The sequence below is a fragment of the Streptomyces sp. NPDC107521 genome, from assembly GCF_055598485.1.
Genome location: NZ_JBVKAT010000017.1, coordinates 1 through 115343, shown reverse-complemented (window position 1 = coordinate 115343; position 115343 = coordinate 1). Strand labels below are relative to the sequence as shown.

General features: G+C 73.9%; 74 protein-coding genes and 3 pseudogenes (1 of these 77 running past the window's edge). 28 read left to right on the top strand and 49 right to left on the bottom strand.

Annotated elements, in window-relative coordinates:
• Positions 1-10: the 3' end of a thiolase family protein gene (locus tag ACZ7LB_RS23810; RefSeq protein WP_471470940.1), read on the top strand. It extends 1208 nt beyond the left edge of the window; only the last 10 of its 1218 coding nucleotides appear in the window; the start codon falls outside the window, past its left edge; it ends in the stop codon at positions 8-10.
• The gene (locus ACZ7LB_RS23805; RefSeq protein WP_471470939.1) at positions 7-2136 is read left to right on the top strand and encodes a 3-hydroxyacyl-CoA dehydrogenase NAD-binding domain-containing protein; all 2130 of its coding nucleotides are present in this window, start codon (positions 7-9) and stop codon (positions 2134-2136) included. Before ACZ7LB_RS23810 ends, ACZ7LB_RS23805 begins: the two co-directional genes overlap by 4 nt.
• Before the next feature lie 78 nt (positions 2137-2214).
• Here ACZ7LB_RS23805 and ACZ7LB_RS23800 read toward each other — a convergent pair whose 3' ends face one another.
• Genes ACZ7LB_RS23800 through ACZ7LB_RS23780 form a run of 5 tightly spaced genes read right to left on the bottom strand, consistent with a single transcriptional unit; the run spans position 2215 to position 10766 of the window.
• The gene (locus ACZ7LB_RS23800; protein WP_471470938.1) at positions 2215-3609 is read right to left on the bottom strand and encodes a GDSL-type esterase/lipase family protein; all 1395 of its coding nucleotides are present in this window, start codon (positions 3607-3609) and stop codon (positions 2215-2217) included.
• 13 nt (positions 3610-3622) lie between these two features.
• On the bottom strand, positions 3623-5716 hold the full coding sequence (locus ACZ7LB_RS23795) for a glycosyltransferase family 4 protein (protein WP_471470937.1): 2094 nt from the start codon (positions 5714-5716) through the stop codon (positions 3623-3625).
• Positions 5713-7473 carry a stealth family protein gene (locus tag ACZ7LB_RS23790; RefSeq protein WP_471470936.1) on the bottom strand — a complete coding sequence of 587 codons (1761 nt, stop codon included), beginning with the start codon at positions 7471-7473 and terminating at the stop codon, positions 5713-5715. Before ACZ7LB_RS23790 ends, ACZ7LB_RS23795 begins: the two co-directional genes overlap by 4 nt.
• On the bottom strand, positions 7470-9092 hold the full coding sequence (locus ACZ7LB_RS23785; RefSeq protein ID WP_471470935.1) for a sugar phosphotransferase: 1623 nt from the start codon (positions 9090-9092) through the stop codon (positions 7470-7472). Before ACZ7LB_RS23785 ends, ACZ7LB_RS23790 begins: the two co-directional genes overlap by 4 nt.
• A gap of 15 nt (positions 9093-9107) precedes the next feature.
• The gene (locus ACZ7LB_RS23780) at positions 9108-10766 is read right to left on the bottom strand and encodes a stealth family protein (RefSeq protein ID WP_471470934.1); all 1659 of its coding nucleotides are present in this window, start codon (positions 10764-10766) and stop codon (positions 9108-9110) included.
• 423 nt (positions 10767-11189) lie between these two features.
• Here ACZ7LB_RS23780 and ACZ7LB_RS23775 point away from each other — a divergent pair, with 423 nt between their 5' ends.
• A complete protein-coding gene (locus tag ACZ7LB_RS23775; RefSeq protein WP_471470933.1) occupies positions 11190-12287 on the top strand; it encodes an LCP family protein in 1098 nt (365 codons plus the stop codon).
• An 864-nt stretch (positions 12288-13151) separates the two neighbouring features.
• On the opposite strand, the gene ACZ7LB_RS23770 is transcribed toward ACZ7LB_RS23775, so the two are convergent.
• On the bottom strand, positions 13152-14273 hold the full coding sequence (locus tag ACZ7LB_RS23770) for a PLL family lectin (RefSeq protein WP_471470932.1): 1122 nt from the start codon (positions 14271-14273) through the stop codon (positions 13152-13154).
• A gap of 180 nt (positions 14274-14453) precedes the next feature.
• Between ACZ7LB_RS23770 and ACZ7LB_RS23765 the strand changes: the two genes are divergently transcribed.
• Positions 14454-14852, top strand: coding sequence for a PIN domain-containing protein (locus ACZ7LB_RS23765; RefSeq protein WP_471470931.1), 399 nt, complete (start codon positions 14454-14456; stop codon positions 14850-14852).
• Between the two features lie 159 nt (positions 14853-15011).
• Here ACZ7LB_RS23765 and ACZ7LB_RS23760 read toward each other — a convergent pair whose 3' ends face one another.
• Together ACZ7LB_RS23760 and dxs are read right to left on the bottom strand one after the other, a co-directional pair.
• Positions 15012-16517: an amino acid permease gene (locus tag ACZ7LB_RS23760; protein WP_471470930.1), complete on the bottom strand. Its 1506-nt coding sequence runs from the start codon at positions 16515-16517 to the stop codon at positions 15012-15014.
• 160 nt (positions 16518-16677) lie between these two features.
• Positions 16678-18609 carry a 1-deoxy-D-xylulose-5-phosphate synthase gene (dxs, locus tag ACZ7LB_RS23755; RefSeq protein ID WP_471470928.1) on the bottom strand — a complete coding sequence of 644 codons (1932 nt, stop codon included), beginning with the start codon at positions 18607-18609 and terminating at the stop codon, positions 16678-16680.
• A 595-nt stretch (positions 18610-19204) separates the two neighbouring features.
• Between dxs and ACZ7LB_RS23750 the strand changes: the two genes are divergently transcribed.
• Entirely contained in the window at positions 19205-20728 is a 1524-nt protein-coding gene (locus ACZ7LB_RS23750) for a chitinase (protein ID WP_471470926.1), read from the top strand.
• Positions 20729-20976: 248 nt separating this feature from the next.
• On the opposite strand, the gene ACZ7LB_RS23745 is transcribed toward ACZ7LB_RS23750, so the two are convergent.
• The 7 genes from ACZ7LB_RS23745 to ngcE form a co-directional block, all read right to left on the bottom strand.
• Entirely contained in the window at positions 20977-22356 is a 1380-nt protein-coding gene (locus ACZ7LB_RS23745) for a sugar ABC transporter permease (protein WP_471470924.1), read from the bottom strand.
• A complete protein-coding gene (locus ACZ7LB_RS23740) occupies positions 22353-23144 on the bottom strand; it encodes an ATP-binding cassette domain-containing protein (RefSeq protein WP_471470923.1) in 792 nt (263 codons plus the stop codon). The genes ACZ7LB_RS23745 and ACZ7LB_RS23740 overlap by 4 nt, the downstream gene beginning before the upstream one ends.
• 219 nt (positions 23145-23363) lie before the next feature.
• Positions 23364-24467, bottom strand: a complete 1104-nt coding sequence (locus ACZ7LB_RS23735; RefSeq protein ID WP_471470922.1) for a substrate-binding domain-containing protein — start codon at positions 24465-24467, stop codon at positions 23364-23366.
• Between the two features lie 135 nt (positions 24468-24602).
• Positions 24603-25814, bottom strand: a complete 1212-nt coding sequence (locus ACZ7LB_RS23730; RefSeq protein WP_471470920.1) for an ROK family transcriptional regulator — start codon at positions 25812-25814, stop codon at positions 24603-24605.
• A 287-nt stretch (positions 25815-26101) separates the two neighbouring features.
• A complete protein-coding gene (locus ACZ7LB_RS23725; RefSeq protein ID WP_471470918.1) occupies positions 26102-27025 on the bottom strand; it encodes a carbohydrate ABC transporter permease in 924 nt (307 codons plus the stop codon).
• Positions 27026-27027: 2 nt separating this feature from the next.
• Positions 27028-27957 carry a carbohydrate ABC transporter permease gene (locus ACZ7LB_RS23720; protein ID WP_471470916.1) on the bottom strand — a complete coding sequence of 310 codons (930 nt, stop codon included), beginning with the start codon at positions 27955-27957 and terminating at the stop codon, positions 27028-27030.
• An 85-nt stretch (positions 27958-28042) separates the two neighbouring features.
• Positions 28043-29503 (bottom strand): N-acetylglucosamine/diacetylchitobiose ABC transporter substrate-binding protein, encoded by a 1461-nt coding sequence (gene ngcE, locus ACZ7LB_RS23715; RefSeq protein ID WP_471470914.1) that lies wholly within the window; start codon positions 29501-29503, stop codon positions 28043-28045.
• A 1830-nt stretch (positions 29504-31333) separates the two neighbouring features.
• On the opposite strand from ngcE, the gene ACZ7LB_RS23710 reads away from it, so the two are divergent.
• Positions 31334-32551, top strand: a complete 1218-nt coding sequence (locus ACZ7LB_RS23710; protein ID WP_471470912.1) for an IS110 family RNA-guided transposase — start codon at positions 31334-31336, stop codon at positions 32549-32551.
• Positions 32552-32823: 272 nt separating this feature from the next.
• Here the strand turns inward: ACZ7LB_RS23710 and ACZ7LB_RS23705 are convergent, their stop codons facing one another.
• From ACZ7LB_RS23705 to acnA, 3 genes are all read right to left on the bottom strand, one after another.
• Positions 32824-33198: a hypothetical protein gene (locus ACZ7LB_RS23705; RefSeq protein ID WP_471470911.1), complete on the bottom strand. Its 375-nt coding sequence runs from the start codon at positions 33196-33198 to the stop codon at positions 32824-32826.
• Positions 33195-38975: a CHAT domain-containing protein gene (locus tag ACZ7LB_RS23700; RefSeq protein WP_471471040.1), complete on the bottom strand. Its 5781-nt coding sequence runs from the start codon at positions 38973-38975 to the stop codon at positions 33195-33197. Before ACZ7LB_RS23700 ends, ACZ7LB_RS23705 begins: the two co-directional genes overlap by 4 nt.
• Before the next feature lie 1027 nt (positions 38976-40002).
• Positions 40003-42717, bottom strand: coding sequence for an aconitate hydratase AcnA (gene acnA, locus ACZ7LB_RS23695; RefSeq protein ID WP_471471038.1), 2715 nt, complete (start codon positions 42715-42717; stop codon positions 40003-40005).
• A 766-nt stretch (positions 42718-43483) separates the two neighbouring features.
• On the opposite strand from acnA, the gene ACZ7LB_RS23690 reads away from it, so the two are divergent.
• A complete protein-coding gene (locus ACZ7LB_RS23690; protein ID WP_471470909.1) occupies positions 43484-45013 on the top strand; it encodes a helix-turn-helix domain-containing protein in 1530 nt (509 codons plus the stop codon).
• 222 nt (positions 45014-45235) lie between these two features.
• Here ACZ7LB_RS23690 and ACZ7LB_RS23685 read toward each other — a convergent pair whose 3' ends face one another.
• The 6 genes from ACZ7LB_RS23685 to ACZ7LB_RS23660 all read right to left on the bottom strand — a co-directional run bounded on the left by ACZ7LB_RS23685 (position 45236) and on the right by ACZ7LB_RS23660 (position 56569).
• Positions 45236-46588 (bottom strand): TIGR02679 family protein, encoded by a 1353-nt coding sequence (locus ACZ7LB_RS23685; RefSeq protein WP_471470907.1) that lies wholly within the window; start codon positions 46586-46588, stop codon positions 45236-45238.
• On the bottom strand, positions 46585-50811 hold the full coding sequence (locus ACZ7LB_RS23680) for a TIGR02680 family protein (protein WP_471470906.1): 4227 nt from the start codon (positions 50809-50811) through the stop codon (positions 46585-46587). The genes ACZ7LB_RS23685 and ACZ7LB_RS23680 overlap by 4 nt, the downstream gene beginning before the upstream one ends.
• An 8-nt stretch (positions 50812-50819) precedes the next feature.
• Positions 50820-52082 (bottom strand): TIGR02678 family protein, encoded by a 1263-nt coding sequence (locus ACZ7LB_RS23675; RefSeq protein ID WP_471470904.1) that lies wholly within the window; start codon positions 52080-52082, stop codon positions 50820-50822.
• The gene (locus tag ACZ7LB_RS23670; protein ID WP_471470902.1) at positions 52079-53692 is read right to left on the bottom strand and encodes a TIGR02677 family protein; all 1614 of its coding nucleotides are present in this window, start codon (positions 53690-53692) and stop codon (positions 52079-52081) included. The genes ACZ7LB_RS23675 and ACZ7LB_RS23670 overlap by 4 nt, the downstream gene beginning before the upstream one ends.
• 160 nt (positions 53693-53852) lie before the next feature.
• On the bottom strand, positions 53853-55208 hold the full coding sequence (locus ACZ7LB_RS23665; RefSeq protein WP_471470900.1) for a hypothetical protein: 1356 nt from the start codon (positions 55206-55208) through the stop codon (positions 53853-53855).
• Positions 55209-55297: 89 nt separating this feature from the next.
• Positions 55298-56569 (bottom strand): alpha/beta fold hydrolase, encoded by a 1272-nt coding sequence (locus ACZ7LB_RS23660; RefSeq protein WP_471470898.1) that lies wholly within the window; start codon positions 56567-56569, stop codon positions 55298-55300.
• A 614-nt stretch (positions 56570-57183) separates the two neighbouring features.
• Here ACZ7LB_RS23660 and ACZ7LB_RS23655 point away from each other — a divergent pair.
• Positions 57184-61071: an amino acid adenylation domain-containing protein gene (locus tag ACZ7LB_RS23655; protein WP_471470897.1), complete on the top strand. Its 3888-nt coding sequence runs from the start codon at positions 57184-57186 to the stop codon at positions 61069-61071.
• A 227-nt stretch (positions 61072-61298) separates the two neighbouring features.
• On the opposite strand, the pseudogene ribB reads toward ACZ7LB_RS23655, so the two are convergent.
• The 5 genes and pseudogenes from ribB to ACZ7LB_RS23630 all read right to left on the bottom strand — a co-directional run.
• A pseudogene (ribB, locus tag ACZ7LB_RS23650) lies at positions 61299-62006 on the bottom strand (3,4-dihydroxy-2-butanone-4-phosphate synthase); the annotation flags it as partial.
• A gap of 124 nt (positions 62007-62130) precedes the next feature.
• Entirely contained in the window at positions 62131-62652 is a 522-nt protein-coding gene (locus ACZ7LB_RS23645; RefSeq protein ID WP_471470895.1) for a pyridoxamine 5'-phosphate oxidase family protein, read from the bottom strand.
• 203 nt (positions 62653-62855) lie between these two features.
• Positions 62856-63554 (bottom strand): tRNA-dependent cyclodipeptide synthase, encoded by a 699-nt coding sequence (locus ACZ7LB_RS23640; RefSeq protein ID WP_471470894.1) that lies wholly within the window; start codon positions 63552-63554, stop codon positions 62856-62858.
• Positions 63555-63754: 200 nt separating this feature from the next.
• Entirely contained in the window at positions 63755-65056 is a 1302-nt protein-coding gene (locus ACZ7LB_RS23635; RefSeq protein ID WP_471470893.1) for an LLM class flavin-dependent oxidoreductase, read from the bottom strand.
• 530 nt (positions 65057-65586) lie between these two features.
• Positions 65587-66225 (bottom strand): DUF6299 family protein, encoded by a 639-nt coding sequence (locus ACZ7LB_RS23630; protein WP_471470891.1) that lies wholly within the window; start codon positions 66223-66225, stop codon positions 65587-65589.
• Positions 66226-66410: 185 nt separating this feature from the next.
• Between ACZ7LB_RS23630 and ACZ7LB_RS23625 the strand changes: the two genes are divergently transcribed.
• Together ACZ7LB_RS23625 and ACZ7LB_RS23620 are read left to right on the top strand one after the other, a co-directional pair.
• Positions 66411-66704 (top strand): hypothetical protein, encoded by a 294-nt coding sequence (locus tag ACZ7LB_RS23625; RefSeq protein WP_471470889.1) that lies wholly within the window; start codon positions 66411-66413, stop codon positions 66702-66704.
• A 318-nt stretch (positions 66705-67022) separates the two neighbouring features.
• Positions 67023-68108: a hypothetical protein gene (locus ACZ7LB_RS23620; RefSeq protein WP_471470887.1), complete on the top strand. Its 1086-nt coding sequence runs from the start codon at positions 67023-67025 to the stop codon at positions 68106-68108.
• A 155-nt stretch (positions 68109-68263) separates the two neighbouring features.
• Here ACZ7LB_RS23620 and ACZ7LB_RS23615 read toward each other — a convergent pair whose 3' ends face one another.
• The 3 genes and pseudogenes from ACZ7LB_RS23615 to ACZ7LB_RS23605 form a co-directional block, all read right to left on the bottom strand.
• On the bottom strand, positions 68264-68728 hold the full coding sequence (locus ACZ7LB_RS23615) for a GNAT family N-acetyltransferase (RefSeq protein ID WP_471470886.1): 465 nt from the start codon (positions 68726-68728) through the stop codon (positions 68264-68266).
• A gap of 179 nt (positions 68729-68907) precedes the next feature.
• Positions 68908-69261 (bottom strand): annotated as a pseudogene (locus tag ACZ7LB_RS23610) (RidA family protein); the annotation flags it as partial.
• A gap of 612 nt (positions 69262-69873) precedes the next feature.
• Positions 69874-71190: pseudogene (locus tag ACZ7LB_RS23605) on the bottom strand (acyl-CoA dehydrogenase family protein); the annotation flags it as partial.
• A 236-nt stretch (positions 71191-71426) separates the two neighbouring features.
• Between ACZ7LB_RS23605 and ACZ7LB_RS23600 the strand changes: the two are divergent.
• Positions 71427-73040 carry an AMP-binding protein gene (locus ACZ7LB_RS23600; protein WP_471470885.1) on the top strand — a complete coding sequence of 538 codons (1614 nt, stop codon included), beginning with the start codon at positions 71427-71429 and terminating at the stop codon, positions 73038-73040.
• A gap of 25 nt (positions 73041-73065) precedes the next feature.
• Complete coding sequence (locus ACZ7LB_RS23595) at positions 73066-73932, top strand: PaaX family transcriptional regulator (protein ID WP_471470883.1); 867 nt, start codon at positions 73066-73068, stop codon at positions 73930-73932.
• 18 nt (positions 73933-73950) lie between these two features.
• Here the strand turns inward: ACZ7LB_RS23595 and ACZ7LB_RS23590 are convergent, their stop codons facing one another.
• Together ACZ7LB_RS23590 and ACZ7LB_RS23585 are read right to left on the bottom strand one after the other, a co-directional pair.
• Positions 73951-76227 carry a bifunctional salicylyl-CoA 5-hydroxylase/oxidoreductase gene (locus ACZ7LB_RS23590; RefSeq protein WP_471471036.1) on the bottom strand — a complete coding sequence of 759 codons (2277 nt, stop codon included), beginning with the start codon at positions 76225-76227 and terminating at the stop codon, positions 73951-73953.
• 569 nt (positions 76228-76796) lie between these two features.
• Positions 76797-77624 carry an enoyl-CoA hydratase family protein gene (locus tag ACZ7LB_RS23585; RefSeq protein WP_471470881.1) on the bottom strand — a complete coding sequence of 276 codons (828 nt, stop codon included), beginning with the start codon at positions 77622-77624 and terminating at the stop codon, positions 76797-76799.
• Between the two features lie 219 nt (positions 77625-77843).
• Here ACZ7LB_RS23585 and ACZ7LB_RS23580 point away from each other — a divergent pair, with 219 nt between their 5' ends.
• Positions 77844-78305, top strand: coding sequence for an ATP-binding protein (locus tag ACZ7LB_RS23580; RefSeq protein WP_471470879.1), 462 nt, complete (start codon positions 77844-77846; stop codon positions 78303-78305).
• Between the two features lie 183 nt (positions 78306-78488).
• Here the strand turns inward: ACZ7LB_RS23580 and argF are convergent, their stop codons facing one another.
• The 10 genes from argF to ACZ7LB_RS23530 form a co-directional block, all read right to left on the bottom strand.
• A complete protein-coding gene (gene argF, locus ACZ7LB_RS23575) occupies positions 78489-79508 on the bottom strand; it encodes an ornithine carbamoyltransferase (protein WP_471470877.1) in 1020 nt (339 codons plus the stop codon).
• 428 nt (positions 79509-79936) lie between these two features.
• A complete protein-coding gene (locus ACZ7LB_RS23570; RefSeq protein ID WP_161225608.1) occupies positions 79937-81160 on the bottom strand; it encodes an arginine deiminase in 1224 nt (407 codons plus the stop codon).
• A gap of 272 nt (positions 81161-81432) precedes the next feature.
• Complete coding sequence (locus ACZ7LB_RS23565) at positions 81433-84003, bottom strand: polynucleotide kinase-phosphatase (protein WP_471470875.1); 2571 nt, start codon at positions 84001-84003, stop codon at positions 81433-81435.
• Entirely contained in the window at positions 84000-85745 is a 1746-nt protein-coding gene (locus tag ACZ7LB_RS23560) for a 3' terminal RNA ribose 2'-O-methyltransferase Hen1 (protein ID WP_471470873.1), read from the bottom strand. Before ACZ7LB_RS23560 ends, ACZ7LB_RS23565 begins: the two co-directional genes overlap by 4 nt.
• A gap of 214 nt (positions 85746-85959) precedes the next feature.
• Positions 85960-86883, bottom strand: coding sequence for an LLM class F420-dependent oxidoreductase (locus ACZ7LB_RS23555; protein WP_471470872.1), 924 nt, complete (start codon positions 86881-86883; stop codon positions 85960-85962).
• A 727-nt stretch (positions 86884-87610) separates the two neighbouring features.
• The gene (locus ACZ7LB_RS23550; RefSeq protein ID WP_471470870.1) at positions 87611-88099 is read right to left on the bottom strand and encodes a DUF6099 family protein; all 489 of its coding nucleotides are present in this window, start codon (positions 88097-88099) and stop codon (positions 87611-87613) included.
• 171 nt (positions 88100-88270) lie between these two features.
• Positions 88271-88669, bottom strand: coding sequence for a nucleotide pyrophosphohydrolase (locus ACZ7LB_RS23545; RefSeq protein ID WP_471470869.1), 399 nt, complete (start codon positions 88667-88669; stop codon positions 88271-88273).
• Positions 88666-89829, bottom strand: coding sequence for an AAA family ATPase (locus tag ACZ7LB_RS23540; protein WP_471470867.1), 1164 nt, complete (start codon positions 89827-89829; stop codon positions 88666-88668). Before ACZ7LB_RS23540 ends, ACZ7LB_RS23545 begins: the two co-directional genes overlap by 4 nt.
• A 293-nt stretch (positions 89830-90122) precedes the next feature.
• Complete coding sequence (locus ACZ7LB_RS23535) at positions 90123-90530, bottom strand: cell division protein SepF (protein WP_161225602.1); 408 nt, start codon at positions 90528-90530, stop codon at positions 90123-90125.
• A 594-nt stretch (positions 90531-91124) separates the two neighbouring features.
• The gene (locus ACZ7LB_RS23530; RefSeq protein ID WP_161225601.1) at positions 91125-91595 is read right to left on the bottom strand and encodes a DUF7144 family membrane protein; all 471 of its coding nucleotides are present in this window, start codon (positions 91593-91595) and stop codon (positions 91125-91127) included.
• Positions 91596-92375: 780 nt separating this feature from the next.
• Here ACZ7LB_RS23530 and ACZ7LB_RS23525 point away from each other — a divergent pair.
• Entirely contained in the window at positions 92376-93665 is a 1290-nt protein-coding gene (locus ACZ7LB_RS23525; protein ID WP_471470865.1) for a chloride channel protein, read from the top strand.
• A gap of 560 nt (positions 93666-94225) precedes the next feature.
• Complete coding sequence (locus ACZ7LB_RS23520) at positions 94226-94687, top strand: potassium channel family protein (protein WP_471470863.1); 462 nt, start codon at positions 94226-94228, stop codon at positions 94685-94687.
• 137 nt (positions 94688-94824) lie between these two features.
• Here ACZ7LB_RS23520 and ACZ7LB_RS23515 read toward each other — a convergent pair whose 3' ends face one another.
• Positions 94825-95565 carry a lytic polysaccharide monooxygenase gene (locus tag ACZ7LB_RS23515; RefSeq protein WP_471470861.1) on the bottom strand — a complete coding sequence of 247 codons (741 nt, stop codon included), beginning with the start codon at positions 95563-95565 and terminating at the stop codon, positions 94825-94827.
• Positions 95566-96094: 529 nt separating this feature from the next.
• On the opposite strand from ACZ7LB_RS23515, the gene ACZ7LB_RS23510 reads away from it, so the two are divergent.
• On the top strand, positions 96095-96532 hold the full coding sequence (locus tag ACZ7LB_RS23510; protein WP_471470859.1) for a DoxX family protein: 438 nt from the start codon (positions 96095-96097) through the stop codon (positions 96530-96532).
• A gap of 134 nt (positions 96533-96666) precedes the next feature.
• On the opposite strand, the gene ACZ7LB_RS23505 is transcribed toward ACZ7LB_RS23510, so the two are convergent.
• The gene (locus ACZ7LB_RS23505) at positions 96667-97395 is read right to left on the bottom strand and encodes a GNAT family N-acetyltransferase (protein ID WP_471471034.1); all 729 of its coding nucleotides are present in this window, start codon (positions 97393-97395) and stop codon (positions 96667-96669) included.
• Positions 97396-97763: 368 nt separating this feature from the next.
• Between ACZ7LB_RS23505 and ACZ7LB_RS23500 the strand changes: the two genes are divergently transcribed.
• Positions 97764-98638 (top strand): IS5 family transposase gene (locus ACZ7LB_RS23500; protein WP_471470858.1). Its coding sequence is split into 2 segments (ribosomal slippage): positions 97764-98238 and positions 98238-98638, totalling 876 coding nucleotides; the frame shifts between segments, so codons are not numbered across the junction.
• On the opposite strand, the gene ACZ7LB_RS23495 is transcribed toward ACZ7LB_RS23500, so the two are convergent.
• Positions 98633-98968, bottom strand: a complete 336-nt coding sequence (locus ACZ7LB_RS23495; RefSeq protein ID WP_367469909.1) for a hypothetical protein — start codon at positions 98966-98968, stop codon at positions 98633-98635. The two genes, ACZ7LB_RS23500 and ACZ7LB_RS23495, sit on opposite strands and share 6 nt — an antisense overlap.
• A 640-nt stretch (positions 98969-99608) precedes the next feature.
• On the opposite strand from ACZ7LB_RS23495, the gene ACZ7LB_RS23490 reads away from it, so the two are divergent.
• Positions 99609-100457 (top strand): endonuclease/exonuclease/phosphatase family protein, encoded by an 849-nt coding sequence (locus ACZ7LB_RS23490; RefSeq protein WP_471470857.1) that lies wholly within the window; start codon positions 99609-99611, stop codon positions 100455-100457.
• Positions 100458-100659: 202 nt separating this feature from the next.
• On the opposite strand, the gene ACZ7LB_RS23485 is transcribed toward ACZ7LB_RS23490, so the two are convergent.
• Together ACZ7LB_RS23485 and ACZ7LB_RS23480 are read right to left on the bottom strand one after the other, a co-directional pair.
• On the bottom strand, positions 100660-101076 hold the full coding sequence (locus tag ACZ7LB_RS23485) for a DUF6281 family protein (RefSeq protein ID WP_471470855.1): 417 nt from the start codon (positions 101074-101076) through the stop codon (positions 100660-100662).
• Between the two features lie 218 nt (positions 101077-101294).
• The gene (locus tag ACZ7LB_RS23480; RefSeq protein ID WP_471470853.1) at positions 101295-102839 is read right to left on the bottom strand and encodes an FMN-binding glutamate synthase family protein; all 1545 of its coding nucleotides are present in this window, start codon (positions 102837-102839) and stop codon (positions 101295-101297) included.
• Positions 102840-103237: 398 nt separating this feature from the next.
• Between ACZ7LB_RS23480 and fabG the strand changes: the two genes are divergently transcribed.
• The 10 genes from fabG to ACZ7LB_RS23430 all read left to right on the top strand — a co-directional run.
• Entirely contained in the window at positions 103238-103984 is a 747-nt protein-coding gene (gene fabG / locus ACZ7LB_RS23475) for a 3-oxoacyl-[acyl-carrier-protein] reductase (RefSeq protein ID WP_471470852.1), read from the top strand.
• Positions 103981-104748, top strand: a complete 768-nt coding sequence (locus ACZ7LB_RS23470; RefSeq protein ID WP_471470851.1) for a thioesterase II family protein — start codon at positions 103981-103983, stop codon at positions 104746-104748. Before fabG ends, ACZ7LB_RS23470 begins: the two co-directional genes overlap by 4 nt.
• 372 nt (positions 104749-105120) lie before the next feature.
• Positions 105121-106056, top strand: coding sequence for a TauD/TfdA family dioxygenase (locus tag ACZ7LB_RS23465; protein WP_471470850.1), 936 nt, complete (start codon positions 105121-105123; stop codon positions 106054-106056).
• Positions 106057-106113: 57 nt separating this feature from the next.
• Positions 106114-107088: a TauD/TfdA family dioxygenase gene (locus tag ACZ7LB_RS23460; protein ID WP_471470849.1), complete on the top strand. Its 975-nt coding sequence runs from the start codon at positions 106114-106116 to the stop codon at positions 107086-107088.
• Between the two features lie 34 nt (positions 107089-107122).
• Positions 107123-108079, top strand: coding sequence for a beta-ketoacyl-ACP synthase 3 (locus ACZ7LB_RS23455; RefSeq protein ID WP_471470848.1), 957 nt, complete (start codon positions 107123-107125; stop codon positions 108077-108079).
• Positions 108080-108253: 174 nt separating this feature from the next.
• A complete protein-coding gene (locus ACZ7LB_RS23450) occupies positions 108254-108499 on the top strand; it encodes an acyl carrier protein (protein WP_471470847.1) in 246 nt (81 codons plus the stop codon).
• Positions 108500-108502: 3 nt separating this feature from the next.
• Positions 108503-109939 carry a condensation domain-containing protein gene (locus tag ACZ7LB_RS23445; RefSeq protein ID WP_471470846.1) on the top strand — a complete coding sequence of 479 codons (1437 nt, stop codon included), beginning with the start codon at positions 108503-108505 and terminating at the stop codon, positions 109937-109939.
• Complete coding sequence (sbnA, locus tag ACZ7LB_RS23440; protein WP_471470845.1) at positions 109936-110949, top strand: 2,3-diaminopropionate biosynthesis protein SbnA; 1014 nt, start codon at positions 109936-109938, stop codon at positions 110947-110949. The genes ACZ7LB_RS23445 and sbnA overlap by 4 nt, the downstream gene beginning before the upstream one ends.
• Positions 110943-111986 (top strand): 2,3-diaminopropionate biosynthesis protein SbnB, encoded by a 1044-nt coding sequence (gene sbnB / locus ACZ7LB_RS23435; RefSeq protein ID WP_471470844.1) that lies wholly within the window; start codon positions 110943-110945, stop codon positions 111984-111986. Before sbnA ends, sbnB begins: the two co-directional genes overlap by 7 nt.
• A 59-nt stretch (positions 111987-112045) precedes the next feature.
• Positions 112046-115343 (top strand): amino acid adenylation domain-containing protein (locus ACZ7LB_RS23430; RefSeq protein WP_471470843.1); only part of this gene is annotated, 3298 nt, incomplete at its 3' end.

The following is a 115343-nucleotide window of genomic DNA, read 5'->3' as shown; positions in this document are numbered from 1 at the left end:
GGACAAGTGAGCACCACCGCAGAACTGCTGAAGGGCGCCGCCGAGCTGTTCCCCGGCGAGGTCGTCACCGAGGCGCACGTGCGCCACTTCGACCTGCCGCTGGGTGCCGGGCGCTTCGCCCTGATCACCCTGGACAACGGCCACGACCACACCAGGCCGACGACGCTCGGCCCGCAGTCGCTGGCCAACATCGACGCCGCGATCGACCTGGTCGAGAAGGAGGCCGCGGCCGGGGAGATCGTCGGGGCCGGGGTCACCGGCAAGCCGTTCATCTTCGCGGTCGGCGCCGACCTCAAGGGCGTCGAGCTGCTGAAGCGCCACGAGGACGCGCTCGCCATCGGCCGGGGCGGCCACGACGTCTTCAAGCGGCTGGCCGCTCTGGCCGTGCCGACCTTCGCCTACTACAACGGCGCGGCCATGGGCGGCGGGGTCGAGATCGGCCTGCACTGCTCCTACCGCACCGTCTCCGCGGCGCTGCCCGCCTTCTCGCTGCCCGAGGTCTTCCTCGGCCTGGTCCCGGGCTGGGGCGGCTGCACGCTGCTGCCGAACCTGATCGGCGCCGAGAAGGCCGTCTCGGTGATCATCGAGAACAGTCTCAGCCAGAACCGGCAGCTCAAGGGCGAGCAGGTGCACGCGCTCGGCATCGCGGACGCGATCTTCGAGGGCGCGGACTTCCTGGAGCGGTCCCTCGCCTGGACGGCCGCCGTGCTCAGGGGCGAGATCGCCGTCGAGCGCCCGGAGATCGACCGGGGCGAGGGCTGGGACCGGGCCGTGGCCAAGGGCCGCGCCGTCGCGGACGCCAAGGTGCACGGCGCCGCCCCGGCCGCCTACCGCGCCCTGGACATCATCGCCGCCGTCAGGGACGGCGACCTCCAGGCGGGCTTCGACGCCGAGGACCGGGCGCTGGCCGACCTCATCATGGGCGGCGAGCTGCGTTCCGGCATCTACGCCTTCAACCTGGTGCAGAAGCGGGCCAAGCGCCCGGCCGGCGCCCCGGACAGGAACCTGGCCCGCCCGGTCACCAAGGTGGGCGTGATCGGCGCCGGTCTGATGGCCTCCCAGCTCGCGCTGCTGTTCCTGCGCCGCCTGGAGGTGCCGGTCGTGCTGACCGACATCGACCAGGAGCGCGTCGACAGGGGCGTGGGCTACGTGCACGCCGAGATCGACAAGCTGCTCGGCCGGGGCCGCATCGCCCAGGACCGTGCCAACCGGCTCAAGGCCCTGGTCAGCGGCGTGCTGGACAAGGCGGAGGGCTTCGCGGACGCGGACTTCGTCATCGAGGCCGTCTTCGAGGAGACGGCCGTCAAGCAGCGGGTGTTCGCGGAGGTCGAGGCGGTCGCCCCGGCGCACGCGATCCTCGCGACCAACACCTCCTCCCTCTCGGTCTCCGAGATGGCCTCGCGCCTCGAGCACCCCGAGCGGGTCGTCGGCTTCCACTTCTTCAACCCGGTCGCGGTCCTGCCGCTGCTGGAGATCGTGCGCGGCGAGCGGACCGACGACGCCTCGCTCGCCACCGCGTTCGCCGTGGCCAGGAAGCTGAAGAAGACCGCGGTACTGGTCAAGGACGCCCCCGCGTTCGTGGTGAACCGCGTCCTGACCCGCTTCATGGGCGAGATCCAGAACGTCATCGACGAGGGCACCCCGGTGGAGGTGGCGGAGCGGGCGGTGGAGCCGCTCGGCCTGCCGATGTCCCCGCTGGTCCTGCTGGAGCTGGTCGGCCCGGCGATCGGCCTGCACGTCTCGGAGACCCTCCACACGGCCTTCCCGGACCGCTTCACCGTCTCGCCCAACCTCAGGGCGGTCGTCGCGGCGGGCAAGCGCGGCTTCTACGTCCACGACAGCGGCAGCCCCGTGCTGGACCCGGAGGTCGCCGCGCTGCTGGAGCAGGGCGACACCGTCCTGACCGAGGAGCAGGTGCGCGCCCGGGTCCTGGACGCGGTGGCGCAGGAGATCGGCCTGATGCTCGACGAGGGCGTGGTCGCCGAGGCGCAGGACGTCGACCTGTGCCTGATCACCGGCGCCGGCTGGCCCTTCCACCTGGGCGGCGTCACGCCGTACCTGGACCGCGAGGGCGTCAGCGAGCGGGTGAACGGCAAGCGGTTCCTGGCGCCGGGCGTGGCGAGCGTCCCGGAGTAGCCCCCGGGGCACGCGCGGCGCGGGCGGGCCGTACCGGTACTCCGGTGCGGCCCGCCCGCCGTCGGCCGGAGGCCCCGGTCACCAGTCGCCGGCGAAGGGGCGGTGCTCGCAGACGTCGCCGCAGGCGTGGCGCGAGGCGCCGAAGGAGCGGATCGGGCTGTTCTCCGGGATGCCGACGACCTTGAAGGTGGTACTGGCCGGAGCGGACTCGGCCGCGCCGAAGAGGGCGATCGCCTCCACCGTGTGGGTGCCGGGGCGCCAGGGGTGACCGTGCCGGAAGGACCACTCGCCGTTCTCGTTGACGCCGGTCGCCCCGATCAGCAGACCGTCCTCCATCAGGACGACCTTGGTGGCCCCGGGCTGGACCTTCCCGCTGAACCGGGGCCGCGGCCCGGCGAAGGCCCCCTGCGAGGGCACCGCGATCACCGGCGGGCGCACCTCGGTCACCACCGTGAAGCGGCGTTCCGCCACCGGTGAGCAGCCGTCGCCGCGCAGCCCGACGCACTGCACCACGTGCTCCCCCTCCGCCCAGCCGACCGAGCGGCGCCAGCTCCACTGGCCGGCCCCGCCGACCCGGGTGCCGCCGATGTACCGGCCCTGCTCGAAGAAGAGGAGGTAGTCGGTGCCCGGCGCCGCGGTGCCGGAGAGCTTGCCCATGGGACCGGCGAGCGCGTCCGGCGCGGGGCGGGCCAGGGTGGGCGGTTCGCCGACCGGCCGCGCGTAGTGCAGCGCGGCCTCGGGCGACTGGATGGTGAACTCGGTCGAGACGGGCGGCATCGTCGGCGGCGCCGTCAGCGTGGTGACGTCCACGTCCGCCGCGTCGAGCACGCCGAGGGCGCACAGTCCGGAGACGACGACCCGGGCCACCTCGAAGGCGCCGGTGTGGTTGAGGTGGGAGGAGTCGATCTGCCCGTCCGGGTGCAGGGGGTGCTCCCCCGCGTCGACCCAGGAGAAGTACTGGCGCAGCCGGGTCGGGCCGATCTCGGCCCACAGCTCCATGGTGCGCCCCGTCAGGTCGACCACCGGGACGCCGAGTTCCGCGGCGACGTCCAGCATGGCGCGCGGGTACGCGCCCCGGGTGTTCAGCACCTCGCCGGAGGGCGAGAAGGCGTAGCGCGCGCAGGGCGTCACGAGGACGGGGACGCCGCCCTCGGCGTGGATGTAGTGCGCGAACAGCCGGAGGAACTCCTGGTACTCGGGCACCGGGACGTACCGCATGCCGTTGTGGATCATGTGGTCCACGCCGCCGAAGCCGATGAGCACGATGTCGCCGCGCTTCATCCGGTTGAGCATGGCCGGAAGGCGCTCGGTGAAGTACTTCCGGGTGGTCATGGCGCTGCGGGCGTAGTTGGCCACGGTGATCGGGCCCACCAGGAGGTCCTCGATCTTCTGGCCCCAGCCCGCCATGGGAGCCTCCTGGTCCGTTCGGGGCGCCGGCACGGAGTCCCCGAGGACGAAGACGGTTCGGTTCACTGATTTCCCATTCCTAGCGGTCGACCACGTTCATGGCCATCGCTCCTGAGGTCGAGCAGTAGGGGCGGACCCACACCGGCCGCGCCGGGTGGATCACGGCGTACTCGGAGGCGCCGTCCCCGGTCAGCGGCACGGACGGGTGGGCGTAGGCGCCCTTGACGTCGGGGAAGTCCTCCAGCACGTGGCAGACGCGGGTCTTGCGCCGGTCGTCCGGGTCGGGCTGGAGCCACCAGTCCCAGTCCTCCCACCGCTCCAGCCGCTGGTCGACGGCCCGGCGGACGGGCACCTCGGCGCGGAAGGAGTGCCGGCCGAGCACCTGGACGGGGACGGTGAGGTCGGCGCGGTGGCGGCCGCGGCGGCTGATCACGAACAGGGCGCCCGGCCGGACGGCGCGGTCGCCGCACAGCACGCCCCGGACCGTGATGGTGCCCTCGCCGACGCCGACCGAGGTGCACTCGGCGTGCTCCTCGCGCAGCACGGTGCGCAGCATCAGCCGCCCGTTGGGCTGGGCGTAGGGGAGGCTCCAGGCGGTGGGCCCGGCGGGCGGGCGGGCCAGGACTCCGGCGCGGGCGTCGATGAGGGCCCGGGTGTCGCGGATGCCGGCCTTCATGTGGACGGTGCCGGAGCGGGCCGAGCGCATCGTCACCTGCCAGCGTCCGTCGCCGAGTTCGCCGAGGACGGAGGGGCCGAGGGCCGCGGTGTAGCGGGTGCCGCCGTTGGCCAGGTGGGTGCGCGAGGTGCGGACCGGCAGGTCGGGGCGGCGGCGGCCGTCGGAGGGCTTGTGGCGCAGTACGAACTGCCAGCGGTGGCGGCCCTCGCCGGGGCCGTCGGCGCCGAGGCGGAGCCATCCGGCGCCGTCGACGGTGACGTCCGCGGTGGCCGCCGCGAGGGAGGCCGGGGGGACGGTGGCCACGGTTCCGGAGCGGCGGGGCCCGGCCGGCGGGCGGTAGCCGCGCTCGGTGGCGGCGCGGCGGCGGGCGGCGTCCTCGAAGAGCCGCGTGTAGCGGTCGGCGACGGCCGCCGGGTCGTAGCGGGCGGCGTTGCGCAGGGCGGCCTCGCCCATGTCGCGGCGCAGCACGTCGTCCGCCATGAGGCGGCGCAGGCCCCGGGCGATGCCCTCGACCTCGCCGTTGGGCACCAGGAAGCCGTCCTCGCCGTGGGTGAGGATCTCCCGGGGGCCGACGGGGCAGTCGGTGGAGACGACGGGGAGCCCGCAGCGCATCGCCTCGACGAGGGTCATGCCGAAGGACTCGGCGCTGGAGGTGACGGCCGCGACGGAGCCCTTGGCCCATTCGGACTCGATCGGCGAGAAGCCGCCCATCAGCAGGGCCCGGCCGGTGAGGCCGAGTTCGGTGACCAGGGCGCGCAGCTTCGCCGCCTCGCCGCCGTCGCCGTAGATGCGCAGCTGCCAGTCGGGGAACTCCTCGGCCAGCCCGGCGAAGGCGCGGATCAGCAGGTCGTAGCGTTTGATCCGGTGCATGCGGCCGGCGCTGACGACGATCTTCCCGGTGCAGTCGGAGGGCGGCACCGACGGCCGCGGCACGCTGTTGGGGATGCCGGTCACGGGGACGCCCGGGACGGGGGTGTTCTCCAGGAAGGAGCGGGCGTCGGCCTCGGTCACGGTGGTGATCGCGTCCAGCCGCGGGTAGACCCGCGCCATCTCGGCCCGGACGGCCGGGGGGATGGCGAGGTGGGTCATGTGCTCCTGGGCGACGCGCAGCGCGCCGTCCCGGGTGTGGGCGGCGACGAAGAGGTTGAGGCTGGGCCGGGTGCCGACCACCACGTCGGCGTCCGTCCGGCGCAGTTCCCGGATGATCCGCTCGTCGGTGAACCGGCTGTACTGGGCGGAGAACTCCTCCTGGCGGGGCACCACCCCGCTGGGCTCGGCGCTGCCCGCGGCGCCGCGGTCGGCGGAGCCGGGGCGCAGGTCGACGAGGGCCCGGACGGTGACGCGGGGGGAGATCTCGAACTTGGTGGCGGTCGCCCGCCGGAAGACGGAGACGATCTCCACCTCGTGGTGGGCGCCGAGGGCCTCGGCGAGGTTGATGACCGTGCGGTTGGTGCCGCCGATGCCGTAGACGTTGTTGATCAGGAAGGAGATCTTCACCGGACCTCGGCCTCCTTCCGCTCGAAGGGACTGGGCACGGGGTAGTACGCCCTGAGGAACCGGCCGAGCATCGCGGTCTGCCGGGCGACGTCCTCGCCGTCGGAGAGGGTGTCGTTGATGCAGAACGCCTGCCGGTCGCGGCGGGCGAGCAGGATGCCGAGGCGGCGCTGGACCTCGGGCCGGGCGAGGTCCAGATAGGCGAAGCGGATGTTGGACGGGACGGCCCGGCCGGTGAAGTAGGCGTAGTAGTGGTAGAGCGAGGAGGGGATGGAGATGTCGGTGGGGCTGCGGAACCGGCTGTGCGCGGTCTGCCAGTGCGCCTCCGGGAACCTCTCCTCGATCTCCTGGAGGACGCTGCGGCGCAGGGCGTAGGGGGCGTGCCGGAGCTTCTGGACGATGACGGGGCCGAAGTTCTCCTGGAGCAGCCGCCGGTTGTTCTTGCCGGCCGCGTCGACCGGGCGGTCGACGGGGCTGGGGCCCCAGCGCGGCACCTGGGACGGGGAGAAGAAGGTGCGGGTCATGCCGTTGGACAGGAAGAAGTCCTGGGGGGTGACGGGGCGGCCGAGGAACATGTCGTCGTTGAGGTAGAGGAAGTGCTCCGACAGCCCCTCGATGTGGTGGAGCCGGCTCTCGATGGCGTGCGAGTTGAAGGTGGGCAGCGAGGACGGGTCGGCGAAGATCTCGGAGTGGTCGACGACGGTGAGGCGCGGGTGGCCGTCGTTGAGCCAGGCCGGGCGCTGGCGGTCCGTGACCAGGTAGACGTGGCGCACCCAGGGGGCGTTCTGCTCCAGGGCCCGCAGGGAGTAGCGCAGTTCGTCGCGGCTGATGTAGCGGGCGGCGTTGGCGGCCTCGGCGTGGTACCCGCCGCCGAAGGCGCCGCGGCGCCGCTGCCAGTCGGGGTCGTTGCCGTCGACCCAGGTGTAGACGACGTCGACCGGGAAGCGGACGTCCTCCGGCAGGGGCGCGGCGCACGCCTCGACGGTGCGCACCGAGCGGGTGCGCCGGGTGTGGAGGGCGGCGAAGCCGGTCAGGCGGCTGATCGGGGCGGTGACCCGGGTCTCCCCGGGGGCGATGTCCTCCATCACGCGGTTGGGGCGGGGCGCGACCAGCCGTCCGTCGCGCGGCTGCCAGAACTCGATGTCGCAGCTGTGCTCCAGGCCGAGCACCAGGGAGCCCCCGGGGTCGCTCCAGACCATGCCGATCCGCAGCACCCCGGCGTGCCGGGCGAGGTGGCCGCCGCGCCGGGAGCCGGCCAGGGCCGTCCGGCCCTGCACGTTCTCACCGCGGCAGGCGCGCAGGTAGACGGGGCTCTGCGCGGCGCAGCGCCCGAGGGCGCGGGACACCCGGTCGCGGTCGGACTCGGCGACGGCGAGGCAGGAGCGGAAGTCGGACTCGCCGCGCAGGGCGAAGTAGTCCACCCCGGCCTCCTCCAGGGCCGTCGCCACGAGTTCGAGGTTGGCCTCGCGCAGGCCGAGGGGGGAGACGGTGGGGCGGACCAGGGCGATCCGGTCGCCGTGCCCGGCGAGGGCCGCCAGCCGCTCGCCCTCCCGGAAGAGGTGCGGCCAGCGGCGCCGGGCCCGGGCCCCGCGCAGCAGCCGGGAGGCCAGCGAGAAGGCGTGCAGCCTGCGGAGCACGGCCTTGACGACCATGCGCAGCCGCAGGGGGACGCGGCGGGCGACGCGGCGTCTGAGGCCGGCGGGAACGAGGGCGCGATAGGCACCGACCGCGGCGGACGCCTCGGGATTACCTGTGCTCACGAGGGGTTGTCCGGCTCTGTGGAGATCTGGGAGCGGTCCGGCTCGAAGGGGCTGGGGACCGGGAAGTACCTGTGCAGGAAGCGGATGACGGCGTCGGTCCCGCCCTCGTGGGCGGCCTCGGCGGTGGCCGCCCCGAGGAACTGGAGCTGCTGGACGTCCCGGCGGACGAGGAGCCGCTCCAGGTGGGTGGCGATGCCGGGGAGCGCGGCGTGCAGGGTGACCGACGCCTCGCCGGAGGGGTCGGCGCCGCCGGTGACGTGTCCGAGGTGGTGGACCAGGCCGTCCATCGGGTGGGTGCCGGCGGCGGTGGCCGCGCTCTGGCCGTCCGGGCAGGCCAGGGGCGGCTGCCCGGTCGCCGTGAGCCGGGCCAGCAGGTCGGTGCGGTACGGCTGGGGGCCCTGGGCGTAGCCGGTGGCGGTGGCCCGGCCGGTGGCGGCGAGGGCGGCCCTGGTCCAGGGGGCGTAGGACTCCCGCGCGTCCCAGGGGCCGCGCCGGGGCCGGGTGCCGCCGCCGGGGGTGAAGTAGTCGAAGGGCCGGACCGGGCGGCCGAACAGGGCGCCGGGCCGCATCAGCAGGAAGTGGTCGGCGACGCCGGGCAGTTGGTCGAGCTGCCACTCGGCGCCGGGCCGGGCGCGGACGAGACTGAGCCGTTCGCCGCCGCTGAGCCAGGCGGGCGGTTCGGCCTGGGCGACGACATGGGTGACGTCGATCCAGGGGGCGTACTGGTGCAGGGAGCGCAGCGCCGCCCGGAGCAGTTCCTCGGCCCAGGGGGTGTCGTGCTGCCAGAGGAGGACGGCGTCGACGGGGAAGGCGACCTCCTCCAGCCGGACGACGTCGAAGCTCTCCAGGGTGATCGTGGGCGGCATCTCGCCGTCGGTGTCGCAGTAGCCGGAGAGCCGGTCCAGGCCGATCTCCACGCCGGGGGCGTCCGCCGGCACGGCGCGCTGCACCCGGTTGGGGCGCGGTCCGATGAGCCGTTCCCGGGGCAGGTCGGAGTTGGCGGTCCAGAACTCGATCTCGACGCCGTGCTCCTCGCCCATCCAGAGGTTCCGTGTGGGGTCGGTGCGCAGCCAGGTGAGGCGGACGACCCTGGCCTTGCCGTAGTGCCGCCACGCCTTGACGTGGCTGCCGGGTATCTCGCGGGTGTCGTTCCGGGCCGGGGAGACGGAGACGACGTACCCGGTGTGCTCCTCCAGCAGCGCGCGCAGCACCCGGCGGACGGTGCCCTTGTTGCGCTGCTCCACGGCGATGGAGATCCAGCGGTCGTCGAGGCCGGGCACCGCGAACCAGGGGACCTCGGCCGAGTCGAGGGCGTGGGTGACGAGGTCGTGGTCGAGGCGGCGGGCCAGGTCGGCGGTGAGGCCGGTGTGCACGTGGGCGATCCGGCCGTCGGGCGCCGTGACCCGGCGCTCGGACCGCCCGAGCCCGGCGTGGCGCACCTGGCGCAGGGCCCTGCGGTGCAGCCACGCCTCGCGGCGGCCGAGCGTACGGGCGATGCCGCCCTTGACCTTGCGCCGCACGCCCGCGGGCAGGGTGGTGGCCGCGGCGGACCGGACCGGCTGGGGGATGAACCGCTTGTAGACGTGTACCGCGGAGCTCATCGACGTCGGGTCGGGCACGTCATGAACTCCGTCTCATCGTTCGTAGGGGCTGGGGGTGGGGAAGTAGGAGGTGAGGAAGCCGTCCAGCAGTTCCTGCTGGGCCTCGATGTCCTCCGGGGTGGAGAAGGCGTCGTTGAGACAGAAGGTGTCCTGGTCCCTGCCGTCGAGGAGTCTCTGGAGCCGGTCCCCCAGGTCCGGGACGGCCAGTTGGAGGTAGGTGAAGGGCATGGAGCCCGGCTGGGCCCGCCCGGTCAGCGCCGCGTAGTAGAGGGCGAACGACGAGGTCGGGGAGAGGTCCGTCATCGCCCGGAACCTGCTGGCCGAGGTGCGCGCCCAGGCCTCGGGGAACTCCCGCTCGGCCTCCTCCATCGCGCTGCGGCGCAGGGCGTAGGGGATGTGCTCCATGGGCTGGGTGATGACCTTGCCGAAGCGTCCGAGGAGCAGTTCCCGGTTGTTCTTGCAGGCCGCGTCGACCGGGGTGTCGGTCTCCACGACGGGGCCCTGGGGGATGCGGTTGCGCGAGGGGAAGTAGCGGGCCGTGCCGCTGGGGGTGAAGAAGGCGTGGGGGGCCACGGGGCGGCCCATGAACATGTCGTCGTTGAAGTACAGGAAGTGCTCGGCCAGGCCGTCGATGTGGTGGAGCTGGCTCTCGATGGAGTGCGAGTTGAAGGTCGGCAGGTCGGCGGGGTCGCGGAAGATCTCGCGGTGGGTGGTGATGCGCGCCCCCTCCAGGTCCTCCCGGAACCACGGCGGGACCTGGTCGTCGGTGACGATGTGGATGTCGCGTATCCAGGGCGCGAACAGGTGCAGGGAGCGGATCGAGTAGCGGAGCTCGTCGCGGCTGATGAAGCGGGCGTCGCTCGCGGACTCGGCGTGGTAGACCTCGCCCTTGGCCCGGGCCTTGCGCTCCTGCCAGGCGGGGTCGTTTCCGTCGACCCAGGTGTAGACGGCGTCGACGGGGAAAACGATGTCGTCGGCGCAGGGCACGAGGAACTCGGGCCGGGTGCGCAGGGCGGGAGCGAGGTGGCGCGGGGTCCAGTCCGAGACGAAACGGCTGAACAGCCGGGCGGCGCCGGTGACCTCGGGGCCGTCGGCGGTCACCGCCCAGGTGGCGCGGTTGGCGCGGGGGGCGACCAGATGGCCGCCGTCGCGCCGCCAGAACTCGACCGCGCAGCCGTACTCGTGGCCCAGCAGGAGGTGGCGGCCCTCGTCGGTGCGGTGCCAGCCGACCCGGACGACCCGGGCGGCGGTGACGTCGCGCCAGGCCCGGGGGTCCCGGGAGGAGACCGGCCGGGACGGCCGGGGGGCGTCGGGGTCGATGACGGCCAGGTGGCCCGGGTACTCGCCGAGACCCCGGAAGAGGGCCTGGAGCACCCGGTCCCGGTCCTCCTCGGCGACCCCGACGGCGGTGCCGTGGTCGGCGGTCCCGCGGACGGCGAAGTGGGCGACGCCCGCCGCGTCGAGCAGGGCGGTGACGGCCGAGCGGTTGGCCTCGCGGGCGGCGAGCGGGGTCAGCCCGGGCTCGACGTAGACGTCGCCGTGCTCGGCGGTGAGGGTGGTCGGCGCGGCGGCGGAGTAGCGGTCCTCGGCGGCGGGACCGGGCGGTGCCTCCTGGCTGACCGTGGGGCGGGCGGCGGTTTCGGGTGCCCCGGCCGCCTCACCGGCACCGAGGAACGCTCCACGCGACAGCACGGCCCCCACCCTCTCTCGCCCCGGCCGGTCCGGGAGGGGCGCTCGCGGCCGTGCGGCCCTCGCGTCCCCCCGCCCGCATCGCGGCCGTATCGGGTACCGGCCCTCGGCCGGCACGTTCACACGGACAATTCACCCTTCACGGGACCGGCACATTTTGGCCAGGGCCTGCAATAGCTGTCAACAGCAATCAGCCATGACTGAAAATACACGGCTCAACAATCTGCTGGTGAACAGCACCGGTCGGACCTGGTCCGGAACCGGTGCCCCGAGGAGCACAACCGTCCTTCCGGCCAGTCGGTCTATAGTTCGGACACGCCGCGGCGGCCATCACCGCGGCGGGGCCCGGCCTCTCCCCACTTCGTGCCCCGCGCCCACGTCCGGACCACGGCAGCGAGCCGAATCCACGAGAGAGGACCCGCACCCATGACGCACGCCCCGCCGGAAACGTCCCCCCGCCGGTCCCGGCGTGCCCCCTCGGGCCGCCGGGCGGCCCGCCCACCGCGGCGGCGACGGGTCTGGCGCTGGATCGTGCTCGGCCTGGTGCTCCTGCTCCTCGCCGTGGGCGGCGTCGGCTACTGGCTCTACAGCGGTCTCGACGGCAACATCAAGGGCGTCGACATCGACCGCGCGATCGGCGGGGACCGGCCCGAGAAGCTGCCCACCTCCGGCCAGAACGTGCTGATCCTGGGCTCCGACTCGCGCGCCGGGGACAACGCCGCGCTGAACACCGGCAAGGTGGCCGGGGCCCGCTCCGACACCGCGCTGGTGATGCACATCCCCGAGGGACGCCGGGAGGCCGTCGCGGTCAGCATCCCCCGCGACACCCTGGTGACCCGCCCGGAGTGCGCCGGCTCCGACGGCGGCCGGGTGCCCGCCAAGGAACGCGTCATGTTCAACTCCATCTACGCGCAGGTCGGTCCGGCCTGCGTGGTGAAGACGGTGGAGTCGATGTCCGGGGTCCGCATGGACCACTACGTCGAGATCGACTTCGCGGGCTTCAAGGGCCTGGTGGACGCGATAGGCGGGGTCACCGTCACCGTCGACCGGGACATCCACGACAAGTCCAGCGGCCTGGACCTCACCGCGGGCACCCACAAGCTGGACGGCACCGAGTCGCTGGCCTTCGTCCGCACCCGGCACGGCATCGGCGACGGCAGCGACCTGGGCCGCATCGGGCTCCAGCAGCAGTTCATGATCGCCCTGCTCGGCGAGATCAAGAAGCAGGACCTGCTGGGCAGTCCCGCCAAGACCTACCGCATCGCGGACACCCTGACCGCCGCGCTCACCACCGACTCCGAACTGGCCTCGCTGACCAAGCTGGCGGAGTTCGGCCGCAGCCTGAACGGCGTCGACCCGTCCACCATGGAGACGATCATGCTCCCGGTGGAGTACGACCGGATCGACCCGAACCGCGTGGTCGCCGCCGAACCGCAGGCCGGGCAGCTCTGGAAGGCCCTGCGCGAGGACGCGGAGATCCCCGAGTCGGCCAAGAAGTCCCCCGCCGGGGGCGGCACGTCCTGACCCTCGGGGTCCGCCCCGGTCCCCGTCCGCTCCCGCCCCGGGGCGGACACGGACGTGCCCGGGCGCGCCCGGGTGGGCGTGCCCGGGCCACGGGGTCGCCCCCGGGGGCGGCACACCCGGACACTGGGTCGCCCCCGGGGGCACGGCGCACCCGGACACGGGGGCGCCCCCATGGGGCGCGGCGCGCGCGGACACGGGGGCGCCCCCATGGGGCGCGGCGCGCGCGGACACGGGCGTCACCCGGACGCCGGGCGCTCCGGCACCCCCGCACTCCGCATCCCCGGGCGCCGCGGTGCGCCGTGCCCGCCGGAGGCGGGGCACGCGCCGGGACACGGAGTGCCGCCGGAGCACGGGACACGTACGCATGCCGGGCGCTCGGCCGTCGGGGCCTCCCGGCGGACGGGGCCGTGCGGGCGGCCGGGGCGTGCGGGCTGCCGGGTGTCCGGAGACCGGCCCCGTCGAGCCGCCCGGGACGTCGGCCACCGGCCCCGCCACGCGGCCCCGGACGGAACCCTCGCTCAGGCGGCGGCACCGCACAAGCGGAATCACCCCCCGGCCCCGGACATGTCACAGACCCTCAGTCGCCGCAGGCGATACCGGGCAGACACGAACCCGGCACCGGAAGAAGCGGAATCAGCGCAGGGAACCGGCGGACACCCAGCCCGGAGCGGACGGACCCGGCACCACGCACCCGGGGACGGCTCCGCGAACGGCACCCGGGGCCGCACCCTCGCCGTATCGCGAACCGCCCGCTCCGCCGAGCCGGGCATCCCCGACCGTGCGGTCCCGAGGACCCGCCCCGCATGGCCCGCAGGACCCGGCCGCGCGGTCCCGAGGACCCGGCCGGGCCCTCGGGACGGCCGGTCAGACCCGTACCGCGGGCTCCAGCGAGAGCCCCTGGCCGGGGCCCTGCCGGGACACCCTCAGCGCCCCGTCCGGCCCGATCACGGCCAGCACCACCCGGCCCAGGGCGTCCAGCGCCAGCGCCGGGTTCCCCTCGCACCGCTCACCGGTCGGGGACCACCACAGCCCCGCCTGCTCGTTCTCGGTCCCGCAGGCGGCGAGCATCACCTGCCCGTCCAGGGCCCGGTGGGCCAGCACCGTGCAGTCGTAGCCGTCCAGCCCCGCGCGCAGCACCGCGGCGGGACCGTCGGACGCGACGCCCCCCAACGGGATCACCCAGCCGCCGGGCCGGTGGGCGACGAGCTGTCCCGTCCCCTCGTCGGCCCAGTAGTACGTCGCCCGGTCCGGCGCGGTCTCCAGCGCCGAGACGGTCCCGGGGGCGATGCGCACGGGAATGGGCGGCTGCTCCCGGAACGCCCCGTCGGCCTTGTCCTGGAGCCACCGCATGGCCCGCTGCGCGCTGCCGGCCAGTGCCTCGACCCGGCCGGAGGCGTGCGCCAGCGCGGCGATGGCGCCCCGTACGTTGCTGCCCTTGATGTCGAGCCAGGGCTCCCACTTGCCCTTGGCGTCCTCCCGGCGGACCATCACCCCGCCGGCCGCGTTGGCGACCAGGACGTGGACCCGGCCGCTGGGGCCCACCGCGGCGACCGGCGGGCCCACCCGCGCGGCCTTCTCCCGGTCCTTGTGCGGACCGCCCACCGGGCGCCACTCGCTGACGGGCCGCCCGGTCTGGTACTGGAGGGCGTGGACGACGTCGACCGCGGGCGTGCCCTCGTCCCCGCGGACCCGGCGGCCCAGGAAGTGGACGTAGGCGTCGGGGCCCTGCGCGATCGAGACATGGCTCAGGCCGGGCGCGGGGAACGCCTCCGGGCCGGTCCACTCCGGGCCGCCCGGCCTGGTCTCGGTCCAGCGCAGCAGGGAGTCCCGGGTGCGGGCGTAGGCCGTGAGCCTGCCGTCCCTGCCGAGGACCAGCCAGCGTCCGTCGACGGTCGCCTCGGCCGCCGTACGGGCCGCGGTCGTGCCCTCGCCGCCCGGCACGGCCGCCGTTGCGCGGGCGGCGCCGCGCCCGGATCTGGTCCGCATCGCGTGACCTGCCCCTCTGCCGCTGACGCGACTGACCCGCCACCCTCCCGGACGACCGGTTTACGGGGAGGATGAGCGCCGACCATCATAGATCGAACGTTCGAGACACCCGCCGGGCCGGTCGGGTGCCCGCCCGGGCGGCCGTCCCGGCGGGGACGGCGGGCGTGCGACCCTGGCGGCATGGCCGACAGCAGCACCGCCCCGCTCGTGATCGTGGACGCCGCCAATGTGGTCGGGTCCGTGCCCGACGGCTGGTGGCGCGACCGGCGGGGCGCGGCGGAACGGCTGCGGGACCGGCTGGCGGCGGACGGGGTGCCCGGCCGGGAGGGGCCCCTGGAGATCGTGCTCGTGGTGGAGGGCGCCGCCCGCGGAGTGGCCCCGGTGCCGGGCGTACGGGTGGAGTCGGCGCCGGGCAGCGGGGACGACCGCATGGTGGAGCTGGTCGCCGGGGCCGCCCCGGACCGGCCCGTGCTGGTGGTGACGGCGGACCGGGAGCTGCGCCGCCGGGTGGCGGAGCTGGGCGCGGAGGTGGCCGGCCCCCGGACGGTGCGCCCGGCCCGACCCGGCCGAAACCCCTAGGGTCTTTCGTTTGGAATCAGGCCGGATCGGGCAGCGGGGTCCGGCGCCGTGCGTCGCGAGGCGGGGGAGGGAGTCGGGGCGGAGCCCTGGCGACCGACGACAACGCGGCGAGGTGCGGCTCCAGGGCCCGCGAGCCCGGCATGATCCAAACGAGAGGTCCTAGCGGGTGCCCCCGCCGGCCGCCGGGGTGTCCTCGCCGAGGGCCAGCCGGCTGTGGCTGCGGCTGTAGAGGAAGTAGACGAGGAAGCCGATCACCATCCAGATGCCGAAGCGGAGCCAGGTCTCGGCCGGCAGGTTCAGCATCAGCCAGAGCGAGGCGCACACCGACAGGGCCGGCAGCAGCGGCACCAGCGGGGTGCGGAAGGCCCGCGGCAGGTCGGGGCGGGTGCGGCGCAGGATGATCACGCTGATGGCGACCACGACGAAGGCGAAGAGGGTGCCGATGTTCACCAGTTCGGCCAGTTCGCTCAGGCTGGTGAAGCCCGCGACGATCGCGATGATCACGCCGAGCAGGACGGTCGGCCGGTACGGGGTGCGGAACCGCGGGTGGACATGGGAGAAGAAGCGGGGCAGCAGCCCGTCGCGGCTCATCGCGAAGAACACCCGGGTCTGGCCGAGCAGCAGGATCATGCAGACGGTGGTGAGGCCGACGGCGGCACCGAAGCTGATCACCCCGGCGTAGAAGGGGTGCCCGGTGGCCTTGAAGGCGTCGGCGAGCGGCGCATCGACGGAGAGGTCGCTGTAGTGCTGCATGCCGGTGACGACGATGGAGACCGCGACGTACAGGGTGGTGCAGATGAACAGGGAGCCGAGGATGCCGCGGGGCATGTCGCGCTGCGGGTTGCGGGTCTCCTCGGCGGCGGTGGCGACGATGTCGAAGCCGATGAAGGCGAAGAAGACCACCGAGGCGGCGGTGAAGATGCCCATCACGCCGAAGTTGGACGGCGCCCAGCCGAACATGAGCTGGATCAGCGGCGAGGTGAGGCCGCCGCCCGCCTCGACCGGCTCGGCCTTCGGGACGAAGGGGTCGTAGTTGGCGCCCTTGACGAAGAAGGCTCCGGCGACGATCACGATGAGGACGACGACCACCTTGATGGCGACGACGACCGAGGTGACCCGCGCGGACAGCTTCATGCCGAGCACGAGGATGCCGGTGAGCACCAGGACCAGGGCGGCGGCGAGGATGTCGAAGCCGAAGCCCTCGGCGCCGTCCCGGCCGGAGAGCGCCGCGGGCATCTGCCAGCCCGCGTTGTCCAGCAGCGAGCGGATGTAGCCGGACCAGCCGACGGCGACCACCGCCGTGCCGAGCGCGAACTCCAGGACGAGGTCCCAGCCGATGATCCAGGCGGGCAGTTCGCCCAGGGACGCGTAGGAGAAGGTGTACGCCGATCCGGCGACCGGGACGGTGGAGGCGAACTCGGCGTAGCAGAGGGCGGCGAGACCGCAGACGACGCCGGCCACCACGAACGACAGGGCGACGGCGGGACCCGCGTTGTTCTTGGCGACCGTGCCCGTCAGGACGAAGATGCCGGTGCCGATGATGACACCGACACCGAAGACCGTCAGATCCAGCGCGGAGAGGGATTTTCTGAGCGCGTGCTCGGGCTCCTCGGTGTCACGGATCGACTGTTCGATCTTCTTGGTCCGGAAGACGCTGCTGCTCACGGAAGACTCCCACGCTTGTCGTCCTCGACATGATCGAGAGGGGGCGTATCTGCGTATGCCCCGGCGTCGGCGTTTTCACGCGGATGGGCCGGTTCCGCCACTGCGACGAGTGGCGGGACCGGCCCATCCGGCCGTAAGGGGTGCGTCCGGTCGCGACCGGTCAGTCGCGGGCGGCCTCCACCGGCTCCGCCTGGGCGGCGGCGCGGTCGTAGCGGCCGTCGAGCTTGGCGACCAGGCCGGTGACCTGGCGGGCGATGTCGGGGGCGGTGAGCCCGATCTCGGCGAGCACCTCGGCCCGGGAGGCGTGGTCGAGGAAGCGCGGCGGGATGCCGAAGTCGCGCAGCGGCACGTCCACCCCGGCGTCCCGCAGGGCCTGGGCGACGGCGGAACCGACGCCGCCGACGCGGGAGTTGTCCTCGACGGTGACGACGACCCGGTGGCGGTCGGCGAGCGGGGCCATGGCCTCGTCGACGGGCTTGACCCAGCGGGGGTCGACGACGGTGGTGGAGATGCCCTGCTTGTCCAGCAGGTCGGCGACCTCCAGGCACATCGGGGCGAGCGCGCCGACGGAGACCAGGAGCACGTCGGGCGTCTCGGTGCCGGGGGCGCGCAGGACGTCCATGCCGCCGACGCGGCCCACGGCGGGGACGGCGGGGCCGACCGCGCCCTTGGAGAAGCGCACCACGGTCGGCGCGTCCTCGACGGCGATGGCCTCCCGGAGCTGGGCGCGGACCTGCTCGGCGTCGCGCGGGGCGGCGAGCCGCAGCCCGGGGACGACCTGGAGGATCGACATGTCCCACATGCCGTTGTGGGAGGCGCCGTCGGTGCCGGTGACACCGGCCCGGTCCAGGACGAAGGTGACGCCGCACCGGTGCAGGGCCACGTCCATCAGGACCTGGTCGAAGGCGCGGTTGAGGAAGGTGGCGTACACCGCGAAGACGGGGTGCACCCCGGCGTGGGCGAGGCCGGCGGCGGAGACCGCGCCGTGCTGCTCGGCGATGCCGACGTCGTAGACGCGCTCGGGGAAGGCCTTGGCGAACCTGTCCAGACCGACCGGCTGGAGCATGGCGGCGGTGATGGCGACGACGTCCTCGCGCTCCCGGCCGATCCGGACCATCTCGTCGCCGAAGACGGAGGTCCAGTCGGCGCCGGAGGTGGAGATGGGCAGGCCGGTGTCGGGGTGGATCCTGCCGACGGCGTGGAAGCGGTCGGCCTCGTCCTGGAGGGCGGGCTGGTAGCCGCGGCCCTTCTCGGTGAGGCAGTGCACGATGACCGGGCCGCCGAAGCGCTTGGCGCGGGTGAGCGCGGACTCCAGGGCCTCGATGTCGTGGCCGTCGATGGGGCCGACGTACTTGAGGCCGAGGTCCTCGAACATGCCCTGCGGGGCGATGAAGTCCTTCAGGCCCTTCTTGGCGCCGTGCAGGGTGTCGTAGAGGGGGCGGCCGACGACGGGGGTGCGCTCCAGGAGGTCCTTGGTGCGGGCCAGGAAGCGCTCGTAGCCGTCGGTGGTGCGCAGGGTGGCCAGGTGGTTGGCGAGACCGCCGATGGTGGGCGCGTAGGAGCGCTCGTTGTCGTTGACGACGATGACGAGGGGGCGGTCCTTGGCGGCGGCGATGTTGTTCAGCGCCTCCCAGGCCATGCCGCCGGTGAGCGCGCCGTCGCCGATGACCGCGACCACGTGGCGGTCGTCACGGCCGAGCACCTGGTTGGCCTTGGCGATGCCGTCGGCCCAGCCGAGGACGGTGGAGGCGTGGCTGTTCTCGATGACGTCGTGCTCGGACTCGGCCTGCGAGGGGTAGCCGGAGAGGCCGCCGCGCATCTTCAGCTTGGAGAAGTCCTGGCGTCCGGTGAGCAGCTTGTGCACGTAGGACTGGTGTCCGGTGTCCCAGAGGACCTTGTCGGCCGGGGACTCGAAGACCCGGTGGAGGGCGATGGTGAGTTCCACCACGCCCAGGTTGGGGCCGAGGTGGCCGCCGGTCTTGGAGACGGCGTCGACGAGGAAGGCGCGGATCTCCCCCGCCAGCCGGTTCAGCTCCTCCGGGCTGAGCCGGTCCAGATCGCGCGGTCCCGTGATGCGGGTCAGCAGCGGCACCCGTGCCTCCTTGCAGTAGAGCTGTTGCCGGGCCAGTCGAGTCTAATGTTCCGCTGCGGCGGAACGAGTCCGGACGGTGCGTTGTACATCACTCGTTCGGCTGTACCCAAGGGTGGCCTCTCCTACGTCACCCCGGGTCTTCTTTCCGGATAGTCGGTGCGTCCACGGCGAGGAGCTGAACGCCTACGTTCACTCAACGCAATGATTCGATCACATTGGTTCGAAAGTGACCATATGGCCACAGGCCGGGATGACGATCCGACGGATGGCCGCACTTGCGCCCGGACGCCCCTCCCGTCTCCGGCACCCACCGCGGCGAGGGCGCGGACGGCACGCCTCCGTCCGCGGGAGGAGGGCCGCCGCAGACCGGGGCCGCGCCCCCCGGAACGCCCCTTGGGAACCTCTTTACCCAGGTGGTCCAGTGCCGTGGACGGCACGTGACGCGGGCCGGAAACGGGTGCGGGAAACGAATTGGTCTAGTCCCTTTCTGGTCCAGACCATTGCGTGCGCCGGTTCCCCGACGATATTCCCGTAGTCATCAACGCCCCAGCACGGCATGGGAATTGATACACACCCCACACACACCGGGACTGACATGAGACGCATGCGCTCCTTCCGCGCCGCCCTGACCGCGGCCGCCACCACGGCGGCCGCCGTCGGCCTCGCGCTGACGGGCACGAACACGGCCCAGGCGGCGACCCCCCTGCCCGACCGGGTCTTCGCGCCCTACTTCGAGGCGTGGACGGGCGAGAGCCCCGCCGCGCTGTCCGCCCAGTCCGGCGCCAAGCACCTGACCATGGCGTTCCTGCAGACGGCCACCAAGGGCTCCTGCACGCCGTACTGGAACGGCGACAGCAGTATGCCGATCTCCCAGGCGACCTTCGGCCAGGACATCAAGACCATCCAGGCGGCCGGCGGCGACGTCATCCCGTCCTTCGGCGGCTACACCGCCGACACCACCGGCACCGAGATCGCCGACAGCTGCACCGACGTCGCGCAGATCGCCGAGGCGTACAAGAAGGTCATCACGACCTACGACGTCACCCGCCTCGACATGGACATCGAGATCGACGCGCTGGACAACACCGCGGGCATCGACCGCCGCAACAAGGCGATCAAGCAGGTCCAGGAGTGGGCCGCCGCCAGCGGACGCCCCCTGCAGATCTCGTACACCCTGCCGACGACCACCAGCGGTCTCGCGCAGAACGGTGTCGCCCTGCTGCGCAACGCCGTCTCCAACGGCACCAAGGTCGACGTCGTGAACCTCATGACCTTCGACTACTACGACAACCAGCAGCACGACATGGCCCGGGACACCCAGACCGCGGCCCAGGGCCTGCGCAACACCCTCGGCCAGCTCTACCCGGGCAAGACCGACAAGCAGCTCTGGGCGATGGTCGGCATCATCGAGATGATCGGTGTCGACGACTTCGGTCCGGCGGAGACCTTCACCCTGGCCAACGCCCGCACGGTCTACGACTGGGCGGTCGCCAAGGGCATCAACACCCTGTCCTTCTGGGCCCTGCAGCGCGACAACGGCTCCTGCGCGGGCAGCGCCGCCCGGGACGACTGCTCCGGCATCCAGCAGCAGACGTGGGACTTCTCCCGCATCTTCTCGCAGTTCACCGGCGGCTCCACCACGCCGGCCAACGACTTCTCCGTCGCCCTCACCCCGGCCTCCGGCTCGGTGACCGCGGGCTCCTCCGCCACCGCCACCGTGAAGACCGCGGTGACGGCGGGCACGGCGGAGAACGTCCAGCTCACCGTGAGCGGCGCCCCGGCCGGGGTCACCGCCTCGCTGAGCCCCGCGTCGGTCACCGCGGGCGGGTCCTCCACGCTCACCCTGGCCACCACCGCGCAGGCCGTCTCGGGCACCTACACCGTCACCGTCACGGGCACCAGCCCGTCCGGCAGCCACAGCGCCTCGTACACGCTGACGGTCACCGGCGGCAACGGCAACCAGTGCACCACGCCGCCGTGGTCCTCGGGCACCGTCTACACCGGCGGCCAGACCGTCTCCCACAAGGGCCACAACTGGAAGGCCAAGTGGTGGACGACCGCCGAGGAGCCCGGCACCACCGGCCAGTGGGGCGTGTGGCAGGACCTCGGCGCCTGCTGACCTCCCCCGGCACACCCCTCCTGCGGCCCTCCGCGGCCGGGCGGTCCTGATCCGGTCCCACCCCCGGGGGGTGGGACCCGTGACCGCCGACGAGAACGGGTCCGCCCGTCCGCCCACCCACCGTGGGCGGACGGGCGGACCCGTCTCCGTCTTCCCCGCCGCGCGGGCGCCCGGCCCGGCCGCGACGCGCGCGAGGCCGGGCCGGGCCGGGCCGGAGGGGCGACGGACCGGACGGGCGCCGGGTCTGGTCAGGCGCGGCCGGCCGTCCGCTGCGTCCTGCGGGTGACCGCGTCGATCACGACGGTCGCCAGCAGCACCCCGCCGGTGATCATGTACTGGACCGGTGAGGCGATGCCCTCCAGGGCCAGGCCGTACTGGATCGAGACGATGACCATCACCCCGAGCAGCGCGTCCCAGGTGCGGCCCCGGCCGCCGAACAGCGACGTACCGCCGATCACGGCCGCGGCGATGACGTTCATCAGGAACTCCCCGGTGCCCGCGCCCTGGTTGGCGGCGGTGATCTTCGAGGCGGTGAAGAGGCCGCCGATCGCGGCGAAGGTCCCGGCGACCGCGAAGACCGAGACGCGCACCCACTCCACGTCGACACCGGCCCGGCGGGACGCCTCCACGCTGCCGCCGAGCGCGTGCACCCTGCGGCCGTAGGCGGTGCGGCGCAGCACGAAGTCGGTGAGCAGCAGGAAGCCGAGGAAGATCACCACGGCCAGGGGCAGCCCCTTGTACTGGTTGAAGACGTACGCCACGGCGAAGGCCAGGACGGCCAGCAGCGCCGTGCGGACGGCGGTCTCGGCCGGCGGCCGGGAGGGCAGCCCGGCGGCGGCCCGGCGGCGGTTGTCCAGGAAGGTGACCAGGAAGTACCCGGCGGTCACGGCGAGCGCCAGCCCGTAGGCGGCGGCCACGTCGCCGAAGTAGTGGCCGGTGAGCCCGGCGACCAGGCCCTCCGGATCCAGGTTGACGGTGCCGCTGCTGCCGAGGATCTGGAGCATGAAGCCCTGCCAGAACAACAGCCCGGCCAGGGTCACGGCGAAGGCCGGGACGCCGACCCTGGCGAAGAAGAAGCCGTGCAGGGCGCCGGCCGCGGTGCCGGTGAGCACGGCCAGCACCAGCGCGGGCGCCTCGGGCATCCCGTGGGTGACGCTCAGCACGGCGAAGGTGGCGCCCGCGACGCCGCTGACCGAGCCGACCGAGAGGTCGATCTCGCCGAGCAGCAGCACGAAGACGATGCCGACGGCGATCAGGCCGGTGCCGACCATGGCGACCGACATGTCGGAGAAGTTTCCGGCGGTGAGGAAGTTGCGGTTCAGGGCGGTGAAGACGGCCCAGATGACCAGCAGCCCCACGACGACCGGCAGCGAGCCCAGGTCTCCGGCCCGCATCCGACGGCCGAACTCGCCCAGGTAGCCCGCGAGTCCGCGCTCGCGCACCAGCAGCCGGGGGTCGGCGGGGGGCACCGTCGCGGGGGCGGTCCCGGGGTCCGGCGCGGGGGCCCCGGCGCCGGCGGTGGTCTCGGCGGGGGTGCCGGCGGGGGCGTCCGAGGGAGTTTCGGCGGAGGCGTCGGCGGGGGGCTCGGTCGGGGTGCCGGCGGGGGTGCCGGTCCGGTCGGTGGTCATGTCCGTATCTCCCCGTGGCTGCGGGCCGCACGACGGGTCACGGCGTTGTCCGTGGCCCCGGTGATGGCGGAGACGATCTCTTCCTGCGAGGTCGCGCCGACCTCGAACACCCCGTTGTTGCGGCCCAGTCGCAGCACGGCGACCCGGTCGGCCACCGCCCGCACGTCGGCCATGTTGTGGCTGACGAGGAGGACCGCGTGACCGCGCTCGCGCAGCCGCTCGACGAGGTCGAGGACCTGCGCCGTCTGTTCGACGCCGAGGGCGGCGGTCGGCTCGTCGAGGATCACCAGCCGGGGCTCGCCCAGCAGCGACCGGGCGATGGCCACGACCTGGCGCTGGCCCCCGGAGAGGGCGGCGACCGGGACGCGCACGCTGGGGATGCGGATCGACAGCGTGTCCAGCAGTTCCCGGGAACGGCGCTCCATCTCCACCTCGTCCAGGAGGCCGCGTTTGCGCAACTCCCGTCCCAGGTACAGGTTTCCGACCACATCGATGTTGTCGCAGAGCGCGAGGTCCTGGTAGACGGTCGCGATGCCGAGGTCGCGGGCGTCGTGCGGTCTGCCGATCGTGACCCGTTCGCCCTCCCACTCGATGGAGCCCCCGTCGATGGGGTGCACACCGGCGATCGTCTTCACCAGCGTGGACTTCCCGGCGCCGTTGTCGCCGACCAGGGCGACCACTTCACCCGCGTGGACCTCCAACTCGACGTCGGTGAGCGCCTGGACGGCACCGAATCGCTTGGAGATCCCGCGCAACGCCAGCACGGGCGCAGCGGACACGTGAACCATCTCCTTCGCCGCCTGCTCGGCGGGAGGTCGCGGACGTTCGGGGGACGTTCCGTCCGGCGCCCCGCGGGGCGGCGTTCCGGACCGCCGGGGACGCGAGGGGCGGGCTCCGCCCCGCGGGGCCGTCGGAGCCGTCGGGACGCGGGGCGGGCCGGAGGGGACCGCGCGGGCCGCCCGGTCCGGCGTTCCCCCACGCACGGGGGCGGACCGGGTCGGGTCCGGCTACTTCAGGCCGATCCTGTCGCAGGCGGCCCGGTACCTGCCCGCGCAGATCTCGTCGAGGGTGTAGAAACCCTCCTTGACCACGGTGTCCTTGATGTTGTCCGCGGTCAGCGAGACGACCGGGACGAGGACCGTGGGCACGCCCTTGGTGGTGGCGCTGTCGGCGGTGCCCGTGGCGATGGAGTCCAGCGGCTTGCCCTGGGCGAGCGCGACGGCCATCTCGGCGGCGGCCTCCGCCTCCTGCGGGTAGGACTTGTAGACGCTCATGTACTGCTCACCGGCGACGATCCGCTGCACACCGGCGAGTTCGGCGTCCTGCCCGGTGACCGGGACGTCGGCGATCCCGGCGGCCTTCAGCGCGGTGATGACACCGCCCGCCATGCCGTCGTTGGCGGAGTAGACGCCGACGATGCCGTCCTTGCCGAGGGCGGAGATGGCGCCCTCCATGTTGGCGTTGGCGTTCTCCGGCTTCCACTCCTTGGTGTCGTACTCGCGGCCGATCGTCACCTTGCCGTCGAGCACGGCGTGGGCGCCCTCCTTGAACTGGGCGGCGTTCGGGTCGGTGGAGGAGCCGTTCATCATCACGATCCGGCCCCTCCCGGCCCTGTCGCCGAGCGCCTTCAGCAGGGCCTCGCCCTGCGTCCGGCCGACGGTGACGTTGTCGAAGGAGGTGTAGGCGTCGATCGGGCCCTCGGCCAGCCGGTCGTAGGCGACGACGTGGATGCCCGCGTCCTTGGCCTTCCTGACCGAACCGGCGATGGCCCTGGAGTCCACGGCGTCCACGACCAGGACGTCGACCTTGTTGGTGACCATGGTGTCGACCTGCTGCGCCTGGAGCGTGGCGTCCTGCTTGGCGTTGGAGTACACCACCGTGCCCTTGTTGTCCGTCAGCTCCTTGACCTTCTTCTCCACCAGGGGCTTGTCGAACTTCTCGTAGCGCGCGGTCTGGTTCTCCGGCAGCAGGAGGCCGATGGTGATCCGGCCGTCCGTACGCGAGGGGGCGTCGGACGTCTTCGCCCGGTCGCCGGACTCCTTGGCACTGCCGCAGGCGGCGAGTGAGACGGCCATGGCGGCGACGGCGACGGTGACAGCGGCACGACGCATGCGCGTGTTCACTTCCCTGACCTCCTGACGTGGCCGCGTCGTTGCGGCCGGTGGGGGTGCCCGGAAGTCAACTCGTCAGTAGCTTCGGCGTCAAGAAGTAAACACCGAACGGGACGGCGAGGTTCCCGGTGTTCCTCAAGTGAAGACCGGAGCCCCGGTGGGGACGGTTCCGGCCGCGGTTCCGTCCAGGAGCGTCGAGTCGCCCACCTCCCCGAGGGCCAGCGCCAGCGCCCCGAGCACCTCGGCCCGGCCGCCGAGCGCCCCCGGCAGCAGCGCGAGTTGACGCGCGGCGCTGGGGATGGCGTAGCGGCCGACGGATTCCCTGATCGGGCCGAGCACCAGTTCGCCCGCCTCCGCGAGGTCCCCGCCGAGCACCACCCGGCTGGGGTTGAGCAGGTTGCAGAGGCTCGCGACCCCGCTGCCGATGTGCCGGCCGACGTCCGCGATCACCCGGCGGCAGCCCGCGTCGCCGTCGCGGGCGAGGCGGACGACGTCCTCCATGGTCAGGTCGTCGCCGTGGCTCGGCCGCAGCAGCGGCAGCACGTAGCGGGCGGAGGCGAAGGTCTCCAGGCAGCCCCGGTTCCCGCAGCGGCAGACCGGGCCGGACTCGTCCAGGGTGATGTGCCCGATCTCCCCCGCCGTGCCGCCCGGCCCCCGGTAGATGGCGCCGTTGATGACCAGACCGGCGCCGACCCCGCTGGCCACCTTGATGTACGCCAGGTCCCGCACCCCCCGGCCGCTGCCCCAGACCAGCTCGCCCAGGGCCCCGAGGTTGGCGTCGTTGTCCACGTGCACCGGGACGCCGAGCCGTCCGCGCAGTTCCTCGGCCGGACGGGCGCCGCCCCAGCCCGGCAGTATGGCGGTCGATCCCAGGGTGCCGGACTCCACGTCGATCGGGCCGGGCACCCCGACGCCCACCCCGGCGATCTTGGACCGGTCGACCCCGGTGGCGTCGACCAGCCGGCCGATCAGCCGCTCGGCCCGGACGAGGCCCTGCGCGGCGGAGGAGTCGACGTCCAGCGGCTCGGCCTCCTCGGCCAGCACCTGGTGGGCGAGGTTGCCGAGGGCGACGCGCAGATGGGTGTGGCCGAAGTCGACCCCGACCACGATGCCGGCGTCACCGCTCAGCGAGACGTTGCGTGCCCGCCGCCCGCCGGCGGAGGTCGGGGTGACCTCGACGGTGCCGCGTTCCTTCAGTTCCCGGACGATGTTGGAGACGGTCGCGGCGGACAGCCCGGTGGTGCGCGCGATCTCCGCCTGGGTGAGGGAGCCCGCCAGCCGGACCGCCCGGACGACGCGTTCCAGGTTGGCTCGGTGCAGCGACGACTGCGACCCGGGAGTCTCCACGACGACCTCCTGCGCGGGACCGCTCCGACGGGTCCCGTCCTCTGTCAAACCAGTGAACCCCAAGCTGAGCCGTTCGGGTCGCCTTCCGTCAAGAGGTTGATCCACTCGCGGGTTCCCGCGCCACCCGGCCCCACACGCACGTCATGCCGCCCCCGGGGTTCCGGGGACGGCATGGGCGGGAGGTGCGGTGGGGCCGGGGGCCGCGGAGGCCGGGTCCCGTGCGGGGCGGCCGGGCGGCCGGACCCGTGCGGGGCGGCCGGGCTCCGTGCCGGGTCCCGGCGCGGGCGCTACTTCAGGGCGCCCGCGGTGAGGCCCTGGACGACCTGGCGCTGGAAGATGATGTACGCGGCCAGCACCGGCAGCATCGCCATCACCAGTCCGGCGAACAGTCCGCCCCAGTCGCCCTTGTAGCCCTGGCTGACCGCGAGCTGGACCAGGCCCTGGGTCAGGACGTGCTTGTCCGGCTCGGTGTTCAGCACGGTGGGCAGCATGTACTGGTTCCACTGGCCCAGGAAGTTGAAGATGCCGACGCTGATCAGGCCGGGCTTGGCCATCGGCAGCATCACCTGGAAGAACGTCCGGGTGTGCGAGGCGCCGTCGACGAACGCCGCCTCCGCGACCGAACTGGGCAGGCTCCGGAAGAACCCGGTGAGGAAGAACACCGTGAACGGGAGCGAGTAGGCGATGTAGACGAGGATCAGGCCGTGGATGGTGTTCAGCAGCCCCATGCCGTCCACGACGTAGAACAGCGGCACCAGCGCCAGCATGATCGGGAAGCTCATGCCGCCGATGAACAGGTAGTAGATGAAGCGGTTGCCCGGGAACTCGAACCGGGCGAGCACATAGGCCGCCATGGAGCCGAGCACCAGGGTGCCGACCAGCGAACCGGCCACCACCAGGATGGTGTTGAGGAAGTACTCGCTCATATGGGCCTGGGACCAGGCCCGCGACCAGTTCTCGAAGTGCAGCCGGTCCGGCAGCGACCAGGGCGAGCCCATGATCGAACCGTCGTCCTTGAAGGAGGTCATCACCGCCCAGACCAGCGGCATGCCGACCATGATGGCCCAGATGACCAGCACCCCGTGGGAGAAGACGTTGAGGACGCTGCCCTCGCTCTTCTGCTTCGGGGCGGGGGCGCCGGGCGCCGGGATGCTGCGGGCGGGCGCACCGGGCTCGGCCGGTACGGGGGCGGGGGTCTCGGTCGTCTTCATGGTCAGAACTCCAGCCGCTCGCGCCGGCCCAGCCGCATCACGATGGCGGCGAAGGCCAGGGTGACGACGAGCAGGGCGACGCCGATCGTGGTGGCGTAGGCGGCCTGACCGTCACGGAACGCCTTCTGGTACACGTACAGGACCATGACGGTGGTCGAGTAGTCGGGTCCGCCGGGGCCCATCGTCATGATCTGCACGACGGCGAAGGACTCGGCACCGAGCGCGAGGATCCCCATGTAGACCCAGCCGGACTGCACGGTGTCCCAGAGCAGCGGCAGGGTGATCTTGAAGAAGGTCTCGGCCCGGCTCGCGCCGTCCAGCAGCGCCGCCTCGTACAGCTCCGCCGGGATGGAGGCCATGCCCGCGGAGAACAGCACCACGAAGAAGCCGACGGTGGACCAGACCAGCACCAGCATGACGCACCAGAGCGCCAGCTTCGGGCTGCCCAGCCAGTCCGGCAGGCTGTCCGGGCTCACTCCGGCTCCCCGCAGGGCGGAGTTGAGCGCGCCGCCGTTCGGGTTGTAGGCGAACTGGAACAGCAGGGCGACGATCGCGATGGAGAGCACCTGCGGGAAGAAGTACACGATCTTGTAGAAGCCGGAGCCCCGGACACCGGTGATCGCCGGTCCGCCGCGGCGGCGACGGCCGCCCACGTTGATCATGTAGGAGAGGAAGAGCGCCAGGCCGAGGGTCACCAGCGGCACCAGCAGGGCGAACATCACGCTGTGCTGCAACGACTTCCAGAAGATGGAGTCGTCGAACATCCGTGAGTAGTTGTCGAATCCGACCATGCGGAACTCGGGACTGAGCCCCGTCCAGTCCGTGAACGAGTAGTAGATGGACTGGATGAACGGCCAGATGACGAAAAGCGCGTACAGCCCCAGGGGTACCGCCAGGAACCCCACGATGAACCGGTACTTGCCGTGCTGCATTGCTACCGACCCCGATCTGCGCGCGGGTGGCGCCGCCGCGGCCCGGCCGGCCGGTGAGGGACGGCCGGGCCGCGGTGACGCGTGCTCACTGGTGCTTGTAGTGCTTGATCGAATCGTCCTTGGCCGCCTCGTCGGCGAACTTCTGGATCTTCTTGATGGTCTCGGCCGGGGTGAGGCGGCCGGCCATCATCTCGCCCAGACAGGCGGTGCCGATCTTCTCCTTCTGGAGCTGCACGTACCAGTCCTGCATCCGCGGGTTGACCACGTTGGTCTTGGCCAGTTCCAGGGCCTCGACACCGGACTTGAGGCCCGGGGTCAGCTCGATGCCCTCGGTGGCCTCCTTGCCGTTCAGCGCGGTCAGCGACTTCACCTTGGCGGTGAAGCTCTTGGAGGACTCACGGCTGAGCATGATGCGCAACTGCTCCATGCCGCCGGGGGCGTTGGCCGCCTTGGCGGGCACGATGAAGGGCTCGCCGCCGGAGGCCCAGATGGTGCCGAACGGCATCTTGTCGCTGGAGTCGATGCCGGGCGGGGCCGACACCGCGAGGTCGAAGTCGGCGGGCATGACGTTCGCCGACTCGTTCTCGACCCAGGAGCCGTTCGGGATGAACAGCGCCTGGCCCTTGGCCCACGCGGTCTGCGACTGGATGTGGTCCAGGCCGGGGGTGCCCCTGAGGATGTGGCCGTCCTTGTAGAGCTGGTACCAGGCGTCGAAGACCGTCTTGACCGCCGGGTGCTTCCAGGCGTTCGGCTCCAGGTTGTCGATCGCGTCCAGCACCTCGACGCCGCCGACCTTGGCGATCATCGGGGAGAGCGAGAAGGGGATGTAGTACGGGTACTTGCCGGCGTAGGTCCAGCCGGCCATGCCCTTCTTCTTCGCCTTCTTGCAGACGGCGATCATGTCGTCCCAGTTCTGGGGGTACTCGGTGTCGAGCGAGTCCAGGGCCTTCTGGGAGTACCAGTTGCCGTACACCGTGTAGGCGTAGTAGAGGATCCAGACCTTCTCGCCGTCGAACTGGCCCATCTCGACGATGCCGGGGCGCAGTGTGTCCCGGACCGTCTTGCTGGGGTCGTCGATGGACGGGGCGTCCAGCAGCGGGGTGAGGTCGGCGAGCTGGTTCTTGCCGACCAGGACGCCCATGTCCATCTGCTCGGCACCGGAGTTGTCGATCAGGTCCGGCGGGTTGCCGCCGTTGAAGCGCGGCTGCAGCGTCGACTGGATCTTCTGGGTGGGGGTGAACTTCACCGTGGCCTTGGGGTAGGCCTTCTTGTAGATCTTGATGGCGTCCTCGGCGTACTCCTTGCCGAAGCCGCCGTCGAACAGGACGAAGTCCAGCTTGGCGCTCTCGTTCACCGCCAGCGGGTTCTTTTCGGACTTCTCGCCCGCCTCGGCCTTCTTCTGGTCGCTTCCGCCGCTGCTCGCACAGGCGGACAGGAAGCCCATGGCCGGTACGGAGACCAGACCGAGTGCGGCGGACCGCTTGATCAGATCGCGGCGGCCGACGCCGGCTCCGTTGTACTCGGCAGGTGTGGGATCGATCCCCATGCTCAAGTCCTCGCCTTCTCCAGGACTCAGGCGGTGTACCGGAGATCCTCCCGGGCACCGCGATCGGGTCACGCTGGGTCATGCAGGAAGTGCTGGTGCTGCTGAATCGGGTGCGCTTGCGGTTCCCCCCGCGATGCCCCGGTGGCCGACAGGTATAGTCCACTTCCCGCTGGCGGAGCAAGATCGAAAGCAAGGTTGCCGGTACGTCTTTTCCGAGTTGAGACCTGGCGGAAATATGAACGAGGGCGGAACCGACTGGGGGAAAATCCACTCCACCCACCCCCCGGCTCGACGCCTCACACACTTGCTACCGACGGTCACACCAGACCTGAACGGGACCTTCACGAGGTGTTCGACAACGTTGTCCCCATGTACGCGGAGTGAGCGCTTCCGGGTGGGCCGGGGTGGCCCCGGAGGGGTCCGGCGGGCCCTCCCGGCGGGCTCCCGGCCTGCTGGCGCCCCCTTTCCCCGGAACGCCGGAGAGGGCGGCGGGGCGGGCCCCGCCCCGCCTCCCGAAGGGCGCCGGGACGGGGTGGCGCGCCCCCGGAACGGAGGCCGCGGAACCCCCGGCGAGCGGTGCGCCGGGCCCCGCCGGAAGGGCCCCTCACGCCCGGGAGAGGGGCCGCTCCGGGGCTCGGAGGGGGTGCCGGATGCCTGGTTCACATCTCTTGGCGCGGCCGGAATGGCCCTCTTGACGACTGAAAACGATCGAATCTCGCCACTTCCTGACTGATCTTGGTCGTGTCGCGTGGGGGAGCGGGGCACTTCGATACAAAGCCGATGGCTTCCCGATGCCTCTTCGATGGGTATTCGATGGCTGTTCTCCACGGCTCCGGGGCGTCTTCGGGTGGCCTTCGGGGGCGATTCGGGGGGGGTGCTCCGTGGGCCCGGGGGGCTGTTGGAGGTGCCTCCGAGGGGCGCTCGGCCGCTTCTCCGGGGCGGTGCGGGGCCCTACGGGGTACCGCCGAGCGCCGGTTCGGGTTGTGCCGAGGGGCCGGTTCGGGACCTGCCGACGGGGCGGGGGCAGGGCCGGAGCGGGGGCGGGGCCGGGGCGGGCTTCGCGTCGCGCACGGCGAGAGCCTGACACGAGGCTCCGAGAAGCACTCCGTGGTGCCTTCAAGGGGCCCTTGGGGAGGGCCCGATGCGCGGCGCCGGGGTGTGGCGCCGGGCGGCGAACGCGGGTTCCGGAGCCGGGGTGGACCCGGGGCGCACCCCGGGACGGCGCGCGGCCCCGGGGCGCGCGGGCAGCCACAGGCGGCCGATGGCGGACGTGGGGCGGCGCACGGCCCCGGGGGAGGCGGCGCTCTGCCGAGGGCGGCACTGGCGCGCTAGGAGAGGCTCAACGGGCCGATGCGGCAGGGGCAGTGGGGCGGTTCGGGTGGCGGCCGGCCGGGGGACCGGAGGGTGGCGGCGGGCCTGCGGGTCGGAGCCTGGCGGCGGGCCGAGCGCGTTCGGTGGGGCGCCACGGCCGGAGAGGCAACCCGCCGCGCCCGGTGAGCCATTGGGGGCATCTCTTCGGGCGGGCGCCAGGACCCTCGGACGAGCGGGGCCCGGCAGGATGCCCCGCCCCCGTTATGTTTTTCGCGGTCCTGCAATGGGGCCGCTGGCCTCCGGGTCCGGTATGACTTTTGCCCCCTGTCGAAGGGATGACCTGGGGGGTGGTGTCGCCGGGCCCGGGAAGTGTCGTCGGAGACGCTGATCAGAGGTCCGGCCACCGTCCGGTCCGGCGCAATGCCGGGCGGTTCGCGGGCGGCAGGTCTGCATGACGTGCATGCGCGAGCACGACACCACTGCCGGGGCCGGCACGCACAACTCGCCTGGAGAGGCGCGATGTTCGAGATCGAAGACGTGGGCGTGTTCCTGGGCCTGGACGTCGGCAGGACCACTCACCACGGCCACGGACTCACCCCTGGCGGGAAGAAGGTCTTCGACAAGCCCCTGCCCAACAGCGAGCCCAAACTGCGGGCCGTGTTCGACCGGCTGGCCGCGAAGTTCGGCACCGTCCTGGTCATCGTGGACCAGCCCGCCTCCATCGGCGCCCTCCCGCTGACCGTCGCCCGCGACGCGGGCTGCCGCGTCGCCTACCTGCCCGGACTTGCCATGCGGCGGATCGCCGACCTCTACCCCGGCGAGGCCAAGACCGACGCGAAGGACGCCGCCGTGATCGCGGACGCGGCCCGCACCATGCCGCACACCCTGCGTTCGCTGGAACTGGCCGACGAGATCACCGCCGAACTGACCGTGCTGGCCGGCTTCGACCAGGACCTCGCCGCCGAGGCCACCCGCACGTCCAACCGGATACGCGGTCTGCTCACCCAGTTCCACCCCAGCCTGGAACGCGTCCTCGGCCCGCGCCTGGACCACCAGGCCGTCACCTGGCTGCTGGAGCGCCACGGCTCCCCGGCCGCCCTGCGCAGAGCCGGACGCCGCAGACTCGTCGAACTGATCCGGCCCAAAGGCCCGCGCATGGCCCAGCGGCTGGTCGACGACGTCTTCGACTCGCTCGACGAGCAGACCGTCGTGGTCCCGGGCACCGGCACCCTGGACATCGTCGTCCCCTTTCTGACCGCTTCGCTCGCCGCCGTGCACACCCAGCGCCGGGCCATGGAAGCCCGGATCAATGCCCTGCTGGAGGCCCACCCTCTTTCCCCGGTCCTGACATCGATGCCCGGCGTCGGCGTCAGGACCGCCGCCGTCCTGCTGGTCACCGTCGGCGACGTCACCGGCTTCCCCACCGCCGCCCACCTCGCCTCCTACGCCGGCCTCGCCCCCACCACCAGGCAGTCGGGCACCTCCATCCACGGCGAACACGCACCCCGGAGCGGCAACCGGCAGCTCAAACGCGCCATGTTCCTCTCCGCCTTCGCCTGCATGAACGCCGACCCCGCCTCCCGCACCTACTACGACAAGCAACGAGCCCGCGGCAAGACCCACACCCAGGCCCTCCTCCGCCTCGCCCGCCAGCGCATCAGCGTCCTGTTCGCCATGCTCCGAGACGGCACCTTCTACGAACCCCGCACACCGAAGGACGTCGCACTCGCCGCATAACCCCAGCAACACCGAACCACCCCAAACCCGACAGGGGCGCCTTGACGAACGACATAGAGGCACCCCCGAGGCCGCACGGTGGCGCGAGCCCGCCGACAAGCACATCGCGGACCTGACGTACGACAGCCCGATCCTCGCCAACCGCCGTGCCGCCCACGATCCCGCCCGCGCCCGCGCCTTGGCCCGGGCCCGCGAGGAGAGGGAGCAGCAGGCGAAAGACCCAAGGCAACTGCATCGGCCGGCCGCGGCCCCCGGGGGTCGGATCCCGGAGTTCAGTCCGCCGGGGGTTCGTCGGCGATGAGGTCAAGGAGCTGGTCGGCGGTGAGGGCGGCGAGGTCGACGGAGTGGTCCGCGCGCACGAGCCGTGCCGTCGTCTGCTCGGTGGAGAGCTGCCGGGCTCGTTCGATGAGTTCGCCGGCGCGGCGCCGCTTGCGGATACGATCGGCGATGTCTGCGACCGCGAGCACGGCAGAGGGAACGGACAGGAGCAGTGACGTCACCGCCACAAAGTCGACGCCCTTGGTGTCCGGGCGGGTCACCGTTGCGGCAGGCGGGAGGGCATGGGCCGGGTGGCCCCAGTCGGCGGTGACCGCCGCGATGCTCTCCCGGGCGGCGTCGGCCCCGGGGCCGGCAATCTCGATGATCATGATTCCTCGTCTTCGTCGTCGATGGTTTCCATGAGCTCGTCGGCCTGGGCCACGATGCCTGCTGCACCGATCACGGAAGCAGCGGCCCGGCACGTCCGGAGCACCTGTCGGGCCTGGGCGTGGACGCCTCTGGCCAGCAGGACCTGCCCCAGGCGGATCCCGACGACCGCGATGCCGTCAGCCCGTTGCAGTTGCTCGAAGAGCCGGAATGAGCGGACCAGCCTCGGCTCCGCTGCTTGACGATCCTGACGGCTCAGGTCGATCCGGGCAAGATCCCAGCTGGCTGCTGCGATGCCGTCGATATCGCCGAGCTGCTCGTTGACCTCCAGGCGCTTCAGCTGCAGTTCAACGGCCTCCTCGACCTCCCCGCGCCGCTCCAGGATGTCCGCGATCTGCCCCCGGGTGATCGCGGCGGAGCGGGTGTCGCCGATCCGCTCGTACTCCGGCAGTTCGATCTCGTTGCGGATCCGCAGTGCTTCCTCGACCTCCCCGCGCCGCTGCAGGACGTCCGCGATCTTCCCCCAGGTGACCGCAGCCTCGCGGGTGTCGCCGACCCGCTCGAAGGCCGGCAGTTCGATCTCGTTGCGGATCCGCAGTGCCTCCTCGACCTCCCCACGCTGCTGCAGGACGTCCGCGATCCGACCCCAGGTGACCGCGGCGGAGCGGGTGTCGCCGATCCGCTCGTACTCCGGCAGCTGGACCTCGTGGCGGATCCGCAGTGCTTCCTCGACCTCCCCGCGCTGCTGCAGGACGTCCGCGATCTTCCCCCAGGTGACCGCAGCGGAGCGGCTGTCGCCGATCCGCTCGTACTCCGGCAGTTCGATCTCGTGGCGGATCCGCAGCGCCTCCTCGACCTCCCCACGCTGCTCCAGGACGTCCGCGATCTTCCCCCAGGTGACCGCAGCGGAGCGGCTGTCGCCGATCCGCTCGTACTCCGGCAGCTGGACCTCGTGGCGGATCCGCAGCGCCTCCTCGACCTCCCCACGCTGCTCCAGGACGTCCGCGATCTTCCCCCAGGTGACCGCGGCGGAGCGGCTGTCGCCGACCCGCTCGAAGGCCGGCAGCTGGACCTCGTGGCGGATCCGCAGCGCCTCCTCGACCTCCCCGCGCCGCTGCAGGACGTCCGCGATCTTCCCCCAGGTGACCGCGGCGGAGCGGCTGTCGCCGATCCGCTCGTACTCCGGCAGTTCGATCTCGTTGCGGATCCGCAGTGCCTCCTCGACCTCCCCGCGCCGCTCCAGGATGTCCGCGATCTGCCCCCGGGTGATCGCGGCGGAGCGGGTGTCGCCGATCCGCTCGTACTCCGGCAGCTGGACCTCGTTGCGGATCCGCAGTGCCTCCTCGACCTCCCCGCGCTGCTGCAGGACGTCCGCGATCTTCCCCCAGGTGACCGCAGCCTCGCGGGTGTCGCCGACCCGCTCGTACTCCGGCAGCTGGACCTCGTGGCGGATCCGCAGTGCCTCCTCGACCTCCCCACGCTGCTGCAGGACGTCCGCGATCTTCCCCCAGGTGACCGCAGCCTCGCGGGTGTCGCCGACCCGCTCGAAGGCCGGCAGTTCGATCTCGTTGCGGATCCGCAGTGCCTCCTCGACCTCCCCACGCTGCTCCAGGATGTCCGCGATCCGACCCCAGGTGATCGCGGCGGAGCGGGTGTCGCCGACCCGCTCGAAGGCCGGCAGTTCGATCTCGTTGCGGATCCGCAGCGCCTCCTCGACCTCCCCACGCCGCTGCAGGACGTCCGCGATCTGCCCCCAGGTGACCGCGGCGGAGCGGCTGTCGCCGACCCGCTCGAAGGCCGGCAGCTGGACCTCGTGGCGGATCCGCAGCGCCTCCTCGACCTCCCCGCGCTGCTGCAGGACGTCCGCGATCTTCCCCCAGGTGACCGCGGCGGAGCGGCTGTCGCCGATCCGCTCGTACTCCGGCAGCTGGACCTCGTGGCGGATCCGCAGTGCTTCCTCGACCTCCCCGCGCTGCTGCAGGACGTCCGCGATCTTCCCCCAGGTGACCGCAGCCTCGCGGGTGTCGCCGACCCGCTCGAAGGCCGGCAGTTCGATCTCGTGGCGGATCCGCAGCGCCTCCTCGACCTCCCCACGCCGCTGCAGGACGTCCGCGATCTTCCCCCAGGTGACCGCGGCGGAGCGGGTGTCGCCGATCCGCTCGTACTCCGGCAGTTCGATCTCGTGGCGGATCCGCAGTGCCTCCTCGACCTCCCCGCGCCGCTCCAGGATGTCCGCGATCTTCCCCCGGGTGATCGCGGCGGAGCGGGTGTCGCCGATCCGCTCGTACTCCGGCAGCTGGATCTCGTTGCGGATCCGCAGTGCTTCCTCGACCTCCCCGCGCTGCTGCAGGACGTCCGCGATCTGCCCCCGGGTGGCCGCAGCCTCGCGGGTGTCGCCGATCCGCTCGAAGGCCGGCAGCTGGATCTCGTTGCGGATCCGCAGTGCTTCCTCGACCTCCCCGCGCTGCTGCAGGACGTCCGCGATCTTCCCCCAGGTGGCCGCGGCGGAGCGGGTGTCGCCGACCCGCTCGAAGGCCGGCAGCTGGACCTCGTGGCGGATCCGCAGTGCTTCCTCGACCTCCCCGCGCTGCTGCAGGACGTCCGCGATCTTCCCCCAGGTGACCGCGGCGGAGCGGCTGTCGCCGACCCGCTCGAAGGCCGGCAGCTGGACCTCGTGGCGGATCCGCAGCGCCTCCTCGACCTCCCCACGCTGCTCCAGGACGTCCGCGATCTTCCCCCAGGTGACCGCGGCGGAGCGGCTGTCGCCGACCCGCTCGAAGGCCGGCAGCTGGACCTCGTGGCGGATCCGCAGCGCCTCCTCGACCTCCCCACGCTGCTCCAGGACGTCCGCGATCTTCCCCCAGGTGACCGCGGCGGAGCGGCTGTCGCCGACCCGCTCGAAGGCCGGCAGCTGGACCTCGTGGCGGATCCGCAGCGCCTCCTCGACCTCCCCGCGCCGCTCCAGGATGTCCGCGATCCGACCCCAGGTGATCGCGGCGGAGCGGGTGTCGCCGAGGTCGGTGAACAGTCGCTGGGCCTGGTGGAGCAGAGTCTCGGCCTGTCCGGTTTCGCCGCGGGTGATCAGGCGGTTGGCGTGGTCGTAGAGGACTGCCGCGCGGTCTGCGGGGTCGGTGAGCTGCTGGTTGGTCCGGATCTGCTGGATGGCGCGGTGCAGGAGGGCGTCGGCTCGGTCGCCTTCGCCGCTGGTGACGGCCGCGTCGGCGACAGCGCGCAGCAGGGTGAGGGGGACCGGGTGGTGGTGGCGGTCGAGGAGGGCGATGGCGTGGTGGCCGAATTCGGCGGCGTCGGAGGCCGGGCCCTGGCGCAGGGCGTGTACGGCCGTGGCGGCGCAGTCGGCGGTGATGGCGGGGTGGTCGGCGTCCTGTGCGAGGCGGGTCAGCTGCAGGTCCAGGTCGCCGTCGCGGGGGGTTTTGGGTGTGGGTCCGCCCCATCGGGTGTGGAGCGGTTCGACGGCCAGGGTGGCCAGGGCGGTGCGTTCGTCGTGGCTGAGGGGGGTCAGGTGTCCGGTGGCCAGGGCGTTGACGGCCACGGCGGCCACGGGCCGGTGGTAGCCGTCCGGGTAGGCGTCCAGGAGGCCGAGGCCGCGCAGGCGGGAGGCCGATCCGCCGACCGCTTCGGCGAGGGTGTCGACGACGGGCTGCGGGACGGGGAGGGTGAACAGGGTGCAGGCGCGCAGCAGGTCGCGGTTGGCGGGGCCGGCCTGCTGGAGGAGGGTGTCCAGGGCCAGGTTCTCCAGGAACGCGGCGAGGTCGGGGTCGTGGGCCGGGTCGCCCTGGCTCAGGTAGGCCTCCATCGCGGTGATGGCGGCCTCGGCGCGGGCCGGGTCGACCTGTTCGCCGTAGACCAGGCGCAGTCCGATGAGGTCCTGCAGTCCGGGGTTGCCGCGGCTGACGTCCATGGCGCGGCGGGCCAGTTCGGTCCGGTGGGCCAGTTCGGTGTCCGGTACCCGGTTCTCGGTGGTGGCGAGTTCCTGCTGGCGGCGGCGGAGCTTGTGCCGGGCCGCTCCGTGGAGCGGTCGGAGCTGGACCGGTTCCAGGCGGTTCTCCAGGCCGTCGAGGCCGAAGGTGTAGCGGCTGGTGAGCAGGAGCCGGCTGTCGGTGGCGGCCGGGTCGAATGCGGCAAGGACGTCGGCAAGCATCTCGGCGGCCCCGGCATGGACCCGGTGCGGGCCGTCGGGGTCGTCGGCCAGGACCTGTTCGAGGTCGTCGATGATCAGCAGGAGGGGCCTGCGCCCGCCCTCCGCCTGGGCGCACGGCCCGGCCAGCAGGTCGATCATGAGCGCCCGGAAGAGGTCCGGATGCTCGCGGACGTCGGCGCGCCTGTCCTTGACGAGGTTGCGGGCGTCGGGAATCCGGGCGACGGCCTCCTCGACGGCGTCGAGGACCGCCGCCCGGGTGTAGTCGCCGAACACGACCGCGACGGCCCAGTCCGGGAGGCGGTCGGCGATCCGGGCGGCCAGGCTCGACTTGCCCAGCCTGCCCTGCCCGTGGAGCAGCACGCCCCCCTTGTGCCGGCCGCGCAGGGCGCGCAGCGCCTGCTGCAGTTCCGGGCGTCGGCCGACGAACATCCCCGCGGCGGCGACCGGCAGCTGGTGCTTGCGGTCCAGGAACCTCGTGGTCGCGTGGTGCGCGGGCACCATCTGGCGCTTGACGGTGCCCGCGACGAGCGGGCCGCCGCCCGCGGGCCCCAGCCACAGCCGTGCCAGGTGCCAGTCGGCGCGCACGTGCTCGTCGGGGCACTCCAGCAGGCGGAGGCGGGCAGCGGCCACGGCCCCGGCCACCGCGACCCGGCGGCTGAGCTGGACGTACAGGTGCTCGGCGAAGAGGGTGGCGGTCCGGTCGCCGACCGAACCGTCCCAGCCGATGACCGCGGGGATCCCGGCGGCCACCAGCTCCGTGGCCAGCGAGTGCGCCACCGCTGCCCCCGGCCCGGCGTCCGGGGCACCGCGGCGCCCGGCGCCCGCGGGAAGGTGCCCGGCCACGTCCGCACCGGTCGCCGTCAGGCAGGCCGACACGAACGCCAGCCGAGGCGGGGGCGTCAGCAGGCCCACCAGCTCCTTCGCGCTGGTCGGACGCCCGTCCCCCAGGTCGTCCTCCAGTAGCAGGACCGGTGTGGCAGGCGCCTCGGGGTCCTTGCGCCAGTTGTTCAGCCCATGGCACGACAGATGGACCACCGGCATCCCGCCCAGTTCCGACAGCCGCAGACCCAGCTGCTCAGGGTCGCCCGAGTCCTCGACGACCAGGTCCAGGCTCGTCTCCCCGACAGCCCCCAGGACCGCCAGCTCCTCTGCCTCGAAGTCCAGTTCGCTCTGTCCTCGGGGCGCTGAGGCCATGAACGCGACCCCGAGCCGCTTGTCGTCCAGGGATCGCGTCGGCCCCGGGCGGCCGAGCCTGCGCACCACCGCGAACTGCTCGGCCTCCTCGGCCAGGAACCCGCCCCCGGGTTCGGCAAGCAGTTCGAAGGGGGCCCGCAGCAGGGCCCACTCCACGGCCGAGGGCCGCTTCGGCGCGCGAACCTCGAACAGCAGCGGCACCGGGGCCTCCTCCCGTAACCGCGTCAACAGCTGTCGGTCCCCGTCCAGCCACCGGTACAACTCCCGCCCCAGCGTGAGCAGTGCCGGCCGCTGGGAGCCGCCGCGGACCGTGTCCACATACCGGCCCGCGACGGCGGTCAGCCACGCGACATCAGGGTCCTGGAGCAACCTCCGGGAACCGAGCCCATCACCGTCGACGACGAGCTCGAACCCGCCGGCCTCCACAGTCAACCCAGTAATCACACGCCCCCCCGACGTCACATCCAGAGTCCTGCACCAGGACCACATCCCCGTCCATGCTGCCCCCTCGGTGGACGAGTTGAGCGTCGAACGCGGCATCTATCGGTCCGGCCGGACCTCAGAGGCAGCGCGAGGGCGTCCCGCCCCCGCCCGGCTCATAGACGACCCATCAGGGGTGGGCCACGGCCGACGGGCAGCTCATTCAGCCAAGACACCAGTTCGGCCAAAGTCTCTTGAGATGGGAAAGGCAACGGCCACTCACGTGGACGGGCAGACGGCCTCCTGGGCGGGACCGGTCCGCAGCGTTCCCACGCGGGGCGTGACCCGGATACCGAGGCAGCCAGGGCCTGGCGGTCGATCAGCGGCCCCTCACCGGGGAAGCAGCAGGGAAGGCGTGGCCGGGTCGGCCGGTCCCCTGAGATCGAAGGCACGCCGTCCGCCCCCGCCGGTCACGGAACCGCCGCAGAACACCGAACCCGGCCCTCGAGAACTCCAGAGGTCGCGGAACGTGGTGGAACTGCGACGTTCGGTATGCGTGAGGGCGGTGGTGCCCAACAGGTCCGCAGTGGCGCCCGGTCACCTTCCGCCTCGCCCGCCAGCGCATCAGCGTCCTGTTCGCCATGCTCCGCGACGGCACCTTCTACGAACCCCGCACACCCGCGGACGTCGCACTCGCCGCATAACCCCAGCAACACCGAACCACCCCAAACCCGACAGGGGTGCCTTGACGAACGACATGGAGGCCCCCCCGGTCAAGCCCTCAGGGGCCCCGGAGGCGCCGTCCCGCCCCGCCACTCCCCCGCGCCCCGGGCCCCGCCTCTCTCCGTGCACGTACGCCCCGTACGGCCCCGTGGGGCCCCGCCACGGGCGCGGAGGGGCCCGTACGTCCCGCGGAGGGGCCCCGCAGGTCCGGCACACAGGGTCGGAGGCCGCGGTCCGGCCGTCCGGGGACGACGGAGGGCCGCACCCCCGCCGTGCGGGGATGCGGCCCTCAACCGCCGTGCCGTACCGCCTACTTGCGGATCAGGCTGCGCAGCACGTACTGCAGGATGCCGCCGTTGCGGTAGTAGTCGGCCTCACCGGGGGTGTCGATGCGGACGACCGCGTCGAACTCGACACCGCTGTCGGTGGTGACCTTGACCGTGCGCGGGGTCGTGCCGTCGTTCAGCTCGGTGACGCCGCTGACGGAGAAGGACTCCTCGCCGGTCAGGCCGAGGCTCTCCGCGGTCTGGCCCTCGGGGAACTGGAGCGGGAGGACGCCCATACCGATGAGGTTGGAGCGGTGGATGCGCTCGTAGGACTCGGCGACGACGGCCTTGACGCCGAGCAGCGCGGTGCCCTTGGCCGCCCAGTCGCGGGACGAGCCGGAGCCGTACTCCTTGCCGGCCAGGACGACCAGCGGGGTGCCCTGCGCGATGTAGTTGCGGGAGGCGTCGTAGATGAACGACACCGGGCCGCCGTCGCGGGTGAAGTCGCGGGTGTAGCCGCCCTCGGTGCCCGGCGCGATCTGGTTGCGCAGGCGGATGTTGGCGAACGTGCCGCGGATCATGACCTCGTGGTTGCCGCGGCGCGAGCCGTAGCTGTTGAAGTCGCGGCGCTCGATGCCGTGCTCCGTGAGGTACTGGCCGGCCGGGGTGTCGGCCTTGATGGCACCCGCCGGGGAGATGTGGTCGGTGGTGACCGAGTCGCCCAGCTTGGCGAGCACCCGGGCGCCGGAGATGTCCTCGACCGGGGCCGGCTCCATGCCCATGCCCTCGAAGTACGGGGGCTTGCGCACGTAGGTGGACTCGGCGTCCCAGTCGAAGGTGTCGCCGGTGGGGATGGGCAGCGCCTGCCACTGGGCGTCGCCCGCGAAGACGTCGCTGTAGGACTTGGTGAACATGTCCTCGCCGATGGCGTTGGCGACGACGTCGTTGACCTCGGCCTCGGAGGGCCAGATGTCCTTCAGGTAGACCGGGTTGCCGTCCTGGTCCGCGCCCAGGGCGTCCCTGGTGACGTCCACCTTCATGGAGCCGGCCAGCGCGTAGGCGACGACCAGCGGCGGGGACGCCAGGTAGTTCATCTTGACGTCGGGGTTGATGCGGCCCTCGAAGTTCCGGTTGCCGGAGAGGACCGACGCCACGGCCAGGTCGTGCTCGTTGACGGCCTTGGAGACCTCGTCCGGCAGCGGGCCGGAGTTGCCGATGCAGGTGGTGCAGCCGTAACCGACCAGGTTGAAGCCGACCTTGTCGAGGTACGGGGTGAGGCCCGACTTCTCGAAGTAGTCGGTGACGACCTTGGAGCCCGGGGCGAGGGTGGTCTTGACCCACGGCTTGCGGGTCAGGCCCTTCTCGACCGCCTTCTTGGCCACCAGGGCGGCGGCGACCATGACGTACGGGTTGGAGGTGTTGGTGCAGGAGGTGATGGCCGCGACCGTCACCGCACCGTGGTCCAGCTCGTAGGTGGTGCCGTCGGGGGCGGTGACGGGGACCGGGTTGCTCGGGGCGCCGTTGGAGACGGCCGGGGAGTCGGAGGCCGGGAAGGACTCCTTGCCCGCCTCGTCCACCACGTCCACGTAGTTGAGGACGTCCGACGCGAACTGCTGCGCGGCGTTGGCGAGGACGATGCGGTCCTGCGGGCGCTTCGGGCCGGCGATGGAGGGCACGACCGTGGCGAGGTCGAGCTCCAGCTTCTCGGAGAAGTCCGGCTCGGCCTTCGGGTCCAGCCAGAGGCCCTGCTCCTTGGCGTACGCCTCGACGAGGGCGACCTGCTGGCCGCTGCGGCCGGTCAGGCGCAGGTAGTTCAGCGTCTCGTCGTCGATCGGGAAGATCGCGGCGGTGGAGCCGAACTCGGGCGACATGTTGCCGATGGTGGCGCGGTTGGCCAGGCTGGTCGCGGCCACGCCCTCGCCGTAGAACTCGACGAACTTGCCGACGACACCGTGCTTGCGCAGCATCTCGGTGATGGTGAGCACGAGGTCGGTGGCGGTGGTGCCGGGGGTCAGCTCACCGGTCAGCTTGAAGCCCACGACGCGCGGGATCAGCATGGAGACCGGCTGGCCGAGCATCGCGGCCTCGGCCTCGATGCCGCCGACGCCCCAGCCCAGCACGCCCAGGCCGTTGACCATGGTGGTGTGCGAGTCGGTGCCGACCAGGGTGTCGGGGTAGGCCTTGCCGTCGCGGACCATGACGACGCGGGCCAGGTGCTCGATGTTCACCTGGTGGACGATGCCGGTGCCCGGCGGGACGACCTTGAACTCGTCGAACGCGGTCTGGCCCCAGCGCAGGAACTGGTAGCGCTCGCGGTTGCGGCCGTACTCCAGGTCGACGTTCTGCTTGAAGGCGTCGTTGGTGCCGAACTTGTCGGCGATGACGGAGTGGTCGATGACCAGTTCGGCCGGGGCCAGCGGGTTGATCTTCGCGGCGTCGCCGCCGAGGTCCTTCACGGCCTCGCGCATGGTGGCGAGGTCCACGACGCAGGGCACGCCGGTGAAGTCCTGCATGATCACGCGGGCCGGCGTGAACTGGATCTCCTGCGACGGCTGGGCCTGCGAGTCCCAGCCGCCGAGGGCACGGATGTGGTCGGCGGTGATGTTCGCGCCGTCCTCGGTGCGGAGCAGGTTCTCCAGCAGCACCTTCAGGCTGTAGGGAAGGCGCGCGGAGCCCTCGACCTTGTCCAGCCGGAAGATCTCGTACGACTCGTCGCCCACCTGCAGCGTGCTGCGGGCGTCGAAGCTGTTCGCCGACACGACAGTCTCCTTCATTGATGTGCGCGTACCACCGCATCCTGCCGCCACACCGGCCCGACCGATCCGCTAAGGTAAGGCTAAGTTAGGTAACCCTCACTGGGTGGCGACCGCGGTGCGCCTGGCAGATATCTCGATGTCGAGATAACTGTAATACATGCGGGCCGACAGGTCATGTCCGGACCACTTCGTGGATACCGCGCGCCGCCGGGCGCCCGCATCCGGAAGGAGCGAACGGCCGCCGGGCCGCGCCCGGAAGGGGCGGCGGAGGGCGCGCGGGGCACGGAAGCCCCGCCCGCCCGGAACCGCCCGGAGCCCGGGTCCCCGAAACCGCGCGTCCCTCACCGGGACGGAGGGATCGGCCGCCGTCGCGAGGGGACCGGCCGCCGCCGCAAGGGGGCCGACGGTCATCGCGGCGGGACCGGCCGCCGTCACAGGGGGTCGACCGCCGTCGCGGCGGAGGCGGTCGTCATTTCGGCGGACCGGGGTACTCGTCAGGCGCGACCGGAACCGCCCCCGGGGCGACAAACCGTGCCGCGCCGGACAATCGGGGCCCGACGCCCCGCCGTACCGGGAAGCCGAATGGACGAGCCCGGGGATCCGGGCCACCGGGAGGAAGCGTGCCGACACGACACGGACGGGGCGCGGACCCGAGGCGCGCGCTCCGCGGGCCGGGCACGGACCCGGCCCGGGCGCCCTTCTGGCGGCGCATCACCCGAACGGACCCCCCTGGCGAGCGCCATCTCATATCTGAGATAGCCTCAACCTCATGGCAGACGACTACCTCGTACGCATCGGCAAGCTCATCCGTGATGCGCGGCAGCACCGCGGCTGGACGCAGTCCCAGCTCGCGGAGGCGCTCGGTACCAGCCAGAGCGCGGTCAACCGCATCGAACGCGGCAACCAGAACATCAGCCTTGAGATGATCGCGCGGATCGGTGAGGCGCTGGACAGCGAGATCGTCTCCCTGGGCTATGCCGGCCCGATGCATCTGCGGGTGGTCGGCGGCCGTCGCCTCTCCGGGGCGATCGACGTCAAGACCAGCAAGAACGCGTGCGTCGCCCTGCTCTGCGCCTCCCTGCTCAACAAGGGGCGGACGGTGCTGCGGCGGGTCGCCCGCATCGAGGAGGTCTACCGCCTGCTGGAGGTCCTCAACTCCATCGGCGTCCGCACCCGCTGGATCAACGACGGCGTCGACCTGGAACTCGTGCCGCCGGCCGAGCTGGACATGGAGTCCATCGACGCCGAGGCGGCGGTGCGCACCCGCTCCATCATCATGTTCCTGGGCCCGCTGCTGCACCGGATGGACCGCTTCATGCTCCCGTACGCGGGCGGCTGCGACCTGGGCACCCGGACCATCGAGCCGCACATGATCGCGCTGCGCCGGTTCGGCCTGGAGGTGGCGGCGACCGAGGGCCAGTACCACGCGGCCGTCGACCGCTCGGCCCGCCCGGACCGCCCGATCGTCCTCACCGAGCGCGGGGACACGGTCACCGAGAACGCGCTGCTGGCGGCGGCCCGCCACGAGGGCGTCACCGTCATCCGCAACGCGTCCTCCAACTACATGGTCCAGGACCTCTGCTTCTTCCTGGAGGCCCTGGGTGTCGAGGTCGAGGGCATCGGCACCACGACCCTGACGGTGCACGGCGTACCGGTCATCGACGTCGACGTGGACTACTCCCCCTCCGAGGACCCGGTCGAGGCGATGAGCCTGCTGGCCGCGGCGGTGGTGACGGAGTCGGAGCTGACGGTGCGCCGGGTGCCGATCGAGTTCCTGGAGATCGAGCTGGCGGTCCTGGAGGAGATGGGCCTCGACCACGACCGCACCCCGGAGTACGTCGCCGACAACGGCCGCACCCGGCTGGTGGACCTCACCGTCCGGCCCTCCAAGCTGGAGGCGCCCATCGACAAGATCCACCCGATGCCGTTCCCCGGCCTGAACATCGACAACGTCCCGTTCTTCGCGGCCATCGCGGCCTCCGCGCAGGGCCAGACCCTCATCCACGACTGGGTCTACGACAACCGCGCGATCTACCTGACCGACCTCAACCGCCTGGGCGGGCGCCTCCAGTTGCTGGACCCGCACCGCGTCCTGGTCGAGGGCCCCACCCGCTGGCGCGCGGCCGAGATGATGTGCCCCCCGGCGCTGCGCCCCGCCGTGGTCGTCCTCCTGGCGATGATGGCCGCCGAGGGCACGTCGGTGCTCCGCAACGTGTATGTCATCAACCGCGGCTACGAGGACCTGGCGGAGCGGCTGAACTCGATCGGGGCGCAGATCGAGACGTTCCGGGACATCTGACGGCTCTCCGGGAAACCGTCACCGCACCCCTCCCGAGTCGCGCGAATGCGAGACGGGAGGGGGGTGGGCAGGCGTCGCTCGGACTTCTCCGGGACTTCCGGGTCGGGTGTGAAGACCCTGGAGCCCACGCACTCCACACGACGCGTGGTCGGAAGAGCGCAGGTCGAGGGAGTGCGCCGGTACTCGTAGGGCTTCGCGCCCGTCGCGGCCCCGGGACACGCCTCAGCGGGGCTCCGTGCCGAGGTCCGTGAGCAGGTCGTTCAGCACCGTCTCCTCCTCGACCCGGACACCGCACTCGGCGAGCGCGACGGCCAGGGCCGGGTCCCAGGGGGTCGCGGCGGGCGGGCCCGTCAACGCCGGGGCCTCGGCCGCCGCGGTCACCGCCGCTCGGTAGTCCGCCGCCGTGTAGCGCCACGGCCGCCAAGGGACGCTTCGCGCCAGTGCTGTGGCGATCCGCACCCCGCCCCAGTCGAAGTCGCCGTGATAGAGAAGGCGGGCTCCCCGCGACGACTGGTCGCGCAGCAAGGCGAGCGCGGCAGCCGACGGCTGCCCCTGAAGGCACACCAGGGGAGGGCACGCCCGGCCGAGGGCGTCGGCGGCGGCGGACAGCACCGCGGGGTTCTCGCAGACGTGAACGGTTCCCGTCGGGGGAACGGAGGCGACCGGTGCGCGGCCGGTGAGGGAGCGGAGGGTCAGCACCGCCGGCTCCCCGGCGTCGGCCAGCCAGTCGAGGGCCGGGGTACCGCGCAGGTTGAGGGTGAGGACGGTCGATGACAGGTCGTCCTTGAGCAGGCCTGCCGAGGCCCACGCCTCCCGCCGCCACTGCGCCCCGGAGCCGTCGGGGAAGCCGGTGAGGCACCGGATGCCGGACAGGACGAGAGTGGCGAGCGGCGTCCCCTCGTCCAGGGCGTGGGCGCCCGAGAGGCTCCGCGCCGCGAACGTCGCCCGCGACGTCGGCGGTGACACGGGCAGTGCGCGCAACGCGCGCACGGCGGCCTCCACCAAGGGGGCCGCCGCCTCCGGTGTGCGGGCGAGGCGTCGTACGAGACCGTCGCCGCGTATCCGTTCGGTCCAGGGGGCCAGCTCCGCGTCGAGGGTGCCGAGTGGGGCGTACGCCTCCTCCCAGGCCCGTTCCTCCCTCTCCCGTGTCTCGGTGTGGAGTACGACCGGCCCGGCGAGGGCGACGACGGCCACCGTCAGTCCGCCGGGGCTGACACCGGAGCGGCGGAGGATCTCGTCCACGGTGTCGAGGCGAATGCCGAGGGAGCCGCGGGCTCGTGGTGCCCGTCCCAGGAGACGTTCGGCGGCACGGCGTTGGGGTTCCTCGGGGTCGGACAGGGTGACGGAGCCCGTGAGTGGCCGGCCGCGTGCCATCCGTTGCCGCACACGGTCCACGAACCAGCTGAGGCCGGGATCGCCGAGCAGGCGCCCGAGGCGCTCGGTGTCGACGTCGGGACCGGCTGCCGCCGGTGCGGGCCTTGTCGGCACCGCGTCCGCGGTGGCGTCCGGCGGCGTCGTGCGTCCGGGCGCCGCCCGGCCTCCGTCGTGGCCGGGCGGGGTCGTCGCACGGTTCACGTCCACAGGGCCTCCTGTCCGCCGGCACTGTCGACCACGGCGGTCCGCCCGGGCTCACGGGACGGGCTCACAGGTCCCTCGGGCCACTCGCCGGAGTCTCCGGCAGCGGCGGCGAACGCGTCCGCCCGGTCACCGGGCTCCGTGCCGCGCCGCCGTTCGCTGCCGTCCCATTCCCACCGGGTCACCAGTACGGCGTCGATGTCGTCGACGCGGGAGAGCTGGGCGATGGCGATGCCCGGCACCTGGGGGTAGCAGGCCCATTCGCGCTCGCTGGTCATGACGACGTCGAGGTCGAAGGCGCGCAGCAGACCGAGGCACTTGGCGCGTGAGTCGTCGTCGACGCCGGCGAAGGCTTCGTCCAGGGTGACCAGGCGCGGGGCGTGCGCGCCGCCCGCGCTCGCGTAGTGCGAGGACGCGGCGGCGAACAGGGGCACGGACGCGGCCAGCACCCGCTCCCCTCCCGAGGCGGGGCCGGCGGCCGGCACCCACTTGCCGTGCTGGTGGCGTTCGACGCCGAACTCGTGCCAGGACCGGTAGTCGAGGGCCGCGGTGAGGTCCTCCAGCCAGCTGCCGGCGCTGTTGTCGGCCTGCCGGTGGGCGATCTGCTCCTGGAGGAACGCGCCGACCGCGGCCCGGTCCTCGGGCGACCACGCGTCGGCCGACTGACGCAGCCGTTCGCGGGCCTGGGCCAGTCCCTGCGGAGCCCGGCGGGACGCCCTCCACACCAGCCGCAGCTTCATGCCCGTGGAGGTCGGGCGCTCCTCCAGTTCCCCGTTCATGGCGGCCACCTGCCGTTCGGCCGCCCCGATCAGTTCCTGGAGCGTCCCGGCGACCTCGGTGATCAGATGGGTCTGGAGGATCTCGCGCTCGCGTACGGACAGGATGCGGGTCAGTTCCGCGACCTCCACGGCCAGCGCCTCCGCGAGTTCGGGCACGGCACGTTCCCGGCCCTGGTAGACGATGTCGACCCGCATGCCGTCCTCGCTCGGGCGGGCGGTGGCGGTGTGGCCGTGCCGCGACAGCCCGTCCTGAAGCCTGCCGAACTCCTCGCTCAGCCGCTTCTGCACGCGCTCCCAGGCCGCGTCGGTGTCGTCGACCGCGGAGAGCCGGGACTCCATCGCCCGCGCGAGGGCGACGGCGGGGGTCGCCGCCCATGTCCCTCCGCCGCCGTCCGGTACATCGATGTCGGGCAGCGCGACGGCGAGCAGTCCCGTCGCGGCGAACCGCTGGAGCGCCGCGACCGCTTCCTCCCGCGCGGCGGTCGCCTCGGTGACGTCCTCGGTGAGCCGCTCGATGCGTCCCCCGGCGTGGCTGGCCCGGCGGTCGGCGTCACCGTACTCCGCCCGCGCCCGCCGTTGCTCGCTCTCGCAGGCACGGGCCGCCTCGGCGGTCTCCTCCAGTTTCCTCTGCAACCCGGCGACGGCCGCGCCGACGGTGGAGCGGAGTGTCGTGAGGTGTTCGTCCGCCGCCGCGGCCGACCGGGCCGCCGCCGTGGCGCGCTCCGCGAGACCGGACACGTGGAGTCCGGTCCGGCCGGCCTCCTCCCGCTCACCGGTCACCGCGTGCTCGGCCTCCGCGCGCTCGCGCAGTGCCGGCCACAGGGCCGCCAGGAGCGTGGTGTGGTCGGTGAGCGCCCGGCGCACGGCGCTCAGTGCCGTGTGGTCGGCGGGGAGGTTCAGGGCCGCCGCGGTGTCGGTGAGTTCGGCCGCCGCACGACCGGCCCCCTCCGCCGCCGGAGCCAGGTCAGCGGCACGTTCGTCCCGCCGGGCCCGGGCCCGGCGGACCGCTTCGGCCGCGGCGGTGACCCGTGCGTGGGCGCGCCGCAGGTCGTCGTCGCCGGGCAGTGCGGCGAGTTCGGCGTCCAGCGTGGCACGGCGCCCAGCCACGGCGCGGGACTCCTCGGCCAGTCGTTCCCGCTCCGCCGTCAGGCCGTCGATCTCGGCGCGCAGTTCCCCGACGCGGACACGGCGTGCCTGCTCCCGCGCGCCTTCCCCCACGTACTGGGCACTGTCCTTGGCCCAGCTTCCGGTGAGCGCCCCGACCCGGAAGCGCCCGTCCCGGCAGACCCAGGTGCCGAAGCCGCCGGCCGCCGAGGAGGCATCACCGGACCCGTCGCCCGCGGCCAGTCCGACCGAGGCGAGCAGGCGGGCGACCGCCTCCTCCCCCACGGCGGCGGCCGCCGCGTCCGCGGGGTCGACCGCCGGGCACAGCGCGCGGTCGAGTCCGGGCCCGCCGGGCAGCCCGACCGGGTCGAGCAGCACGTCGTGTCCGTCCGCCGCGACCGCGGAGCCGTCCGGCCGTACCCAGGCGTCGAGGAGCCCCGACGCCTGCAGCGCGGCTTCCAGTCCCGCGCGGTCGGCCGCGGTGACGTGCGGGTGGAAGTCGACGAGCCTCCACAGCGGTGCGCCGGGGCCCCGGTCCCGTACGCCGGGTGTGCGCGTGGGGGGAGCCGCGGGACCGCGCTCCCCGCCTGATTCGAGGGCGGTCAGTTCCTCCCCCGCCAGCCGCTGCCGCTGCGCCGTCGCCGCCTCGCGGTGGGCCAGTCCGGCCGCCCGGTCGGCCAGGCCGGAGGCGGCGGCGCGATGCGCCTCGCTCGCCGCCGTACGGGCCGGCATCGGGCCGTCCAGAGAGCCCGACCAGTCCTGTACGGCGTCCAGGACCCCGGGCAGCCCGGGCACCCGCAGTTCCGCACACCCGGAGAGTCGCTCCCGCACGGCCGTGACCAGCGCCCGCCGCTCCCCGGCGACGTCCTCCTCCGCCTCGGCCAGTCGCTCCTCCCCGTGCACGACCTCCTCATCGGCCTCGTCGACGCGCAGCCGGGCGGCACGGTGCCGCTCCTCGGCCTGCTCGGCCCGTGTGACGAGTTCCGCCACGTGCTCGACGGCGCGCTGCCTCCTCGCGGTCGCCGCGTCCGCCTCCCGGCGCAGAACCGCGTCGAGGGCTCCCTCCGTCCTGGGGAGTTCGAGACCGGCGGCCACCGCGCTCTCGGCCGTCCGGTCCTGGATCCCGTCCAACGCCTCCCCGGCTGCCGTGAGCCGGTTGTCCGCGGTGGCGAGCCGGCCCAGGGCCCGGGTGTGCGCCTCGTCCGCCGTACGCCGGTCCGCCTCGGCCCGCTCCAGGTCTCCCGCCGTGCGGGAGGCGTCGTCCGCCGCCCGGTCGAGCGCACGGGCGTCGCGCATCTCGGGCCGGGAGCGCAGCGTGGCGTCCTGGGCGGCCAGCCGTGCGGCCCGCTCGTCGAGGACGACGCCCCTCGCCGCGGCCTCGTCGCGTTCCGTCGAGGCCCGGTCCCGGTCCGCCTGTGTCCTGGCGAGCTCCCGTTGCAGGTTCTCGTACCGGGCGTGTTCGCGGCGGGGCAGGCGGGCGCGGCGCCGGGAGGCGAGGCGGGCGTAGCGGCGGTAGTGGTCGAGGAACGCCGTGGACGCCTGTTCGGCCTCGCGGGCCGCCCGCAGTTCCTCCTTCTCCTCGTCCAGCGACCGGAAGGCCTCCGCCGCGTCGGCGACGACCGCCTGGTCCATCGGCGGGAGCGCCTCGGTCAGTGCCCGGGAGAGGGCGGCCTCGCTGGGGCGCTTGGACAGCTGGGGCTGACGCAGCTGGATCAGGAGGTCGACGAGGGCGCCGTAGCGCCGCTCCCCCAGTCCGAAGAGCGCCTCGTCGACGGCCCTGCGGTAGGCCTTCGCCGTGTCGTACACCATGCCGTGGGAGCCGACCGCCTCGGCCAGCCGGTCCCGGGACAGGGCCGTCCCGGTCGCGTCCAGCAGGTCGAGGCCGGCGCCGACCCGCTGGCCGGTGACCGCGAACCAGTGGCGGGCGATACCGCGTCCGGCGGCCGCCTTGAGTCCGCACAGCAGGGTGCGGAAGTGCGCCTCACCCGTACCGCCGTCGAGTCGTCCGAACTCGATCCAGGTGTATCCGAGCCGTTCGGGGTGCGGATGCGCGCCGCCCAGGAGGAGGTTCCACTCCATGCGCTTGCCGGGGTCGCCGTCGGGCTCGACGCGGCGCGCGGAGAGGTCGCCGTCCAGGAGGAACGGGAGGGTGAGGGCGAGCACCTTCGACTTGCCGGTGCCGTTGTTGCCGCGCAGCAGCAGCCGGCCGTCGCGGAACCAGAACTCCTCGATGTCGTAGTGGAAGAGATCGACGAGTCCGATGCGCAGGGGCCGCCACCGGCCGGGCGCGGGAGCGGGCAGGGCGGGGCCGGGCGAATCGGGTCCGGAGAGCGCGGTCACGGGGCGGTTCACCTTTCGTCCTGCACGGGGTGCGCGGGATGCGCGGGTTGTTCCGTCGCGGCGGAGCGGCGGGTCCGTCCGGGTTGCGTGACCACGGGTTCGCCGACCGCGTACCGCGCGAGGGCCGGCCTCGGTACGACGCCCCTTTCGGTGCGCTCGGCGAGTCCCAGCGCCACCAGCCTGGCCAGCGCCTGCTCGACCAGTTCGGGCTCCGCTCCCGGCTCCCTCGCCGACTTGGACCAGAAACCGCCGTGCTCCACGGCCAGTTCGCGTACCCGGACCGCCAGTTCCACCGCGTCGACGGGCCCGTCCGCGCGGGCCAGGTGCTGCGCCAGCAGCAGGGTGATGTGACCGTGGGTGCCCTGCTCCGGCATGCGCGCGTCCGTGAGGTCGTCCAGCGGGTCGACCATGGCGATGCCCTCGGCCCGGGTCTCCGGGACGAGTCCCGTCAGCTCGTTGATGCGGGCGGTGATGAATCCGCGCTGCCGGGTGAGGTAGGCCAGCTCGTCGTCGGTCAGGTCGTCGTAGTACAGCACCGGGTCGTCCAGCAGGATGCGGGTCAGTTTCCAGCGGACCGCGCGGAACCTGAGCTCGTCGCTGTCGAGCACGGTCGGCGCGGTCATCTCCGCCAGGCGCTCCTCGAAGCCCTCGGCCTCGACCAGGGAGGGACCCCGCAGGGACGCGGGCATCCCGGCCAGCACGCGCCGCCGCACGTCGTACAGCACGTCGCCCGATCCGCTGACGTAGGCGTCCTCGTCGCCGGCGACCCGCCGCAGCGCGCCGAGCCGCAGCAGCAGGCGGACGACGGCCGCGAGGTCGAGGCGCTCGTCGCGCCGCTCCAGGGTGAACGTGATCCCGGCCGCGACGAGCGCGGGATCGGCGGCGGCCAGGACTACCTGTTCGGCGAGGCGGCCGAGCGCCACCTGCGACTCGCCCCGTTCCAGCGCGGCCAGGGCCAGGCAGAGCAGGACGTAGCGGCGGCGGGTGAAGGGCAGGGCGCTGCGGGCGGCCTCGCGCGCCGGGTGGGTGGCGTCGGTGAGGGTGCCCGGTGTCTTGCGCAGCCGTGCGGCGTCGGCGTCGGTGCGCAGCGCCCAGCCGACATTGCGTTCGAACCACTCCCGCAGCTCGGCGGTGTGCCGGCGCACCAGCTTGAACTCGTCCGCGTACGGCCCGTCGGCCGTGAGCAGCGGCTGCTTCAGGAGGGCGCGCGCGGCCTTCCGAAGGTCGGCCTGCCGCTGGCCGTCGAGGACCTCGGCGAGGGGGCCGCTCATCGGTCCTCCAGGAGTCGGGGAGCGGTGTCCCCTCGCGGGGCGGGAAGGGGTACGGGTGCCGTCGGCGGTGCGGCGGCAGGGTCGCCCCGCCCCGCCGTGAGGTCGACGATGTCGATCAGGTGGTCGGGGCCGCTGAACACCCCGTCGGGAGTGCACACCTCGGCCGTCGATCCGTCGCCGGGGGCGGTCAGCCGGATCTCCATCGAACCGTCCCCGCTGGTGGCGACGGTGGCGACGGTGCCCGGCCGCCAGGTGGCGAGCGCGTCGCCGAGCAGCCGCAGGAACAACTGGAAGGCGTGCGGGTCGAGTCCGCCGAGCCGGGACAGCCGCACGGGTCCGTCCGTCACGAGACGGTCCCGCGCCCGCCTGGTCTCCTCCGTCTGCCGGGCGGCGATCTCGGCGAGCCGGCGCTTCGCCTCCCCCCGGTCGGCCACCCGGCGCGGCCTGCCGCGCCTCTCGTAGCTGCCGGTGCGGCGCAGTTGCGGGCTGATCCTCAGTGGTCGCGCCTCGCTCCACGGGGTGGAGGCCGGCTCGGGCTCGGCCGTCCGTTCGTCGAGGGTCTCGGCGTCGACGGTGAGGTGCCGGGAGGAGTACAGCCCGAACGCCACGCGCCACAGCCGGTGCCGCGCCGCGTCGTCCGGGGCCTGGGCGAACCAGCGCGCGAGGGTGCGGAAGTCGGCCGAGCGGTCCGAGCGTCCGGCCCGCCGTTCGTTGAGCTGCCGTACGACGGTCAGAAGCTGCGGGATCGAGCCGAGTGCCCGCCCACGCAGCAGTCGGGCCTGCGACTCCCTCCCCTCCCCCGACACGAACCACTCGGCGAGCCCGGACCACCGGGCGGCCCACCGCTCGTGCGCCACCGCCTCCGCCCGCTCGGCGTCCTCGGGAGCGGCGTCGGCGGCCTCGCGGGCAGCGGCGATCCGCAGCAGCGGACCGACCCGCTCCTGCTCCTCCAGCTCCCCGATGAGCAGGGCGATCCGCCCGCCGAGGGTGATGAGGTCCTGGATGAACCGCTCCAGGTACTGGATCAACCGGTCCTTGTAGGCGAGGAACGCCTCCACCTCGATGTCGTGCAGGTCGATGGTGCGCTGGAGCGAGCCCATGAAGGCGCGGGCGTTGTCGGCGAGATCGGTGAACCGCGCCGTCAGCACGGACAGGGCGAGGTGTGTCTTGGCCGGGTCGGGCCCGTCCTCCGCGGCGATCACCAGGAGCGCCCGCAGCTGCGTGACGATGTCGTGCAGCGCGACCGCCTGGAGTTCGCCGCGCCGCCCCAGCACCTCGTCGTACGTCCCCAGCGCGGCCTCGGCCGCCTCACCGGCCCGGGTGAGCTGGTAGATGAACCGCCTGCGGTAGAAGTCCTCCACCGCCGTGACCCGCGCGTGATCGGGGTCGGCCCGCAGGTTGCCCCACTCCACGAGCTTGTCCAGCGCCTGCGCCACCGCGTCCGGGTCGGCGGGCCGGCTCCCGGCGTCCAGGGCGGCGTGCACGTCCTCCGGTCGCAGATGCACCGCGAACCGCTCCTTGGCGGCGAGGAACGCGCGCATGACCCGGCGGTAGAGGGGGGCGTTGGGGGCGGTGAGGTGGGCGAACGGAGAGTAGTCGCTGGAGGTCATCCCGCCGCATTCTTCCACCAGGGCCCCTGGCCCACACGGGAGTCGGGAACACTCGCTCCGCCCGGACCGTCCTGCCCGGACCTCCCGGCCGGAGGCGCCGGCCCCGGAGGGCGGCGAGACCCGCCGGGCGGGAGCGGCGGCGGCGGGCGCCGCGAGCGCTTCAGTACCGGTCCCCGGACACGTCCCGCCCCGCGGGACCCCGGCTCCGGTCGACTCTGCCCAGCAGTTCCCTGACGGGCTTCCGGTCACCGTGCGGGCGGAGCAGGGTCCGCAGCTCGGTCACGGCGTGCTCGACGCTGCGGGAGCGGATCATCGTGCTCTCCTCCAGGAACCGCGTCCACGTCAGGCAGGCGCGTTCCACTTGGCCGCTCCCTGCCTGTGACTCCGCCAGCCGCGCCAGCATGAGGACCCGCCGCCGGGCCGCCTCGCAGGGGCAGCGGCGCACGGCCTCCCGCAGGGCCTGGATCATCCGGTCCCGGTCGCCCTGGTACCGGGCCAGTGTCGCCCGGTGGCAGTCGAGCTGTGCCCGGACGACCGCGACCTTTCGGAGTGACAGGTTCCGGTCGTGTCCCGAGGAGAAGAGGGTACGGGCTTCCTCCATGTTCGCGCGGGCCGCGCGGTCGTCGCCGACCGCCGCACCCGCACTGGCGAGTTGGCCGTGCAGCAGGGCCCGCAGGGCGAGGTCGCCGTACTGGCCCTGGTCCAGCGCCGCCCGTGCCAGATCGAGCGCGGCGGACGGGTGCCCCAGGTGTCCCGCCTGCATGCTGAGAGTGCGCAAGACCCTGGCGAGGCTGTTCCGGTCACCGGATTCGTCGGCGAGCCGCGCGCTGACCCGGTAGTAGGCCTGGGCCGTACCGTGGAGTCCGTCGTCCCAGTGGACGGACCCGGACAGCCGTGCCATGCCGGAGGCGACGATGAGCATCTCCCGGCGCAGGGACGGCTTGCCCGGTGCTGCCAGGGCCGAGGGGACGACGTTCGCCAGATGGCCGACCAGGGGGGTGCGTATCGCCCCCGCGCCCAGGAGGTCGCCCGACCGCGCGAACATCGTGGTGGTGGCCCTCGACCACTCCACCAGTGCCTCGGACAGTCCGGTCACCTGCCCGTCCGGTCGGCGCGGGCCCTCGTAGCATCCCGTTCCGGCCGCGCGGGGAACGTCGGCGAGCCCCGTCACCGTGTAGGCGAGGTGGGATGCTCCTCCGGCTCGTGCGAGGAGCGTCAGCGTCTCCTCGGGCCGGATCAGCGGCCGGCCTTCGGCCCTTCGGCCGGTGAACCCCGCTTCCGCCGCCGTGATCGTACGTCCGAGCCGGCGGCTGAGGGCTTCGGCCACCAGGGCCGGCACCGGAGTACGGGGATGCGCGCCCGCGAGCCACTGGGCGACCGACGGCCGCTCATAGCGAAGGCGCAGCCCCGCTTCGCGTCCCATGCCATTGACCTCGCGCGCGAGCCGCGCACCGGTCCAGCCGCATTCGGCAAGCAGCGTCCGCAGCGCGGAGTTGGGAAGCCTCGGTGCGGTCAAGGTGCCCCCGTCCTCTCCACGGGTCGTGATCGGGTCGTCGGTTCCGGCCCGACGGGGCGGGGGGGGACGCGGGACACCGGGTACGGGCCTCAGCGCTCCAGTCCGTCCGTGAAGTCGAGGATGCTGCCGAGGACCCGCCGGTACCCGTCGTAGTGCATGTTGTGGGACACACCCGCCGGTTCGGCGGTGATCGCGCGGGCGGGCAGGTGGGCGCGCGCCCGCGCCCAGGCGGCACCGTCGAGCACTCCGTCCCTTCGCGGGTCGGCCCGCATGAGCAGCAGCGGGGCGGCCACCCGTCGCAGGAGCGGCAGCAGATCGCCCGACCGGGCGCCGTCCTCGCACAGCCGGCGGACGATGGAGGGGTCCGCCTCCTGGAGCCCCCACACCATGGCGTCGAGATCCGCCGCGTGCCAGGACGGATTGCGCGCTTCGAGTCGGGAGCGCAGATCCCGGTACGGGGTGGCGACCAGTTTCTGCAGCTTGGCGACGACGTCGTCGGGGAACACCATGGTCGCGGGCAGGTCTTCCAGTACGAGCCCGGACAGGCGCGGAGGCGGCTCCCGCGACTCCGCGCCCACGGCCAGGACCAGCGCGACGGCCGCGCCCCAGGAGTGGCCCATGACCAGGGGGTCGGTGAGTTCGAGGGCGGCCAGGAAGCCGCGCACGTCATCGGCGGCCGCGCGCAGGCCGTAGTCGCCCGGGGCCGGTCGCACGCTGGAGCCGTGCCCGCGCATGTCGAGGGCGAACACCCGGTACCGCTCGGCGAGGGCCGGTGCCAGACGGCCGAAGCCCCGGGCCGAACCCGCGTTGCCGTGCAGGAGCACCGCGCAGGGCCGCCGGGAGCCGTCGGCCGCCCACGACAGATAGTGGAACCGGCCCGCCGGCAGGCCGATGAACCCGCTCCTGGGCCGCGGACCGGTGGACGTGCGGTGCCGTCGCCAGGTCAGGGCGAGTGTGCGGTCGTTCTCGGGAGGCGGCGACAGCGTGAGTTCGTCACCGTCGAAGCGGACGGCGCGCACCTGCTCCGTCCCGACCCACTGCGGAACCGAGGCGATCTCCAGGCGGTGCACGACGCGGTCGCCGGTGTGGGCGAAGGTACCCGCGTATCCGAGGTAGGGCCGCCGGCGGACCAGGCCCTCCGTGCCGTCCGGGTGGGGTGCTCCGTCCCCGGGGACAGCGGGCCCGGAGGCGCCAAGGTGCACGGACATGGAACCGTCGGCACCGTACGTGAGGACTCCGGTCGGACAGACCCCCATGGGATGTCCGATGACGCCGCCGCTCCGGTCGCGCACGGTGAACGATGTCAGATGCCAGACACCGACCAGACCGGGGCACGTACGGGAGCGGCTGTCAGCGGGCATGGAAGCACCTTTCACAGGAGGCCGGGTCCAGGGGCTCGCCCCGCCCCCCACTCGAAGGCGTGCGGAGACGGTCGGGTGTCCTGGCCGGTGCGGGCGGCGCCCGGGCGTCCCGGGCTCTCACCCGGCTTCCAGTAAGGCCGAGCAACCCGTGCGGGGGAAGACCCGGATGCCGCCCGACGCGTGAACGCGTTGAATCCGCCCGTCTGCCGGGAGGGAGCCGCCCAGCGCCCGGGACCGCTCCGCCGGCCCGCTGCCCGACGTCCGAAACCGGGCCGACCCGGCCCCGCCCGAGCGGATCGACGGCCTGACGCGTCCGCGGAGCCCCGGCGCGCGCTCCGCCGTCTCCCGCCTCCGGACGCGGCCTCCGGCGCACTCCGCCGCCTGGGCTTCAACGTGTTCACGGCTGCCCGGGGCGTCGGCGCTTCCCGGCACCCGCCGATGCCGCACACACTGGAGGAACGTCCGGGCAGGTGCCCGATGCCGCCCTTCGCCGGTCCCTGCGTTCCGGGGCCGTGCGGGGCCGCCGGGGCCGGGGGGATCCCGTCACGCGGCCCGGACGTTTCCCGTGACCCATCGATCGAAGGGGACGGCACTCGGCGAGTGCGGTGATGAACATGGCGGCAGGTACACACCATCCCCATGAAGAAGGCCCGGCCGCGCCTCCGTCGGCCGGTGACGGGGCGGCGGCGCCCGGGACCGAGGAGGACCTGCCGCGGCGGATCCGGGAGTGGAACCGTACGGAGAGGGAGTACCCGCGGGAGGCGACGGCGCACGAGCTGTTCGCCGGGACGGCGCGGCGGCGGCCGACGGCCGTGGCGCTCTCCCCCGAGGGCGGCGACGACCTCACCTACGGACAACTGCTGGACCGGGTGGACCGGGTGGCGTCGGCGCTGTCCGCCCGTGGAGTGCGCCCGCGGGACCGGGTGGCCGTGGCCCTGGAGCGGTCCGTCGAGGGGTACGTGGCGATCCTCGGCGTCCTGCGGGCCGGGGCGGTCTACGTGCCGCTGGACCTGAACTCTCCGACCCGGCTCATCGAGTCCGTCGTCAGGGACGCCGGATGCCGTGTCACGATCGTCTCCAGGGGCGATCACCGCGGACCGTCCGGCGGTGTGACGCAGCGCGTGGACATCGCCGGGGCCATGCGGGAACCTCTGCGGGACGTGCTCCCCGGGGTGGGGGCCGAGGACCCGGCATATGTGCTGTACACCTCGGGTTCGACCGGGGCTCCCAAGGGCGTGGTCGTCCCGCACCGGGGCATAGTGCGCCTGGTGCGAGGCCAGCCGGTCCTGGGGTTCGCCCCCGAGGACACGGTGTGCTCGACCGTGAACCTGACCTTCGACCTGTCGGTCTTCGATCTGTTCGGAGCGCTTCTGAACGGAGCGCGGCTGGTGGTCCCCACACAGGCGACACTGCTGTCGGCGGTGGCCCTGGAGGGCCTGCTGGTGCGGGAGCGGATATCGGTCATGTGGCTGGGGGCGGCGCTCTTCCACCAACTGGCCCGGCTCCGCCCGCGGATGTTCGGCACGCTGCGGTGCCTGGTGGTCGGCGGCGACGTGGTGAGCCCCGCGGCGGTGCGCGGGGTACTGGAGCACGGGGCGCCCGGACGGCTGGTCGACGGCTACGGGCCGACGGAGAACGCCGTCCTGTGCACGGCCCATGTGATCGACGAGGTCCCCCCGGAGGGGGAACCGGTACCGATCGGCCGCCCCCTGTCGAACTGCACCGCCTACGTGGTCCGTGAGGACGGCTCCCTCGCGGACGTGTCGGAGGAGGGCGAACTGTGGGTCGGGGGCGACGGCGTGGCGATCGGCTACCTGGGGCAGCCCGGACTGACCGCGGAACGGTTCGTTCCCGACCCCTTCGGCTCGCGCCGAGGGGCACGCCTGTACCGCACCGGGGACATGGCGCGGTGGCGTACGGACGGCGTGATCGAGTTCCTGGGGCGGCGGGACCGTCAGACGAAGATCGGCGGCTTCCGCGTCGACCTGCGGGGGATCGAGACCGTGCTGGCGGCTCACCCCCAGGTGAGGGAGGCCGCCGTGGCCGTGGTGGAGGAGGGTGGCGCCGAGCGGCTCCGCGGCTGGGCCGTGGCGGAGGAGGCGGCCGACCCGCGGACGCTGCCCGCCTGGCTGCGGACCTACCTGCGGGACAGGCTTCCGGTGTTCATGGTGCCGCAGGACATCGTTCTCGTGGAGGCGATGCCGGTCGACGCGCGCGGGAAGGTCGACCGGGCGGCGCTCACGGCTTCCCGGGGCGCGATGGCGGCGGCAGCGGTGCCGCAGGAGGAGCAGCCGCTCGGGCGCACGGAGCGGGCCGTGGCCGAGGTGTGGCGGCGCGTGCTGGGTACACCCGTCGGCCGGTCGGACAACTTCTTCGACCTGGGCGGCCAGTCGTTGCAGACCGCCCAGGTGGCGGCAGCGGTCACCGCGCGGCTGGGCATACCGGCCGGACGGGAGAGCCAGGTGATCCGGTCGCTGCTGCGCAACCCCACGGCGGTCGCCTTCGCCGAGGACCTCCGGGCCCTCGCCCCCGGGCGCGCGGATACCGCTCCGGTGGACTTCGCGTCGGAGGCGGTGCTCCCCCCGGCCGTGCGCTTCGGCGCCCCGCCGGTCGACGCCCCCCGCGACCCGCGCCGTGTTCTCCTGACGGGCGCCACCGGATTCCTGGGGGTGTTCCTCCTCGACCGGCTGGTCGCGTCGGGGACCGAGAAGGTGTACTGCCTGGTGCGCGCCGACGACGCCGCTCACGTCCTGCGGCGCCTTGCCGGACGCGCCCGCCGCTACGGCCTCGACCACGAGGCGGTGCGCGACCGCGTCGTCCCCGTCCCCGGTGACCTGTCCCGGCCTCTTCTGGGGCTGGGGCCCGACGCCTTCGACACCCTGGCCCGGTCGGTGGACGCGATCGTCCATTCCGGTTCCCTGGTCAACTTCGCCTATCCGTACACCACTCTCCGCGCGACCAACGTGGACGGGGTCCGCACGCTGCTGGAACTGGCCTCCCTCCACCGTCTCAAGCCGTTCCACCACGTCTCCACGATGATCTCGCTGGTGGGCTTCGGGACGACCGGGGAACGCTATGTGATGGAGGACCGGCCACCGGCCTTTCCCGAGCGGATCACGCTCGGATACGCGGAGAGCAAGTGGGTCGCGGAGGAGCTCGTGCGCCGGGCCGCCGGGGCGGGTCTCCCGGTCTCCCTGTACCGTCCGTACGAGATCACCGGCACCCGGGACCGCGGCATCTGGAACACCGACACCCTCATGTGCGCCTGGTTCCGTACGATCGCGGAGACCGGGCTGGCACCCGATGTCGGCCTGCCGCTCGACTTCGTCCCCGTCGACTACACGGCCGAGGCCATCGTCCACATCCTGCGCAACGAGGAACCCGACGGCCGGGTGTACCACCTCACCAACCCCCGCGATGCCCGGCTGAGCCTGCTCGTCGAGCGGCTCCGCGGTCTCGGGTACCCGGTGCGGGAGGTCCCGTACGGCGAATGGACCGACGCCGTCACCCGGCTGACCCGCCGCGACCCCCGCCACCCCATGACGGCGTTCATGCCGATGTTCCACGACAGTGCCGCGGACGCGGACATCACGGTGAAGGAGATGTACTTCGCCGAGACCTTCCCGGAGTTCAGCAGGTACAACACCGAGCGGAGCACCCGCGGTGCCGGCCTGGTCCTCCCCCCGGTGGACGCGGAGTTGATCGACCTGTACCTGCGGCACTTCCTGGACTCCGGGTTCCTCACCGCGCCGACCGCCGCTCCCCGGGGCACCGCCCAGCCCCCACCGGCTCCCGCGCCGCGTCCGCCGTTCATCAACGGCGCGCCCCGGATCCCCGCCGAGCGCACCCCGGACACCTCCCGTCGCCTGGTGAAGGACCTCCTTCCCCACGTGGCCGGTCACCTACGGGCCAACGCTCTGCGCCCCGCGCTCCTGCGGGGGGCCGTCACCATGGAGCAGATCCGGCGCCTGATCGTCAGCGAACTGCATGCCCAGCCCGCCGAGGCCGCCTCGTTCGACCGGCTCGCCTCGCGCTTTCCCGCGGGTGCCGCCGGCCGGCTGTTCCGGGACGCCGCGCGGTCCCTGCGTCTGGTCCGCGGACCGCTGGAAGCCGCAGCCGCCTCCCTGGGGCTGCCCGTCACCGGCGCCGACGGCCGCCCCGTCCCGTCCGGAGCGCGTGAACTCGCGGACTTCCACTCCGGTCTCGCCCGGACCGCGTCGGTCGGCGCCGCCGCGGTGGTGCTGCGCAACGAACTCGTTCTCTGGCCCGCGGTGTGCGCGGAACTGGTGCACGGCCTGTCCGTGTCCCGCACACCGGTGCCGGACCCCGTCCGCGAGTACCTCGTCCCCTTCGTCCAGCCCGCGACCGAGCCACGAGCCGCTGCCACCCGCCTCGCCGAGGACGCGGTCGGCGCCGGGGAGTCCGCCGCCGCACTGGTGCGGGCCGCCGAGCGGTTGGACCACGTGCTCACCTCCTACTGGCGCACCGTCGCCGCGGTGTGAGACCGGCGGCCGGAGCCGGGACCCGCCCCCTCCGCTCCGGGCCTCCCCTCCTCCCCCTCCTCATGCGCGGGGCCCGGCTCCCGGCCGGGGCGGGACGCGCGGCGCCCGGACCGCGGGCTCCGTCGACGGACCGGCCGCGGCCCGCCTTCGTGGTGTCCCCCGCGCCGGCGTCACGACGAGGCGGAACCGACTCCGTCGTCGCGGGGACCGCGGATCCGCCCGCCCCGGGCTCCGCGCAGGTGGGCCGCGAGGTCCTCGATGGAGATGATCGACAGCCCGTGCTCACGGGCGAAGGCCAGCAGGCCGGGAAGCCGCAGCATGGACCCGTCCGGGTCGGCGATCTCGACTATCGCTCCCGCCGGACGCATTCCGGCGGAGCGTGCCAGGTCGACGGCGGCCTCGGTGTGGCCGGGACGGGTGAGGACGCCCCCGGGCCGGGCGCGCAGCGGAAAGAGGTGGCCGGGGCGCACGAAGTCTCCGGGCCCCGCTTCACCGCTCGCCAGCAGTCTCAGGGTGGTGGCGCGATCCGCCGCCGAGATGCCGGTGGACACCCCGTGCGCGCTGCTCGCGTCGACGGAAACGGTGAACGCGGTGCCCATGGCCTCGGTGTTCCGCTCGACCATCTGGGGCAGCATGAGCCGGTCCAGTTCGGGACCTTCCATGGGCGCGCAGATCAGCCCGCGGCACTCGCGCATCATGAAGGCGACGGTTTCCGGAGTGGCCTTCTGGGCCGCGATGACGAGGTCTCCCTCGTTCTCGCGCCTTTCGTCGTCCACGACGACGACAGGACGGCCGGCGGCGATGTCCGTGATCGCGCGTTCCACCGGATCGAGCGCGGTTCCCGTCGAACGGCCCGGGGACCGGCCCCGGGGCGGCCGGTACCGGGAGGCCGGGAGACGCGGAGTGCCGGGCGGGTCGGGCACGGGCGTGGTCATACGGGACTCCGGTGTGTGGGGTGGGCGGAATTCCGCCTGAGGGCGGAGCCGTTCACGTGCTCCGGACGGACGGCACCCCGGCCCGGAACGGAGCCGCCCTCCCCCGCGGAGCGGCTCCGGCCGCCTATCCGGGCCGCCGCGTCCCTTCGGTGCCGGGGCGGGACCCGGCCGAGAACGGCCAGTGGGGTTCGGTGAGCTTCCGGAAGTCCCACGTACGGATCGCCCGCGGCCCGAGCCGGACCCATCCGTGGAGACCGTCGTGCGGGAGTTCGGGCAGGTCGAGGTACTGCCGCGCATAGGCGCGTTCCACCTCTCGCAGCGCCCCGTGCGGCCTTCCCGTCCGCGGTACCTCCCCGACGAACTCGGCCCTCCCGGACAGTTCCACACCGCGCAGTTCGTCGAACGCCCCGCCGGCGTCGACGGCGACGGCGATCCGCGGATCGTGTTCGAGGTCGGTCCATCGCCGACTGCGGATCAGGGAGTACAGCCACAGGGCGGAGCCGTCCCACACGAACCACATCGGCGTCACGTGCGGGACGCCCTCGCGGGACACGGTCGCGACCCGGCAGACACGCTGTTCCCCGAGGAACGCGTCGGTCTCGGCCCGCGACATGGTGGGGCGGGAGACCTGCCGCCGGGCCGTCATACCCACGGCCCGGTGCCGGGCGGGGCCGGGCGGATGCCGCGGGCCGCGCCCGCGCGGGGGCGACGGCTCCGGGACGGGCCGTCGGGACGTCGGCGGGGCGCGGTGGGAAGGGACACGGCAATCTCCTGGGGGGACGGGTTCCCGGGACGGGAGGACGACCGCCGGACGGCCGGGGCACCCCCGGCCGTCCGGACGTGCGGTGATCAGGGGGGCGGTCGGAGGCTCGCGTATCCCTGGCTCTCGGCCGGCCGCCATCTCAGCCTGCCCTCGTACAGGGGCTTGATGAACTCGATGACGTGGCGGTAGCAGGTGACCGAGCTGTCGTGGCCGAGCATCCCGGCCGCGTCGGTCATGACCGCGGCCTCTCCGATGTAGTACCTGACTCCCGCGTCGAGTTGCTCCCGGGTGGGCTGGGAGCCCTGGTTGATGCGCCCCAGGACACGCCGGGATATGTTGCAGCAGGCGTCCCGGAAGACGGCGTCGCGGTCGATCTCCCGGCTGATGACAGCCGAGAGTTCCTCGTACACGGGATTCCCCCGCATGCCGCCGAAGGTGAGGATGTGCCGCTCGGCGGTCAGGCGCGGCACGCCGATGAGGTCGTACGCCTTGAGGATGCGTCCCCGGAGCATGGCGAGGTTCTTTCGGACCTTCGCCTCGGCCCTCTCGGGGCTGTATCCCGCGGCCTCCAGGAGGATGCCCAGTTCGGTTCCCGGCGTCACCACGTCGAAGGTGTGAAAGCGCCTGTGCACGGCCAGCACGCTGAAGTTGATGATCTCCTGGCTGAAGTAGCTGTTGAACACGCTGAGGGTGAGCATGCCGTGCTCGGCCCTGTCCAGCAGTCGCGCGCTCCTGGTGTCGATCGGAGTGAAGAGGGCTTCCTCTGAGGGATCCGTCGGGGACATCCCGGGCTCCTTTCGTTCCTCCCCGGGCCATGACCGTTCCGGGAAACGAACGTCTCGTATCGGTTCAGCCTGATCCGTTCCGCGTCCGTTCCGCCCCGCCGCGTTCCGTCGCGGGGGCTCCCCGGGGGTGTGGCAACGGTCCGCTCCGCACGGGGCGGCTGGCACTCCCCCGGGGCCCCTCCCCGCTTCCCCGTCCCGCCTCAGCCGGAGTCCTGGCCGGGACGGGCCGCGCCGGGACTCTCGTGCAGCATGGGCAGCCCCCCGCCGATCTCCCCCTCGGGCGGAACCAGCCGGTCCCTCAGGGCCTCCTGGCGTGCCGCGGCGCGGATCACGGGGATGTCCTCGCTCCGGGGGCGCCGCGTCAGCCGCGCCCTTCTGTCCCGGGCCGCGGCGAAATGCCCTTCGAGGCTCTCGTCCTTCCGCGCCTGCGCCAGTACGTCACGTGCGCGGAACGGGGGCAGGATGTCCCTGCCGAAGAGCTCCAGCGACTCGCAGATGTGCTCGTGCCGGTTGTGGCCGACCGCCTGCAGCAGGATGACCTGATCGACGCCGGCCCGTTCGTAGCGGGCCAACTGGTCGGTCACCGTGGCCGGGTCGCCGATGGCCCCTTGCTCCGGATGGAAGGGAACGCGGTCCTCGGCCCGCTTGAACTCCCCCCAGAGGTCGGTCCGGCCGGGCCGGTGCTCCCCGAACGTCCAGACATGGCCCAGCCCGTAGCCGAAGAAGCCGAATCCGGAGGCCACTCTGCCGACGGCGACCTGCCCGTCCTCGTGCACCGAGAACCCGCACAGCGCGGCGACGTTCGCGTTCACCGTGTGCCCTGTCGGGACGCACGCGTCGGACCTGATGATGTCGTAGTACTCGCGCACCCACCCGGCCGCCTCCTCAGGCTCGACGAAGCCGAAGACCAGCGCGCCCAGACCGTTCAGGGCGGCCCTGCGGATGGACTCCCGGCGCGCGCACGCCAGCCACATCGGCGGGTGCGGCCGCTGGAGGGGTTTCGGTACGACACTGCGGCAGGGCATCGTGAAGTAGGTGCCCCGGCAGCCCGGGTACGGGTCGAGGGCCATCATGTTCGCCGCCTCGCGGGCCCCCTCCTCCCACATGGCCCTCTTCTCGTCGTACGGGATGCCGAAGGCCTCCAGTTCGATGGCCGTGCTCCCCTCCCCGGTGCCCCACTCCACCCGCCCGCCGCTCAGGACGTCCAGGGTCGAGATCCGCTCCGCCAGACGCGCCGGGTGGTTGATGCGCGGAGACGTGAGGGTGATGCCGTGCCCGAGCCGGATGTTCTTCGTCCGCTGGGTGACCGCGCCGAGCAGCACTTCGGGAGCGGACGAGTGCGAGTACTCCTCCAGGAAGTGGTGCTCCACCGCCCAGACGTAGTCGATGCCGATGCGGTCGGCCAGCTCGATCTGGTCGAGGGCCTCGGCGAACTTCCGCTGGTCGCTGCCGCCGTCCCAGGGGCGCGGCGACTGCATTTCGTACAGGATTCCGAACTTCATCTGCGTCCTCCCCGTCCTCTGCGCGCCCGCCGTCGCGCGCACCGGCCGGATACGGGACGTCCGGTCACCCGTCCGCGCGTACAGCCGGCCGATGCCGCCGGGCGCTCCGGCGCGCCCCGGCCACGAGCACCAGTCTGGGACCGCGGGGGCGACGGCGGGAGTGAGGGGCGACGGCCCGTCGGTTGATTCTCGGCGCGCGTTAAGCGGACCGGGAGTGCCCCCGGACCGCGGGAGGCGACGCGTGGCGGACGAGGGCGGTCCGCCCCCGGCCGCTGCGGGCGGCGGCGGACCGCGACGGCCGCCCGCGCGTCCGTACCGGGCGGGCCGACGGACTCCCCGCCCTGTCGTCCCGCCCGGCGCGGCCGTGCCTGCCCGTCGGGCTCACCGCCACCGGACCGGGTGCCGGCGACGCCTGCGCCGAATCCCCCGCGGGCGCGACGGCACCCGGCGTCCCCACCGGGCTGGCGCCACGGGTCCCGGGGGTCCCGGCGCCGTCGGTGAGCGGGGCAACGCGGCCGGCTGTCAGGCCGTCAGGCCGTGCGCAGGGTGATGTCGCGGGCGTGGCGGGTGTGGAGGACGGGGAGCGGGAGGAAGCCGGAGGGGCGGAGTTCCAGCAGGGTGGCCTCGGCCCGGGCCTTGCCCGCGCGCAGCGGGCTGCCGGTGGAGACCGCGCCGGTGTGGGTCCAGTTGTGCCGGCGGCCGTCGCAGGTCGCCCGGCTGCCGCCGATGCCGTAGCGGGTGGCGTCGGCGCCCTGGGCCACCGAGGAGCCCAGGAGCACCGGGCCCTTGGCGGCGGTGCAGCGGTAGGTGCCGGACACGGTGACCGTGCCGTCGGCGGTGACACGGCCGGTCGCGGCGATGGTGATCGTCTCCGGGGTGGCGGCCCTCGCGGTGGGGGCCTTCGCGGCGGCCCTCACCTCGGTCCTCGCGGCGATCCTCGCGGTGGGTGACCCCGCCGCGGCCGTGCGCGCGGGGGCCGTTCGCCGGACGGCGGCCGTGCGTGTGAAGGGGACCACCGCGGCGGGCGTCATCGCGGTGGGCGTCATCGCGGTGGGCGTCATCGCGGTGGGCGTCATCGCGGTGCGTGGCGTGACGGCCTGCGCGGGGGCCGTCGGCAGGAGGAGGGCCGCGCCCGCGGCCATGGCCAGGACGGCGGTTCGTACGGGCATGGGGGCTCCCTGTCGGCTGGGCGGTGTGTCGGGGCTCCACTGGTACCCGGCGGGTCCCTCCGCGCCCGTGACCTCACCCCTTCGGTGGCGAGCCGCGCCACCGGGCCGGGCCCGCGGGGCCGCGGCGGACACCCGCCGACGCCACCGCCCGCCGGGGCGGCGAACGGGTGCTCTATCCTTCGGCCGTGACGAAGCGGCGGCGGTCCCTCAGCAACGCGTTCCGCACCCTCGACCGGGTCCTGGGCGGGCAGAAGCCCCCGACACGGCTCCAGCGGCGGGTGGCGGAGCACCCGTACGTCGCCGGGCTGTGCGTGACCGTCCCCTACATCCTGTTCTTCCTGCTGATCGCCCCCGAGGACGAGCCCCACAACCTCCCCTTCGCCACCCTGGGCGGTCTCGCCGTCGGGGTGTGCTTCACGCTCACCGCCCTCGCGGAGCGTTCCCGGCAGCGGCGGCTGGAGCGCACGCGGCAGGTCTGACCCGCGCGCTCAGGGCGAAGCGGGCCTCCAGGCCCCCGACCCGCGGTCTCCTCCTCCCGTCCTCCTGCCCCCCGTCCCCCTGTCCTCCTGACACGGGGCCACCCCTCCCCGGGCACCGGACCGGCGGAATCCGGACATCCCCTCGGCCCCCGTGGCCCCTCGCACACGGGAGCGGCATCTCCCGCACACGCCGCTGACCAGGGACGCCGAAAGGTGACACATGTCACGTAAAGAAAATGTGAGAAGCGTGCAACTCTTTGCGGCCTCCGCCGGTCGACCCTGGCGACGCATCAACACCTTCCTCCTCATGAGGTTCATATGAAGATTCGCCGCTCTCTGGCTGTCGCCGCCGCCACGGCCGTCATAGCCCCCGCAGCGCTGCTCGTCGCCCCGGTCGCCCACGCGGCGGACGACGCCCCGTCGTCCCCGGTCAGCGAGTCGGCTCCGGTCCAGGAGGAAGAGGTCACCGTCACCACGGAGAGCCCCGACGCCGAGGAGACCGAGGAGGACACCACCTCGGAGGAGTCCTCCCCCGAGGAGACCCCCTCGGAGGACACCACCACCGACGAGGAGACGACCCCGGCCGCCACCGAGTCGGCGACCGCCTCGCCCAGCGCGACCGAGTCGGCGAGCCCCACGGCCTCCCCGTCCACGTCGGTCTCCCCCTCCGCGTCCGCCTCCGCCTCGCCCTCCAAGGGCCCGGCCGAGTGCGACGAGGAGGACATGCGGTTCGACGACGACCTGAGCACCGGTCTCTCCGGGCTGCCGTCCAAGATCGTCGCGGGCAGCGGCTTCCACAACTTCAAGCTGAACGTCAGCAACCAGGGGGACAACTCCTACCAGCGCGTCGACCTCGGTGTGTTCGCGGCCCACATCGACGAGGACGACTTCTTCATCGAGACGGACTACCTCACGCTGCAGTTCAAGGACCCGGCCACCGGCACCTGGACCGACATCTCCCTGGGCCAGGGCGACGAGGCCGCCGGGTACCTCGGCTACACCGACGTCCGGGCCAACGAGTCCTTCTCCATCGACCTGCGCCTGAGCGTCGACAAGAAGGCCCCGGCCGGCTACGGCTTCGCCATCAGCATCGGCATGTACGCCGACGACGAGGGCAACTGCGTCTACTCCGGCGACGACGACTACTACGAGTTCGACATCCTCGCCGCCGGTTCGGCCCCGGTCGACACCGAGGCCAAGCCCCAGGGCGGCAGCAAGCCGCTGCCGACCAAGCCCTCGGGCGACGTCCAGATCGTCCCCGAGGGGCGTCTCGCCGAGACCGGCTCCAGCTCCGCCCTGCCGGCCATCGCCCTCACCGGCGGCGCCGCGGTCGCCCTCGGCGTCGGCGCGATGTTCGTGGTGCGCCGGCGCCGGAGCACCGCCTCCGGCTCCGCCGCCGTCTGAGACACGCTTCGGCCCCGGGGGCCGTGTCCGCCGTTCACCGGCGGGCGCGGCCCCCGCGGCGTTCGTACGACGTGGCCTCCGGATGACGTGACGTCCGTGCGACGTGACGTCCGTGCGCCGCCGCTCGCGTGCGTGGCCGGCTCGCGTGCGTGGCGTCAGTCCAGTGTCCGGCGGTAGACCTGCCGCGAACCGCCCTCCGGGCCCGGCCCGGCGGCCTCGGCGGGGGCGAAGCCGAGGCGTTCGTAGAAGACCCGCGCACCGCCGGCCACGGCGCCCGGGTGGTCGGCGCCGAAGGTGACCACCTCCAGGGTGCCCGGCCCCCGGACGAACCTGCGGACCGCCTCGGCCATCAGTTCCCCGCCGACGCCCTGCCCCCGCGCCCCCTCCGAGACCACCAGCCAGTGCACATGGTGGACGGGCGGCTCCGCGCCGAACAGCAGTCCGCCGAGGAGGTCCCCCTCGGGGGAGACGGCGACCAGCGCCGCAGCCCGCGCGATGTGGTCCCGCACGGCGCCGTGGAAGCCCGGTTCACCGACCATCGGGCCGAACCAGTGCTCCACCTGGGCGGCCAGGCCGAGCAGTCCGGGGAAGTCCGGCTCCCCCGCGAGTCTGACGATCATGCGGACAAGTCTCGCAGACGGCCGCGGGGCCGAACGGGCGCCGGTGCGGCGGGGGTTCGGCCTCCCGCCGCCGGCGGCACCGGTCCACGAGGGCACCAGGGGCACGGGTCCACCGGCGCTCCTTCCGGCGCCGAGGTCCCGTTCGGGGGACGTACGGCGTCCGAGGGCTCCGGCGCGGATCAGGGCAGTACGGCGTGGCCGTCGAGTTCCACGAGGGCCCGCTCGTCCCACAGCCGGGCGACCTGGATCACCGCCATCGCCGGGTAGTCGCGGCCCGCGAGGCGGTGCCAGACGCGGCCGAGATCGGCGGCATGGGCGCGGTAGTCGGCCAGGTCGGTGGCGTAGACGGTGACACGGGCCAGGTCGGCGGGGGTGCCGCCGGTGGCGCGCAGGGCGGTGAGGAGATTGCCCAGGGCCGTCGCGAACTGCTCGGGGAGGGTGGCCCCGGTGATCCGGCCGTCGGCGTCCAGCGCGGTCTGGCCCGCGAGGAACACCACCCGGGAGCCGGTGGCCACCACGGCGTGGGAGAAGCCGGTGGGCGGCGACAGCTCGGGCGGGTTCACGCGTTCGGCGGTCATGCGGAGGGCCTCCGTACCGGGGTCCTGGACGGGCGGGGTGTTGGGGACGGTCCGGCCCGGGGATGTGTTCCGGGCGGCGGGGCGGGGGGACGGGGTGTTGCCCTCGGTGGAGCCGGGCGGGGCAGGGGTGCCCGGGACGGGGCCGGACGACGACGTGGTGCCCGCGTCGCATCCGGGCGGGGGCGTGCGGCGGCCTGCGGTGGCCCCGGGGCGGGGCGTGTTCCGTGCGGCGGTCCCGGACGGTGGTGCGCTCCCTGCGGCCGGACCGGGCTCGGGTGCGGGCTCCGCGGGTGGGCGTGCGGGCGGCGCCGGTGGTGGTGCGGGCGGCGGCGGTGCGGGCGGTGGTGCCGGACGCGCGGCCGTCGTGTTGGCGGGCGCCGGGGGCTCGGGCGTCGCGCGAGCGGGACCCGGGGACGCGGGCGTCGCGCGGCCAACTGCCGGAGGTTCGGGCGCCGCGCGGACGTGAGCCGGGGGCGTGGGCGTGGACGCGGGCGTCCCACCGCCGGGGGCCGGGGGCGTGGGCGTCGCGTTCTGGGTGCCGTCGTCTCCGGACCCGTCCCGGGCCCGGTACAGCTCCTTGGCGATGATGCCGCGCTGCACCTCGCTCGCGCCCTCGTAGACACGCGGCGCGCGCACCTCCCGGTAGAGGTGTTCGAGCAGGTGGCCCCGGCGCAGGGCGCGGGCGCCGTGCAGTTGGACGGCGCGGTCGACGACGTACTGCGCGGTCTCGGTCGCCAGCAGCTTCGCCATCGCGGCGCGGCGCGGGACGTCGGGGGCGTCGGCGTCGTACGCCGTGGCCGCCGCGTACACCATCAGACGGGCGGCCTCGGTGCGCAGGGCCATCTCCGCGACCTCGTGCGAGACGGCCTGGAGGTCGCGCAGCTTGCCGCCGAAGGCGTCGCGGGCGGCGGTGTGGGCGAGGGCGGCGTCCAGGGCGGCCTGCGCCATGCCGACGGCGAGGGCGCCGACGCTGGGGCGGAACAGGTTGAGGGTGTCCATGGCGACCCGGAAGCCCCGGTCCGGTGTGCCCAGGACGTCGGCGGCGGTGACGGGGACCCCGTCGAGGACGAGGGTGCCGATGGGGTGCGGGGAGAGCATGTCGAGCGGCTCGCCGGTGAGGCCGGGCCGGTCGGCGGGGACGAGGAAGGCGGTGATGCCCCGGGCCCCCGCGCCGGGAGTGGTGCGGGCGAAGACGGTGTAGAAGTCGGCCTGGGGGGCGTTGGAGATCCAGCGCTTCTCGCCGGTCAGCCGCCAGGCGGCCGGCTCCGGGGGCGGGCGCCGCCGCCCCACGGCGGCCGGCTCCGTCGCCGTCTCCCCCGGTGACCACGTCGTCCCCGTCGTCCCCGTCGGCCCCGGCCGCCTTGTCGGCCCCGGCCGCCTTGTCGGCTCCGGCGCGGACGGCGCCCCCGGCGGTCCGGGGGGCTCCGTCGGTCCGGGAGGCTCCGGCGGTCCCGGCTCCCCCGGCGTCTCCGGCGCCACCCGTTCCGCCCGCAGGGACAGGGCCGCCGCGTCCGAGCCCGCCCCGGGCTCGGTGAGCGCGAAGGCGGCCACCGCCGAACCGTCGGCCACCCGGGGGAGCCAGCGGGCGCGCTGGGGCTCGGTGCCGTGGGCGTGGACGGGGTGGGCGCCCAGGCCCTGGAGGGCGAGGGCGGTCTCGGCCTCGGTGCAGGCGTACGCGAGGGACTCTCGCATCAGACAGAGGTCGAGCGCGCCCGAGGTGAACAGCCGGGGCAGCAGGCCGAGGGCGCCGAGTTCGGCGAGGAGGGGGCGGTTGACCCGGCCCGGTGCGCCCCGGTCGGCCAGGGGGCGCAGCCGTTCGGCGGCGAGGGTGCGCAACTCCTCGCACCAGGCGAGCTGTTCCGGTGTCAGTGAGAACGCCGTCATCGCCGGTCCTCTCCCTCCCCGCCGGGCCGTCACACCGACGCCCCGGCCCGCCTCCGGCGACGCGCCCCGACGGCTCGACACCCCGGCGCCGTCGAACCGCGCCACCGCGTCCACCGCTTCACCGCCGGTCACCTCCCCGGAACGACCATTCCGAGAGTATCGCGTCCCGTTGACTGTCGTCACCAACACGATACGCTCCTGGTGCGAGCCCACCACGGCAAAGGGGGCGCACCGCCATGGCAGACCCACACCGTTCCGCCCATGTCGACACCTTCGCGCGCGAGCACCTGCCACCCGCCGACCAGTGGCCCCAGCTCCGCTTCGACCTGCCCGAACTGCGCTACCCCGAGCGGCTGAACTGCGCCGCCGAACTGCTCGCCGGGCCGCCCGGCGACCGCCCGGCCTTCCGCACCGACGACGGTTCCACCTGGACGTACGGGCAGCTGCGGGCCCGGGTCGACCGGATCGCCCACCTCCTCACCGGCGGCCTCGGGGTCGTCCCCGGCAACCGGGTGCTGCTGCGCGGACCCACCACGCCCTGGCTCGCGGCCTGCTGGCTGGCGGTGCTCAAGGCGGGCGCGGTGGCGGTCACCGTGCCCGCCCAGCAGCGCGCCCGCGAACTGCGCACCCTCTGCGGCATCGCCCGCGTCCGGCACGCCCTGTGCGACGCCCGCTCCGTGGACGACCTGGCCGCGGCGGGGATACCGGGGCTGAGGATCACGGCCTACGGCGGGGACTCCCCGGACGACCTGCTGCGCCGCCCGGCGCCCGGCACCCCGTACCCGGCCGCCGCGACGGCCGACGACGACGTGGCGCTGATCGCCTTCACCTCGGGGAGCACCGGACGGCCCAAGGGCTGCATGCACTTCCACCGCGACGTGCTGGCCGTCGCGGACACCTTCTCCCGGCACGTCCTCGCGCCCCGCGCCGACGACCTGTTCGCGGGCAGCCCGCCGCTCGGCTTCACCTTCGGACTCGGCGGCCTGGTCGTCTTCCCGCTGCGGGCGGGCGCCAGCGCGCTGCTGCTGGAGCGGGCGGGGCCCCGGCACCTGCTGCCCGCCGTGGCCCGGCACCGGGTGTCGGTGCTGTTCACCGCCCCGACCGCCTACCGGGCGATGCTCGACACGCTGGACGGGTACGACATCACCTCCCTGCGGCGCTGCGTCTCCGCGGGCGAGAACCTCCCCGAGTCCACCTGGCGGTCCTGGTACGAGCACACCGGCCTGCGCATCATCAACGGCCTCGGCGCCACCGAACTGCTGCACATCGTCGTCTCCGCGGCCGACGGCGACATCCGCCCCGGCACCACCGGCCTTCCGGTGCCGGGCTGGACGGCGCGGGTGCAGGACGAACACGGCGTGCCCGTGCCGGACGGGCGGCCCGGACTGCTGGCGGTGCGCGGCCCGGTCGGCTGCCGCTACCTCGACGACCCGCGCCAGCGGGAGTACGTGCGGGGCGGCTGGAACATCACCGGGGACACCTACGTCCGCGAGCCGGGCGGCCACTTCCGCTACGTCGCCCGCGCCGACGACATGATCGTCTCCTCCGGGTACAACATCGCCGGGCCCGAGGTCGAGGAGGCGCTGCTGCGCCATCCGGACGTGGCCGAGGCGGCGGTGGTGGGGCGGGCCGACGAGGCGCGCGGCCAGGTCGTGGTGGCCCACGCCGTGCTGCGCGAGGGGGCCGTGCGGGACGCCGGGGCGCTGCGCGCCTTCCTGCTGTCCGAGCTGGCGCCGTACAAGTGCCCGCGCGAGATCCACTTCCGGGACGCGCTGCCGCGCACGGCGACCGGCAAGCTCCAGCGGTTCCGGCTGCTCGCCCCTCCGGAGGGCCCGGGCGACCTGGCATGAGGGGGCCGGACCGCGACGATCTAGGATGATCAATGTGTCCGACCTGCACGTACCGCATGCCCCGAGGTCCCTGATCGTCACGCTCTACGGCGCGTACGGCCGCTTCGTGCCGGGCCCGGTGCCCGTGGCGGAGCTGATCCGGCTGCTGGCGGCGGTCGGGGTGGACGCGCCGTCCGTGCGCTCGTCGGTGTCCCGGCTGAAGCGGCGCGGACTGCTGCTGCCCGCCCGGACCGCCGGGGGCGCGGCCGGATACGAACTCTCCGCCGAGGCACTGCAGTTGCTGGACGACGGGGACCGGCGGATCTACGCCGACGCCCCGCCGGGTGACGAGGGCTGGGTGCTCGCCGTGTTCTCGGTGCCGGAGTCGGAGCGGCAGAAACGGCACGTGCTGCGCTCCCGGCTGGCCGGGCTCGGCTTCGGCACCGCCGCCCCGGGGGTGTGGATCGCCCCGGCCCGGCTGTACGAGGAGACCCGGCACGCGCTGGGCCGGCTCGGGCTCGACGGCTACGTGGACTTCTTCCGCGGCGAGCACCTGGGCTACGCGCCCACCGCGGGGGCGGCGGCGCGCTGGTGGGACCTGGACGCGATCGCCGCGGAGCACGAGGCGTTCCTGGACCGGCACGCGCCGGTGCTGCGCGCCTGGGAGGAGCGGTCGGACACCCCGCCGGAGGACGCCTACCGCGACTACCTGCTGGCCCTGGACTCCTGGCGCCACCTGCCGTACACCGACCCGGGGCTGCCCGCCGCGCTGCTGCCGCCCGGCTGGCCGGGGACGCGTTCGGCCGCCGTCTTCCGGGCGCTGCACGCGCGGCTGCGCGGGGCGGGGGCGGTGTTCGCGGGGGTGGCGGACGACGGCGGGGGCACGGACGGCTCGGCGGTACGGGGCGGCTGACGACGGCCGGGGCGGACCTCAGCCGCCGCCCCGGACCCGCTGCGGAGCGGGCCGGGGGCCGGTCGGGCCGGGGCGTCCGGTGCGCGGCGGGCGGCTGCCCGCCCGGTACGGGGCCGGCCAGACGGCACCCGGTCCCTCGTAGCCCTGCTCGGCCGCCGCGTGCAGGGTCCACTGGGGGTCGTAGAGGTGGGGGCGGCCGAGGGCGCACAGGTCGGCGCGGCCGGCCAGGATCAGCGAGTTGACGTCGTCCCAGGAGGAGATCGCGCCGACGGCGATGACCGGTACGCCCGCCTCGGCGCGGATGCGGTCGGCGTGGGGCGTCTGGTACGACCGCCCGAACTCCGGCCGCTCGTCGGAGACGACCTGGCCGGTGGAGACATCGATCGCGTCGGCGCCGTGCGCGGCGAAGGCCCGCGCGACGGCGACGGCCTCCTCGGCCCGGATGCCGCCCTCGGCCCAGTCGGTGGCGGAGACGCGGACCGTCATCGGCCGGTCCCCGGGCCACACCTCCCGGACGGCGTCGAAGACCTCCAGCGGGAAGCGCAGCCGCCGCTCCGGGGAGCCGCCGTAGGCGTCCGTGCGGTGGTTGGTGAGGGGGGAGAGGAAGCCGGAGAGCAGATAGCCGTGCGCGCAGTGGAGTTCGAGCAGGTCGAAGCCGGCCCCCGCGGCGCGGGCGGCGGCCTCGGTGAACCGCTCGCGTATCGCGGTGAGTCCGGCGCGGGTCAGCTCGCGCGGGACCGGGCCGCCGGGCCGGTACGGCAGCGGGGAGGCCGCCGACAGGGGCCAGTTGCCCTCGGGCAGCGGCTCGTCCATGCCCTCCCACATCCGGCGGGTGGAGCCCTTGCGGCCGCTGTGCCCGAGCTGGACGCCGATGGCGGTTCCGGGGGTGTTCTCGTGGACGAAGCGGGTGATCCGGCGCCAGGCCCGGCCCTGGTGTCCGGTGTACAGGCCCGCGCAGCCCGGGGTGATGCGTCCCTCGGGGCTGACGCACACCATCTCCGTCATGACCAGCCCCGCGCCGCCGAGGGCCCTGGCCCCCAGGTGGACCAGGTGGAGGTCGCCGGGGACGCCGTCGGTGGCGGAGTACATGTCCATCGGGGAGACGACGACGCGGTTGCGCAGGGTCAGTCCGCGCAGCCGGAAGGGGGTGAACATCGGGGGCGTGCCGGGAGGGCAGCCGAACTCCCGCTCCACGGAGCCGGTGAAGGCGGGGTCGCGCAGCCGCAGGTTGCCGTGGGTGACGCGGCGGCTGCGGGTGAGCAGGTCGAAGGCGAACTGGCGTGGCTGCCGGGCGACATGGCGGTCCAGCTCCTCGAACCACTCCCGGCTGGCCCCGGCGGCGCGCTGGGCGGAGGCGACGACGGGGCGCCGCTCCTCCTCGTAGGCGGCCAACGCCTCCGGGACGGTGGGGTGTTCGTCCAGGCAGGCGGCGAGCGCGAGGGCGTCCTCGACGGCGAGCTTGGTGCCGGAGCCGATGGAGAAGTGCGCGGTGTGGGCGGCGTCGCCGAGCAGGACGGTGTTGCCGTGCGACCAGCGCTCGTTGACGACGGTGCGGAAGGTGGTCCAGGCGGAGCGGTGGGAGCGCAGCGGACGGCCGCCGAGGGCGTCGGCAAAGAGGTCGGCGCAGCGTTCGACGGAGGCCGCCGGGTCGGGGGCGTCGAAGCCGGCGGCCCGCCACACCTCCTCGCGCATCTCGACGATGGCGGTGGAGGCGTCGGGGGCGTAGGGGTAGGCGTGCAGTTGCATCACGCCCGCGCCGGTCTCGGCGATCTCGAAGCGGAAGGCGTCGAGGGCGAAGTCGGCGGCGAGCCAGATGTACCGGCAGCGGTGGGGCGTGAGGCGGGGGCGGAACGCGGGGGCGTGGGCGGCGCGGACGGCGCTGTGGACTCCGTCGGCGGCCACGACGAGGTCGTACGCTCGGGCCAGCCGGGCCGGGTCCGGGGCGGGGGCGCCGAAGCGGAGGTCCACGCCGAGCGAGCGGCAGCGGGTGTGCAGGATCCGCAGGAGCCGGCGGCGGGCGAGGGCGGCGAAGGCGTGGCCCCCGCAGGTGTGGCGGACGCCGCGGTGGACGATGTCGATGTCGTCCCAGCGGACGAGGGCGGGGTCCAGGGCGGCGCGGACCTCCGGGTCGGCGTCCGCGATGCCGCCGAGGGTCTCGTCGGAGAGGACGACGCCGAAGCCGAAGGTGTCGTCCGGGGGGTTGCGTTCCCAGAGGGTGACCTCGCGGTCGGGGGCGAGGCGTTTGAGGAGGGCGGCGGTGTAGAGGCCGCCGGGGCCTCCGCCGGTGATCGCGATGCGGAGGGGGCGGGGGCGGGAGTGGGGTGGCGGATGCCTTTCGCCGCCGTGCGGGTTCCTGTCGCCGCCGTGCGGGTCGCCTTCGGAGCCGTGCGGGTTCCTGTCGCCGCCGGGCGCGTTGCCTTCGGAGCCGTGCGGGTTCCTGTCCGCGTCGTGCGCGATTCCCCGCGCCCCCGGACCGGAGATGCTCGCCCGGGGCGTCGACCCTGCGGGCGATGTCCCACCGGACGGGAGTGTGCCGCGCGGGCCCACCCCCTCCACGTGCGCGCTTCCCCGCGCCCCCGGACCGGAGATGCTCACCCGGGGCGTCGACCCTGCGGGCGATGTCCCACCGGACGGGAGTATGCCGCGCGGGCCCACCCCCTCCACGTGCGCGGTTCCCCGCGCCCCCGGACCGGAGATGCTCACCCGGGGCGTCGACCCTGCGGGCGATGTCCCACCGGACGGGAGTATGCCGTGCGGGCCCACCCCCTCCACGTGCGCGGTTCCCCGCGCCCCCGGACCGGGGGTGCTCGCCCGGGGCGTTGACGCTGTGGGGGGTGTCCGGGGTGGTTCTGGTTCGGGCCTGGTCATCGTCCCTGCCACTTCGGGGGGCGCTTCTCCGTGAAGGCCGCGTGGAATTCGGCGTAGTCCTCGCCGTTCATCAGGAGGGCCTGGGTCGCGGCGTCCAGCTCGACCGCCGCCGCCAGGGGCATGTCCAGCTCCGCCGTCAGCAGCGCCTTGGTCTGGGCGTGGGCCAGGGCCGGGCCCTCGGCCAGGCGGCGGGCGAGCCTCCCGGCGGCCTCGTCGGCGCCGCCCTCCTCGGTGAGCTCGCTGATCAGGCCGATGCGCTCGGCCTCCGCCGCGCGGACCGTCTCGCCGAGCATCAGCAGCCGCGTGGCGTGGCCGAGGCCGACCACCCGGGGCAGCAGATAGGCGGCGCCCATGTCGCCGCCGGACAGGCCGACGCGGGTGAAGAGGAAGGCGAACCGCGCGGACGGGTCCGCCACCCGGAAGTCCGCGGCCAGCGCGAGCACCGCGCCCGCCCCGGCGGCGACCCCGTGGAGGGCGGCCACCACCGGGAAGGGGCACTCCCGCACCGCCCGCACGACCTGCCCCGTCATCCGGTTGAAGTCCAGCAGCTCGGCGGTGTCCATGGCGAGCGTGGCGCCGATGATCTCGTCGACGTCACCGCCGGAGCAGAAGCCGCGCCCCTCCCCCGCCAGCACCAGGGCCCGTACCGCGCGCTCCCGGGACAGTTCCGCGAGCAGGTCGCGCAGGTCGGCGTAGGCGGCGAAGGTCAGCGCGTTGAGCCGGTCGGGGCGGGCCAGGGTGACCGTGGCGACACCGTCGGCGAGACCGACGCGCAGATGCCTCCACCGCGGGGTGCGGGCGGCGGAGCCGGTGAAGGGACTCATGACGGGCGGCCTCCTGGGACGGCGGGCACGGCATCACGGAGCGCTGCGCCTCCGACGTTATCACCATTTCGTGACTGTCGTCATGAGTGCGCGATAGACGGACGGCGCACAACCCCTCCCCGAGGCGGCCCGCACACCCGCACGGGCCCCCTCCGCGACCCCCGCGGAGCGGACCCGTACCATTCGTCTGGTTGAAAGCAGGACAGGAACGCCTGCTCCATGAACGGAACCGCCGTGCACGAACGTTTCCCCGCGCCCGTCCCCGCCTCCTGGCGCATCGCGCTGCCGCACACCGCCGCGGCCGTGCCGACCGCCCGTGCCCTGGTCCGCACGGCGCTGGCGGAGGGGGAGCTGTCCGCCGACTGCGACACCGCGGAGCTGCTCACGGCGGAACTGGTGGCCAACGCCGTCGAGCACACGGCGGGCGGAGCGCCGATCGAGCTGGTGGTGGAGCTGCTGCCGAGCGGCTGCCAGGTCGAGGTGCACGACGGGGACCCCTCGCCGCCCGCCGATCTGACCCGGCCCGACCTGGAGCCGCCCGACCCCTGGCAGGAGCACGGGCGGGGGCTGCTGCTGATCCGTACGCTCAGCTCATCCTGCGGCCACCGCCCCACGGGCTCGGGCAAGGCGGTCTGGTTCAGGCTCCCGGCGGTACCGGCGCAGCGCCGACGCCAGGCGTGAGCCCCGCGCCCCGGGCGGACCGGGAGCGCGGGCGCCCGTGACCGGCGCACACCCGGCGGGCCCGCCGGGCGGAGGGCGGCGGGCCGGAGCCGGGCGGAGGGCGGCGGGCCGGAGCCGGGCGGAAGCGGGCGTCGGCCGGTCCGGGAGCGGCGCGGGCCGGGCCCGAAGACGGCGCGGGCCGGGTCAGGCGGTGGCGCGGCCGAGCGTGGCGACCAGCACGGCCTTGATGGTGTGCAGCCGGTTCTCCGCCTCGTCGAAGACGACGGAGTGCGCGGACTCGAAGACCTCGTCGGTGACCTCCAGGGACTCCAGCCCGTGCGCGGCGAAGATCTCCCGGCCCACCTGGGTGCCCAGGTCGTGGAAGGCCGGCAGGCAGTGCAGGAACTTCACGTCCGGGTTGCCGGTGGCGCGCAGCACGTCCATGGTCACGGCGTACGGGGAGAGCGCGGCGATCCGCTCCTCCCAGACCGCCTTGGGCTCGCCCATCGACACCCAGACGTCGGTGGCGACGAAGTCCGCGCCCCGGACGCCCGCCGCGGTGTCCTCGGTGAGCGTGATCCGGGCACCGGAGGCCCCGGCCAGCTCGTGCGCCCGGTCGACGACCTCCTGGGCGGGCCAGTAGGCGCGGGGGGCGACGACGCGCACGTCCATGCCGAGCAGGGCGCCGGTGACGAGGTAGGAGTTGCCCATGTTGAAGCGGGCGTCACCGAGGTAGGCGAAGGCGATCCCGGACAGCGGCGCGGTGGAGTGCTCGGTCATGGTGAGCACGTCGGCGAGCATCTGGGTGGGATGCCAGTCGTCGGTGAGACCGTTGTAGACGGGCACCCCGGCGTACGCGGCCAGCTCCTCGACCTTCCGCTGGCTGTCGCCCCGGTACTCGATGCCGTCGTACATCCGGCCGAGCACCCGGGCGGTGTCCTTCACGGACTCCTTGTGCCCCATCTGGGAGCCCGACGGGTCGAGGTAGGTCGTGGAGGCGCCCTGGTCGGCCGCGGCGACCTCGAAGGCGCAGCGGGTGCGCGTCGAGGTCTTCTCGAAGATCAGCGCGATGTTCCGGCCCCGCAGGTACGGCGTCTCGGTCCCGGCCTTCTTGGCGGCCTTCAGCTCGGCGGCCAGCTCGACCAGACCGCGGAACTCCTCGGCGGTGAAGTCGGTCTCCTTGAGGAAGTGGCGGCCGGCGAGGGCGGTCGGGACTGTCGCCATGGGGGTCGCTCCATCGGTGCGGGGGGACAGGGAACGACTGGAAGTCTATACGAAGAGTCGAATTTATATACAGCCCCCCTGCATCCCCCCTGCATCCCCTCGGGTGCCCCCTCCGGGCTGCCCGCCGGCCGCCCACCGACGGCCCGCGTCCCGCCCCGTGCCGCACACGCGCCGCGCGCGGACGTGCGCCGGAAACCGCTCCGGAGCGGGCGGCGCACCGCCCCGGCCCGACCCGGCTGCCCCCACGCCCCGGAAGGCGCGGACCGGACGGACCGGACGGACCGGACGAGGTACACGCGGCAGCCGGGCCGGGGGGGGCGCCGGACGGGGCAGCCAGGCCGGACGGGGCAGCCAGGTCAGGCGGGTCAGCCAGGCCGGACGGGTCAGCCAGGCCGGACGGGTCAGCCAGGCCGGACGGGTCAGACGGGTCAGACCGCGGAGCGTTCCACCGGGCAGCTCATGCAGCGCGGGCCGCCCCGGCCCCGGCCCAGCTCGCTGCCGGGGATCTCGATCACCTCGACGCCCTGCTTGCGCAGATGGGTGTTGGTGGTCACGTTCCGCTCGTAGGCGACGACGACCCCCGGCTCGACGGCCAGGACGTTGCAGCCGTCGTCCCACTGCTCGCGCTCGGCCGCGTGCACGTCCTGGGTGGCGGTCAGCACCCGGATCTCGCTCAGCCCCAGCGCGGCGGCGATGGCGCGGTGCATGTGCTCCGGCGGGTGGTCGGTGACCTTCAGGTCCCGCTCCCCCGCCCCCGGCTCGATGGTGTACGAGCGGAGCATGCCGAGCCCGGCGTACTGGGTGAAGGTGTCGCCGTCGACCATGGTCATCACGGTGTCGAGGTGCATCACGGCCCGCCGCTTGGGCATGTCCAGCGCCACGATGGTGCGCGCCGACCCGGCGGCGAACAGCTTGTGGGCGAGCATCTCGACGGCCTGGGGCGTGGTGCGCTCGCTCATGCCGATGAGGACGGCGCCGTTGCCGATCACCAGGACGTCGCCTCCCTCGATGGTGGAGGGGTAGTCCGCCTGGCCCTCGGACCACAGGTGGAAGGTCTCGTCGCGGAAGAGCGGGTGGTGCCGGTAGATCGCCTCGAAGTGCACCGTCTCCCGCTGCCGGGCGGGCCAGCGCATCGCGTTGATGGAGACGCCGTCGTAGATCCAGGCGGAGGTGTCGCGGGTGAAGAGGTGGTTGGGCAGCGGGCCGAGCAGGAAGTCGTCCAGTTCCATGACGTGGAAGCGCACGGAGGCCGGCTCGGGGTGCGCGTCCAGGTACTCCCGCTTGGTCATGCCGCCGACCAGCACCTCGGCCAGCTCGCGGGCGGGCAGGGGCTCGAAGGCGGCCCGGAGGTGGTCCGTGGCCAGCACCCCGTACTCCTTCTCGTCGAAGACCCGGTCCAGGACGAGCCGGCGGGCCGCCGGGACGGCCAGGGTCTCGGTGAGCAGATCGCCGAAGAGGTGCACGGCGACGCCCCGGTCGCGCAGCACGTCCGCGAACCCGTCGTGCTCGGCGCGCGCCCGGCGCACCCAGAGCACGTCGTCGAAGAGAAGGGCGTCCTTGTTGCTGGGGGTGAGCCTTTTCAGCTCCAGATCCGGCCGGTGCAGGATGACGCGGGTGAGCCGCCCGGCCTCGGAGTCGACGTGGAATCCCATGCCCCCATCCTGACCAACCGGACGCGGATTCACCCCCTGCCGTGCGGAGGGAGATGCCGGGGGTGCCCTCCGGGGCTCACGGGGAGCGGCGCCGGGCGGGGTCGTGGCGGCGGTCCGCGGCGCCCCGGCGCCCCCGTGCCCCGCCCCGGCGGCGAAGCGCACGGGGGCGCGGCCCACCGGTGGTGCCGCACGACGGGGGGCGCCGCACCACCGGCGTGCGGCGCCCCGGGACGACGGCCCGCCCCGGGGCTCGGGCCGCCCCTGGGCGGCGGTCACAGGCGCGGGTCGACCGGCTCCGACTCCAGCGCCAGGACCCCGAACACCGCCTCGTGGACCCGCCACAGCGGCTCCCCGTCGGCCAGCCGGTCCAGCGCCTCCAGCCCGAGGGCGTACTCGCGCAGGGCCAGCGACCGCTTGTGGTGCAGGGACCGCTGCCGCAGCCCGGCCAGGATCTCCGGGCGGGTGTACTCGGGACCGTAGACGATCCGCAGGTACTCGCGGCCCCGGCACTTCACGCCGGGCTGCACCGGGCGGCCCTTCTCCGTGCGGGTGAGCGGGACGACCGGCTTGACGACCATCCCCTCGCCGCCCCGGCCGGTCAGCTCCAGCCACCAGTCGACACCGGCGGCGACCGACGCGGGGTCGCCGGTGTCGACGTACAGCCGCCGGGTGGTGCGCAGCAGACCGCTCGCGTCGTGCTCGACGAGGCGGTCGAGGAGGGCGAGCTGCTCGTCGTGCGGCAGCGCGGCCAGGCTGCGGCCCCGCACGGCGAGGATCTGGAACGGCGCCAGCCGGACGCCGTCCAGGCCCTCGGTGGGCCAGCAGTAGGGGCGGTACGCCTCGGTGAACGCGTTCGCGTCGGCGGCCCGTCCGCGCTGCCGGGCGAGCAGGCCGCCCACGTCGACGCCCCGGGCGGCGGCGCCCTCCAGCGCGCTCAGCGCGGGCGGGAACACCGCCCCGGAGGCGGCGCCGACCGCGGCGTACTGGGAGCGCAGCAGCCCCGCGGCCTTCATCGACCACGGCAGCAGCTCGCCGTCCAGCAGCATCCAGTCGGTGTCCAGTTCCTCCCAGAGCCCGGCCGCGCCGATCGAGGCCCGCAGCCGGTCCAGTATCTCCTCGGTGAGCGCCGGGTCGTCGAGGAACGGGCGTCCGGTGCGGGTGCAGAGCGAGCCGGTGGGGCCGTCCACGCCGAAGCGGGCGCGGGCCGCGTCGGCGTCGCGGCAGACCAGCGCCACGGCCCGGGAGCCCATGTGCTTCTCCTCGCACACCACCCGCGCCACGCCGTCGGCCGCGTACCCGGCGAACGCCTCCCGGGGGTGCTCCAGATAGCCCTCCTCGGCGGAGCCGGCGGCCGGTGCCATGGTCGGCGGCAGATAGGGCAGCAGCCTCGGGTCGATGGCGAAGCGGCTCATGACCTCCAGGGCCGCCGCCGCGTTCTCCTCGCGCACGGCGACCCGGCCGGCGTGCCGGGTCTCCACCGCGCGGCGGCCCCGTACGTCGGCCAGGTCCAGCGGCCGTCCCTCGCGGCCGCCGGGCGCCTCGGTGAGGAGCGGCCGGAGCGGTTCGTACCAGACCTGCCGGGCCGGTACGCCGACCAGTTCGCGCTCGGGCCAGCGCAGCGCGGTCAGCCTGCCGCCGAAGACGGCGCCGGTGTCGACGCAGAGGGTGTTGTTGAGCCAGGCCGCCTCGGGCACCGGGGTGTGGCCGTAGACGACGGCGGCGCGGCCCCGGTACTCCTCGGCCCACGGGTGGCGCACGGGCAGTCCGAACTCGTCGGTCTCGCCGGTGGTCTCCCCGTACAGGGCGTGGCTGCGGACCCGGCCGGAGGTGCGGCCGTGGTACTTCTCGGGCAGCCCGGCGTGGCAGACGACGAGCCGTCCGCCGTCGAGGACGTAGTGGCTGACGAGGCCGTCGATGAACTCCCGCACCTCCGCCCGGAACTCCTCGTCCTGCCCCTCCATCTGCGCGATGGTCTCGGCCAGTCCGTGGGTGGGCCGGACCGTGCGCCCGTTCAGGTGGCGGCCGTACTTCTGCTCGTGGTTGCCGGGGACGCACAGGGCGTTGCCCGACTTCACCATGGCCATCACCCGGCGCAGCACGCCGGGGCTGTCGGGGCCCCGGTCGACGAGGTCGCCGACGAAGACGGCGGTGCGGCCGGCGGGGTGGACGCCGTCGGCGTAGCCCAGCCGGGCGAGCAGCTCCTCCAGTTCGGCGGAGCAGCCGTGGACGTCGCCGACGATGTCGAAGGGGCCGGTGAGGTGGGTGAGGTCGTTGTACCGCTTCTCGGTGACGACGGTGGCCGCCTCGGCCTCGGCGGCCCCACGCAGGACGTGCACCTTGCGGAACCCCTCGCGCTCCAGGTGGCGCAGGGAGCGCCGGAGTTCGCGGACGTGCCGCTGGACGACCCGGCGGGGCATGTCGGCCCGGTCTGCGCGGGTGGCGTTGCGCGCGGCGCACACCGTCTCGGGCACGTCGAGCACGACGGCGATGGGCAGGACGTCGTACGTCCGGGCCAGCTCGACGAGTCGGCGCCGCGCGTCCTGCTGCACGTTGGTCGCGTCGACGACGGTGCGGCGTCCGGCGGCGAGCCGCTTGCCCGCGATGTAGTGCAGGACGTCGAAGGCGTCGCGGCTCGCGCTCTGGTCGTTCTCGTCGTCGGCGACCAGGCCCCGGCAGAAGTCGGAGGAGAGGATCTCGGTCGGGGCGAAGTGGCGCCGGGCGAAGGTGGACTTGCCGGAGCCGGAGGCGCCGATCAGCACGACGAGGGAGAGGTCGGTGACGGGCAGGGTGCGGGGCCGCGCGGCGGCGGCCGGGGTCTCGGTGGTGGTCTCGGTGCCGGTCATGCGGCCAGGGCCTCCCTCTCGGCCTCCGGGGTGCGGGGGATACGGACGGTGTGGGTGGTGCGGGTGGTGGTGCGGGGGACGCGGGTGACCGGGACGGTCCCGGGGGTTCCCGGGATCCCGAGGGCTCCGGCGGTCCCGGGGGTACGGGCCGTCCCGTCGGACGGGTCCGCGGCGGGCGGCGGGCCGGACGCGGGGGAACCGGCGGCCGTCCACGGGGCGGTCGGGGCCTCGGGGACGGCCGGGGCCTCCGGGGCGGGGGCGGTGGCGCGGTGCGCCGTGGCACGGTGCGGGTCCGGGGTCCCGGGGGCCAGGGTGAACACCGCCATCTGGGTGGGCGGTCCCACCTCGGGGTCCTCGGTGCCGACGGGCCGGAACCCCACGCCGTAGCCGTGCCGTTCGGCCACCGCTCCGGCCCAGGCGCGGAACTCCCCCCGGGTCCACTCGAACCGGTGGTCCCGGTGCCGCACATGACCGGCCGGAAGGCTCTCCCACCGCACGTTGTACTCGGCGTTGGGCGTGGTGACGACGACCGTGCGGGGACGGGCCGCGCCGAACACCGCGTACTCCAGGGCGGGCAGCCGGGGCGGGTCGACGTGCTCGACGACCTCGCTGAGCACGGCGGCGTCGTAGCCCTTGAGCCGCTTGTCCGTGTAGGCGAGGGAGCCCTGGAGGAACTTGACCCGCGCGGCCTGCCGCTCACCCATCCGCTCCGGCCGCAGCCGCCGGGAGGCGATGGTGAGCGCGCGCACCGAGACGTCCATGCCGACGACCTCCGTGAACCGCGGCTCCTTGAGCAGCTCCCGCACCAGGTGGCCCTCGCCGCAGCCGAGGTCGAGGACCCGGGCGGCGGCGGCCTCCCGGAGCACGGCGAGGATCGCCTCGCGCCGGAGCACGGCCAGCGGGGTGGGCCGCGCCTCCTCCTCGGTCTCCTCGGCGACCGCGTTGTCGATCTCCTCGACGGCGCTGTCGTCGGCCTCGGCCAGCCGGACCAGCTCCAGCCGCTCCATCGCCTCGCGCGTGAGCGACCAGCGGCGGGCCAGGAAGCGGCTGGTGATCAGCCGCATCTCGGGGTGCCGGTGGAGCCAGATGCCGCCCGCCCGGAGCAGCTTGTCCACCTCGTCGGCGGAGACCCAGTAGTGCTTGGCGTCGTCCAGGACGGGGAGCAGGACGTACAGGTGGCGCAGCGCCTCGGAGAGGGTGAGCGCGTCCGACTCCAGGACCAGCCGCACGTAACGGGAGTCGCCCCAGTCGGGGAACCGGGTGTCCAGGGGCACCGGTTCGGCGGCCACCGCCCAGCCGAGCGGCTCGAAGAGGCGCCGTACGAGGCCGGGGCCGCCCCGGGCGGGCAGCGCCGGGACCTCCACGCGCAGCGGCAGCGGCGCGGCGGCACGCTCCGGACGCGACGCGCACACGCCGCGCATGGCACTGGAGAAGACCTTGCCGAGCGCCACGGCGAGCAGCGAGGAGGCCGCGTACGGGCGGTCGTTGACGTACTGGGCGAGTGCGGCGCCGGGCGCTCCGCCCCGGCCCCTGCCCCTGCCGCGCCGGACCAGCGCCACCGTGTCCACCTCCAGCAGCAGCGCGGCCGTGCAGCGCCGCTCCCCCGCCTCGGGGTAGACGACGTGCGCCGTACCGAAGGAGGTGGAGAACTCCTGCGCCTTGTCGGGGTGCTTGTGCAGCAGGAAGCCGAGGTCGGACGCGGGGCGGTCGGGGGTTCCGGTGGTGGTGAGGGTCAGGAACATGCGGAGGGCCTCTCCGGCGCTGGTGGAAGGGGGTGACGGTCGGGTGCCGTGAGCGCGCGGGAGCCCCCGGGGGTGGGACCCCAGGGGCTCCGGCGGGACGACGGCCACACCATCCCACAGGCCGGCCGGGCGGCGCCTTCGGTTATCCGCGAGGGGGGTTGACCGGGCGGCGGGCGGCCGGGTGCGCGCCGGGACGGGCCGGCGCGCGGGGCGGTCAGGAGAGCTGACTCTGCACCTGGGAGGAGATCAGCTCCAGGTGGTCCAGGTCGTGGAGGTCGAGGACCTGGAGGTAGATCCGCTGCGAACCGACAGCGGCGTAGCGGCCGATCTTGTCGACCACCTCGGCCGGGGAGCCCGCGAGGCCGTTGGCCTTCAGCTCGTCGACCTCGCGGCCGATCACGGCGGCGCGCCGGGCCACCTCCGCGTCGTCCTTGCCGACGCAGACGATGAGGGCGTTGGAGTAGGTCAGGTCGTCGGCGGGGCGGCCCGCCTCCTGCGCGGCGGCCCGCACCCGGCCGAACTGGCGCTCGGTGTCCTCCAGGGAGGCGAAGGGGATGTTGAACTCGTCGGCGTAGCGGGCGGCGAGGCGCGGGGTGCGGGTGGCGCCGTGGCCGCCGATCAGCACCGGCACCCTGTCCTGGGCGGGCTTGGGCAGCGCGGGCGACTCGGTCAGGTCGTAGTGGGTGCCGTGGAAGTCGAAGGTCTTCCCGGTCTCGGTCGCCCAGAGGCCGGTGATGATGGCGAGCTGCTCCTCCAGGCGGCCGAACTTCTCCTTGGGGAAGGGGATGCCGTACGCCTTGTGCTCGTCCTCGAACCAGCCCGCGCCGAGGCCGAGTTCCACCCGGCCGCCGGACATCTGGTCGACCTGGGCGACCTGGATGGCGAGCACGCCGGGCAGCCGGAAGGTACCGGCGGTCATCAGGGTGCCGAGGCGGATGCGGCTGGTCTCGCGGGCGAGTCCGGCCAGGGTGATCCAGGCGTCGGTGGGGCCGGGCAGTCCGTCCACGGCACCCATGCGGAGGTAGTGGTCGGAGCGGAAGAAGGCGTCGAAGCCGAGGTCCTCGGTGGCCTTGGCCACGGTGAGCAAGGTGTCGTAGGTCGCGCCCTGCTGGGGCTCGGTGAAGATTCGCAGATCCATGCGCCCATCCTGCCCGCTCGGGGGCCGCCCGCCGCTCTGCCACCCCCCTGTCACCGGCCCGTACGCACTCCCGGCGGGTGAATCCCGGCCACACGTCCAGGCCGGGCGCGGGACCGGCGCGCCCGGGGGCGGCGACCGCGCGCGAAGGGGGTGCGAGGGCGGGCGGAGGGGCGGGGGACGTGCCGGGTGGTGAGCGGGCGCGGAGGACCGCGGGGGCCGTGGCGGGCGGGATGGTGGAGGGCGCGGACGGGCGGTGGACGGGTGCCGGGGGGGACGGGTACCGGGGCGAGCGGACGCAGGCACGGCGGGGCACGGCGCGGAAAGGCCGGGCGGGGGACGGCGCCGGAGCGCCGGGCGGGGTGATGTCGGGGACGGGGCCGGGGCCGCGAAGAACGGGGCCGTCGTGGCACGCACGCGGCCGTGCGGGACGGGTACCGGGGCCGCGCGCGGCCGGTGGCGGTGCCTTCAGGGGTGGGGCCGGACGCGGTGGGGGGCGGTGCCGTGAAGGGGTGGTCCGGGCCGGGCGGCGGGTGCCGCGGCGCGGCCCGTGGTGGTGGGTGCGGGGCGGCGGCTCCGGCGCGCGGCGCCCGGCCGGCGCGGAGCCCCGGCGCGGGACGGACACCGGGACGGGTCCCGGGCGGTACCCGAGGTGGCACCGAGGGGGTGCCGGAGGTGGTGCCCGGGGCGGTACCTGAGGCGACGGGCCGGGGGGGCGGGCGGACCCGGGTCAGCCGGCGCCGCGCGCGGACGCCGGTATGGACCCCCGGCGCGCGGGCTCCCGGTCGGCGAGTCTGCGCAGCATCTCCAGGACCCGGTCCCGGGACTCGTCGGCCGCGTCGATGGCCTCCATGCACTGCCAGTACGTCCCCTCGTCGTCGGCCGCGCAGGCGATGCCGACCAGGGCCATGCCGGTCTCGCCGAGGAGGGTGCCCAGGCAGGTCAATGCCTGCCGGGCGTCACCCAGTTCGGTGAGCTGGGCGGCGCGCAGCTCACCGGGGGCCAGGTCCGGGGTGTGCAGGACGCCGCAGCCGCGCCCGGCCAGCTCCGTCAGCCCCAGGGCCTCGCCGCGCAGTTCGGGCGGTCCCAGGACGGCCAGCCTGCTGCCGATCGCCTGGGCGAGGGCCTGGGCCTGCCACACCTCCGTCAGGATGTCCGGAACCCTGCCGCCGGCCGCCAGGGCATGCCCGCTCGTCACGATGAGCCGCACCGCGTCCATTCGCTGTCCCCGTCTGTTCCGGACGCGCGCGGGGCGCGTCCACCCGAACTCCGTTGCTCACTACCCAGAGTGAGGGCTTGTGGGACGAAAAGCCAGAGGAAGGGGGAAATCTTCGGACAAGAAATCGCCACAGCCCATGCTTTCGAACGCGGAGAGTGATACTGGAGTGGATTACTCCCCGTCCCCTCCCCTTCCGCCGCGCTTCTCCTCCCCGTCACCGCGCGCCGGATCACCGCCGGAGCCCGGCACCGGGAAGCGGCCCTCGTTGCGGTCGATCTTCGCGTCGAGCGCGGCCAGCGGGTCGACGCCGAGCACCTCGCAGAACTGGAGCAGATACGCCAGGACGTCCGCGACCTCGTCCCGGACGCGGTGCGCGGTGCCGGGGTCGTCCATCACCCGCGCCGACTCCTCGGGCGTCAGCCACTGGAAGATCTCGACGAGTTCGGACGCCTCCACGCTGAGCGCGGCGGCCAGGTTCTTGGGCGTGTGGTACGGCTGCCAGTGCCGCGCGGCGGCGAACGCGGTCAGCCGCCGCCGCAGGGCCGCCAGGTCGGGGGAGTCATCGGTCACGGGTCAAGGTGTACCACCGTGACCCCGTCCTCCCCCTGGGCCCAGGCGGCGTCGGAGACCGCGGCGACCAGGCGGACACGGCCCCGCCCGCACATCCGGGCGGCCAGCCGCAGGAGTTCGGTGCGCTGCCGGGCGTCCAGCCCGCGGTCGAGGCCGTCGGTCAGGACGGTGAGCGTCTGGAGATCGGCGGGCACCTCGCCCGCGGGGTCGGCCTCCAGCAGGCCGGGACCGGTGAACAGCACCAGGGCGAGGGCGAGATAGCGCAGTTCGCCGTGGCCGAGGCGGGCGAGGCCGGTGCGCACCCCGCCGCCCCGGTCCAGCAGGGCGCGGACCACTCCCCCGCCGTCCGGCTCCGCGAGGACGTCGACGACCGGGCCCGCGCAGCCGGCCCGCACCGAGGCGACGAACTGGGCGTGCCGAAGGCCGCATTCGGCGCGGGTCCGGCGGAGCACGTCCGCCAGGTTGTCGCAGCCGCCGAGCAGCCGCCCGGTCCCGGCGGGCACCGGCTCGCGCATGCGGCGGGGGCACGGGTCGCAGGCGTAGACGGAGCGCAGGGCGACCACCATCTGCTCGGCGGCGGCGAGCACCCGGCGCTGGCCGTCGGTCCTGCCGGCCACCCGCAGCGGGAGCAGCGGGGTGCCGAGCCGGTCGTCGGGCAGCGGCGCGCGCGTCACCGGCGCCGATCCGGCGGTGAGCCAGGCCGCCTGCACCGCGCGCCGCCCGGGGTCGCGCAGGGCGGTCTGCAGCAGGACCACCCCGTCGGCCGTCAACCGTTCGCCGACGACGCGCAGTTCGGGTTCGGCCTGCACCGCCACGTCGAGCCGGACGGGGCCCGCGGGGCCGTCGGCCGTGCAGCCGATGCGGAAGCCCCGGCGGTGCTGGGCGTCGGGCCGGGCCCGCTCGGGGACGCAGGCGCCGGGGTCGGGGAAGACCTCGCCGAGTCCGGCGCCGCCGCCCAGCCGGGCCAGCGCCTCGTAGGCCCGCAGCGCGCTGGACTTGCCGCTGCCGCTCGGCCCGGTGAGCACGGTCAGCGGACCGATCGGGATCTCGGCCCGCCGGTGCCGGGCGAAGGCGGACAGCCGCAGCTCTGTCACGCGCGGGCGATCCGGGCGCGGCGCGTCGGCAGCGGCGGTCGGCGGGGGCACACATGGCACGGCCATGAGCGGACCGTAGGACTCCGCTCCGGCGCGGAACCGTTCCGTCTCCCGTACGTTCCCACGATCGGGCGACGGACCCCACCGGGCGCCGACCGCCGTCACCCGGCCCGCGGACGGGCCGACGCGACCGACGGCCGACGGGGGCGACGGGGGCCAGCGGCACGGCGGAGGAGAGCGGCGTGACGGCGGCGGGCGGCGCGGCGGAGCAGGGCGGACGGGGGCGCCGCCCGTCCCGGACGGGAACGGAGCGCGGGCCCCGGGCGCCGTGGACGCCCCGGGGCCCGTGCGGGCGTCCCTCAGATGCCGGGGACGGCGGCGCTCTCCATCAGTCCGTTGACCTCGGTCCCGGCCGGGGTCAGCAGGAACACGTTCCGGTCGACCCGGTGCATGCCGCTCGCCAGGCCGAACACCACGCCCGTGCTGAAGTCCAGGACCCGCTTGGCGACCTCGGTCTCCGCGCCGGTCAGGTCCAGCAGTACCGGGATGCCGGACATCAGCGTCTCGGCCACGTCCCGGGCGTCCGCGAACACGTTGACCCGCAGGACGACGAAGCGGCGGCGCGCCGCGGTCTCCGCGTCCGGTATCGACCGATGCCCGACCGACGACGGCCAGGCGTCGCGTCCTCGCAACGGAACGACCTGGGCGAGCCCTTCCCACTGTTCATCGGTGACGTCGTAGCTGTTCACCGGCTCCCCCGATTCCACTCGCCTTCATTGCGTGCACCAGCCAATTCTTACGCCAAGTCACCCGTTCGGCCCAACCCCGACACCCTCGGCCGCACACCCCGCGCGGCCTGCGGAACATCCCCCTCCGGAGGGCGTGGCGCCCGCCGTCGGACCGGTGTCGGTGGTCCCCCGCAGGAGGGAATGGACGTCCGGCCGTCGTGCGAGGGGGGAAGCCGTGGACGCCATGACGCCAGGTGGACCGTGGAGGTGTCCGGCCTGCCGTTCTTCCGGCGGGGAGCACGTCTCCGCGCGCCCGGACACACCCGCGCAGGACAGGCCTGCGCCCATCGATCCGGAGCACACCGACGACGCGGTCCCATCGTACGGGCAGGGGTTCCCCCGTCGACCGGCGCGTACCCGCTCGGGACCGCGCCATGCCCGCGACGGCCCGTCAGGTGGCCGGAAACGGGCGCTCCCGCCGGCCTCGGGAAGGGCGCGGAACGGGTGCGCGGGGCGCCGTCCCGCCGCCCCCGGGGCATGCCTTCGCCCCCGTGAACGGAGCGCGTTCCACGGGGGCTTCGGCCACGGCCGCGCCGCGCCCGCGGGCGGGTCCCGGCGGGCCGGTGTCCCGGGTCAGACGCGGGCGGACTCCTCCTGACGGCTGGCCAGCGCCCAGATCACGAAGACGTCGATCGCCATCATGATCACGGACCAGATGGGCAGGTACGGCAGGAAGAGGAACTGGGCGATGAGGCTGAGCGAGGCGATGACGATGCCCGCGAAGCGCGCCCAGGCCATGTCCTTCAGCAGGCCGTATCCGGTGACGAGGACGAAGGCGCCGAGCACCAGGTGGACGATGCCCCAGCCGGTCAGGTTCATCTCGTAGATGTACGTGCCGACCCGGGCGTACACGTCGTCCTTGGCGATGGCGGCGATGCCCTGGAGGACGGAGAGGGCTCCGTTCAGCAGCAGCAGTACGCCCGCGAAGACGACGCCGCCGGTCACCCATCCACGGGAATGGCCGGAAGTGTACGGGGGCCGAGGGGCGCCGCCGTCACCGCCGTGAGCGCTTCTGCCGGAGCCGGGGGCCGCGTACTGGCTCATGAGCTGGGTCCTTTCTGCGTCTCCCCCGTACGGAGATCCGGGCGGGCGGCGCGGGCGGCGCCGCCGACGGATCGTTCCGAGCCTGCGGGCGGCGGGGCCGCCCGGCCACGCGGCGGGGCCGAACGGGTGAACCCGGCCCGGCGCGCGCGCGTGCGGCCCCCCGCGGCCTCGCGTTAACTGAGCCGCACACGCGAACGCGCAACGGGCCGCCACCGCCGGCCCGGGCGCCAGGACGGCGGCAGAGGAGGGGCCCGTGACCGGTCGACGCCCTGGGACGCGACGCCGGTGGGCCGGGGACGGGGGCCGGACGGCCAAGGGACCCGGCCGGCGGACCGGGGCACGCGCGGTACGGCGGGAACGCCCGACGCGGGGGCGCGGGCCGGAACGGGGCGCTCGGCGGAGGGACCGATGAGCGCACCCGGGGACCCGGGTGCGGGACCGGGGGGCACCGGGCCGGAGGACGGCGCCCGCGCCGTCGACGGTCCGGGGGGCGCTTCCGGCGGGCGGGTCGAGCCCCCCGGCGGGACGAGTGACACTTCCCGCGGACCGGAGCGGGCGGGCGGCGGGGCGGGAACCGGGACCGGCACGACTCCGGAGGCTTCCGGCGGGACGGGAGCCGGGACGGGCGGAACCCGGAACGCTTCCGGCGGGACCGGAACCGCCTCCGGCGGGACGGGCGGTGGCGGTGACGCCGCGTCCGGCGGGGCCGGTTCCGGCGGCGGGCGGGACGGGGCGCCGTCGCTGCGGGCCCTCCTGCTCACCCCCGGCTACCGGCGGCTGTTGCTGCTGTCCGTGCTGCTGGGCATCCCCATCTCGCTGACCTGCTTCTTCTTCGTCGGGCTCCAGCACCAACTCCAGCACTGGGTCTGGACCTCGCTGCCCGAGGCCGTCGGCTACCGCGTCCCGCCGTGGTGGTGGCCGCTGCCGTCGCTGCTGCTGGCCGGGCTGGTGCTGGCGCCGATCGTCACCCGGATGCCCGGGGCGGGCGGCCATCTGCCGGTGAACGGACTCGGTGGCACGCCGGTCGGCCCCCGGGAGCTGCCGGGCACGGTCCTCGCCGCCCTGGCCACGCTGCCGCTCGGCGTGGTGCTGGGTCCCGAGGCGCCCCTGATGGCCGTCGGCAGCGGGCTCGCGCTGCTGGCGGTGCGGCGGGTGGCGGCGGACGCGGACGCCAGGGCGAGCGCGATCGTCGCGACGGCCGGTTCCACCGCCGCGATCTCCACCATCCTGGGCGGTCCCCTGGTGGCGGCGGTGCTGCTCGTCGAGGGGGCCGGGCTCGGCGGCTCCCAACTGGTCGCACTGCTGCTGCCCTGTCTGCTGGCCAGCGGGACGGGCGCGCTGGTGTTCACCGGCTTCGGCCAGTGGACCGGGCTGAAGATCGGCGCGCTGGCCCTGCACGAGGTGCCGCCGAACGCCAACCCCGACGCGGGCGACTTCCTCTGGGGCGTACCCACCGCCGTACTGATCGCGGTCCTGGTCACGCTCGCCCGCGCGCTGGGCCGCCGCACCATCTCCTACACCCGGCACCGCACCGCCGTGCGCACCCTGCTCTGCGCCGTGGCGGTCGGCGGCTGCGTCACCGCGTACGCCCTGATCACCGGCCGCGATCCGGCGGAGGCGGCGCTTTCCGGCCAGGTGGCCCTCGCGCAGATCGCCGCGCAGCCGCACGCCTGGTCCGTCGGCGCCCTCGTCGCGCTGGTCGCCTGCAAGGGGCTGGCCTGGGGCATCGCCCTGGGCGGTCTGCGCGGCGGCCCGATCTTCCCCGCCGTCCTGCTGGGCACGGCGACGGCGATGGCCTGTTCCGGACTGCCCGGCTTCGGCGCCACTCCGGCCCTCGGGCTGGGCATCGCCTCGGCGGCCGCCGCCGTGACGGGGCTGCCGCTGGCCGGCGCGGTGCTCGCGGTGCTGCTGATCGGCGGGGACGCGTACGAGCAGATGCCGCTGATCGTCATCGCCTCGGTGGTGGCCTTCGTCGTCGCCCAGGTGATGCCCCGGCTCGGCCGGAGGCACCGGGCCGAGGGGGCTCCCGGTTCGCCTGGCACGGCGGACGCCACGGGGGCCGCGGGATGAGCGGGCACCGCGACCCGTCCGACGGCGGAACCGGACCCGGGACGCACGGGGACGGGACGCACGCCGACGGGGCGTTGGGCGACGGGACCTCCGGCGGTGCGAGATCCGGAGGCTCGGCATTTGGAAGTGGCGGGTCCGGGGGCGCGGGAGACGGCGGTCGCGGAGCACCCGGGGGCCGGCCCGCCGGAGACGGCGGAGGGACCGTGAACGGGACGCCCCGACACCACCCGACCGGGGGCGGCGGGTCGCCGGAGCACGGGAACACGGATGACGGCGGGACGCCGGAGAGCGGAGGGCGGGGAACTCCCGGGAGCGTGCCCGCCGGAAACGGCGGACGGCCGGGGCACGGAGACGGTGCTGCGTCGGGTCCCGGGAACACCGGCGGCGGAGGCGGGAGAAACGGAGGGGGGAGAGACGGAGGCGGAGGCGGCGGAGGCCGGGGTGCACCGGGGGCCGATGGCACCGGCGGGGGGCGGGGCGGGCACGGGCACGCGCGCTTCCCGGGGGCCGCGCGGCGCACCGTGCGGTTCTGGCTGGTGCGGGGGGCCGCGGCGGCGGGCATGGGGGTCGCGTACTTCCTGCTCCCGCTCGACCGCCTGGGTCCGGAGCGGCCCGCCCTGAGCTGGTCCCTGTTCACACTGCTGCTGGTCTCGGTGGCGGCGCTGCTGCTGCGGGAGATCCGCCGCGTCCTCACCGACCGGCCCGGCGCCCGGCCGGGGCTGGCCATCGCGCTGCTGGTGGTGCTGTCGGTGCACGTCTTCGCCGGGGCGTACTACGCCCTCGCGAAGGAGCCCGGCGCGTTCGTCGGGCTGCGCACCCGTGTCGACGCGCTGTACTTCACCGTCGTGACGCTCGCGACGGTGGGCTACGGGGACATCACGCCCGCGAGCCAGACGGCCAGGGTGGTGGCCATCCTCCAGATCGTCTACAGCTTCGTGTTCCTCACCGCGGCGGGCACGGCGCTCTCCCGGCGGGCGCAGGACCTGGTGACCCGGCGTTCGGAACGGGAGGGGCACCGGTGAGGGCACCGGAGGCCGGGCGCCGGGCGGGCACCCGGGCCGGGTGGGGGTCGCGCGTGCGGAACGGGGGCCGTGACGGCCCCCGTTCACCGGTCCGCCGTGCGCTCCGCCGAGCGCACGCCGGACCCGTTCACACACGATCAGGCGGGGCAGGCCCCGAGGTCTTCCCAGACGCCCCAGTCGCCGGTGGTGCCGGGCTCGTCGCCCTGGACCCACCACTTGGCGCGCCAGTTGCGGCCCTTGTGGGAGACGGTGTCGCCACCGGTGTAGACCCTGGTGGAGGCCCAGGCCGTGGCGGTGCAGGTGCCGTTGTCGCCACCGCCGCCGTTGTTGCCGCCACCGCCGTTGTCGCCGCCGCCACCGGTGCCGCCGATGTTCACGTCGATGCAGGAGTAGAAGGCGTTGCCGGTGTCGGACACGTTCCAGACGGCCAGCACCTTCTGCTTGCCGGTGAAGCTGCCGAAGTTCACCTGGTGGCTCACGTCGGGAGCGGGCTGGGCGTTGTTGCCCTTGAACTCACCGATCTTCGTGTTGCCGATGAAGTACTGCCAGTTGGCGGTCGCGTGGCGCGCGGTGTGGTGCCACGTGAAGGTGTAGGTGGAGCTGACGGGGGTGACACGCCAGCCCTTGTTGTCGTCGTCCAGCTCCGCGAACTGGGCGTTGCCGCCGCTGCAGCTCTTGAGGCCCTTCGGACCCTCGACGCTCTGCGGCTCGTACTTGATCTGGCCGCACTGGACGACGCCCGCGGCACACTGGTCCTGACGGCTGTTGGGCGAGGTCACCCAGCCGTGGGCACTGGCGGAGCCGGCCGGGAGGCTGACGGCGAGCAGTGGAGCGACCAGGGCCCCGACGGCGAGGGCCGCTCGTCTTTTCGTGTTCATGACATGCACTTCCTTCGATGCTCTTGCCGAGACTTGGTCTAGACCTGAGGTGCGCTAGGTCTAGACCATAGCGGCCAATGGGGCCCGGTCAAGAGCTGGCGCGTACCGAACTGCCGCGCGGAGCGACCAACTTCACGCATCCCCCGTCCATCGCAACTTCTTCAGCTATTGGTCTAGACATGACCAGCGCGGGTGGTTAAAGCTTCCAATACGGAGCTGCTTCCCCGGGCGGCCCGTCCCATGTCCCGTGCGATCCCCCCCCACCCCCACACAAGCGACGGCACGCCCGGCACACCGGGAACACCGGCGCCCAGAGCACGGGACGGAACAGCCGCTCAACGACGAGCCGCCCGAGCAGAGTTGCTCATGCCGAGCCGTCCGGCCCGTCCGTGTCGCCCTTCCCCGCGCGCGGACACCCACCCCACCCCGCGACCCCCCACCCCCTTCCACCCACTCCGCACAGCTCCACCGCACACCCCCACCGCAGCGCGACGTTCCCCAGGACGCCGCGCCAGAGAGGAGCACCATCATGGAAGCGCTGGACAAGAGCAGGAACCATGTGCTCGGCCTCTACCGGATCGTCGTCGGCCTGCTGTTCACCTGTCACGGCCTGGCCACCCTCTTCGGGGTGATGGGCGGCCCGCACGGCGCGAAGCCCGAGGTCGGGGCCTGGCCCGGCTGGTGGGCCGCCGCCATCCAGCTGGTGGGCGGCGCACTGGTCCTGCTGGGCCTCGGCACCCGGACGGCGGCCCTGGTCTGCTCCGGTTCGATGGCGTACGCCTACTTCGTGGAGCACCAGTCCGAGGGTGTCTTCCCGATCGAGAACGGCGGTGAGGCGGCGGCCATGTTCTGCTGGTCGCTCCTCCTCCTCGTCTTCCTCGGCCCGGGCCGCTGGGCGCTGGGCAACCTCGTCCACCCCCGGCGCGAGCCGGAGCCCCGCCGGGTCGGCACGATGTCCTCGGTGTGAAACAGGGCCGCGGAAAAGGGAACTGACGTCTGGTCAATCCCGCGTCCGCACAGGCCCGTTCGTCCTCCCCGCCGGGGCCGTGTCCCCACTCCGGCCCCGGCGGGGGCCAACTCCCGCGAGGCGTCCGCCCGGTGTCACGGAACGCGGAAGCCCCGGAACACCACCCGGGCGCGGAGGGCGAAGCCGAGCCGCTCGTACAGGGCGATCGCGGCGGCGTTCTCCTCGGCCACGTGCAGGAAGGGACGCTCCCCCCGCGCGGTGATCCGCGCGGCGAGGGTGCCGACCAGCAGGCCGGCGTACCCACGCCCCCGGGCCCCGGGGGCGGTGCAGACGGCGCTGATCTCGGTCCAGCCCGGCGGGCGCAGCCGCTCCCCCGCCATGGCCACCAGCCGTCCGCCGTCCCGGACCCCCAGATAGGTGCCGAGCCGGTGGGTCTCCGGCCCGAACGGTCCCGGCGCGGTCAGGGCCACGAGGCCGAGCATCTCCGGCACGTCGGCGGCGCCCAGTTCGACGACCCGGGGACCCTCCGGGCCGGCCGGGCCACCCGCGGCGTCCGGGACGGGCGGGCATCCGGCGCTCCCCTCGGAGCCGCCCGCGGCGGCCCGGCCGATGTCGCCGTCGGGGCGCACCAGTTGGCGTCCCTCAAGGGTGAAGACCGGCTCCCAGTCCGCCGGGGGCGCCGCGGGGCAACTGAACATGTCGGCGAGCCCGCCCGGTCCGAGCAGCCGTGCCAGAGCGGCCCAGTCCGCCGGGTCCGGCACCGCGGGCACCGTGCAGAAGGTCGCGGCACCGGACGCGTACGTCCCGGCCCGCCCGTCCCACCGGGCCAGTGCCGCGTGGTTCCCGCGCAGCGACGTCCGCACCGGGTCGTCGAGCGCGGCGCCGCCGGGTACGGAACGCCCGGACGCCGAACAGCCCGGCGCCGAACGGGCCGCCGTGGGAGCACCGGGCACGGGGTCTCCCGGAGCGGGACCACCGGACGCCGGGGCGAAGGCCGCGGGACCGCCGGACACGGACGCGCCGGGCGCCGCTTCACCGGGGTCCACCACCACCGAACGCCTGCCTCTCCCGCCGGACACGATGCCGTCCGCCCCAGTATGGGGGACGGCCGGCCCCGGCACCCCGCGCGGCCCCGATCCTGGCTCGGTCCCGCCGCCCCGTGTCCGGCGCACGCCCCGTCGCCTAGGCCGTGTATCGAAAGTCGATCTTGGGCTGTGAATGATCACGGTTCATGGGGCGGGGCGATCTCACGGACGAGCAGTGGGCGGTGCTGGAGCCGTTGTTGCCGAAGGGCACGGGAGTGGGGCGACCGCCGGTCTGGCCGCGGCGGCGGTTGATCGACGGCATACGGTTCCGAGTCCGGACCGGTGTTCCGTGGCGGGATGTGCCCGCCGAGTACGGGCCGTGGGGCCGGATCTACGACCTGTTCCGCCGATGGCAGCGGGACGGCACCTGGCACCGGATTTTCACCCGGCTTCAGTCCCTGGCCGACGCGAAAGGTGCTATCACGCGGGACTTGAGCGTCGACTCCACGGTGTGTCGCGCTCATCAGCATGCGGCCGGTGCCCGAAGGCGGGGCGACCTGCAGAAGGAACCGCCGGGTGGTGTGTTTACCGAGCCCGGTGATCACGGGCTGGGGCGGTCGCGCGGTGGGTTCACCACCAAGCTTCACCTGGCAGTTGAGCAGGGCCAGAAGCCCCTGTCGATGTGGTGACGGCGGGGCAGCGTGGGGACTCGCCGCAGTTTGAATCCGTGCTGGAGAAGGTCCGCGTGCCCCGCATCGGTCCGGGCCGACCGCGCGTCCGCCCCAACCGGGTGCGTGCCGACAAGGCGTACGCCTCCCGGAAGATCCGCGCCTACCTGCGCCGACGCGGGATCCGCTGCACCATCCCGGACAAGGCCGACCAGGCACTTAACCGCCGGAAGCGCGGCTCCCGCGGTGGCCGGCCGCCGCGTTTCGACCCGGTCGACTACCGCGAGCGCCATGCGGTCGAGTGCGGGATCAACCGTCTCAAGAGGCACCGCGCTGTCGCCACGCGCTACGAGAAGCTCGCGGTCCGCTACGAGGCGACTGTGCTGGTCGCAGCGATCAACGAATGGCTATGACCCTGTCTCGCGCGTCATCACGTACCTGTTCCCGGCGTCGGGATCGCCGTAGAAGAAGAACAGCCGCACCTCGTCGTGCTTATCGCGGTCTACGTAGAAGGACCACGCGTATGTCGATGGGGGTGTAGGAGTCGAGGTGTCAGTGGCCGTCGCGGGGGAACGGCTCTCCACTCGGGTCCGGGCTGTCAGCGCGAGTCGGAGGACCTGTCCGCCGTCGTCGTCTGTCAGTTGCCAGGTTCCCGTACCGGAGAGGCGCCAGCCGTCATCGAAGTCGAAGTCCTGCCCGTCGAGCTTTTCGAGAAGAGCCGTCCCGTCTTCGCGAAGCTCCACGCGCGTCTCCTCGACGTTTTCCCAACCCCCAGCGACTTCGCCCCCCGTAGTGTCGTGGATCCCAGTTCCCCCGTAGTACTGATAGGGGTTGGCGCACCCAGCTAGGACAGCCAAAACCAGCATCAAGCCACAGAGAGCCGCTCCCCAAGCACGCTGCCTGCTTCCGCCCGCCACCCGAACCTCCCGCCCTCAGCGCCCGCAGCGGCCAACCGAATCAGGGAGTGGACCGTAGAAGATACCTTGTCAGATAAGTTGAACGTGTTCAACTCTGCGACTGGAGAGGCGGCGCGTACCACCCGGCGGTGCATCCAGCGCAACCCGCAGCTACCGATGAGCACCGAACAGCGTTTTCGATACACGGCCTAGTGACCTGAGTCAGAGATTCGTCGGCAGATCGCGGCCATCAGCCGGATGCCGTGCGGCCGACAGGGTTCCGGCCCGGCCTGCTGATATCCGGCCTCCGGCACGCCGGGCAGCTCGCGAGAACCACCCGAACATCTCTGACTCAGGTCACTGGGGTCTTTCGTTTGGATCGGGCCGGATCCCGCGAGCCCGGCACGATCCAAACGAGAGGCCCTAACCTCGTCCGGGCGGGAGCCGGCGGGCGCCCGCCGGGACGGCCGGTCCGGAGGAGGAGTCGATGACGGTGGTGCGCGCGAGGGGCGCGGGGGTGCTGGCGGTCGCCGTGGCCGTGCTCGGGATGACGCTCGTCGGTCCCAGCGTGCCGGACGACACGCCCCGCCTCGTCCCCTCCCTGCCCCCGGGCGCGGCCGGGCGGATCGTCCCCGACCGCGTCATGAGCTGGAACATCTGCAACCCCTGCAAGCAGGGCGACATCGACCGGGCCAGGGAGATCGCGACCCACGCGCCCCAGGTCGTCGGCCTCCAGGAGGCGTGCGTGCGGGACGTCGAGCGGATGCGGGACCACCTGCGGAACCTGTACGGGCTGGAGTACCACGTCGCGTACGGGCCGGTGCTGCGGCACCGGGGGCGCTGCGGCGGGATGCCCTGGCGGCCGGGCGGCTTCGGCCAGGCGATCCTCTCGGCGGCGCCGATCACCGACCGGGTCCTGGTGGAGTACCCCGACGGCGGCTCCGAGGACCGCGGCTACCTGGCGGTGACCACCCGGGTCGGCGGCCGTCCGCTGCGGGTCTTCACCACCCACCTCGCCCAGCGGAGCCAGGCGGCGGTCCGGGAGGGCCAGGTCCGGGTCCTCGCGGCGGCGGTGGCCGGGCACCGGCGCGCCGTCGTCCTGGGCGACTTCAACGCCGTGCCGGACGCCGCCGAACTCGCCCCGATGTGGGCCGCGTCGGCGGACGCGGACCCCGGCTGCCGTCCTCCGGCGACGGGCGCCTGCGCCCCCACCACCGACTGGTCCAGCAAGTTCGACTACGTCTTCCTGCGCGGCGTCACGGCGCGCGGGCACCGGGTCCACCCGACCCCGTACTCCGACCACGACCTGATCACCGCCGACCTCGCCCGGGGGTGAGGCACGCCAGGTGCCACCGGTGGCCGCCGCCCGGCACCCGCCGCCCCACACCAACTTCGTTTCGGCCGGATGACCTGAGGGAGAAGAAAGGGGTCGGAGATGAGGCACTTCCGGAAGACAGGACCATCAGGTACCCGGTACCACCCCGGAAGAAGTCATTCCGATGGATCTGGGCGGCGCGCGAAGCGCTCGACGGGACGGTTCAGGAAGTCGAGCCCAGCGACTCGGGATCCGTGCCATCGACCGCCACGAGCACGGCCCTGCCCGGAGTCTTCCCCGCCGCCACGGCAACGGCGGGATCGACTCCTTCGACCTCGTAGACGGTCACCCGCTCCGGCACCTCAATACCATTGGCCTCGCCCGGTGCACCGCACCCGGGCAGCAGACCAGTACCGATACTCCTGCCGACGGTGAATTCCGGGGCAACCGTGGGCCGTCCCCTCACATCGAGGTAGGAACGCCCCTCGTACCTGACAACGTACGCACACTTCTCCTGGGAGACACCAGCCGTCCCGAGCCCTCCCTCACTGTCCGCCCCCGCCGTGCAGCCGGTCCCTCCGACGACCACGACTGCCGCCACCGCGCCTGACCACGCCCGCGCCCGCAGCTTCGCTTCCATCCCCACGCTCCGTTTCCCTGGTAGTGCCCAGGTCGCCTTGGCGCTTCGGCACTACGACGCAGCGGCCCTCGTTCCCGTTCCACTCCTGCCCAAGGAGCTGCCGGTAGGCACGGGGCCACCAGGACCGGGCGAGGGCGGCGGACAAGGTCTCGGTGCCGTCCGTGGCCTCGGACCGACGTGCGACGACGGCCCCGGCACCTCGTCGGGCGCCGCGCGGGTCAGCCGGCGGGCTCGCCGGACGGGTCCGGCCGCGTGGTGACCAGTTCGGTGATCTCCTGGGCGAGCCGCGGGCCCAGTTCGCCCCAGCCGTCCTTGTAGCCGTAGACGCCGGCCAGGGTGCGGGCCTCGTAGTCGCCGTTCATGATCTCGACGTCGGAGGTGGTGATGAGCGCCGGGTGGGCGACACCGATGGCCCCCGAGACCTTCAGCAGCTCCTTGCGCAGGGTGCGCAGGTAGACGGCGGCCCGGGTGGCCTTGGAGGGCGCGTCGACGCCGCGCACCAGCCACGGGTTCTGGGTGGCGATGCCGGTGGGGCACTTGTCGGTGTGGCACTTCTGCGCCTGGATGCAGCCGATGGAGAGCATGGACTCGCGGGCGACGTTGATCATGTCGACGCCCAGCGCGAAGGCCACGGCGGCGTTCTCGGGCAGGCCCAGCTTGCCGGAGCCGATGAAGGTCAGCTCGTCGGTGAGGCCGCGCTCGGCGAAGGTGCCGTAGACCCGGGAGAAGCCCATCCGGAACGGCAGCGACATGGAGTCGGTGAAGATCAGCGGGGCCGCGCCGGTGCCGCCCTCGCCGCCGTCGACGGTGACGAAGTCGACCCCGCGGTCGCCCCGGGCCATCAGCGTGGCCAGCTCCTCCCAGAAGCCCATGTCGCCCACGGCGCTCTTGATGCCGACCGGCAGCCCGGTCTCCGCGGCGAGCAGCTCCACGAAGTCGAGCATCGAGTCGACGTCGTGGAAGGCGCTGTGCCGGGAGGGCGAGGCGCAGTCCCGGCCCACCGGGATGCCCCGGATCTCGGCGATCTCGGGGGTCACCTTGGCGCCCGGCAGCATGCCGCCGAGCCCCGGCTTGGCGCCCTGGGAGAGCTTGATCTCGATGGCCCGGACCGGCGCCCCGGCCACCACGGCCTTGAGCTTGTCGAGGTTGAAGGTGCCGTCCTCGTTGCGGCAGCCGAAGTACGAGGTCCCGATCTGGAGGATGAGGTCGCCGCCGTTGCGGTGGTACGGGGAGAGACCGCCCTCACCGGTGTTCTGCATCGCCCCGGCCAGCGCGGCGCCCTTGTTGAGCGCCGTGACGGCCGCGCCGGACAGCGAGCCGAAGCTCATCGCCGAGATGTTCACGACGCTCGCCGGGCGGAAGGCCCGGGCCCGCCCCCGGGGGCCGCCCAGCACCTTGGCCGAGGGCAGCGGGGCCTGGGGGTCGCCGAGGTCGGGCAGGGGTCCGGCGAAGGTGCGCTGCTTCAGGTAGGTGTGGCCCTGGATGTGCTCGACGTCCACGTCGGTGCCGAAGCCGAAGTAGTTGTTCTCCTGCTTGGCGGAGGCGTAGATCCAGGTGCGCTGGTCGCGGCTGAACGGGCGCTCCTCCTCGTTGGAGGTCACGACGTACTGCCGCAGCTCCGGACCGACCCGCTCCAGCAGGTACCGGGCGTGTCCGAGCACGGGGAAGTTTCTGAGCAGCGCGTGCTTCTTCTGGACGAGGTCGCGGGCGGCCACCACCGCCAGCGCGGTCGCGGCGGCGGCTCCGATGTTCCGAGCGCGCATGAACGTTCCTCTCCTCGACTGCCCGTGGCCCGGTCCCGCCGGTGCGCGGCGGGCCCGTACGCGCCGGTCGGCGGGCCCCGGCCTGCGGGGAACGACGTCCGACGGCGAATCGACAGATGATAGTAGAGGTCACCATGGGGGACGAAGGGGCCCCGGGTGCGACCCCCGCCACACCACCGAGGGCGCCGTCACCCACCCCCTCTCCGGAGCCCGGGCCCGGGCTCCCCGGCACCAGGGCGCCCCCGCCCCTCCCCGGCGCCCCGGACACCCGCGCCCCAGCCCCCTCGGCGGCGCCGCCCGCGCCCCGGCGGGGCCGATGTGTGACGGGGCAGGATGCCGTACAGGCCGGATATAGCCGACGAACACACGCTCGACCCATCCGAACGGATGGGGGAGACATGCCCGACGAAGCGACACCGGTGGCCCTGGTGACCGGAGGGTCCCGCGGCATCGGCCGCGCGGTGGCCACCCGCCTGGCGAACGACGGGTTCGACGTCGCCATCTGCTACCGCTCCGACGAGGGCGCGGCGGAGCAGGTCGCCAAGGAGATCAGGGCCGCGGGCCGCCGGGTGCTGACCCGCCGGGTGGACGTGGCGGACCGGGTGGGGGTGCGGGCCTTCGTCGCCGACGTCGAGTCGGGTCTCGGCCCGGTGTCGGCGGTGGTGACCTCGGCCGGCATCACCCGGGACCGGCCGCTGGCCCTGATGCAGGACGACGAGTGGGACGCCGTGCTGCGCACCAACCTCGACGGCACCTACAACCTGCTGCGGTCCGTGGTGCGGTCGATGATCCGGCGCCGCACGGGCACCGTGGTGACGCTGTCCTCGGTGGCCGGTGTGGTCGGCAACGCGGGACAGACCAACTACTCGGCCTCCAAGGCCGGGATCATCGGCCTGACCCAGGCGCTGGCCAAGGAGTTCGGCCGGTACGGCGTGCGGGCCAACGCGGTCGCCCCCGGCTTCATCGACACCGAGATGGTCGCCGGGGTGCCCGAGTCGGTCGCGAAGGACGCCAAGACCCGGATACCGCTGGCCCGCTTCGGCACCCCCGACGAGGTCGCCGCCCTCGTCTCCTACCTGGTGTCGCCGCAGGCCGCCTACATCACCGGCCAGGTGGTGCGGATCGACGGCGGTATGGCGCTGTGAGCGGCTCCGGGGCGTGGTTCCGGCGCTACGCGCGCGCCGAGCACCCGCGGCTGCGGCTGGTCTGCTTCCCGCACGCGGGCGGCAACGCCCGGCTGTTCCACGGCTGGGCGGCCCGGCTGCCCGCCGACGTCGAGGTGCTCGCCGTCCGCTACCCGGGGCGCGTGGAGCGGATGGACGAGCCGTGCGTCGGTTCCATGGACGAGATGGCGGACCGGGTGGTCCGGGCCCTCGCACCCGAACGCGGCCTGCCGCTGGCCCTGTTCGGGCACAGCATGGGCGCCGCCGTCGCCTACGAGGTCGCCGCGCGGCTGGAGGAGCCGGGCTCCGGCGGCGAGGGCCCCGTCCGGCTGATGCTCTCCGGCCGCTCGGCGCCGCACCGCACCGCGCCCACGGCGCTGCACCGCGCGGCGGACGACGTGCTGGTGGCCGGGGTGACCCGGCTCGGCACCCTGGGCGGCGACGCCTACGCCGTACCGGAGCTGCGGGAGCTGCTGCTCCCGGCGCTGCGGGCGGACTACCGGCTGATCGAGACGTACCGGCCCGAGCGGCCGCCTGTGCTGCGGGCACCGTTCACGGCGTACCTGGGCGACCGCGATCCGGGGGTCACCCGGCCGGGGGCCGAGGCGTGGGGGGAGCTGACCGGGGGCGGCCTGACCGTGCGCTCCTTCCCCGGCGACCACTTCTACCTGGCGTCCCGGGAGGCGGAGCTGACCGCGGACATCGCCGGACGGCTGGCGAGCCCGGCGGCGGCCCGGCCGGTCTGAGGAGCGGCCCGTGCGAGGGCCGACCGGTGCGAGGCGGCGGCCGCGCGCGAGCGGTCCGTGCGAGGCGGCGACCCCTGCGAGGCGGGGGCCGCGCGAGAACGGCCGGTGCCGAGGGGCGACCGGTGTCGCACCGCACCGCTCACCGCGCGCCCCGCACCCGTTCCACCGCGCCCCGGCTGCCGCCGCACCGCGTCACGGCGGGGCCCGTCACGGCGGGGCCCGTCACGGCGGGGCCCGTCACGGCGGGGCCCGTCGTAACCGGGCCCCGCGCGACGAGGCGCGTCACGGCACGACCACGCCGCGGCGGCCCGCGGCACCGAAACCCGTATCACCACGACCCGTACGCACCACGAGAGGGAGAGGAGCGGTGGCATGGCGAGCACCACGGCCTGGGCACCGACGGAGATCGAGAGCACCGGCGACGGCGGCCCCGGGGAGCTGCTGCGGCGGGTGGACGCCCTGGACGGAGGGCTGGGCGAGGCACTGGTCCGCGAGAAGGCCCTGGTGTTCCGCGGCTTCGGCATCACCCCCGGGACCCTGGACCCGGTGCTGGACCGGCTGCTGCCGAACCGGCTGGCCTATGTGCACGGCAACTCGCCGCGCACCAAGGTCGGCGGCAACGTCTACACCTCCACGGAGTACCCGGAGGAGTACACGATCTCGATGCACAACGAGATGAGCTACTCCCACGCCTGGCCGAGCAGGCTGGCGTTCTACTGCGAGACCGCCCCGGGCGGCGGCGGCGCCACCCCGGTGCTCGACGCGCGGCTCTGGCTCGAATCGCTGGACCCGGAGGTGCGGTCCGCCTTCGCCGACGGGGTGCGCTACGTGCAGAACCTGCACGACGGCTACGGCCTCGGCAAGAGCTGGCAGGACACCTTCGAGACGGCCGACCGCGGCAGGGTCGAGGCGTTCCTGCTGCTGGCCGGCGCCGAGTGGGAGTGGCGGCGCGACGGCGGACTCCGCGTGGAGTCCCTGCGCCCCGCCACCACTGTGCACCCGGTCACCGGGGCCGAGGTCTGGTTCAACCAGGCCGACCAGTGGCATCCGGCGGGCCTCGGCGACGAGACCGCTCGGGAGTTGGCGCAGATCCTCCCGGAGGACGAACTGCCCCAGTCGGTGACCTTCGCCGACGGCACCCCCATCCCCGACGCCCATGTGCGCCAGGTCCGGGACCGCGGCCTGGCGGCGGCGGTCGACGTCGACTGGCACGCCGGCGACCTGCTGCTGATCGACAACGTGCTGCTGGCGCACGGCCGGCGGCCCTACACCGGGGACCGGCGGGTGCTGGTGGCGATGTCCGGCTGACCGCCCGCCCCGCGCCCGAGACCGCGACGACCGACCGCGACGACCAAGCGAGCTGCCATGACCATCACCTCGGAAGAGATCCCCGCCGGATGGGCCGGGAACGGAACGGTGCCGGGAGTGTGCCGGGCCGACGCCCCCGGCACCGACGTCCACGCCCACCTCGCCGGACACCGCGCGGAACTGCGCGACCTGCTCACCCGGCGCGGGGCCCTGCTGCTGCGCGGCTTCGACATCGGCGGCGTGGACGGCTTCGACCGGATCGTGCGGGCGTTCTCCGGGACTCCCCCGCTGGCCTACGCCGAACGCTCCTCCCCCCGGTCCACCATCAAGGGCCGGGTCTACACCTCGACGGACTACCCGCCGGGCGAGGAGATCTTCCTCCACAACGAGAACTCCTACCAGGCCGTCTGGCCCCGCACGCTCTACTTCTACTGCGTGGAGCCGCCCGCCACCCGGGGGGCGACCCCGCTCGCCGACATCCGCCGCGTCCTCGCCTCCGTCGACCCGGAGGTGCGCGCCGGGTTCGAGGCGCGCGGCTGGCAGGTGGTGCGCAACTTCCACAGCGGCTTCGGCGTGCCGTGGCAGGAGGCCTTCGGCACCGCGGACCGGGAGGAGGTGGCCGCGTACTGCGCCCGCCGCCGGATGCGGGCCGAGTGGCGGCCGGACGGGGGGCTGCGCACCACCGCCGTGCGCGGGGCGGTGCACCGGCACCCGGTGACCGGGGAGCGGGTGTGGTTCAACCACGCCACCTTCTTCCACACCAGCACCCTGCCCCCGGAGGTCGGCGCCGGGCTGCGCGCGATCTTCCCCGACGAGGACCTGCCCACCCACACCTTCTACGGCGACGGCGGCACCATCCCGGACGACGTGCTGGACCATCTGCGCGCCTGCTACCGGGAGGCGTCCGTGCGCTTCGACTGGCAGCGCGACGACGTACTGGTCGTCGACAACATGCTGGCCGCCCACGCCCGCGAGCCCTTCACCGGGCCCCGCCGGATCGCGGTGGCGATGGCGGAGCCCTCCGCCGACTGAACCCGGCCCCCTCCACGAGAAGTTGGGACGAAGAATGCTCACCACCCACGGATCACGCATCTCCGGTCTCGCCGTGTACCGGCCGCACCGGCTGGTCGGCAACGCCGAACTGTCCGCGCGGACCTCGGTCTCCCCGGAGTGGATCGAGAGCCGGACCGGCATCAGGACCCGCCACCACGCGGACGAGGAGGAGACCATCGCGGCGATGGCCGCCGCCGCCGGGGAGAAGGCCGTGGTGACGGCCGACATCGACCCGGCCGACGTCGGGCTCACCATCGTCGCCAGCGCCACCCGCCGGGTCCGGATGCCCGGGGTGGCCCCCGAGGTCGCCGGCCGCATCGGACTGCCCAACTCCGGCGCCTACGACCTGAACGCGGTCTGCGCCGGGTTCACCTACTCGCTGGCCATGGCCTCCAACGCGGTCCGGCTCGGCGAGGCCGAACACGTGCTGGTCATCGGCGCGGAGCGGACCAGCGAGTGGATCGACCCGAACGACCCGGACACCTTCGTCATCTTCGGCGACGGCGCGGGCGCCGCGGTGGTTTCCCGCTCCGACACGGCCGGGATCGGCCCGGCGGTGTGGGGCAGCGACGGCGCCCGGCACGAGGTCCTCGGCATCACCGAGAAGGCCGACGGCCGCGAGTACGTCACCATGAACGGCCCGCTGGTCTACAAGTGGTCGACGGCCACCATGCCGGACGTGGCGCACCGGGCCTGCGCCGCCGCCGGGATCACCCTGGAGGACGTCGCCTGGTTCGTTCCGCACCAGGCCAACAAGCGGATCATCCACACCCTGACGGCCAACCTCGGCCTGCCGCAGGACCGCGTCGTCAACGACGTCGTGGACACCGGCAACACCTCCGCCGCCTCGGTGCCGCTGGCGCTGAACCGGCTCAAGGAGAGCGGCCGGGCCACCCCCGGCGAGAAGGTCCTGCTGCTCGGCTTCGGCGCCGGGCTGACCTACGCCGGCCAGGTCGTCGACATGCCCTGACCGGCCCGGCCGGGGCCCGCGCCCGGGGCCCGCGCGCAACGGCCCCGCGGGCGCCGGCCCCGGCCTCCGCGTCCGGCCCGGCCGCCCGCATCCCACCCCGCGCATCCCGCGCACCCGCTCCGCGCGCCGCGTACCGCGCGTCCGCCGCGCCGCACCTGAGGAAGAGGACCCGACATGACCAGAGACGAACTGATCGCCGAGATCATCGACCTGACCCTGCGCACCGCCCCGGACCTGGAGGGCGAGGTCACCGCCGACTCCGGCTTCGAGGAGCTGGGCATGGACTCCCTGACCCGGATCGACCTGCTGGCGGCCGTGGAGAAGGGCTACGGCCTCTCCGTCCCCGACGAGAGGGTCGGTGACCTGCTCCGGGTCCGCGACGTCGCGGACTTCCTGCTGGCGCACGAGGCGGGAGTCTGACCCATGGGACACAGCGATCCCGGGGGCGGCGGACTCCCCCTCTCGGTCGGCCAGGAGGGCCTGTGGCTGCTGCACAAGCTGGCGCCCGACAGCTCCACCTACCACCTCGCCGGGGGCGTGCGCATGGAGCCGGCGCCGGACCGGGAGGTCCTGGCGCGCGCGGTCGGCGCGGTCACCGGACGGCATCCCATGCTCCGCTCGGTGTACACGGACACCGGGGCCGGACCGCGCCGCCGGGTGCTGCCCCCCGGCCGGACCGGCCGGCTCAGGGTGGTCGAGGCTCCCGGAGCCGATGACGCGGAGCTGCGGCGGCTGGTGTCCGCGGAGGTCGCCGCGCCGTTCGACCTCGGCCGGGAGGGGCCCTTCCGGGCGGTCCTGGTCGACCGCGGCCCGGACGCCGTGGTCCTCGTCGTCACCCACCACATCGCCACCGACGCCCTCTCCCAGTGGCTGCTCTGGCGCGACCTGCTCGGCGCCTACGCGGCCGCCGCCGGGGGCGCGGACCCCGCGCCGGAACCCCCGGCCACCGACTTCGGGCACTTCGTGGCGGCCGAGCGCACCCTGCTGGAGTCCTCGCGCGGCGAGCGGCAGGCCGCCTTCTGGCGGGAGCAGTGCGCCGGTTCGCGGGCCGCCGAGTTCCCCACCGACCGGCCCCGCCCGCCCGTCCCGGCCTACCGGGGCGCGAGCCTGGTGCGGCGGCTGCCGGACGACCTGGCCCGACGCGTCCTGCGCGCCGCGGCCGACCGGGGGGTGTCCCCGTTCGCCCTGGCCCTCGGCACGCTCCAGGCCCTGGTCAACCGGTGGACCGGGCTGCGGGACTTCCTCGTCGCCTGCCCCGCGTCCGTGCGCCGCACCGCGGCCCGCGAGGTCATCGGCTACTACGTCAACCCGGTCCTGGTCCGCGCGGAGGTCGGCCGCACCAGCACCCTGGGCGAGGTCATCGACCGCGCCGCCGACCGCGTCCGGCAGGCCACCGCGCGCGCCACCTACCCGTACCCGCTGGTGGCGCGGGCCGCCGGGGGCGGGGAGCCGCTGTACCGGATCTCCATGACGATGGTCGCCACCGACCGCTTCGACGGCGGGCTGGAGGTCGCCGCCGCCGGGGTGCCCCTGGAGGTGGCCGGGCACAGCGTCACCTATCTGGAGATCCCGCACCTGGAGGGCCAGTGCGACGTCTCCCTGGAGATCACCCGTGACGCCGACGGCCTGACCCTCGCCCTGCGCTACGACACCGCGCTGTTCGAACCGTCCACCGCGGAGCGGCTGTTCGACCAGTACGTCGGATTCCTCGGCGCCGCCGCCGACGACGCCGACCGCCCCGTCGGCCGCATCCCGCTGACCGGCGGCGACGACCAGCGGGCCCTGCTCGCCCTGGGCGTCGCCCCGGTTCCCCCGGCCGCTTCGCGCGGGGGCGGCCACCGGCCCGGCGCCGTCTCATGAGCGGACCCGTGCTCCACGGCATCCTCGACGGGATCGGCGGCACGCCCCTGGTCGAACTCACCGGACTGCTGCCGCGCTCGGGCATCCGCGTCCTGGCCAAGCTGGAGTCCCACAACCCCGGCGGCAGCGTCAAGGACCGCTCCGCGCTCTCCATGCTGCTGGGCCGGATCCGCTCCGGCGACCTGGTGCCGGGCCGGTCCACGGTGGTGGAGTCCAGCTCCGGCAACCTCGCCATCGGCATGGCGCAGATCTGCCGCTACTTCGGCATCGGCCTCGTCTGCGTCGTCGACCCGAAGACCACCGAGCAGAACCTGGCCGTCCTGCGCGCCTACGGGGTCACCGTCGACATGGTCACCGAGGTCGATCCGGAGACCCGGGCCTATCTGCCGTCCCGGCTGCGGAGGGTGCGCGAACTCCTCGCCACCGTCCCCGGCGCCTACTGGCCCAACCAGTACGCCAACCCGCTCAACCCGCTCGCCCACGAGCGGACCATGGAGGAGATCGCGGACGCCCTGGACGGCCGTGTCGACTACCTCTTCTGCTCCACCGGGACCGGTGGCACGCTCACCGGCTGCGCCCGCCACATCCGCGCCCGCGGCCTGTCCACCACCCTGGTGGGGGTGGACGCGCTGGGCAGCGTCCTGTTCGGCGGGGTGTCCGCGCCCCGGCTGCTGCCCGGACACGGCGCCGCCGTGCGGCCCGCCCTCTTCGACCCGTCCCTCGCCGACGAGGTGGTGCTCGTCTCGGACCTGGAGTCCGTGGTGGCCTGCCGCGTCCTGACCGCCCGCGAGGCCATCCTCGCGGGCGGCTCCTCGGGCGCGGTCACCGCGGCCCTCGGCAGGTTCGCGGACCGCATCCCTCCCGGCAGCACCGCGGTGCTGGTCTTCCCCGACCGGGGCGACCGGTACCTCGACACGATCTACTCCGACGCCTGGGTGCGCGCCCACTTCGGAGACGTCTCCCATCTGTGGCAGGACCCCGAACTCACACCGGCGGTGGGCACATGCTGATCCTCACACACGGACAGGTGGCCGGACTCCTGGCCGGACGCGAGAAGGAGGTCGTGGACCTCGTCGCGGCGGCCTACGAGCGGCACGAGGAGGGCCGCACGGTCCTGCCGCACTCGGTCTTCCTGCGCTTCCCCGGCCGTCCCCGGGACCGCATCATCGGCCTGCCCGGCTACCTCGGCGCGCCCGCCGGGGACACCGGTGACGCCGGTGACACCGGGAGCGGGGACGGGGTCGCCGGGATGAAGTGGATCTCGTCCTTCCCCGGCAACGTCGCCGCCGGGCACGAGCGGGCCAGCGCGGCGATCCTGCTGAACTCACTGGCGACCGGGCACCCCGAGGCCCTGATCGAGGGCTCCCTGATCTCGGCCCGGCGCACCGCGGCCTCCGCCGCGCTCGCCTCCCGGACGCTCCTGGACGGCCGCCGGCCCACCGGCCTCACCCTCGTCGGCACCGGGGTCGTCAACCGCGAGGTACTGCGCTTCCTCTCGGTCCTCCACCCCCACCTCGACTCCCTCGCCGTGTACGACACCGACCCCGGACGGGCCTCCCGGTTCACCGCCGACCACGCGAGGCTGCTGCCGGGCGCCCGGGTGCGGCACTGCGGCAGCCTCGACGAGGCCCTGGCCGCGCACGACCTGGTCTCCTTCGCGACCACCGCCGCCACCCCGCACACCGGGCTCGACGCCTGCCCCCCGGGCACCGTGGTGCTGCACCTGTCCCTGCGCGACCTGACGGTGCCCGCGCTGCTGGGCGCCCACAACGTCGTCGACGACGCGGATCACGTGTGCCGCGAGAACACCTCGGCGCACCTCGCCGAGGAGCACACCGGGGGGCGCGGCTTCCTCCACGCCTCCCTGGGCGCGCTGCTGCGGGGCACCGCCGAGCCCGTGCCCCAGGACGGACGGCCGGTGGTGTTCTCCCCGTTCGGCCTGGGCGTGCTGGACCTGGCGCTGGCCCGCTTCGTCCGCGACGAGGCGCGCGCCCGCGGCGTCGGCACGGCGGTCGACGGCTTCCTGCCCGGCCGCACCACCCCGTAGGGCCCGGGGCGCCGTCGCGCGCCGCGGACCCGCACCCGATCACCACCTCTGGAGAAGAGATGCCTGTCCCGCTCCACGAACTGATTGCCCGTCAGGCCGCCCGCACCCCGGACGCCGTAGCGGTCGACGACGCCCGGGGGACCATGACGTACGGGCAGTTGGACCGCCGCGCGAACCGTGTCGCGCGGCTGCTCCGGGACCGGGGCGTCACCCGGGAGACACGGGTCGCGGTCGGCCTGCCCCGCGGGCGCGACCTGCCGGCCGCGCTCCTCGGGGTGTGGCGGGCGGGCGGCGCCTATGTGCCGCTGGACGCCGCCCACCCCGCCGGACGCACCGCGTGGACCATCCGGGACAGCGGCGCCCGCCTCGTCCTGGCCTCCCGCGAGTGGGTGCCCGAGGAGCCGGCCGGCGCCGAGGCGGTGCTGCTGGACGACCCGGCCACCGGCCTCGACGACCTGCCCGGCACACCCCTCGGCCCGCCCGACGCCGACCCGGCCGGCGCCGCCTACCTCACCTACACCTCCGGCTCCACCGGCCGCCCCAAGGGGGTGCTGGTGGAACACGCCGGGATCGCGGGCCGGGTCGTCTGGACGGTGGAACACCAGGGGCTCGGCCCGGCCGACCGGATGGTGCACAAGACCGTCCTCACCTTCGACGCCGCCGCCCTGGAGCTGTTCGCGCCGCTCGTCGCGGGCGGCACCGTCGTGATGGCGCCCCGGGGCGCCGAGTCCGACCCCGCGCTCCTCGCCCGCACCCTCGCCGACCGCCGCGTCACCGTCCTGCAGGGCGTGCCGTCGGTGCTGCGGCTGCTGGTCCAGGAGCCCGGCTGGGCGGACTGCGGCGACCTGCGGCTGGTCTTCTCCGCCGGGGAGGCCCTCGACGCCGAGCTGTGCCGGCGCCTGTCCGAGCCGGCCGGCGCCGCGGTGTGGAACACGTACGGGCCGACCGAGTGCTCCGTCGACGTCACGGCCCAGGAGTTCGACCCCCGGGAGCACACCGAGGCGGTGCCCATCGGGCGGCCCCTTGACGGGGTCCGGGTGTACGTGCTGGACGAGGAGCTGGAGCCGGTGCCGATCGGCGTCGTCGGCGAGATCCACGCGGCCGGCACCGCGCTCGCCCGGGGCTACGCGGGCCGCCCGGCGCAGACCGCGGAACGCTTCCTGCCCGACCCGCACAGCGGCGACGGCGGCCGCATGTACCGCACCGGCGACCTGGCCCGCTGGCGCTCCGACGGCAGCCTCGCCTACCTGGGCCGGGTCGACCACCAGGTCAAGGTGAACGGGGTGCGCGTGGAACCGGCCGAGGTGGAGGCCGCCCTCAACGCCCACCCCGACGTGCGGGGCGCGGTCGTCGGCGCGTACGCCGCGCCCTCGGGCACCCGGCTGGTGGCCCATCTGGTCACGGCGCGCCGCGTCCCCCGGGACGAACTGCGCGGCTTCCTGCGCCACCGCCTGCCCGAGCCGATGATCCCCGCCCGGTTCGTCGCCCTGGACGCCTTCCCGCTCACCGCCAACGGCAAGGTCGACCGGTCCGCGCTGCCCGACCCGGCCGCCGACGGCACCTCCGCCCCCGCCGGGGCCCCCGCCCACGTGGCGCCCCGGACCCCGGCGGAGCGGCTCGTCGCCGACGTGTGGGAGCAGCTCCTCCAGGTGGAGGGCGTCGGCGCGCACGACGACTTCTTCGCCCTCGGCGGCTCCTCCCTGGTCCTGACCCGTCTCGCCGTCGCCCTCGCCCGGGCCTCCGGCGACGACGTCCAGCTCCGCGGCCTGTTCGGCGCGTCCACCGTGGAGGCGCAGGCCCGCCTCGTCGAGGCGTCCCGGCCCGCCGTGCCCGAGGTGGTGCCCGTGGACCGGGGCACGCCGCTGCCGCTCTCCTTCGGCCAGCACCGCCTCTGGTTCCTCGACCGGATGCACCCGGGCAGCCCCGAGTGGGTTGCCCCGCTGTTCCTGCGCCTGCCCCCGGGCACCACCGAGGGCACCGTGCGCGCCGTCCTGGACACCCTGGAGGAGCGGCACGAGTCCCTGCGCACCCGCTACGTGATGCGGGACGAGGAGCCCCGCCAGCTCGTCGTGCCCGCCCGTCCCGTCGAACTGCGCGTGGCGGACGGCGACGAGACCGATCTGGAGCGCCTCTTCGGCGAGCAGTTCGCCCGCGGCTTCGACCTGGCCGAGGGGCCGCTGTGGCGGGCCCTGCTGGTCCGCGTCCCGGTCGGCGGCCCCGTCCTGCTGATCACCGCCCACCACATCGCCAGTGACGGCTGGTCCACGGTCGTCCTGGAACGGGAGATCCGCGAACTCTGCGCCGCCGCCCGCGAGGACCGCGCGCCCCTGCTCCCGGACCCCGCCGTCCAGTACGCCGACTACGCGGCCTGGCAGGCGGTCCGCTCCGACGACGCCGTCCTCGACCGCGAACTCGACCACTGGCGGACGGCGCTGCGCGGCATGCCCGAACTCCGGCTGCGCACGGACCACCCCCGCCCGGCCCACCGCGACGGGCGGGGCCGGGGGGTGCGGTTCTCCGTCCCGGCCGGGCTCGCGGACGCCCTCAGCGGGGTCGGCCGGCGCCACGGCGCGACCCCGTACGCCACGCTCCTCGCCGCGTTCGCCGCGCTGCTCTCCCGCTACAGCGGCCAGGACGACTTCGGCGTCGGCAGCCCCGTGACCGGGCGGCTGCGCCCCGAGATCCGGGACACCGTGGGATTCTTCCTCAACACACTGGTGCTGCGCTGCGACCTGACCGGCGACCCGACCTTCGCCCAGCTCCTCGAACGGACCCGGGAGACGGTGCTGTCGGGCTTCGCCCACCAGGAACTCCCCTTCGAGCGGCTGGTGGACGAGCTCCAGCCGGTCCGCGACCTGTCCCGCACCCCGCTCTACCAGGTGGCCTTCGACCTCCAGGACGAGGGCGCCACCGCAGTGGCCGCCGACGGCGTGCTGATGGACGCCTTCCAGGGAGCCTGGCGGGTCGCCAAGACCGATCTCACCCTGTTCGTCTGGCGCCACGGCGACGGCTCCCTCACAGGCGCCTTCGAGTACGCCGGGGCCCTCTTCGAGCACACCACCGTGGAACGGATGGCCGACCACTTCGTACGGCTCCTCCAGAGCGTGACGGACTCCCCGGACACCCCGCTCTCCGCCGTCGCGCTCACCACGGTCCACGAACAGCGCCTCCTGCGCCTCTGGAACGACTCGGCGGCGCCGGTGCCGGAGCTGACGGTGCCCGACCTCATCGCCCAACAGGTCCTCCAGCACCCGGACGCGATCGCCGTGGCCGACGCGACCACATCACTGACCTACGCCGAACTCGACGAACGGGCCAACCGCCTCGCCCACGCCCTGCGTTCGAAAGGAGTCGGCC

Bases quoted from the DNA above. Each gene is read 5' to 3' on its own strand.
- ACZ7LB_RS23775 (WP_471470933.1), top strand. From the start codon at position 11,190: ATGACGCACGCCCCGCCGGAAACGTCCCCCCGCCGGTCCCGGCGTGCC.
- ACZ7LB_RS23770 (WP_471470932.1), bottom strand. From the start codon at position 14,273: ATGCGGACCAGATCCGGGCGCGGCGCCGCCCGCGCAACGGCGGCCGTG.
- ACZ7LB_RS23765 (WP_471470931.1), top strand. From the start codon at position 14,454: ATGGCCGACAGCAGCACCGCCCCGCTCGTGATCGTGGACGCCGCCAAT.
- ACZ7LB_RS23750 (WP_471470926.1), top strand. From the start codon at position 19,205: ATGAGACGCATGCGCTCCTTCCGCGCCGCCCTGACCGCGGCCGCCACC.
- ACZ7LB_RS23745 (WP_471470924.1), bottom strand. From the start codon at position 22,356: ATGACCACCGACCGGACCGGCACCCCCGCCGGCACCCCGACCGAGCCC.
- ACZ7LB_RS23740 (WP_471470923.1), bottom strand. From the start codon at position 23,144: ATGGTTCACGTGTCCGCTGCGCCCGTGCTGGCGTTGCGCGGGATCTCC.
- ACZ7LB_RS23735 (WP_471470922.1), bottom strand. From the start codon at position 24,467: ATGCGTCGTGCCGCTGTCACCGTCGCCGTCGCCGCCATGGCCGTCTCA.
- ACZ7LB_RS23725 (WP_471470918.1), bottom strand. From the start codon at position 27,025: ATGAAGACGACCGAGACCCCCGCCCCCGTACCGGCCGAGCCCGGTGCG.
- ACZ7LB_RS23720 (WP_471470916.1), bottom strand. From the start codon at position 27,957: ATGCAGCACGGCAAGTACCGGTTCATCGTGGGGTTCCTGGCGGTACCC.
- ngcE (WP_471470914.1), bottom strand. From the start codon at position 29,503: ATGGGGATCGATCCCACACCTGCCGAGTACAACGGAGCCGGCGTCGGC.
- ACZ7LB_RS23710 (WP_471470912.1), top strand. From the start codon at position 31,334: ATGTTCGAGATCGAAGACGTGGGCGTGTTCCTGGGCCTGGACGTCGGC.
- ACZ7LB_RS23705 (WP_471470911.1), bottom strand. From the start codon at position 33,198: ATGATCATCGAGATTGCCGGCCCCGGGGCCGACGCCGCCCGGGAGAGC.
- ACZ7LB_RS23690 (WP_471470909.1), top strand. From the start codon at position 43,484: ATGGCAGACGACTACCTCGTACGCATCGGCAAGCTCATCCGTGATGCG.
- ACZ7LB_RS23675 (WP_471470904.1), bottom strand. From the start codon at position 52,082: ATGAGCGGCCCCCTCGCCGAGGTCCTCGACGGCCAGCGGCAGGCCGAC.
- ACZ7LB_RS23670 (WP_471470902.1), bottom strand. From the start codon at position 53,692: ATGACCTCCAGCGACTACTCTCCGTTCGCCCACCTCACCGCCCCCAAC.
- ACZ7LB_RS23660 (WP_471470898.1), bottom strand. From the start codon at position 56,569: ATGCCCGCTGACAGCCGCTCCCGTACGTGCCCCGGTCTGGTCGGTGTC.
- ACZ7LB_RS23655 (WP_471470897.1), top strand. From the start codon at position 57,184: ATGGCGGCAGGTACACACCATCCCCATGAAGAAGGCCCGGCCGCGCCT.
- ACZ7LB_RS23645 (WP_471470895.1), bottom strand. From the start codon at position 62,652: ATGACGGCCCGGCGGCAGGTCTCCCGCCCCACCATGTCGCGGGCCGAG.
- ACZ7LB_RS23640 (WP_471470894.1), bottom strand. From the start codon at position 63,554: ATGTCCCCGACGGATCCCTCAGAGGAAGCCCTCTTCACTCCGATCGAC.
- ACZ7LB_RS23635 (WP_471470893.1), bottom strand. From the start codon at position 65,056: ATGAAGTTCGGAATCCTGTACGAAATGCAGTCGCCGCGCCCCTGGGAC.
- ACZ7LB_RS23630 (WP_471470891.1), bottom strand. From the start codon at position 66,225: ATGCCCGTACGAACCGCCGTCCTGGCCATGGCCGCGGGCGCGGCCCTC.
- ACZ7LB_RS23620 (WP_471470887.1), top strand. From the start codon at position 67,023: ATGAAGATTCGCCGCTCTCTGGCTGTCGCCGCCGCCACGGCCGTCATA.
- ACZ7LB_RS23615 (WP_471470886.1), bottom strand. From the start codon at position 68,728: ATGATCGTCAGACTCGCGGGGGAGCCGGACTTCCCCGGACTGCTCGGC.
- ACZ7LB_RS23600 (WP_471470885.1), top strand. From the start codon at position 71,427: ATGGCAGACCCACACCGTTCCGCCCATGTCGACACCTTCGCGCGCGAG.
- ACZ7LB_RS23595 (WP_471470883.1), top strand. From the start codon at position 73,066: ATGATCAATGTGTCCGACCTGCACGTACCGCATGCCCCGAGGTCCCTG.
- ACZ7LB_RS23585 (WP_471470881.1), bottom strand. From the start codon at position 77,624: ATGAGTCCCTTCACCGGCTCCGCCGCCCGCACCCCGCGGTGGAGGCAT.
- ACZ7LB_RS23580 (WP_471470879.1), top strand. From the start codon at position 77,844: ATGAACGGAACCGCCGTGCACGAACGTTTCCCCGCGCCCGTCCCCGCC.
- argF (WP_471470877.1), bottom strand. From the start codon at position 79,508: ATGGCGACAGTCCCGACCGCCCTCGCCGGCCGCCACTTCCTCAAGGAG.
- ACZ7LB_RS23570 (WP_161225608.1), bottom strand. From the start codon at position 81,160: ATGGGATTCCACGTCGACTCCGAGGCCGGGCGGCTCACCCGCGTCATC.
- ACZ7LB_RS23565 (WP_471470875.1), bottom strand. From the start codon at position 84,003: ATGACCGGCACCGAGACCACCACCGAGACCCCGGCCGCCGCCGCGCGG.
- ACZ7LB_RS23560 (WP_471470873.1), bottom strand. From the start codon at position 85,745: ATGTTCCTGACCCTCACCACCACCGGAACCCCCGACCGCCCCGCGTCC.
- ACZ7LB_RS23555 (WP_471470872.1), bottom strand. From the start codon at position 86,883: ATGGATCTGCGAATCTTCACCGAGCCCCAGCAGGGCGCGACCTACGAC.
- ACZ7LB_RS23550 (WP_471470870.1), bottom strand. From the start codon at position 88,099: ATGGACGCGGTGCGGCTCATCGTGACGAGCGGGCATGCCCTGGCGGCC.
- ACZ7LB_RS23540 (WP_471470867.1), bottom strand. From the start codon at position 89,829: ATGGCCGTGCCATGTGTGCCCCCGCCGACCGCCGCTGCCGACGCGCCG.
- ACZ7LB_RS23530 (WP_161225601.1), bottom strand. From the start codon at position 91,595: ATGAGCCAGTACGCGGCCCCCGGCTCCGGCAGAAGCGCTCACGGCGGT.
- ACZ7LB_RS23520 (WP_471470863.1), top strand. From the start codon at position 94,226: ATGGGGGTCGCGTACTTCCTGCTCCCGCTCGACCGCCTGGGTCCGGAG.
- ACZ7LB_RS23515 (WP_471470861.1), bottom strand. From the start codon at position 95,565: ATGAACACGAAAAGACGAGCGGCCCTCGCCGTCGGGGCCCTGGTCGCT.
- ACZ7LB_RS23510 (WP_471470859.1), top strand. From the start codon at position 96,095: ATGGAAGCGCTGGACAAGAGCAGGAACCATGTGCTCGGCCTCTACCGG.
- ACZ7LB_RS23490 (WP_471470857.1), top strand. From the start codon at position 99,609: ATGACGGTGGTGCGCGCGAGGGGCGCGGGGGTGCTGGCGGTCGCCGTG.
- ACZ7LB_RS23485 (WP_471470855.1), bottom strand. From the start codon at position 101,076: ATGGAAGCGAAGCTGCGGGCGCGGGCGTGGTCAGGCGCGGTGGCGGCA.
- ACZ7LB_RS23480 (WP_471470853.1), bottom strand. From the start codon at position 102,839: ATGCGCGCTCGGAACATCGGAGCCGCCGCCGCGACCGCGCTGGCGGTG.
- fabG (WP_471470852.1), top strand. From the start codon at position 103,238: ATGCCCGACGAAGCGACACCGGTGGCCCTGGTGACCGGAGGGTCCCGC.
- ACZ7LB_RS23465 (WP_471470850.1), top strand. From the start codon at position 105,121: ATGGCGAGCACCACGGCCTGGGCACCGACGGAGATCGAGAGCACCGGC.
- ACZ7LB_RS23460 (WP_471470849.1), top strand. From the start codon at position 106,114: ATGACCATCACCTCGGAAGAGATCCCCGCCGGATGGGCCGGGAACGGA.
- ACZ7LB_RS23455 (WP_471470848.1), top strand. From the start codon at position 107,123: ATGCTCACCACCCACGGATCACGCATCTCCGGTCTCGCCGTGTACCGG.
- ACZ7LB_RS23450 (WP_471470847.1), top strand. From the start codon at position 108,254: ATGACCAGAGACGAACTGATCGCCGAGATCATCGACCTGACCCTGCGC.
- ACZ7LB_RS23445 (WP_471470846.1), top strand. From the start codon at position 108,503: ATGGGACACAGCGATCCCGGGGGCGGCGGACTCCCCCTCTCGGTCGGC.
- sbnA (WP_471470845.1), top strand. From the start codon at position 109,936: ATGAGCGGACCCGTGCTCCACGGCATCCTCGACGGGATCGGCGGCACG.
- sbnB (WP_471470844.1), top strand. From the start codon at position 110,943: ATGCTGATCCTCACACACGGACAGGTGGCCGGACTCCTGGCCGGACGC.